The organism is Planktosalinus lacus, assembly GCF_014640155.1.
In the GTDB taxonomy this organism is placed as follows: Bacteria; Bacteroidota; Bacteroidia; order Flavobacteriales; family Flavobacteriaceae; genus Planktosalinus; species Planktosalinus lacus.
The window spans coordinates 57,672-173,014 of sequence record NZ_BMGK01000005.1 but is presented as its reverse complement, the minus strand read 5'-3'; the positions used below and the strand labels follow the sequence as shown (position 1 = coordinate 173,014).

At 35.0% G+C, this 115,343-nt stretch carries 113 protein-coding genes, 2 tRNA genes and 1 pseudogene (2 of these 116 cut by a window edge); 56 read left to right on the top strand and 60 right to left on the bottom strand.

Annotated elements, in window-relative coordinates; translation table 11 throughout:
- The 6 genes from IEV69_RS07525 to holA all read right to left on the bottom strand — a co-directional run.
- On the bottom strand, positions 1 to 285 hold the 5' end (the start) of the coding sequence (locus IEV69_RS07525) for an AMP-binding protein (RefSeq protein WP_188441104.1). It extends 789 nt beyond the left edge of the window; only the first 285 of its 1,074 coding nucleotides appear in the window; its start codon is at positions 283 to 285; its stop codon lies beyond the left edge, outside the window.
- A gap of 3 nt (positions 286 to 288) precedes the next feature.
- Positions 289 to 1,263 (bottom strand): CPBP family intramembrane glutamic endopeptidase, encoded by a 975-nt coding sequence (locus tag IEV69_RS07520; protein ID WP_188441102.1) that lies wholly within the window; start codon positions 1,261 to 1,263, stop codon positions 289 to 291.
- 16 nt (positions 1,264 to 1,279) lie between these two features.
- The gene (locus IEV69_RS07515) at positions 1,280 to 2,323 is read right to left on the bottom strand and encodes an o-succinylbenzoate synthase (RefSeq protein ID WP_188441100.1); all 1,044 of its coding nucleotides are present in this window, start codon (positions 2,321 to 2,323) and stop codon (positions 1,280 to 1,282) included.
- A gap of 36 nt (positions 2,324 to 2,359) precedes the next feature.
- Positions 2,360 to 3,040, bottom strand: a complete 681-nt coding sequence (locus tag IEV69_RS07510) for a metal-dependent hydrolase (RefSeq protein WP_188441098.1) — start codon at positions 3,038 to 3,040, stop codon at positions 2,360 to 2,362.
- Between the two features lie 62 nt (positions 3,041 to 3,102).
- Positions 3,103 to 4,005: a 1,4-dihydroxy-2-naphthoate octaprenyltransferase gene (gene menA, locus IEV69_RS07505; RefSeq protein ID WP_188441096.1), complete on the bottom strand. Its 903-nt coding sequence runs from the start codon at positions 4,003 to 4,005 to the stop codon at positions 3,103 to 3,105.
- A 38-nt stretch (positions 4,006 to 4,043) separates the two neighbouring features.
- A complete protein-coding gene (holA, locus tag IEV69_RS07500; protein WP_188441094.1) occupies positions 4,044 to 5,042 on the bottom strand; it encodes a DNA polymerase III subunit delta in 999 nt (332 codons plus the stop codon).
- A 26-nt stretch (positions 5,043 to 5,068) separates the two neighbouring features.
- Between holA and IEV69_RS07495 the strand changes: the two genes are divergently transcribed.
- From IEV69_RS07495 to IEV69_RS07485, 3 genes are all read left to right on the top strand, one after another.
- Complete coding sequence (locus tag IEV69_RS07495; protein ID WP_188441092.1) at positions 5,069 to 5,512, top strand: type I restriction enzyme HsdR N-terminal domain-containing protein; 444 nt, start codon at positions 5,069 to 5,071, stop codon at positions 5,510 to 5,512.
- The gene (locus tag IEV69_RS07490; RefSeq protein ID WP_188441090.1) at positions 5,509 to 6,507 is read left to right on the top strand and encodes a glycosyltransferase family 2 protein; all 999 of its coding nucleotides are present in this window, start codon (positions 5,509 to 5,511) and stop codon (positions 6,505 to 6,507) included. The genes IEV69_RS07495 and IEV69_RS07490 overlap by 4 nt, the downstream gene beginning before the upstream one ends.
- A 92-nt stretch (positions 6,508 to 6,599) precedes the next feature.
- Positions 6,600 to 7,460 (top strand): OmpA/MotB family protein, encoded by an 861-nt coding sequence (locus tag IEV69_RS07485; RefSeq protein WP_188441088.1) that lies wholly within the window; start codon positions 6,600 to 6,602, stop codon positions 7,458 to 7,460.
- A gap of 45 nt (positions 7,461 to 7,505) precedes the next feature.
- Here IEV69_RS07485 and IEV69_RS07480 read toward each other — a convergent pair whose 3' ends face one another.
- Positions 7,506 to 8,123: an L-threonylcarbamoyladenylate synthase gene (locus IEV69_RS07480; RefSeq protein WP_188441086.1), complete on the bottom strand. Its 618-nt coding sequence runs from the start codon at positions 8,121 to 8,123 to the stop codon at positions 7,506 to 7,508.
- Positions 8,124 to 8,242: 119 nt separating this feature from the next.
- Between IEV69_RS07480 and IEV69_RS07475 the strand changes: the two genes are divergently transcribed.
- Complete coding sequence (locus IEV69_RS07475) at positions 8,243 to 9,124, top strand: alpha/beta hydrolase (protein ID WP_188441084.1); 882 nt, start codon at positions 8,243 to 8,245, stop codon at positions 9,122 to 9,124.
- Here the strand turns inward: IEV69_RS07475 and IEV69_RS07470 are convergent.
- Positions 9,121 to 9,735: a potassium channel family protein gene (locus IEV69_RS07470; RefSeq protein ID WP_188441082.1), complete on the bottom strand. Its 615-nt coding sequence runs from the start codon at positions 9,733 to 9,735 to the stop codon at positions 9,121 to 9,123. The two genes, IEV69_RS07475 and IEV69_RS07470, sit on opposite strands and share 4 nt — an antisense overlap.
- A 10-nt stretch (positions 9,736 to 9,745) precedes the next feature.
- Complete coding sequence (locus tag IEV69_RS07465) at positions 9,746 to 12,064, bottom strand: ATP-dependent helicase (RefSeq protein ID WP_188441081.1); 2,319 nt, start codon at positions 12,062 to 12,064, stop codon at positions 9,746 to 9,748.
- 134 nt (positions 12,065 to 12,198) lie between these two features.
- Between IEV69_RS07465 and IEV69_RS07460 the strand changes: the two are divergent.
- The 3 genes and pseudogenes from IEV69_RS07460 (at position 12,199) to IEV69_RS07450 (ending at position 15,634) form a co-directional block, all read left to right on the top strand.
- Positions 12,199 to 13,481 (top strand): annotated as a pseudogene (locus tag IEV69_RS07460) (amidohydrolase).
- Positions 13,482 to 13,484: 3 nt separating this feature from the next.
- Complete coding sequence (locus IEV69_RS07455; RefSeq protein WP_188441078.1) at positions 13,485 to 15,038, top strand: FMN-binding glutamate synthase family protein; 1,554 nt, start codon at positions 13,485 to 13,487, stop codon at positions 15,036 to 15,038.
- A gap of 71 nt (positions 15,039 to 15,109) precedes the next feature.
- Entirely contained in the window at positions 15,110 to 15,634 is a 525-nt protein-coding gene (locus IEV69_RS07450) for a DUF7935 family protein (RefSeq protein WP_188441077.1), read from the top strand.
- A gap of 4 nt (positions 15,635 to 15,638) precedes the next feature.
- On the opposite strand, the gene IEV69_RS07445 is transcribed toward IEV69_RS07450, so the two are convergent.
- From IEV69_RS07445 to IEV69_RS07430, 4 genes are read right to left on the bottom strand one after another with little or no spacing between them, the layout of a single operon-like run.
- Positions 15,639 to 16,544, bottom strand: coding sequence for a patatin-like phospholipase family protein (locus IEV69_RS07445; protein WP_188441075.1), 906 nt, complete (start codon positions 16,542 to 16,544; stop codon positions 15,639 to 15,641).
- Positions 16,545 to 16,569: 25 nt separating this feature from the next.
- Positions 16,570 to 17,229, bottom strand: coding sequence for a tRNA (5-methylaminomethyl-2-thiouridine)(34)-methyltransferase MnmC2 (mnmC2, locus tag IEV69_RS07440; RefSeq protein ID WP_188441074.1), 660 nt, complete (start codon positions 17,227 to 17,229; stop codon positions 16,570 to 16,572).
- A gap of 3 nt (positions 17,230 to 17,232) precedes the next feature.
- Positions 17,233 to 17,679 (bottom strand): hypothetical protein, encoded by a 447-nt coding sequence (locus tag IEV69_RS07435; protein WP_188441072.1) that lies wholly within the window; start codon positions 17,677 to 17,679, stop codon positions 17,233 to 17,235.
- Between the two features lies 1 nt (position 17,680).
- Positions 17,681 to 18,184: a DUF4920 domain-containing protein gene (locus tag IEV69_RS07430; protein ID WP_188441070.1), complete on the bottom strand. Its 504-nt coding sequence runs from the start codon at positions 18,182 to 18,184 to the stop codon at positions 17,681 to 17,683.
- Positions 18,185 to 18,306: 122 nt separating this feature from the next.
- On the opposite strand from IEV69_RS07430, the gene IEV69_RS07425 reads away from it, so the two are divergent.
- A complete protein-coding gene (locus IEV69_RS07425) occupies positions 18,307 to 19,374 on the top strand; it encodes a branched-chain amino acid aminotransferase (protein ID WP_188441068.1) in 1,068 nt (355 codons plus the stop codon).
- 1 nt (position 19,375) lies between these two features.
- On the opposite strand, the gene IEV69_RS07420 is transcribed toward IEV69_RS07425, so the two are convergent.
- Positions 19,376 to 19,768, bottom strand: coding sequence for a pyrophosphohydrolase domain-containing protein (locus IEV69_RS07420; RefSeq protein WP_188441066.1), 393 nt, complete (start codon positions 19,766 to 19,768; stop codon positions 19,376 to 19,378).
- 280 nt (positions 19,769 to 20,048) lie between these two features.
- Positions 20,049 to 22,076 carry a dipeptidyl-peptidase 3 family protein gene (locus IEV69_RS07415; RefSeq protein WP_188441064.1) on the bottom strand — a complete coding sequence of 676 codons (2,028 nt, stop codon included), beginning with the start codon at positions 22,074 to 22,076 and terminating at the stop codon, positions 20,049 to 20,051.
- 89 nt (positions 22,077 to 22,165) lie between these two features.
- Here IEV69_RS07415 and IEV69_RS07410 point away from each other — a divergent pair, with 89 nt between their 5' ends.
- Complete coding sequence (locus tag IEV69_RS07410; RefSeq protein ID WP_188441063.1) at positions 22,166 to 23,227, top strand: SRPBCC family protein; 1,062 nt, start codon at positions 22,166 to 22,168, stop codon at positions 23,225 to 23,227.
- Entirely contained in the window at positions 23,227 to 23,592 is a 366-nt protein-coding gene (crcB, locus tag IEV69_RS07405) for a fluoride efflux transporter CrcB (protein ID WP_188441061.1), read from the top strand. Before IEV69_RS07410 ends, crcB begins: the two co-directional genes overlap by 1 nt.
- 8 nt (positions 23,593 to 23,600) lie before the next feature.
- Here the strand turns inward: crcB and IEV69_RS07400 are convergent, their stop codons facing one another.
- Entirely contained in the window at positions 23,601 to 24,206 is a 606-nt protein-coding gene (locus tag IEV69_RS07400; RefSeq protein ID WP_229741394.1) for a DUF1684 domain-containing protein, read from the bottom strand.
- 52 nt (positions 24,207 to 24,258) lie between these two features.
- Entirely contained in the window at positions 24,259 to 24,708 is a 450-nt protein-coding gene (locus IEV69_RS07395; protein ID WP_188441059.1) for an Lrp/AsnC family transcriptional regulator, read from the bottom strand.
- 124 nt (positions 24,709 to 24,832) lie between these two features.
- Between IEV69_RS07395 and IEV69_RS07390 the strand changes: the two genes are divergently transcribed.
- Entirely contained in the window at positions 24,833 to 25,228 is a 396-nt protein-coding gene (locus IEV69_RS07390) for a hypothetical protein (protein WP_188441057.1), read from the top strand.
- On the opposite strand, the gene IEV69_RS07385 is transcribed toward IEV69_RS07390, so the two are convergent.
- Genes IEV69_RS07385 through IEV69_RS07375 form a run of 3 tightly spaced genes read right to left on the bottom strand, consistent with a single transcriptional unit; the run spans position 25,225 to position 29,526 of the window.
- The gene (locus IEV69_RS07385) at positions 25,225 to 25,551 is read right to left on the bottom strand and encodes a DMT family transporter (protein ID WP_188441055.1); all 327 of its coding nucleotides are present in this window, start codon (positions 25,549 to 25,551) and stop codon (positions 25,225 to 25,227) included. The two genes, IEV69_RS07390 and IEV69_RS07385, sit on opposite strands and share 4 nt — an antisense overlap.
- Positions 25,551 to 26,069: a hypothetical protein gene (locus IEV69_RS07380; protein WP_188441053.1), complete on the bottom strand. Its 519-nt coding sequence runs from the start codon at positions 26,067 to 26,069 to the stop codon at positions 25,551 to 25,553. The genes IEV69_RS07385 and IEV69_RS07380 overlap by 1 nt, the downstream gene beginning before the upstream one ends.
- A gap of 37 nt (positions 26,070 to 26,106) precedes the next feature.
- Positions 26,107 to 29,526 carry a methylmalonyl-CoA mutase family protein gene (locus tag IEV69_RS07375; protein WP_188441050.1) on the bottom strand — a complete coding sequence of 1,140 codons (3,420 nt, stop codon included), beginning with the start codon at positions 29,524 to 29,526 and terminating at the stop codon, positions 26,107 to 26,109.
- Between the two features lie 175 nt (positions 29,527 to 29,701).
- Between IEV69_RS07375 and IEV69_RS07370 the strand changes: the two genes are divergently transcribed.
- Positions 29,702 to 30,580 (top strand): T9SS type A sorting domain-containing protein, encoded by an 879-nt coding sequence (locus tag IEV69_RS07370; RefSeq protein WP_188441048.1) that lies wholly within the window; start codon positions 29,702 to 29,704, stop codon positions 30,578 to 30,580.
- A gap of 83 nt (positions 30,581 to 30,663) precedes the next feature.
- The gene (locus IEV69_RS07365; protein ID WP_188441046.1) at positions 30,664 to 31,377 is read left to right on the top strand and encodes a DUF4197 domain-containing protein; all 714 of its coding nucleotides are present in this window, start codon (positions 30,664 to 30,666) and stop codon (positions 31,375 to 31,377) included.
- Here IEV69_RS07365 and IEV69_RS07360 read toward each other — a convergent pair whose 3' ends face one another.
- From IEV69_RS07360 to rho, 9 genes are all read right to left on the bottom strand, one after another.
- Positions 31,378 to 32,163 (bottom strand): ABC transporter substrate-binding protein, encoded by a 786-nt coding sequence (locus IEV69_RS07360; protein ID WP_188441044.1) that lies wholly within the window; start codon positions 32,161 to 32,163, stop codon positions 31,378 to 31,380. It lies immediately after the preceding gene.
- A 5-nt stretch (positions 32,164 to 32,168) separates the two neighbouring features.
- Positions 32,169 to 32,990: an orotidine-5'-phosphate decarboxylase gene (pyrF, locus tag IEV69_RS07355; protein WP_188441042.1), complete on the bottom strand. Its 822-nt coding sequence runs from the start codon at positions 32,988 to 32,990 to the stop codon at positions 32,169 to 32,171.
- A gap of 34 nt (positions 32,991 to 33,024) precedes the next feature.
- Positions 33,025 to 34,101, bottom strand: coding sequence for a peptide chain release factor 1 (gene prfA, locus IEV69_RS07350; protein WP_188441040.1), 1,077 nt, complete (start codon positions 34,099 to 34,101; stop codon positions 33,025 to 33,027).
- A gap of 125 nt (positions 34,102 to 34,226) precedes the next feature.
- Positions 34,227 to 34,964 (bottom strand): hypothetical protein, encoded by a 738-nt coding sequence (locus IEV69_RS07345; protein WP_188441038.1) that lies wholly within the window; start codon positions 34,962 to 34,964, stop codon positions 34,227 to 34,229.
- 127 nt (positions 34,965 to 35,091) lie between these two features.
- Positions 35,092 to 36,249 carry an MFS transporter gene (locus IEV69_RS07340; RefSeq protein ID WP_229741400.1) on the bottom strand — a complete coding sequence of 386 codons (1,158 nt, stop codon included), beginning with the start codon at positions 36,247 to 36,249 and terminating at the stop codon, positions 35,092 to 35,094.
- A gap of 72 nt (positions 36,250 to 36,321) precedes the next feature.
- Positions 36,322 to 37,500: an AIR synthase related protein gene (locus IEV69_RS07335; protein WP_188441034.1), complete on the bottom strand. Its 1,179-nt coding sequence runs from the start codon at positions 37,498 to 37,500 to the stop codon at positions 36,322 to 36,324.
- Positions 37,501 to 37,566: 66 nt separating this feature from the next.
- Complete coding sequence (locus tag IEV69_RS07330; protein ID WP_188441032.1) at positions 37,567 to 39,753, bottom strand: glutamine synthetase III family protein; 2,187 nt, start codon at positions 39,751 to 39,753, stop codon at positions 37,567 to 37,569.
- Positions 39,754 to 39,895: 142 nt separating this feature from the next.
- Positions 39,896 to 40,849 (bottom strand): calcium/sodium antiporter, encoded by a 954-nt coding sequence (locus tag IEV69_RS07325; RefSeq protein ID WP_188441030.1) that lies wholly within the window; start codon positions 40,847 to 40,849, stop codon positions 39,896 to 39,898.
- 99 nt (positions 40,850 to 40,948) lie between these two features.
- Positions 40,949 to 42,703: a transcription termination factor Rho gene (rho, locus tag IEV69_RS07320; RefSeq protein WP_188441028.1), complete on the bottom strand. Its 1,755-nt coding sequence runs from the start codon at positions 42,701 to 42,703 to the stop codon at positions 40,949 to 40,951.
- Positions 42,704 to 42,903: 200 nt separating this feature from the next.
- Between rho and IEV69_RS07315 the strand changes: the two genes are divergently transcribed.
- Positions 42,904 to 43,314, top strand: a complete 411-nt coding sequence (locus tag IEV69_RS07315; RefSeq protein ID WP_188441026.1) for a DUF4293 domain-containing protein — start codon at positions 42,904 to 42,906, stop codon at positions 43,312 to 43,314.
- A 64-nt stretch (positions 43,315 to 43,378) separates the two neighbouring features.
- On the opposite strand, the gene IEV69_RS07310 is transcribed toward IEV69_RS07315, so the two are convergent.
- Positions 43,379 to 43,870: a metallophosphoesterase family protein gene (locus IEV69_RS07310; RefSeq protein ID WP_188441024.1), complete on the bottom strand. Its 492-nt coding sequence runs from the start codon at positions 43,868 to 43,870 to the stop codon at positions 43,379 to 43,381.
- A 79-nt stretch (positions 43,871 to 43,949) separates the two neighbouring features.
- On the opposite strand from IEV69_RS07310, the gene truA reads away from it, so the two are divergent.
- A complete protein-coding gene (gene truA, locus IEV69_RS07305; protein ID WP_188441022.1) occupies positions 43,950 to 44,693 on the top strand; it encodes a tRNA pseudouridine(38-40) synthase TruA in 744 nt (247 codons plus the stop codon).
- Between the two features lie 3 nt (positions 44,694 to 44,696).
- Positions 44,697 to 46,463, top strand: coding sequence for an ABC transporter ATP-binding protein (locus tag IEV69_RS07300; protein ID WP_188441020.1), 1,767 nt, complete (start codon positions 44,697 to 44,699; stop codon positions 46,461 to 46,463).
- A 45-nt stretch (positions 46,464 to 46,508) separates the two neighbouring features.
- Here IEV69_RS07300 and ettA read toward each other — a convergent pair whose 3' ends face one another.
- Both ettA and IEV69_RS07290 read right to left on the bottom strand, forming a co-directional pair.
- Entirely contained in the window at positions 46,509 to 48,200 is a 1,692-nt protein-coding gene (gene ettA, locus IEV69_RS07295) for an energy-dependent translational throttle protein EttA (RefSeq protein ID WP_188441018.1), read from the bottom strand.
- Positions 48,201 to 48,265: 65 nt separating this feature from the next.
- On the bottom strand, positions 48,266 to 48,454 hold the full coding sequence (locus IEV69_RS07290) for a CAL67264 family membrane protein (RefSeq protein ID WP_188441016.1): 189 nt from the start codon (positions 48,452 to 48,454) through the stop codon (positions 48,266 to 48,268).
- A 192-nt stretch (positions 48,455 to 48,646) separates the two neighbouring features.
- Between IEV69_RS07290 and IEV69_RS07285 the strand changes: the two genes are divergently transcribed.
- Both IEV69_RS07285 and IEV69_RS07280 read left to right on the top strand, forming a co-directional pair.
- On the top strand, positions 48,647 to 50,275 hold the full coding sequence (locus IEV69_RS07285; RefSeq protein WP_188441014.1) for an acyl-CoA carboxylase subunit beta: 1,629 nt from the start codon (positions 48,647 to 48,649) through the stop codon (positions 50,273 to 50,275).
- A 54-nt stretch (positions 50,276 to 50,329) separates the two neighbouring features.
- Positions 50,330 to 50,836, top strand: coding sequence for a VOC family protein (locus tag IEV69_RS07280; protein WP_188441012.1), 507 nt, complete (start codon positions 50,330 to 50,332; stop codon positions 50,834 to 50,836).
- A 7-nt stretch (positions 50,837 to 50,843) separates the two neighbouring features.
- Here IEV69_RS07280 and IEV69_RS07275 read toward each other — a convergent pair whose 3' ends face one another.
- From IEV69_RS07275 to IEV69_RS07260, 4 genes are all read right to left on the bottom strand, one after another.
- Complete coding sequence (locus tag IEV69_RS07275) at positions 50,844 to 53,237, bottom strand: heavy metal translocating P-type ATPase (RefSeq protein ID WP_188441010.1); 2,394 nt, start codon at positions 53,235 to 53,237, stop codon at positions 50,844 to 50,846.
- 98 nt (positions 53,238 to 53,335) lie between these two features.
- A complete protein-coding gene (locus IEV69_RS07270; RefSeq protein WP_188441008.1) occupies positions 53,336 to 53,908 on the bottom strand; it encodes a YceI family protein in 573 nt (190 codons plus the stop codon).
- An 84-nt stretch (positions 53,909 to 53,992) separates the two neighbouring features.
- Entirely contained in the window at positions 53,993 to 55,261 is a 1,269-nt protein-coding gene (locus IEV69_RS07265; RefSeq protein ID WP_188441006.1) for a hypothetical protein, read from the bottom strand.
- A 48-nt stretch (positions 55,262 to 55,309) separates the two neighbouring features.
- The gene (locus IEV69_RS07260; RefSeq protein ID WP_188441005.1) at positions 55,310 to 55,885 is read right to left on the bottom strand and encodes a YceI family protein; all 576 of its coding nucleotides are present in this window, start codon (positions 55,883 to 55,885) and stop codon (positions 55,310 to 55,312) included.
- Between the two features lie 151 nt (positions 55,886 to 56,036).
- Between IEV69_RS07260 and IEV69_RS07255 the strand changes: the two genes are divergently transcribed.
- The 7 genes from IEV69_RS07255 to miaA all read left to right on the top strand — a co-directional run bounded on the left by IEV69_RS07255 (position 56,037) and on the right by miaA (position 63,455).
- Positions 56,037 to 57,266: a PAS domain-containing sensor histidine kinase gene (locus tag IEV69_RS07255; RefSeq protein WP_188441003.1), complete on the top strand. Its 1,230-nt coding sequence runs from the start codon at positions 56,037 to 56,039 to the stop codon at positions 57,264 to 57,266.
- 10 nt (positions 57,267 to 57,276) lie between these two features.
- The gene (locus IEV69_RS07250; protein WP_188441001.1) at positions 57,277 to 58,326 is read left to right on the top strand and encodes a response regulator; all 1,050 of its coding nucleotides are present in this window, start codon (positions 57,277 to 57,279) and stop codon (positions 58,324 to 58,326) included.
- Positions 58,327 to 58,340: 14 nt separating this feature from the next.
- Complete coding sequence (locus IEV69_RS07245) at positions 58,341 to 59,579, top strand: DUF1015 domain-containing protein (RefSeq protein WP_188440999.1); 1,239 nt, start codon at positions 58,341 to 58,343, stop codon at positions 59,577 to 59,579.
- Positions 59,580 to 59,603: 24 nt separating this feature from the next.
- Positions 59,604 to 60,257 (top strand): YggS family pyridoxal phosphate-dependent enzyme, encoded by a 654-nt coding sequence (locus IEV69_RS07240; protein WP_188440997.1) that lies wholly within the window; start codon positions 59,604 to 59,606, stop codon positions 60,255 to 60,257.
- 5 nt (positions 60,258 to 60,262) lie between these two features.
- Entirely contained in the window at positions 60,263 to 61,624 is a 1,362-nt protein-coding gene (locus IEV69_RS07235; protein ID WP_188440995.1) for an exonuclease domain-containing protein, read from the top strand.
- A gap of 63 nt (positions 61,625 to 61,687) precedes the next feature.
- The gene (locus IEV69_RS07230; protein ID WP_188440994.1) at positions 61,688 to 62,539 is read left to right on the top strand and encodes an ion transporter; all 852 of its coding nucleotides are present in this window, start codon (positions 61,688 to 61,690) and stop codon (positions 62,537 to 62,539) included.
- Between the two features lie 4 nt (positions 62,540 to 62,543).
- Entirely contained in the window at positions 62,544 to 63,455 is a 912-nt protein-coding gene (gene miaA / locus IEV69_RS07225; protein ID WP_188440992.1) for a tRNA (adenosine(37)-N6)-dimethylallyltransferase MiaA, read from the top strand.
- Between the two features lie 32 nt (positions 63,456 to 63,487).
- Here the strand turns inward: miaA and IEV69_RS07220 are convergent, their stop codons facing one another.
- From IEV69_RS07220 to IEV69_RS07165, 12 genes are all read right to left on the bottom strand, one after another.
- The gene (locus IEV69_RS07220; RefSeq protein WP_188440990.1) at positions 63,488 to 64,204 is read right to left on the bottom strand and encodes a response regulator transcription factor; all 717 of its coding nucleotides are present in this window, start codon (positions 64,202 to 64,204) and stop codon (positions 63,488 to 63,490) included.
- Positions 64,205 to 64,207: 3 nt separating this feature from the next.
- Entirely contained in the window at positions 64,208 to 65,779 is a 1,572-nt protein-coding gene (locus tag IEV69_RS07215) for a sensor histidine kinase (protein ID WP_188440988.1), read from the bottom strand.
- Positions 65,780 to 65,848: 69 nt separating this feature from the next.
- The gene (gene coaE, locus IEV69_RS07210; RefSeq protein WP_188440986.1) at positions 65,849 to 66,436 is read right to left on the bottom strand and encodes a dephospho-CoA kinase; all 588 of its coding nucleotides are present in this window, start codon (positions 66,434 to 66,436) and stop codon (positions 65,849 to 65,851) included.
- Between the two features lie 28 nt (positions 66,437 to 66,464).
- Positions 66,465 to 67,466, bottom strand: a complete 1,002-nt coding sequence (locus IEV69_RS07205; RefSeq protein WP_188440984.1) for a glycosyltransferase family 2 protein — start codon at positions 67,464 to 67,466, stop codon at positions 66,465 to 66,467.
- Between the two features lie 76 nt (positions 67,467 to 67,542).
- Positions 67,543 to 68,358 carry an enoyl-ACP reductase FabI gene (locus IEV69_RS07200; protein ID WP_188440982.1) on the bottom strand — a complete coding sequence of 272 codons (816 nt, stop codon included), beginning with the start codon at positions 68,356 to 68,358 and terminating at the stop codon, positions 67,543 to 67,545.
- Between the two features lie 90 nt (positions 68,359 to 68,448).
- A complete protein-coding gene (gene recN / locus IEV69_RS07195; protein ID WP_188440981.1) occupies positions 68,449 to 70,101 on the bottom strand; it encodes a DNA repair protein RecN in 1,653 nt (550 codons plus the stop codon).
- Positions 70,102 to 70,158: 57 nt separating this feature from the next.
- Entirely contained in the window at positions 70,159 to 71,049 is an 891-nt protein-coding gene (gene porD / locus IEV69_RS07190; protein ID WP_188440979.1) for a type IX secretion system protein PorD, read from the bottom strand.
- Complete coding sequence (coaBC, locus tag IEV69_RS07185; protein WP_188440977.1) at positions 71,042 to 72,253, bottom strand: bifunctional phosphopantothenoylcysteine decarboxylase/phosphopantothenate--cysteine ligase CoaBC; 1,212 nt, start codon at positions 72,251 to 72,253, stop codon at positions 71,042 to 71,044. The genes porD and coaBC overlap by 8 nt, the downstream gene beginning before the upstream one ends.
- A gap of 3 nt (positions 72,254 to 72,256) precedes the next feature.
- A complete protein-coding gene (locus IEV69_RS07180; RefSeq protein WP_188440975.1) occupies positions 72,257 to 72,592 on the bottom strand; it encodes a DNA-directed RNA polymerase subunit omega in 336 nt (111 codons plus the stop codon).
- Positions 72,593 to 72,596: 4 nt separating this feature from the next.
- Positions 72,597 to 73,391 (bottom strand): outer membrane protein assembly factor BamD, encoded by a 795-nt coding sequence (locus IEV69_RS07175; protein WP_229741392.1) that lies wholly within the window; start codon positions 73,389 to 73,391, stop codon positions 72,597 to 72,599.
- Positions 73,392 to 73,499: 108 nt separating this feature from the next.
- Positions 73,500 to 74,378, bottom strand: a complete 879-nt coding sequence (gene dapA, locus IEV69_RS07170; RefSeq protein ID WP_188440971.1) for a 4-hydroxy-tetrahydrodipicolinate synthase — start codon at positions 74,376 to 74,378, stop codon at positions 73,500 to 73,502.
- Entirely contained in the window at positions 74,375 to 74,905 is a 531-nt protein-coding gene (locus tag IEV69_RS07165; protein WP_188440969.1) for a DUF6913 domain-containing protein, read from the bottom strand. The genes dapA and IEV69_RS07165 overlap by 4 nt, the downstream gene beginning before the upstream one ends.
- 66 nt (positions 74,906 to 74,971) lie before the next feature.
- On the opposite strand from IEV69_RS07165, the gene IEV69_RS07160 reads away from it, so the two are divergent.
- The gene (locus IEV69_RS07160; protein ID WP_188440967.1) at positions 74,972 to 75,727 is read left to right on the top strand and encodes a 5'-nucleotidase C-terminal domain-containing protein; all 756 of its coding nucleotides are present in this window, start codon (positions 74,972 to 74,974) and stop codon (positions 75,725 to 75,727) included.
- 2 nt (positions 75,728 to 75,729) lie between these two features.
- Positions 75,730 to 76,641: a bifunctional metallophosphatase/5'-nucleotidase gene (locus tag IEV69_RS07155; protein ID WP_188440965.1), complete on the top strand. Its 912-nt coding sequence runs from the start codon at positions 75,730 to 75,732 to the stop codon at positions 76,639 to 76,641.
- On the opposite strand, the gene ligA is transcribed toward IEV69_RS07155, so the two are convergent.
- The 6 genes from ligA to ruvX all read right to left on the bottom strand — a co-directional run bounded on the left by ligA (position 76,642) and on the right by ruvX (position 81,868).
- Positions 76,642 to 78,633: an NAD-dependent DNA ligase LigA gene (ligA, locus tag IEV69_RS07150; RefSeq protein ID WP_188440963.1), complete on the bottom strand. Its 1,992-nt coding sequence runs from the start codon at positions 78,631 to 78,633 to the stop codon at positions 76,642 to 76,644.
- A 26-nt stretch (positions 78,634 to 78,659) separates the two neighbouring features.
- Positions 78,660 to 79,433, bottom strand: a complete 774-nt coding sequence (mazG, locus tag IEV69_RS07145; protein WP_188440961.1) for a nucleoside triphosphate pyrophosphohydrolase — start codon at positions 79,431 to 79,433, stop codon at positions 78,660 to 78,662.
- Positions 79,434 to 79,574: 141 nt separating this feature from the next.
- The gene (locus IEV69_RS07140; RefSeq protein ID WP_188440959.1) at positions 79,575 to 80,111 is read right to left on the bottom strand and encodes a DUF5606 family protein; all 537 of its coding nucleotides are present in this window, start codon (positions 80,109 to 80,111) and stop codon (positions 79,575 to 79,577) included.
- 96 nt (positions 80,112 to 80,207) lie between these two features.
- A complete protein-coding gene (gene def / locus IEV69_RS07135) occupies positions 80,208 to 80,798 on the bottom strand; it encodes a peptide deformylase (RefSeq protein ID WP_188440957.1) in 591 nt (196 codons plus the stop codon).
- A 59-nt stretch (positions 80,799 to 80,857) separates the two neighbouring features.
- Positions 80,858 to 81,448, bottom strand: a complete 591-nt coding sequence (locus tag IEV69_RS07130) for a sulfotransferase family 2 domain-containing protein (protein WP_188440955.1) — start codon at positions 81,446 to 81,448, stop codon at positions 80,858 to 80,860.
- Positions 81,449 to 81,454: 6 nt separating this feature from the next.
- Complete coding sequence (gene ruvX / locus IEV69_RS07125; RefSeq protein WP_188440953.1) at positions 81,455 to 81,868, bottom strand: Holliday junction resolvase RuvX; 414 nt, start codon at positions 81,866 to 81,868, stop codon at positions 81,455 to 81,457.
- An 86-nt stretch (positions 81,869 to 81,954) separates the two neighbouring features.
- On the opposite strand from ruvX, the gene IEV69_RS07120 reads away from it, so the two are divergent.
- Positions 81,955 to 82,770: a 2,3,4,5-tetrahydropyridine-2,6-dicarboxylate N-succinyltransferase gene (locus IEV69_RS07120; RefSeq protein ID WP_188440952.1), complete on the top strand. Its 816-nt coding sequence runs from the start codon at positions 81,955 to 81,957 to the stop codon at positions 82,768 to 82,770.
- Positions 82,771 to 82,858: 88 nt separating this feature from the next.
- Positions 82,859 to 83,794: a stealth family protein gene (locus IEV69_RS07115; RefSeq protein ID WP_188440950.1), complete on the top strand. Its 936-nt coding sequence runs from the start codon at positions 82,859 to 82,861 to the stop codon at positions 83,792 to 83,794.
- A gap of 317 nt (positions 83,795 to 84,111) precedes the next feature.
- On the opposite strand, the gene IEV69_RS07110 is transcribed toward IEV69_RS07115, so the two are convergent.
- The gene (locus tag IEV69_RS07110) at positions 84,112 to 84,978 is read right to left on the bottom strand and encodes a glycosyltransferase family 2 protein (RefSeq protein WP_188440948.1); all 867 of its coding nucleotides are present in this window, start codon (positions 84,976 to 84,978) and stop codon (positions 84,112 to 84,114) included.
- Positions 84,979 to 85,135: 157 nt separating this feature from the next.
- Here IEV69_RS07110 and IEV69_RS07105 point away from each other — a divergent pair, with 157 nt between their 5' ends.
- A complete protein-coding gene (locus tag IEV69_RS07105; RefSeq protein WP_188440946.1) occupies positions 85,136 to 85,897 on the top strand; it encodes a glycosyltransferase family 2 protein in 762 nt (253 codons plus the stop codon).
- 9 nt (positions 85,898 to 85,906) lie between these two features.
- Here IEV69_RS07105 and IEV69_RS07100 read toward each other — a convergent pair whose 3' ends face one another.
- Positions 85,907 to 86,686 carry a lipopolysaccharide kinase InaA family protein gene (locus IEV69_RS07100; protein ID WP_229741390.1) on the bottom strand — a complete coding sequence of 260 codons (780 nt, stop codon included), beginning with the start codon at positions 86,684 to 86,686 and terminating at the stop codon, positions 85,907 to 85,909.
- Between the two features lie 75 nt (positions 86,687 to 86,761).
- On the opposite strand from IEV69_RS07100, the gene IEV69_RS07095 reads away from it, so the two are divergent.
- Genes IEV69_RS07095 through IEV69_RS07070 form a run of 6 tightly spaced genes read left to right on the top strand, consistent with a single transcriptional unit; the run spans position 86,762 to position 91,431 of the window.
- On the top strand, positions 86,762 to 87,325 hold the full coding sequence (locus tag IEV69_RS07095; RefSeq protein ID WP_188440944.1) for an L-threonylcarbamoyladenylate synthase: 564 nt from the start codon (positions 86,762 to 86,764) through the stop codon (positions 87,323 to 87,325).
- Between the two features lie 9 nt (positions 87,326 to 87,334).
- On the top strand, positions 87,335 to 88,759 hold the full coding sequence (locus IEV69_RS07090) for a CCA tRNA nucleotidyltransferase (protein ID WP_188440942.1): 1,425 nt from the start codon (positions 87,335 to 87,337) through the stop codon (positions 88,757 to 88,759).
- A 12-nt stretch (positions 88,760 to 88,771) separates the two neighbouring features.
- Positions 88,772 to 89,791, top strand: coding sequence for a COX15/CtaA family protein (locus tag IEV69_RS07085; RefSeq protein ID WP_188440940.1), 1,020 nt, complete (start codon positions 88,772 to 88,774; stop codon positions 89,789 to 89,791).
- Positions 89,792 to 89,827: 36 nt separating this feature from the next.
- Complete coding sequence (locus IEV69_RS07080) at positions 89,828 to 90,328, top strand: IS1096 element passenger TnpR family protein (RefSeq protein ID WP_188440938.1); 501 nt, start codon at positions 89,828 to 89,830, stop codon at positions 90,326 to 90,328.
- Positions 90,319 to 90,900 (top strand): class I SAM-dependent methyltransferase, encoded by a 582-nt coding sequence (locus IEV69_RS07075; protein ID WP_188440937.1) that lies wholly within the window; start codon positions 90,319 to 90,321, stop codon positions 90,898 to 90,900. The genes IEV69_RS07080 and IEV69_RS07075 overlap by 10 nt, the downstream gene beginning before the upstream one ends.
- A gap of 27 nt (positions 90,901 to 90,927) precedes the next feature.
- Complete coding sequence (locus IEV69_RS07070) at positions 90,928 to 91,431, top strand: phosphoribosyltransferase family protein (protein WP_188440935.1); 504 nt, start codon at positions 90,928 to 90,930, stop codon at positions 91,429 to 91,431.
- Here IEV69_RS07070 and IEV69_RS07065 read toward each other — a convergent pair.
- Positions 91,423 to 91,950 (bottom strand): shikimate kinase, encoded by a 528-nt coding sequence (locus IEV69_RS07065; RefSeq protein ID WP_188440933.1) that lies wholly within the window; start codon positions 91,948 to 91,950, stop codon positions 91,423 to 91,425. The genes IEV69_RS07070 and IEV69_RS07065 overlap by 9 nt on opposite strands.
- A gap of 141 nt (positions 91,951 to 92,091) precedes the next feature.
- Here IEV69_RS07065 and IEV69_RS07060 point away from each other — a divergent pair.
- From IEV69_RS07060 to IEV69_RS06995, 14 genes are all read left to right on the top strand, one after another.
- Positions 92,092 to 92,164 (top strand) — tRNA-Lys (locus IEV69_RS07060).
- Between the two features lie 83 nt (positions 92,165 to 92,247).
- Positions 92,248 to 92,331, top strand: a tRNA-Leu gene (locus IEV69_RS07055).
- 93 nt (positions 92,332 to 92,424) lie between these two features.
- Positions 92,425 to 93,318: a MerR family transcriptional regulator gene (locus tag IEV69_RS07050; protein ID WP_188440932.1), complete on the top strand. Its 894-nt coding sequence runs from the start codon at positions 92,425 to 92,427 to the stop codon at positions 93,316 to 93,318.
- Positions 93,319 to 93,387: 69 nt separating this feature from the next.
- On the top strand, positions 93,388 to 94,851 hold the full coding sequence (crtID, locus tag IEV69_RS07045) for a bifunctional phytoene desaturase/3,4-desaturase (protein WP_188440930.1): 1,464 nt from the start codon (positions 93,388 to 93,390) through the stop codon (positions 94,849 to 94,851).
- A gap of 16 nt (positions 94,852 to 94,867) precedes the next feature.
- Positions 94,868 to 95,707 carry a phytoene/squalene synthase family protein gene (locus tag IEV69_RS07040; protein ID WP_188441271.1) on the top strand — a complete coding sequence of 280 codons (840 nt, stop codon included), beginning with the start codon at positions 94,868 to 94,870 and terminating at the stop codon, positions 95,705 to 95,707.
- 1 nt (position 95,708) lies between these two features.
- Positions 95,709 to 96,158, top strand: a complete 450-nt coding sequence (locus IEV69_RS07035) for a sterol desaturase family protein (RefSeq protein ID WP_188440928.1) — start codon at positions 95,709 to 95,711, stop codon at positions 96,156 to 96,158.
- Positions 96,159 to 96,161: 3 nt separating this feature from the next.
- On the top strand, positions 96,162 to 96,875 hold the full coding sequence (locus IEV69_RS07030) for a lycopene cyclase domain-containing protein (RefSeq protein WP_188440926.1): 714 nt from the start codon (positions 96,162 to 96,164) through the stop codon (positions 96,873 to 96,875).
- 86 nt (positions 96,876 to 96,961) lie between these two features.
- Complete coding sequence (locus IEV69_RS07025; RefSeq protein WP_188440924.1) at positions 96,962 to 97,366, top strand: hypothetical protein; 405 nt, start codon at positions 96,962 to 96,964, stop codon at positions 97,364 to 97,366.
- Between the two features lie 113 nt (positions 97,367 to 97,479).
- Positions 97,480 to 98,511, top strand: a complete 1,032-nt coding sequence (locus IEV69_RS07020; protein WP_188440922.1) for a M28 family metallopeptidase — start codon at positions 97,480 to 97,482, stop codon at positions 98,509 to 98,511.
- 106 nt (positions 98,512 to 98,617) lie between these two features.
- A complete protein-coding gene (locus IEV69_RS07015) occupies positions 98,618 to 100,942 on the top strand; it encodes a T9SS type B sorting domain-containing protein (protein ID WP_188440920.1) in 2,325 nt (774 codons plus the stop codon).
- A gap of 63 nt (positions 100,943 to 101,005) precedes the next feature.
- Positions 101,006 to 103,009 (top strand): excinuclease ABC subunit UvrB, encoded by a 2,004-nt coding sequence (gene uvrB, locus IEV69_RS07010; protein ID WP_188440918.1) that lies wholly within the window; start codon positions 101,006 to 101,008, stop codon positions 103,007 to 103,009.
- Positions 103,010 to 103,130: 121 nt separating this feature from the next.
- Positions 103,131 to 103,622 (top strand): Dps family protein, encoded by a 492-nt coding sequence (locus IEV69_RS07005; protein WP_188440916.1) that lies wholly within the window; start codon positions 103,131 to 103,133, stop codon positions 103,620 to 103,622.
- 25 nt (positions 103,623 to 103,647) lie between these two features.
- Positions 103,648 to 104,550 (top strand): mechanosensitive ion channel family protein, encoded by a 903-nt coding sequence (locus IEV69_RS07000; RefSeq protein WP_188440915.1) that lies wholly within the window; start codon positions 103,648 to 103,650, stop codon positions 104,548 to 104,550.
- Between the two features lie 71 nt (positions 104,551 to 104,621).
- Positions 104,622 to 105,734 (top strand): TlpA disulfide reductase family protein, encoded by a 1,113-nt coding sequence (locus tag IEV69_RS06995; RefSeq protein ID WP_188440913.1) that lies wholly within the window; start codon positions 104,622 to 104,624, stop codon positions 105,732 to 105,734.
- Between the two features lie 35 nt (positions 105,735 to 105,769).
- Here the strand turns inward: IEV69_RS06995 and IEV69_RS06990 are convergent, their stop codons facing one another.
- Positions 105,770 to 106,447: an SIMPL domain-containing protein gene (locus tag IEV69_RS06990; protein ID WP_188440911.1), complete on the bottom strand. Its 678-nt coding sequence runs from the start codon at positions 106,445 to 106,447 to the stop codon at positions 105,770 to 105,772.
- A gap of 52 nt (positions 106,448 to 106,499) precedes the next feature.
- Positions 106,500 to 107,150, bottom strand: a complete 651-nt coding sequence (locus IEV69_RS06985; protein WP_188440909.1) for a rhomboid family intramembrane serine protease — start codon at positions 107,148 to 107,150, stop codon at positions 106,500 to 106,502.
- A 132-nt stretch (positions 107,151 to 107,282) separates the two neighbouring features.
- Here IEV69_RS06985 and IEV69_RS06980 point away from each other — a divergent pair, with 132 nt between their 5' ends.
- Positions 107,283 to 108,155: a lysophospholipid acyltransferase family protein gene (locus IEV69_RS06980; RefSeq protein WP_188440907.1), complete on the top strand. Its 873-nt coding sequence runs from the start codon at positions 107,283 to 107,285 to the stop codon at positions 108,153 to 108,155.
- A gap of 17 nt (positions 108,156 to 108,172) precedes the next feature.
- On the opposite strand, the gene glmM is transcribed toward IEV69_RS06980, so the two are convergent.
- Entirely contained in the window at positions 108,173 to 109,555 is a 1,383-nt protein-coding gene (gene glmM / locus IEV69_RS06975) for a phosphoglucosamine mutase (protein WP_188440905.1), read from the bottom strand.
- A gap of 137 nt (positions 109,556 to 109,692) precedes the next feature.
- On the opposite strand from glmM, the gene IEV69_RS06970 reads away from it, so the two are divergent.
- The 5 genes from IEV69_RS06970 to IEV69_RS06950 all read left to right on the top strand — a co-directional run.
- A complete protein-coding gene (locus IEV69_RS06970) occupies positions 109,693 to 110,295 on the top strand; it encodes an acyl carrier protein phosphodiesterase (protein ID WP_188440903.1) in 603 nt (200 codons plus the stop codon).
- A gap of 356 nt (positions 110,296 to 110,651) precedes the next feature.
- Positions 110,652 to 111,665 carry a hypothetical protein gene (locus tag IEV69_RS06965; protein ID WP_188440901.1) on the top strand — a complete coding sequence of 338 codons (1,014 nt, stop codon included), beginning with the start codon at positions 110,652 to 110,654 and terminating at the stop codon, positions 111,663 to 111,665.
- Positions 111,666 to 111,749: 84 nt separating this feature from the next.
- Complete coding sequence (gene uvrA, locus IEV69_RS06960) at positions 111,750 to 114,581, top strand: excinuclease ABC subunit UvrA (RefSeq protein WP_188440899.1); 2,832 nt, start codon at positions 111,750 to 111,752, stop codon at positions 114,579 to 114,581.
- A gap of 51 nt (positions 114,582 to 114,632) precedes the next feature.
- Positions 114,633 to 115,322 (top strand): LOG family protein, encoded by a 690-nt coding sequence (locus IEV69_RS06955; RefSeq protein ID WP_188440897.1) that lies wholly within the window; start codon positions 114,633 to 114,635, stop codon positions 115,320 to 115,322.
- 15 nt (positions 115,323 to 115,337) lie between these two features.
- Positions 115,338 to 115,343, top strand: partial view of a T9SS type A sorting domain-containing protein gene (locus IEV69_RS06950; protein WP_188440896.1) — the beginning only. The gene runs 1,233 nt beyond the window's last position; only the first 6 of its 1,239 coding nucleotides appear in the window; it begins with the start codon at positions 115,338 to 115,340; the stop codon falls past the right edge of the window.

Sequence of the window (115,343 nt, the reverse complement as noted above, 5' to 3'; positions counted from 1 at the left end):
TTTGGTGCCTTCATAAAGATTGAAATGTGCGCCGGTTGCTTTGGCACTGGCAATCATTTTTGATTTATCAAGAGTGATTGTTTTGGGACTTCCGGTTGAGCCGGATGTATTTGCCAGTAAAGTGTCTTTTGGGTATAACCAGTTGAGCAGGAATTCTGATAATATTTTTTCTTCCTTGTCTCCTTCAAATTGCATGGCCTCAGCCACATTTATAAGTTTAGATAAGATATAAGTTTTACCGTTTAATTTAAAATCAGGGTGGATTTCTAACCAAGGCTCTTCCATTGTTTAAAGGTGTTTTTCTATGGTTTCAGTATGCATTTCTTCTGAAACTGTTATGGGTTCTGTTACTTTGCCAAACAATTTTTCATTCCAGTTCTTCCATTTGTATTTTCTAGCTAATATTAAAAGAATAATGGGATACAGAACTAGTACAGGTAAAATTACATCCAATCCCGCCGATGGTTCTGAAACATCTTTTAAAATGGAGTTTGTTTGAAACACTGTCCAATCAGCAGTTACCAAAAGTGCTGCAATTGCATTGTTTCCTGCATGAAACCCTAGCGCCAATTCAAGTCCTTCATCCATCAGGGTCATAATTCCTAAAAGTAACCCGGTTCCAATATAATAAACCATAATTACATTGCCCAATTTATCTACTTCAGGGTTGGCTAAATGCAACGCACCAAATACAAGTGAAGTAATGATGAGCGGAACCCATTTATTTTTTGCAAGTACACCAATGCCCTGCATTAAATACCCCCTGAACAAATATTCCTCCATACTCGTTTGCAAGGGTATCAAAACAATTACAATCATCGCTAAAATCAAAAATGGCACCCATTGAAACTGTACTTCATAATCTTGTGGATTGATATAAAAATCCAAACCTGTTAGCACAATTGTTATAAAGGCTATTAAACCAAACCCTACCCAAAATCGACTCCAATCTATTTTTTTTCGCGTAGTGGTTGCTTCGATCAAAGGTTGCTGATGCAAATATTTTATCATTAATAATAAGGCTCCAAGTCCAATTGCAAATGAAAGCAACATTAAAAACAAGGTCAAGTTAGAATCAAGAATGGTCATTAGTTTTGACATATCATCAAGATCTGTAATCGAGCCTCCTTCACTTACCATCTTTGCTCCTGCTGCAACCGCAAATGGTATAGATCCCAATTGTGTGGCTACAAAAACCACAATGAGTCCCACTAAATAACGCCACCACTCGTGATAAGATTTAAATGCTTGTGCTATAAACATAGTTGAAAGATATTAGTTATTGATGTAATTGTTTAAGGTTCCATTCTTTATGAATGTTGTATTTTAACAATCCGTTTTTGACTTCCAAAGGTGCTTCAATATTATTTGTAAAAAGACTTCCGGTTCCCAAACCTTGTGGCAATTTACTCTTTTTTGTAAAAGTATATTGCGCAATCGCGTTTAAACCCACATTGCTTTCTAACGCTGAAGTAATCCACCATCCACAGTTTTGATTTTCAGCGATTTCAATCCAGGTATCGCTTCCGTGAAATCCACCAATCAAACTTGGTTTTAAAATAATGTATTGTGGCTGGATGGTTTGAAGCATATTTTTTTTCTGTTCAATATCAAAAACACCTATGAGTTCTTCATCTAAAGCAATTGGAATGGGGGTTATTTCACATAGTTGAGCCATTTCATCCCACTGCCCTGCTTTAATAGGTTGTTCAATCGAATGAATTTGCATTTCTGAAAGCCGTTTTAATTTTTCCAGTGCTTCCTTCGGTTGAAAAGCACCATTGGCATCTACGCGAAGCTCAATATCATCGGCAGCATATTCTTTTCTGATCGACTTTAACAGCGCGATTTCTGTTTCAAAATCAATGGCTCCAATCTTCATCTTGATACATCTAAAACCGGAAGCCAGTTTTTCTTTTATCTGATGCATCATAAATGCTTTATCTCCCATCCAAACAAGACCGTTTATGGGAATCGATGCTTTTCCTCTTGAAAATTCTGAAGGAAATAATTCAAAAGGTTGTTTCGCTTCAAGCGAAAGGAATGCTGTTTCTACTCCTGTTTGAATTGATGGAAACTCAGTTAATGCATCATAAAGTGCTTCTTGTCCCAGATGAATGTTTTCACAAACCCACTTAAGTTTTTCTTCATAGTCCGGTCGGTCATCTGCACTAAGTTTTCGAAGGATTCCACATTCGCCATATCCAACTTTTCCACCGTCATTGATGATTAAAAACCAGGTTTCTTTAGTCTTTAAAACTCCGCGTGAAGTACCGCCGGGATGTTTAAAATTGAGAATGTGTTTTTTGTATTTTGCTATCATTTAGTGAGATGTAAACCTACAATTGATTTTAGTTTGCTACAGTTCGATACTCTCGCCAATTTCAAACAACATCAAATCTTTTCCGGCATCATAAAATTTTCGCTTGGCTTCTTCGTGATCAATTTCTATATACCCAAAAGTATCATAATGACATCCAATAATCTTATCACATTCAATGAAGTTTGACGCAATAATTGCATCATCAATTCCCATTGTAAAATTATCACCAATGGGTAAAATAGCCACATCAAGGTTTGTTTGCAAAGGGATGAGTTTCATATCCATTGTTAAAGCTGTATCACCGGCAATGTAAATATTTTTGTGTTCGCCTTCAATGACAAAACCACCCGGTTGCCCACCATAACTGCCGTCTGGAAAAGAACTTGTGTGGATAGCATTTACATATTTTACTTTTCCGAAATCAAATTCCCAGTTTCCGCCATGATTCATAGGGTGAACGGTAATTCCTTTTGCCTCATAGTGGTTGGCAATTTCATAATTACTAACAATTGTGGCTCCTGTATTCTTGGCGATGGCTTCTGCATCGAGTGTATGGTCCTGATGAGCGTGCGTCAATAAAATATAATCTGCCTTTAACTGGTTTATATCTATTTTTCCGTCCACCAAAGGATTGCCACTTATAAAAGGGTCGATAATGATATGTTTTCCTTTAATCTCCAGTGCAAAGCTGTTTTGTCCGTAAAATGTAATTTTCATAATTATGTGTTTATTTAGACTTAAATATACTAAAATCAGTCTTCAGAAATCTAAAAATAACTTTAAAAAAGGTTGAATACAAAAAATAGAATCGCAAATAAAAAGGTAGTAAGGGCCACTTTTTTTAGTTCAGGGTCTAATAGAGAAGGTGTTTGATTTTGTTTCACTTTTGCATAATGGTCCAAAAGGGGGATGAATGCAATGAGTGGTAAGTAATGCCACCAAGGGACATCACTAAAATAGTAGTATAAAAATGCAGCAGCATAGGCTCCAATGAGCAAAAACGCATGGTATTTCTTTGCTTTTTTGGCTCCTAAAAGAACCGGAATTGTAATTTTATTAACATTCTTATCTGTGATGAGATCGCGCATATTGTTAAGATTTAATACCGCACTACTTAAAAACCCAATCGCGATGGCGGGTAGAAAAATCAATAGTGAAATTGTTTGAGTATATAAAAAGTAACTACCCACTACAGAGAGCAATCCGAAAAATAAAAAAACAAACACATCGCCCATCGCTTTGTATCCATAAGCAGATTTTCCGACGGTATATTTTACAGCAGCCACTATAGAAGCAATACCGAGTAAAAAGAAGAGCCAAAAATAACCCATATTTTCAAATCCAAAAGCGACATAAATTAAAGCAATGGCCACTATGAGTGAAAAAACAATAGTGATGAGCATTCCCGTTTTTAATTCTTTCTCAGACAGTAAACCGCTTTGTAAAGCTCTCTTAGGCCCTACTCGTTCATCATTATCGGTTCCTTTTACTCCATCGCCATAATCATTGGCAAAATTTGAAAGGACCTGAAACCCCAATGTGGTAAGCAGTGCTAAGATAAAAATGGTACTATTGAATTCTCCATCATTTAGTGCCATTGCAGAACCCACAATAATTCCGGAAAATGATAAGGGAAGTGTGCGCAATCGCGCTGCATTGAGCCAGGATTTAAATGTAGCCATAGATTAAGTTTGAATTGTAAAATTAGAACAATAAAACATCAGGCAAAAATCACTGTCAACAATTCTTTTAACAAATCGCCATCGGAAACATTTGCTGCCCCCACTCCTTTACTTTTCATATCTGTATCTCTTAATTTCGCCAAAATCGCACTTACTTTTTTCATCGGGTAGTTTTTTGCTGCCAGTTGATAATCTTTTACAAAATAGGGGTTGATTCCCATTTCTTTCGAAGCATTATTTTTTGAAGCCAGAGCATGGTATTTTAAAACTTTGGAGAAATAAGAATACAAAAGCGCAACCGTCATCACCAAAGGATTGTCCTTTGGGTTTTGTGCAAAGTAATTTATAATTTGAAATGCTTTTTGAATGTCTTTATTTCCAATGGCATTTTGCAATTCAAAGTTATTAAAGTCTTTACTGATACCGATGTTTAATTCAATGATTTCAGGAGTGATTTGTTGCTCAGGCTTTACAATTTGCGTGAGTTTATCTATTTCATTTGAAATTCTACCCAAATCATTTCCTAAAAACTCAACCAACATCAGAGAAGCTTTGATTGAAATTGAATACCCTTTGGAACTTAATAATTTAGTAATCCAGTTTCCAACCTGATTTTCATATAGCTTTTTTTCTTCAACGATGCCACCATTCTTTTTAATTGCTTTGTAAAGGGCCTTTCGTTTATCAATTTTTTTGTATTTATAACAAATTACTAAAACCGTTGTTGGTTGGGGGTTTGTACAGTATGGTGCAAGATTTTCAATTGTTCTGGAAAGTTCCTGAGCTTCTTTAACGATAATCACTTGTCGCTCTGCCATCATTGGGTAGCGTTTTGCATTGCTTACAATATCATCTACAGTCACATCACGTCCATAAAGCACCGTTTGATTGAAAGCTTTCTCGTCTTCTGTAAGTACATTTTTTTCAATATAATCTGAAACAAAGTCTATAAAATAGGGTTCATCACCTGTTAAAAGATAAACAGGTTGAATATTTCCGTTTTTAATATTGTTTACAATGCGTTTTACTTCTTCCATTGAAAAAAAATTATCATTTTTGTGGTATGCAACAACTCCATTTTCCGGCCTATAGCTTTCGCTTCAAAAGTAGCGAAAATAAAATTTCCATCTTTGATGAAATCCGTAAAAAGTTTGTGATCCTCACACCTGAAGAATGGGTACGTCAGCATGTGGTTCAGTTTTTAATTCAGGAAAAAAAGTATCCCAAAAGCCATATCAATGTTGAAAAAGAACTTATTTTAAATGCCACCAAAAAAAGATATGATGTAGTAGTTTTTAATAAAGACGGAAGCATACACATCATCATTGAATGTAAAGCACCTGCTGTAAAAATTTCTCAAAACACTTTTGATCAGGTTGCTCGTTATAACTTGAGTTTAAATGCTTCTTATTTAATGGTAACAAACGGCTTACAACATTATTATTGCCAACTCGATTATGAAAACCAGCAGTATGTTTTCTTAAAAGATTTACCTTTACATTCTTGAAAACAGCAGTTGTCATATTAAACTGGAATGGTCAAAAATTGCTTGAGCAGTTTTTACCAAGTGTTGTGCTGCATTCTAAAAAGGATGCAAAACTATATGTAATTGACAATGCCTCAACCGATACTTCTGTTCAATTTTTAAAAGAATACTATCCTGAAATTAAGCTCATTCAAAACTCTTCCAACTTTGGCTATGCAAAAGGGTATAATGAAGGATTGAAAAAAGTAGAGGCCGATTTGTTTGTCCTTCTAAATTCTGATGTAAAAGTTACTGAAAACTGGCTCAATCCGTTGAAAGATGAATTTTTGAAAAATCAAAATCTGGCGGCTGCCCAACCAAAAATTTTAGATTTTAAAAATAAATCCCATTTTGAATATGCCGGAGCTGCAGGCGGATTTATTGACAAGTATGCCTACCCTTACTGTCGTGGAAGGATTTTCAACACCATTGAAAAAGACAATGGCCAATACAACGATTCAAGAACGATTTTTTGGGCCAGTGGTGCCTGTTTGTTTGTGAGAAAAGAATACTTTCATAAGGCTGGTGGGTTTGATGAAGACTATTTTGCTCATCAGGAAGAAATTGACTTGTGCTGGAGGTTTTTTAATTTAGGTTTGGAGTCAAAATATATTAGTACATCTAAAGTTTATCATCTGGGTGGTGCTACCTTAAAAAATACAAACCCAAAGAAAACATTTTTAAACTTTAGAAACTCACTTTTTAATTTATTGAAAAACGCTCCTCAAAAATCAGTTTTTCAAGTAATATTAATTAGAATGATTTTAGATTGTATTGCCGGAATTCACTTTTTAATCAGTTTCAAGTTTTTACATTTTACTGCTATTTTAAAAGCACACTTTTCTTTCTACATACATTTTAAAAAAATTATCAAGAAGAGAAATAATACTACAAATTATCCCATCTATTATCAATCAAAATCAATAATTTTTTTGTATTTTGTTAAGCAGCTTAAATCCTTTGACTCAATAAAATAAAAGAAGCCTAAATAATTGTTAACTGTTAAAAAAATGGCTCAATATTTGATAATTTTGATATTCAATTTAACTAAAAAATAAAACCAAAAATTATGAAAAAAATAATCGTATTAGGTAGTGTCGTTGCGCTACTGTTTTCATCGTGTGTATCTCAGAAAAAATATGCTGAGTTAGAAGAACAACACAAAAACACCCAGGATATGCTTAACACTACCACGGTTAAGTTAAATTCTTGTTTGGAAGAAAGAGCATCACTTCAAGCAAAAGCAAATTCTTTAGAAAGTCAAGTAGCATCTTTAAATGCAACTAACAAAGACCTGATTAGAAGCATTGGTGATTTTACAGATTTAACTAAAAAAGGAGCTGAAAACTTAGAACGTTCTCTTGAAAGTTTGCAAGAAAAAGACTTAACTATTAGAAAACTTAATGATGCTGTTACCCGTAGAGACTCTGTAAACCTTGCGCTGGTTCAAAGTTTGAAAGGAGCTATCGGCAATTTGGATGATGAAGACATTGAAATAAGTGTTGAAAAGGGTGTGGTTTATGTAAATATTTCTGATAAGTTATTGTTTTCTAGCGGAAGCTATAACATAACAAACAGAGCAAAAGAAGTTCTTGGAAAAGTAGCACAAGTAGTAAAGAGCAAACCTGACTTTGAATTTTTGGTTGAAGGACATACTGATACAGACCCAATAAGTCGTCCTGCAATAAAAGACAACTGGGATTTGAGTGTACTTAGAGCTACTGCAGTAGTGAGAATGCTACAAAAAGACTTTGGTGTTGATCCAGCAAGAATGACCGCAGGAGGAAGAGGAGAATATGTGCCTGTAGCAAGCAATTCAACTGCCGAAGGAAAATCTAAAAATAGAAGAACCAGAATTGTGGTATTACCTAAACTTGATCAGTTTTACGAAATGATTGAAGAAGGTTTAAAAGACCCTGAAATCAACTAATCTGATTCGTATAAAATTTAAAGCCCGGCATTACCGGGCTTTTTTTTATATTTCTAATGAGCCTTTCCCCTCTCTGACAAGTACCGGCTCTCCCTGAGTCAGGTCAATAACTGTTGAAGCAATATTACCTCCATAGCCTCCATCAATAATCACATCAACCAGTTTTTCCCACTTTTCATAAATTAATTCAGGATCTGTTGTATACTCAATAACCTCATCTTCATCGCGAATTGATGTTGAAATTATGGGACTTCCCAACTCCCTCACTATGGCTCTGGCAATATTATTGTCTGGCACTCGTAATCCAACTGTTTTTTTCTTCTTAAACACCGATGGTAAATTATTGTTTCCTTCCAAAATAAAAGTATATGGGCCAGGTAATGCTCTCTTCAACATTTTAAATACAGAAGTATCCATTTGTTTTACATACCCTGAAACATCGCTCAAGCTTTCACAAACAAACGAAAAGTTTGCTTTTTCGAGTTTTACTCCTCTGATTTGTGCAATTCTTTCCAATGCGCGATTGTTGTTAATATCACAACCCAAACCATAAACAGTATCTGTGGGATAAATAATAATTCCGCCGTCACGCAATACTTTTACTACCTCCTGAATTTGTTTCTCATTTGGATTCTCTTCATAAAGTTTTATAAGTTTTGCCATAACTCAACCTTTTTAAATTATTATTTTTACAAAATAACATAAAAGTTATTATTATACGTTCAATAAATTAATATATTAAGTTTTAAAATAAAATTCAAATTCAAATTAATAAAATACTGATGAAAAGACACTTACTGTTACTATTCGTTTCAATACCTTTATTATTATTCAATGTTGCTTGTAGTTCAGATGACGAAGGCACCACAAACCCTGATGAAGTTCTGGAAGCTGAAATAAGGATGAATGTATCCTATGGAGAACACCCAAGCCAGGTATATGACTTATATTTACCCGAAGGTAGAACCCAGGAAAACACTAAAGTTATAGTCCTTGTTCATGGAGGTGGATGGACCTCAGGTGATAAAAGTGATATGATAGAAATTGTAAACTTTCTCCAAGCAAACCACCCTGACTATGCAGTAGCTAACATTAATTATGTTCTAGCTGAAATTAGTGTCCCCGCCTTTCCAAATCAATTTTTGGATCTGGGAAATGTGCTTTCACAACTCACTGAACAACAAAATGAATTGCAAATTCAACCACAGTTTGGACTGATTGGAACAAGTGCCGGTGCACATATTTCTTTAATGTATGATTCTGTTTATGACCAAACCGACCAAGTGAAGTTTGTTGCTGACATTGTTGGCCCTTCAGATTTTACTGATCCATTTTATGCAAACAACCCCAATTTTGAAATAGCACTTCAAGTTTTAACAGACACAAATGCTTACCCTCAGGGAAGTAATTTACCTGAAGTTTTAAGCCCTGTTTATCAGATTTCAGAAAGTACTTCTCCCACAATTTTATTTTACGGCAACCTGGACCCAATTGTACCAATAAGTAATGGTTTTGCATTAGAAAATGCTCTAAATACGAACGGAATCAATTATTCATTTACTGTTTATGACGGAGGTCATGGTGATGATTGGAGCACTACTGATATTCAGGATTTACAGAGTAAACTTGAAGAATTTATGTTGACTCACTTGTCTATTGATTAATTTTTAAAACTGGAAGCTTTTTCATTTATATAAGATATCGCTGTGCCAAAAGAGGCAATGCCACATACAATAAGAATAAAAGTTATGAACTTTCCTATGTTCGTTACAGGATAAAAGTCACCATAACCTACTGTTGTGATTGTGACGAAACTCCACCATAAGGCATCCTCTGCAGTTTTAATATTTCCGACATCTTTTTCAACATAAAGTACTGCTGTAGTTGACAAGACCAAAATAGTGAATGCACTAAACACCACAAAACCATAAAGAGAAGCTGACTTGTTTTTAAGAACAAATTCAAATAATAATTTAAACGATTTTATAATTCTAAATATTCTAAAGACTCTAAAAGCCCTTATAAACCGAAACTCTGATACTAGAGGAATTGAAGAAAGCAAATCTAACCAACCAACTGTGTAAAAATATATCCATTTATTTTTTGCATTTATAAACTGGCTTGCAAAGTCATAGAGAAATATTAAACAAAGAATAAAATCAAAATACTCTATCAATCTGTATATTTCAGAATCTGATGGTATAAAAAAAAGTGAAGAAAGTAGTATTATGCTGAAGATAGACAAGAGCATTATAATTATGTTTGTAACACTCATATTGGAAAGTTTAGTTTTCTAAAATATTCAATTTTGCAAATCTTAACAAAAGTTTTTTTAGCCCACCATTTTCAAAATTAATTTCAGCTTTTTTATCGGCTCCAACCCCTTCTATATTCACAATCTTTCCTTTTCCAAAACGCATGTGCTCAACGAGAGTTCCTATTTTGAGATTGCTATCAACTTCAACTTTTTCTTTGCCTGAAGCATTTACAGGCCGCAAGCGACGTAATTTTTTTAATTGTTCTTCAGAAGGTCCCCGAGGCGGTGTGCCTTTGGTTGGTTTTCTTAATCTGAGATTACTTTTATCTACTTCATCAAATATGTCTGCATCAATCAATGGTTTGTATCTGTTTTCAGTAACCGGAGTAAGGTATTCTAAAAAGTTCTCGTCAATTTCTTCCAGAAACCTACTGGGTTCCGCATCAATTAATTTTCCCCATCGATATCTTGTTTGCGCATAGGTTAGGTAAGCTTGTTTCTCGGCTCTTGTTAAAGCAACATAAAAGAGTCTGCGCTCTTCCTCTAGCTCTTCTCTGGTATTCATACTCATCCCGCTTGGAAAAAGATCTTCTTCCAAACCTACAACATATACATAGGGAAATTCAAGCCCTTTTGCTAAGTGAATCGTCATTAAGGCCACGCGATCATCATCTCCTTTTTCGTTATCAAGATCGGTAGCAAGGGCAACGTCTTCAAGAAATTCAGACAAAGAACCTGAACTTTCGGCAAGTTCTTTTTGTTCCTCAACAAAATCTCTCAAACCATTTAATAATTCCTCAATATTTTCAATTCGTGCAATTCCTTCAGGGGTGGCATCTTTTTTAAGCTCTTGAAGCAATCCGGTTTTTTTAACCACGTGCTCAGCAATTTCAAAAGCATTGTAACTTTCATTCAGCACTTGAAAGCTTTTTATTGTTGTTACAAAGTCCTGAAGTTTTCCTTTAGTCCCACTATTGATTTTTAAATCAATTTTATCAAGGTGCTCCATTACCTCAAAAATGGATCGGTTGTAATGATTGGCTGCAACAATTAGTTTTTCAATCGTGGTGTTACCAATACCTCTTGCAGGATAATTGACTACACGTTTTAAGGCTTCTTCGTCTTTTGGATTTAATATCAGCCGTAAATAGGCGATTACATCCTTAATTTCTTTGCGTTGATAAAAACTTAAACCACCATAAATTCTGTAGGGAATGTCTTTTTTTCTGAGTGCATCCTCCATCGCTCTTGATTGTGCGTTGGTGCGGTATAGAATTGCAAAGTCGCCATTCTTGAGCTGATTGTTCATTTTATTTTCAAAAATAGAACTCGCTACAAACCTGCCTTCGTCACCATCTGTCATTGAACGGTTTACAATAATCTTATTGCCGGGTTCATTTTCTGTCCAAACTATTTTTTCGAGTTTGGTCTTGTTTTTATCAATGATAGAATTGGCCGCTTCCACTATGTTTTTGGTAGAGCGGTAATTTTGTTCCAGTCTATACACTTTTACATCATCATAATCGCGTTGAAAATTTAAAATATTATTGATGTTTGCTCCGCGAAAAGCATAAATACTTTGTGCATCATCACCCACCACACAAATATTCTGAAACCGGTCTGAAAGTGCTCTTACAATCAAATACTGACTGTGATTGGTATCTTGATACTCATCCACCAAAATATAGCGGAACCGATTTTGATATTTTGCCAAAACCTCCGGAAACCGGGTAAGTAATTCATTGGTTTTTAAAAGTAAATCATCAAAATCCATGGCTCCTGCTTTAAAACATCTGGCCACATAAGCTTTATAAATATCTCCCAGTCTGGGCATTTTTGCCATCGCATCGGCTTCCATCAACTCGGGATTATTAAAATATGCCTTGACTGTTATCAAGCTGTTTTTATAAGAAGAAATGCGGGAATAAACTTGCTTGTATTTGTACACATCCTTATCTAAATTCATTTCTTTAATAATCGCCCTGATCACACTTTGTGAATCCTGTGTATCATAAATTGTAAAATTGGATGGATAACCTAGCCGTTCAGCTTCAATTCTCAAAATTTTAGCAAACACAGAGTGAAATGTTCCCATCCACAAATTTTTGGCTTCGCTGGCACCCACAATTTCTGCAATTCTTTTTTTCATTTCGCGGGCTGCTTTGTTGGTAAAAGTAAGTGCCAAAATACTAAAAGCATCTACCCCCTTCTCCATCAAATAAGCTATGCGATAGGTTAGCACTCTCGTCTTACCTGAACCCGCACCCGCAATGACAATCATAGCCCCATCCTTCTGTAATACAGGAGCTAACTGAGCTTCATTTAATTGATTTAAATAATCTTGCAAATTTCAATTTTTAAAAAGGTGAAAATAAGAATTCAAGAGGTAAAAAACACATTCATTGTGCAATAATTACTAACAAGATTTTTGATTACTCAAAAATTAATACCTTTAGAAAATAAATTTAAAAATAAAAGCCTATGCGGTCAATTTTCATTTTCCTATCATTACTTTATTCTCTTCAGATTATTGCTCAAATGGACGCTCAATTACTAAAAGACGTTGAAGCCATTGAACAAAAGGTGATTGATTGGCGTCACCATTTTCATCAGTTTCCAGAATTGTCAAACCGAGAATTTAAAACCGCTGAAAAAATTGCTGAACACCTTAAAACTTTAGGTCTTGATGTCCAAACCGGAATTGCTCATTCAGGAGTTGTGGGTATTCTGAAAGGTAATCAGCCCGGCAAAGTAGTAGCTCTCAGAGCCGATATAGATGCATTGCCGGTAACTGAACGCAACAATTTGCCTTTCAAAAGTGAAGTAACAACTACCTTTCTAGGATCTGAAACCGGAGTGATGCATGCCTGTGGACATGACACACATGCTGCGATTTTAATGGGTGTGGCAGAAATATTAACCAAACACAAACACCTTTTAAACGGAACTGTAAAATTTATTTTTCAACCAGCTGAAGAAAGACCACCTCCAGGAGAAAATGGAGGTGCTAAAATGATGGTGGAAGAAGGAGTGTTAAGCAATCCTGATGTTGACGCCATATTTGGTTTACATATTAGTTCACAATTACCCGTGGGATCTATTGCCTATCGCCCGGGTGGTATAATGGCAGCAGCAGATTCATATACCATTGTAGTAAATGGAAAAGGTTCACATGGTTCCACACCTTGGACCAGTGTGGATCCAATTTTAATTTCTGCAAAAATTATTGACGGACTGCAAACCATTGTTAGCCGCGAATCGGAGCTTACAAAAGAAGCGGTAGTCATCACGATTGGAAAAATTTCAGCGGGAACACGCCAAAACATTATTCCTGAAAGTGCTGAAATGCTTGGAACATTAAGAACTCTCGATCACGAAATGCGAGAAAAAGTGATGAAACGCATGGATGAAATGGTTACTGCGATTGCAAAAGCCTATGGTGGTGAAGCCACTCTTTCTTTTCACGATTATAATTACCCAATCACTTATAACGACCCTGAATTAACTACTAAAATGCTGCCAACTTTAAAAAATATTGCCGGCAATGAAAATGTGGTGCTTATAGATGCAATTACGGGAGCAGAAGACTTTTCATTCTTTCAAAAGGAAGTACCGGGGCTTTATTTTTTTCTTGGAGGAATGACTCCTGGTAATACAACTCCATACCCACATCACACTCCCGATTTTATGATAGACGATTCCGGTATGTTATTGGGGTAAAATCCTTGTCCCAGCTTACAATTGATTATTTAAATGTAAAGTAATTTATGGAAGTAGTTTTTGATACTTTAAAATCAATTCCCTGGTGGGGTTGGATTTTATTTTTATTATTCATTGTTTTTATTCGGGATGTCTTTATTCAAAAGCGATATTCTGTTTTGCACAACTTTCCGTTAGTGGGGCATTTGCGCTATTTTTTGATTGGCATTGGTCCTGAATTAAGGCAATATCTGGTGGCCAACAACAGAGAAGAAAAACCATTTAACCGAATAGAACGTGATTGGATATACAAATCTTCCAGAAGAGAAAACAATTATAAAGGTTTTGGTACAGATTCAAATATTTATGACCATCAACATATTTTTATCAATAATGCAATGATTCCTTACAAACTTGAAAAGAATCATCCAAATATCGAAAACCCTTCCTTTATTCCCTGTGCCAAGGTAATGGGGCTTTACAACAAAAGACAAAAACCTTACAGGCCTGCTTCGATTATCAATGTATCTGCAATGAGTTTTGGTGCGCTATCAGCGAAAGCCATAGAGTCACTCAACATAGGCTGCAAAAAGGCCGGCGCTTATCACAACACAGGTGAAGGAGGGTTGTCACCCTATCACTGTCACGGAGCCGATGTCATATTTCACTTTGGCACCGGATATTTTGGAGTTAGAAATGAACAAGGAAATTTTTCAATGGAAAAACTGGTCAAACTTGTCAATAAAAATCCATTTATAAAAGCCATTGAGATTAAGCTTTCCCAGGGAGCCAAACCCGGCAAAGGGGGTGTTTTACCGGGAGCTAAAATTTCACCAGAAATTGCCAGAATAAGAGGAGTGCAAGTGGGAAAAGATGTGCTTTCACCTCCCAACCACTCGGCATTCAATACCATTCCTGAGTTAATGAAATTTATCGAAGAAATTGCCGAAAAAACAGGACTCCCAGTGGGCATAAAAGCAGCCATTGGAAAGCTAAATCAATGGGAAGAATTGGCAAATATTATGGTTCAAACCGGAAAAGGACCTGATTTTATTACTGTAGATGGCGGTGAAGGCGGAACTGGCGCTGCACCTCCAAGTTTTGCAGATCATGTGTCTCTTCCTTTTGTATATGGCTTTTCAGACCTCTATAAAGTATTTCAAAGAAGAAAACTCACTGATCGTATTGTATTTATTGGAAGCGGAAAACTTGGATTTCCAGCAATGGCTGCAATGGCATTTGGGATGGGTGTGGATGTGATAAATGTGGCTCGAGAGGCAATGATGAGTATAGGATGTATTCAAGCGCAATTATGCCACACAAACAGATGTCCCAGTGGAGTTGCCACCCAAAGCAAGTGGTTGCAAAACGGCATTCACGTTCCATTAAAATCTGATATGAATGCTCAATATTTTAATACCTTTAAAAAAGAATTGATAGAAATCACTCATGCAACAGGATATGAACATCCTTGCCAGTTTACAATGGATGATATAGAAGTAAATGCAGATGATATCAGTATTTCACAAAATATCAGATTGGCTTATCAATATCAAAAAGATGCCGTGCCTTTTAGTGGAATGGAAAACTTGAAAAACTGTCCTTATTTAGGAGGTAAATAAGTGTTATAATCAAATTGAACTATTGCTTCATTAATGTAAAATTGCCTATTTTCGTACCTCAAAAATAAATTATGGAAGACTTCAGTTTAGTATTAAATTATTTTGCCTATTTACTTCCTGCTATTGTTGTAGGAATTGTGGCATATTATTTCTTTAAAGGACACACAAGCAATGAAGAAGGGCGAAGAAGGTATCTTTTACAAAAAGAATCACAAAAGGAGATGTTGCCATTAAGATTACAAGCTTATGAACGTTTTACACTATTCCTTGAACGTGTTGCTCCCAACAAATTGCTTGTGAGAATTGCTCCACACTCTGAGGATGTTGATGCTTATGAAAAATTAATCATACAGAATATTGAACAAGAGTTTGAACACAATATTGCTCAACAAATATATATAACAAGTGATTGCTGGAATATGATCAATGCAGCCAAAAATGCCACAATTCAAATCGTCAGAAAAACCGCTATGAATGAAAAGGTAGATAGTGCTACTAAATTAAGAGAGACCATCATACAGCATTTTATGGATGAAATTTCACCATCACAAAAAGCTTTATTGTATCTTAAACAGGAGGTTGCTGAATTGATGTAAACGACTAAGAAATGTAGTTAACTTTACTTGAAGCAATTCTGTTTGCAGCTGCATCAAAACCTCTTTGCCACCAGCTTGACATCAGTTTTTTATCAAAGATGAGTGAATTTTCGGTTAGTTTTGTTGGAGTGTAGTAAAGATTTAGCTCTACATTTCTTGCCAAAGCAGCTAATTTTCCTTCTGCAATATTGTGATATTCAATTTGGTCGACTACAAAACCAAATAAATTAACCATAAGCGAAAATGGATTTTTACCTAAAACAATGTTATGCTCCATATTTTCGGCCTCAAGAATAATTGAATCAACCTCTTTTGCTCCTTTTCTAATTGCTTCCCGTATGGGAGATACTGCACCAAAACCGCCATCTGCATATTCACAATTGTCTTTGGTAACAAGTGACATAAAAGGAATATAATTGGCACTGATCCACATCCAATCACAAAAATCTTCATAGGTACAGCTTTTAAGTGATTTATATTCCACTTTGTTTTTTGTGAGGTTTGAAACAGTGACTACAACTTCTTTATCTGAGTTTTTTAATGTTTGAAACTCTTCTCTTGTAAAATTTCGCTCAATGTTTCTTCTAAGATTTCTACTTTCACCAAAAGTGCGTTTGTTTCGTAAAATTTGCCACAAAACATTCCAGTGTTTAATGGCCACATACTCTCTGTTTCCTTTTTTCTTTATAATGAATGGATTGATATTAAAAATATCTTTGGGAGTTACATTGGTATAAATTGATTTTAGTTTTTCAACTCTTCCCAAAGCCAAATGTGGCAACAACAAACTACCGGTTGATGTACCAATAAAAAGATTATATTCTTTATGTTGATTTTTAATGAGGTGATGTGCTACTCCACCTGCATAGGCTCCTTTACTTCCGCCACCTGAAATCACTAATGCTTTCATTGTAAATGAGTTTAAAGAATATATTTTAAGTTTTAACAGCTCTTAGCATTTCTCTTTTTCCCGGGGGTCCCTGTAGTTTTTCAACATGAAAACCCACACTTTGCAAGGCTCTTCTCACACTTCCTTTTGCTGAATAAGTAACTAATACTCCATTATTTTTCAAAGCTATAAACATTTTACTAAAAATTCTTTCCGTCCAAAGTTCAGGTTGTACACTGGCTCCAAAAGCATCAAAATAGACTAAGTCATACTTGTTTATGTCATTGATATCAAAAAAGTCCTGTTTTCTTTTTCTTAATCGAAAGTTTGCAGAAATATTACTTCGGATTTCCCAGCTTATTTTGTGCATCAAATCAAAAGGGGCTCTGTCAACATTTAATTCTTTGGCGAAGTTACATTTTTGAATTTCCTCAAATACTACCGGAAATTTTTCAACGCCATCATATTCAATTTCTAGTTTTTTCGCTTCAGCTTCTAACAAAGTCAGAAAGGCATTAAGTCCAGTTCCAAAACCAATTTCTAATATTGAAATATGCTTTTGTTCATAAAAAAGCTGCAATCCGCTTTTTAAAAATACATGTTTTGCTTCCTGAATCGCACCGTGTCTTGAGTGATAACTTTCTTCCAAATCTTCCAAGTGGATGGTAGTAGATCCGTCTGCTGTTATGATCACTTTTCGATTCAAAGTTTATTTTATTAATAGCTTTTTGATTCGTGGAATAGGACCAGTACATTCAGTTTGATGACAATTTAAACACAAATTAACAGCGTCGTTGTATCGTTTTTTAAGCGGAACTTGTGAGGTAGTGTCAAAAATTAATTCAAATTTCTCGACAAATAAATGAGAATAAGCTTCAAATGCCTGATTTCGTTCTTTGAAATCAGACATTTGAGCTGTGTGAATTTTTAGGATTTCCTCAGGAAAGTTGGAAAGTGAATCTCCATTTTGAATACTTCCTTTTAACTGGTTTTGAATGTCATACATAACATTCATAAGAAGCGCCATTTCTGAAGGTTCATATAAATCATATTTCTTTTCACCTTTATCAGAACCTGGGTTTTGTAATGCTTTTTCATTATCGTTTTGACAGGAACAGCAAGCAATTATAAGTAAAAGAAAGCTGAATCTAGACATATTACTCCTTTAATAACACACCTTTTGCTTCAAAAGACAATGTTTTCTTGGGTTCGGTGATTTTTGCAATTTCCTCATCTGTGGCATCTGCATCTTCTGCATAATGACGTTGTTCTTCAATACTCATTTGCTCTATATAGGCTTTGCCTTCAAGGGTGACTTCCTCGCCAGAAATGTTTTTGGGCATAAAAAACCCATAATCTTTAAATCGCACCATAGTTTCTTGGTCACCTAAATCAATTTTCATCCAACAGCCTTTACTTTGACAAACTTCATTAACAATTGAAGTAAACTTAACTTCAACGGTATCTCCTGGTTTTAAGGTGTTAAAAAGTGCAGCCATTTCTTCTTTTGTAATCGCTTCGTCTTGGCTAATTGCTTCTCCAAAAGTTGCATAAGATATCTCATCTACTAATTCATCTGCTGTTACTTGCTGATTTTCCGGGTTGTTTTTACAAGCTCCCAGCAGTATTAAGATGCTTAAAATTAAAAGTGAATTTTTCATTTTTTTTAAATTAAATAGTGTTATTGGTATAAACTTTAAATATACTGCAATTTTATGAAATTTTTAAATTTTAAAAGCTTAAAAAAATGACTACTTTTGTGGTGCCTAAAAAATAGTACAAAATGCAAGAAAACAATACACTTCCAATAACAATTAATAAAGCAGAAACTTCAAGACTTGACCAGGTTGATTTTGAAAATTTAACTTTTGGAAACGTCTTTACAGACCATATGTTGACTTGTGATTTTGTTGACGGAAAATGGCAAACTCCTGTAATAAAACCCTATGGCCCCCTAACCATTTCACCAGGAGCAAGAGTATTTCACTATGGCCAGGCAATTTTTGAAGGAATGAAAGCTTATCGAGATGAACAAGATGATGTTTGGTTGTTTAGACCTGAGGAAAATTTTTTAAGATTTAATAAGTCTTCAAAAAGGCTTGCTATCCCTGAATTACCCAGAGATGTGTTTTTTGAAGGTTTATTAACTTTACTTCGAATGGACAAAAATTGGGTGCCAAAAGGATATGGTAACACATTGTATATTCGTCCATTTGTATTTGGTGATCAGGTGGGAGTTTCTGCAGCACCTTCGGGTACTTATAAATTTATGATTTTACTTTGTCCCGTAAAAGCATATTATGCCGGTGATGTAAAGGTTTTAATTGCAGAAAATTACAGCCGAGCAGCAAACGGAGGAGTTGGTGCAGCTAAAGCTGCCGGGAACTATGGCGCGCAATTTTACCCAACAAGTCTTGCCAAAGAAAAAGGTTTTGACCAAATTATCTGGACAGATGATTGCTCACATCAGTACCTTGAGGAGGCAGGCACCATGAATGTTTTCTTTAGAATTAATGACACATTAATAACTGCACCCACAAGCGATAGAATTCTTGATGGAGTAACCCGAAAAAGTGTCCTGGCACTGGCCGAGCGTGAAGGCATTTCTACTGAAGTAAGAAAAATTACTGTATCAGAACTCCTTGAAGCCGCTAAAAATAAAAGTCTTAAGGAAATATTTGGTGCCGGAACGGCAGCAGTGATTAGTCCGGTTTCAGGATTTGGATACAAAGATGACTTTTTTGAACTACCTTCTCAGGAAGATTCTTTTGCTAAACGCATGAAAAAAAGCTTGCTCGACATTCAATACAACATTTCTAAAGATCCTTTTAATTGGACGCTGAAAGTATAAACTAAGCTTTTTTATTTAGTATTTTTTCGATATCAGGTGTAAAATAGCTGGGGCCTTTGAGTACTTTGCCGTCTTCTCTATAAATGGGTTTTCCGTCAGCTCCTAACTTACTCATATTACTTCTTTGAATTTCTTCAAACACTTCCTCTATAACGTCTTGCATTCCGTGCTCGATAATGGTTCCACATAAAATGTATAACATATCTCCCAGAGCATCTGCCACTTCAACAAGGTCATTATTGTTGGCTGCTTCAAGATACTCTTCATTTTCTTCCCGCATTAACTTATAACGCAATAAGTTTTTGGCTTCGCCCAAATCTGCTGTTGGTTTGTTTTTTATGCCCAATCCAAAAGCGTTGTGAAATTCTGTAACTGCTTCTATTTTTCGATTCATATTCTAAATTTTGGTTGTATTTTTACATTTATAAAACTACACAATTATGTTTACTTCAGGTCAATGGATTGTTGCAATTATTTTTGTCATTGCTTTTATTATTTTAATGATTTATAGTTATAACAAAGATAAAAAGTTACATAAAAAAAATTATAAAGGAGTGATTTGGGTTTTGGTTGGATTTATCTCTTTTATTCTATTTTTATTCCTTATAAAATTTCTGATGAAATAAAAAAAGCCACCTGAATCAGGTAGCTTTTTTAAGTAATATTATCTCAGTTTAATTCTTTACTAAAAAACCAAAGTCTTTAGCATAGTGAAGCATTTGCTCTTCAAATGTTTCAGGCCAGGTCATTTTAAATTCTGTTATGTTTCCTTCATCATCCATTACCGGTGAGATAACGGGGTTTAAAAAACCACTGTAGGCGGCATCTGTAAATTGTTTGTTTCTCTCCAGAATTTCTTCGTGCATTTCCGGGTTTATCTTTTTACCATAGGTGGTTACGATAGCTTCAGCAGCTTCAAAGTCACCTTCAGATTTAATACGTTGCAATTCCCTAAGGATATCACCAAAAATTGCTCGTAGTTTTTGATAGTCGTTGATATTGTAATAGGTCTTGCCATCACGCTCCACTTTTTCAATCACATTCTCTTCCTTACCTCGCTCATAAGCGATGCTGCTCACATACATACGGTTCATCATATGGTCTTGTTCCACATCGTCACCAAGGTCAATGCGAATCAACTGTGTCATCAATCCGTTTCTTATGTAACTGTCGTAAGCAGTTTTACCAAGTTCTTCCCAATTGTCTGTAATGCCCAGTTCCTGAATTTTAGGATCCATAATATAATAGAGTGCAACAAGGTCTGCCCTTCCTTCTTCCATAGTGGAAGCATATTGTTTCAGGGTTTCTTTGGGTTGCCCTACACCTTTGTTAAGCTGACCGGAAGCATGTCCCACCACTTCGTGCAGTGAGGTGTGTAATTTGCTTGCCAGTTGGCCATATTCTTCTGCACGTTGTACTTCTTCTTCATCGTGTGCAAATTCCTGCAAACGGCCTTTTCCTCCTGCATTGTCATAAGCATCAATAATATTTCCCAAGGAAACTGATTTTGAACCGTGCTCCTGACGTATCCAGTTGTTGTTTGGAAGGTTAACCCCTATGGGTGTACTGGGTGAAGCATCACCGGCTTCACCGGCAACATTCACAGTATTGTAACTGATCCCTACCACATTTGCTTTTTTGTGTTCATTCATAATGGGAGCATTGTCTTCAAACCATTGCGCTTCGCCTGATAGCACAGACATTTGTTTGGACATTTCAAAATCTTTTATCTGGACGATACTTTCATAAGAACCGCGGTATCCTTTCGGGTCGTTGTAAACTTCCACGAAGCCGTTGATCCAGTCAATATTCCCTTCGGTTGAATTTACCCATGCAATTGCATATTCATCCCAGGTTTCAAGGTTTCCGGTGGTGTAATAATCGATAAGCAAGCCCAAGGCTTTTTCCTGTGCTTCATTTTCAGCAACGTTTTTTGCTTTTTCCAGCCAAGAAATCATTTTTTCAATGGCGGCACCATACATCCCGTCTTTTTTCCAGACTTTTTCAACCAGTTTACCATTTTCTTTTACCAGTTTTGAATTGAGTCCTGCTTCAATGGGACGGTCTCCCCTGTTTTTGTTTGCATCCTTATAAAACGACTCGAGATCAGCATCGGTAACATCAGGGCCATAAAAGTTAACGGCGGAGTTTGCGATATTGTCTTCCCCTTTGGTTCTGTCAACCTTTTTTGCGTCGGCGTCATTAAAAATAATATCAAATGCTTCGGTACTTAAAGTAGTCCCCGTTTCCTCAAGCAAGGATGTGAAATATTGTTCAGGAAAGTTTGCAGGAAGCTTGTCTGTTGAATAATGATGGTGTATCCCGTTGGAGAACCATATCCTCTTCAGGTAAATTTCAAAGTTTTTCCAGTTTTCAGAAGTTTTATCGCCATCATAGGTTGTGTAAATATTTTCGAGTGCCTCTCTTATTTCAAGGTTGTAGCGGTAATTTTGATCCCACATAATGTCTCTTCCGGCAAGACCGGCCTGAGTTAAGTAATAAACTAACTCTTGTTCCTTTAAGGACAATTCTTCCCATCCCGGCACTTGATATCTCAATACCTGCAAGTCTGCAAATTGATCTATCTTATAAACAAAAGCCGACTCTTTTGGTTCCTCAGTTTCTACTGCTGGGGTATTATCCTTACAACCAACAAAAATAAAGGCTGCCGCAGCAAAAATGCTTAAAAATTGTATTTTCATTCTATATTCGTTTTTGATTTCCACAAATGTAATAAATTAGCATTGTAATATTAGTTATCTTAGCTTTTAGAACCCATAATTTTTTTCATATGAAATTTTTCAAATACTTATTCTTTTTGTTACTCATTGTTTTCATTGGAACTGCTCTTTATTTTGGAACCCAGGACGGCAAGTTTTCTGTGAAAGAGCAAATTGAAATTGACGCACCTGTCCAGGTTGTTTTTAATGAAGTAAGTGATTTTAAAAATTGGGAACATTGGGGTTCCTGGATGAAGGATGAATCTTTAAAAATACATTATCCAGAAAACACGAAAGGAGAAGGTAGCTTTTACTCCTGGGAAAGTGAAAAGGAAGGAAAAGGCGCTATGCAAACTATCACCAGCAATCCATATGATTCTCTCACCCAAAAAATTATTTTTAACGGTTCTTTAGAAGATGAAGGCCACCAGGTCCTTTGGAGTTTTGATCCTGATGTTACCGGAAAAAAAACAAACCTAAGGTGGAGTATGAATGGTGAATTAAGTCTTATAGAAAAGGTATATATGGCCGTAAAAAAAATTGATATTGAAGCCTCAATTAGTGAAATGTATCAAGAATCGCTTCAGAACCTTGATAGTGTACTTCAAGTCAAAATGAATGAATATTCCATTGAAGTTATCGGCCTCACCCAACACAGTGGTGGTTTTTATTTATACAATAGCACAGCTTCTAAACAGACTGAAGTGAGTGCTAAAGCAGCTCCCATGATTTCGCAATTAAAATCTTTTATGAATGAAAACAATATCCCCATTGATGGAAGTCCCTTTGTGGCCTATTTAAGTTGGGACGAAATGAATAATTCAACCATTTTTTCGGTGGGTATACCTACACCTGACCGTGTGATATTACCTGACAACAGTCCGGCAATTACAGGTTATTTACCAAGCATATCTGCAGTAAAAGTTACTCTCTCAGGAAAACTCACTTATTTAGATGAAGCATATGAAGCTGCAGAAAAATACCTGAACGATTCAGGTTTGAATAAAGACGAAAACCTTAGCATAATTGAGGTTTATGCAAAAAACCTACCAGAGGAGCCCAATCCTGCAAAATGGAAGACCGATATTTACATTCCCGTTGAGCAAGAAAACATTGAAACTATAGATTTATAATGAAAGAAGTTGTTTTTGTCTTTTTAGGTGGAGGCTTAGGAAGTGTTTTAAGATATTTTGTAAGTAAATTGCTAAATAACGAAACATTGCAAATTCCTCTGGGAACATTTTTAGTAAATATAATAGGAAGCCTATTATTAGGATTTATAATGGGGTATGCCATAAAAAACAATCTAACAGAGAACACAAACTTACTTTTTCTAACCGTTGGTATTTGTGGCGGATTTACTACTTTTTCTGCATTCGCTTCAGAAAATGCAAACTTGTTAAAAACCGGGGACTACACAACATTTGCAATCTATTCCAGTGCAACTTTGATCGTTGGGATTGCTGCTGTTTTTACTGGCTTATGGTGGGCAAAGTAAAAAGTAGTCTATTTATTTTTAAAATGACGAACTCCGGCCTCGATTCTAATTTTTAAATCATTTTCCTCCGGTGGAATTGGGCAAGAATAAGCGGCGTTGTAGGCACAATAAGGATTGTATGCTTTATTGAAATCTAAAATCATTTCATTTCCCTCAGGAATAAAAAGATCAATATATCTACCTCCACCATAAGAGCCGGCACCACTGGTTAAATCGGTAAATGGCAAAAATAAATAGTCTTCATAGCCTTCTTTGGGATGTAAATTTTGATAAACATTTAAAACCATTAAATTATCTTCCAATAAAAAATGTAATTCTCCATATTTTATATATTCAGGAAGTCTATCAGTTGTGGTTGGCATCAGAAAGGGAACTTCATTGGGGGTTCTCACAAACTCAGCATTGACTCTAAAGTCTAAGTTTATTGGGTAAAATTGAAGCCCGGTGAAATTCTCTAAATCTTCCGGAAGTAAAATTGAAGTCTCACTGTTTGTAAAATGTTCATTTAGTTCATTCTGGAAGTCCTGTACTTCTTGAATTGCATTTTCTGATGACTGTGCTATTAGACCAAAATTAAAAAATAGTAATCCACAAAATAGTAATTGCCTCATCATTCCAGAAAATATTTGAATTTTATTAAAGTTACTAAATTATTTTTTATCCCAACTAGTTAGGTGGCAAAATGGGTGCATTCTCAATTTTATTTGACAAAACAATGTGAGTTTTGGTTTCGCCATAGGAGATAAGTTGGTCAATAAATTGTTCTAGATGTTTTTGATTTTTTAAAACCACTTCCATTATAATGTTTTCATTACCGGTTATTCGATAACAATTGATTACTTCTTTAAACTCTGAAACCCTGTCCAAAAATGGTTTTAATCTTCCCATAAAAACTTTCAGAGTTATAATTGCTTTTAATTGATATCCTGTTTTGATATAAGAAAGTTGCGTATAATACCCCCTGATAATTCCTATGTCTTCCATTTTTTTAATTCGCTCCACAACAGCGGGAGCTGTAAGCCCAACTTTCTTACTGAGCGCTGCCATCGAAATGCGGGCATTTATTTGTAAGTGTTTCAAAATCTCCCAATTCACAGAGTCAACTTTTATTTCCATAGTTTTTAGTTCTATTAATTTTTATTACAAAGTAAATATACTATATATTTTATTTTTAAAAGCAAAAGAACCTAGTTTCTCTATAACTTTGCATAAAATTGAGCTCCCCAAAAATTCGCCTGATATGAACTATAACATTCATTTAAAATTGCCTAATTCACCTTTGTATAAAAAGGCTTTGGAGATTTTCACCTTATCAAAAAGTCTCTCGCAGTTTTTAGTTCACGATATGGCCGTTTTAAATGAAAAGGGAGAAGAACATCCTGAAATTTATTATACTGGTGATATCGTTCAAAAGTCGAGTTCAATCATTCCGGAAATAATTAACGCTGAACAAAAAAAATATACTGAAGAAAGGCATAAGCACGCAGCTTCTGTTGCCCGTCTTTCTAAGTTACTCTACAAAAATTGTGAACGTTTAGAACATTCAGTTCCAAACGGAAAGGAATTCATAGCACTGCTACGAAAGGAATTGAAAGGTTTTAGAAAAATGCAACGACAATGGCATTTGTCCCTTTAGTTTGTAACCACTTTTAAACCAACCACCGAGGCTATTAACGTAAATAGAAAAAATAACCTCCAGAAAGACATAGGTTCTTTAAAAAATAAAAGTCCAATAATTACTGTACCAGCCGCACCAATTCCTGTCCAGACTCCATAAGCTGTTCCAATTGGAATTACCTGAATGGCTTTATAAAGCAGCAACATACTTATACTCAAACAAATTATAAAACCGGTTAACCAAAGAAATTGTGTAGTTCCGGTTACCAGTTTTGCCTTTCCTAAGCAAAATGCAAAACCAACTTCAAAGAGTCCGGCGATAATGAGGAGAGTCCAGTGCATTATTGAAATCTTTCTTTATTTCTGTCGACATAAAATTGCCTGCTATATGTTCCGGGAAAGGCGTGATCGCCTTCTTCAAAATCAAATTGAACATAATTTACATTTTCAGACTCTGTAAGTGTAAAAGTAGCAACAGATAAATACCCATCGGCTCCTGTTGAACCCATTTGCTGAGTCAAAAAATTACTTTCCGGAATTGAAACAAAAAGGGTGTCTCTTGAATGTTTTAAAAACTCTAAATGAACTTTTTCATTTTGGGAGTTTAAAAAATCAATCCATTGATTTGGAGTAAAAACGCCCTTTTGTACCCTTCTGTTTCTTACAGGAATATCAGATTCAAAATCATAAATCCAAATAGAAGGGTCATTTTTATCAATTAAAGCCTCACCAACAATTGTGGTAGTGTCTGTTTCTAAAACTGTTTCTGCTTCCTGTTCTTTTTTCATATCATTACAGGAAATGGCAAGCATTAACAAAACAACATAAACTATGCTCAGTATTGAATGTCTTTTTTCCATTTTACTTTAACTGCTATTATGGATGAGGGCGATATTTTTACATATTTCTTCTATACTGCCCACCAACTTCAAATAATGCGGTAGTGATTTGACCTAAGGAACACACTTTGGTAGCTTCCATCAATTCCTTAAACATATTCTGATTTTTGATGGCTGCTTCTTTCACTTTATTTAAAGCAGCTTCAGCTCTGTCTTCATAAGTTTGATGAAGGTTTTTTAAGGTCTGAATCTGAAACTCTTTTTCTTCCTCTGTAGCGCGAATCACTTCGGCAGGAAGTATAGTTGGGGACCCTTTAGAACTTAAAAATGTATTCACACCAATAATAGGGAATTCACCGGTGTGCTTCAAAGTTTCATAATACAAACTCTCTTCCTGGATTTTACTGCGCTGATACATCGTTTCCATTGCTCCTAAAACCCCTCCTCTTTCTGTAATGCGATCAAACTCCAATAGAACGGCTTCTTCCACAAGCTCTGTCAGTTCTTCAATTATAAAAGCGCCTTGTATTGGGTTTTCATTTTTAGCCAATCCAAGTTCTTTATTAATAATCAACTGAATGGCCATTGCTCTCCTTACAGATTCTTCCGTAGGCGTTGTGATGGCTTCATCATAGGCGTTAGTGTGCAAAGAGTTACAATTGTCGTAAATCGCATATAAGGCCTGAAGAGTTGTTCTGATGTCGTTGAAGTCAATTTCCTGAGCGTGTAAAGACCTTCCGGAAGTCTGAATATGATATTTCAGCATTTGTGCTCGTGGATTGGCTCCGTATTTTTCTTTTAAAGCCTTTGACCAAATGCGACGAGCAACACGACCAATTACAGCATATTCAGGGTCAATACCGTTTGAGAAAAAGAAGGACAGGTTTGGTCCAAAATCATTGATGTCCATTCCCCTGCTTAAATAGTATTCCACGTAAGTGAACCCGTTTGAAAGCGTTAAAGCCAATTGTGTAATGGGATTGGCGCCGGCTTCAGCAATATGATATCCCGAAATAGATACCGAATAGAAATTGCGCACCTTTTCCTCAATAAAATATTCCTGAACATCACCCATTAAACGTAAAGCAAATTCGGTAGAAAAAATACAGGTGTTTTGTGCCTGGTCTTCCTTTAAAATATCTGCCTGAACTGTACCTCTCACTTGTGTTAGGGTTTCTGCTTTGATTTTTTCATACACCTCTTTAGGAAGCACCAAATCTCCTGTTAAACCTAATAACATCAGGCCCAGCCCATCATTCCCAGCGGGTAATTCTCCATTGTATCTGGGGCGTTCAACACCTTTGTCTTTGAAAATTTTTGCGATTTTGGCTTCTACTTCCTTTTCGAGTCCGTTTTCCTTGATATATTTCTCACAATTCTGGTCGATGGCGGCATTCATAAAAAAGCCTAAAAGCATCGGTGCGGGACCGTTAATGGTCATACTCACCGATGTGAGCGGATGGCTCAAATCAAAACCAGAATACAGTTTTTTAGCATCGTCTAAACAACAAATTGAGACTCCTGCATTACCAATTTTTCCATAAATATCAGGTCTGTAATCAGGGTCGTTTCCGTAAAGGGTCACACTATCAAAAGCTGTGGAAAGACGCTTGGCGGGCATTCCCAGACTCACATAATGAAAGCGACGGTTGGTGCGTTCAGGACCACCTTCACCTGCAAACATGCGTGTGGGGTCTTCCCCTTGACGTTTAAATGGATACAAACCGGAAGTATAGGGAAACTCTCCCGGAACATTTTCCTGTAACATCCATCTCAATAAATCACCCCAGGCTTGATACTTTGGTAAAGCCACTTTTGGAATTTTCAAGTGTGAAAGTGATTCAGTATGGGTTTCTATCTTGATTTCTTTATCGCGCACTTTAAAACTGTAGTATTGTCCCTGGTATTTTTTTTGGACTTCTTCCCAATTGACTAACTTTTCCCAGTTGTAAGGATCCATATCCATTTTCAAGCGATCAAACTCGGCCAAAAGGAGTTTGCTCAATTCTTTTTCGGAAGCTTCGTTTTTTTCAAATTCCAGACCACCGGAAGTAATGCTAATTTTAGTTTCTGAAATCGATTCCAATGTTTTATAGATTCCGTAAAGTCGCTGGGCCACTTCCACCTGTTCGTTAGCTTTCTTGTCATAAGCACGGTTGTTTTCAGCAATTTCTGAAAGGTAGCGAGTGCGTGCCGGAGGTATGACAAATATTTTTTCAGACATTTCGTCTGTAATTTCAAACGTGCTTTTGAGGTCTGATCCCGTTTTTTCTTCTAAAACTTCCATCACTTTTTTGTAAAGTGTGTTCATTCCCGGGTCATTGAACTGTGAAGCGATTGTTCCAAAAACCGGTAGCGTTTCTGATTTGGCATCCCAAAGTCCGTGGTTGCGTTGGTATTGTTTTTTTACATCACGCAAAGCATCCTGTGCACCCCGTTTGTCAAATTTGTTGATAGCAACCAAATCGGCAAAATCAAGCATATCAATTTTTTCAAGCTGAGTAGCAGCTCCAAACTCCGGGGTCATTACATATAGTGACATATCACTATGCTCAATGATTTCGGTATCACTTTGCCCAATTCCTGAAGTTTCCAAAATGATCAAGTCATATTTTGCAGCCTTCAAAATGGCAATGGCTTCAGCTACATATTTGGAAAGCGCTAAATTAGACTGGCGTGTTGCCAATGAGCGCATATATACTCTTGGGTTATTGATAGCATTCATTCGTATGCGGTCGCCCAAGAGTGCACCACCTGTTTTTCTTTTGGAAGGATCTACAGAAATTATACCTATGGTTTTTTGAGGAAAATCAATCAAAAAACGTCTCACTAGTTCATCGACCAAAGATGACTTTCCGGCACCACCGGTTCCCGTAATACCCAGCACCGGAGTTTTTGAGTTTTTATTTTTTTTATGAATCGCTTCTAATACAGGCTTTGCTATTTCAGGAAAATTTTCTGCAGATGAGATGATGCGTGCAATCGCCGTTGGTTTTTTTGACTCCAATTCATCAAACTCATCACCCAATTTGTCTCCAACAGGAAAATCAGCTTGTTTCACCAGGTCGTTGATCATCCCCTGAAGTCCTAATTGACGACCATCATCAGGTGAATAGATGCGCGTGATACCATAATCCATCAACTCTTTAATTTCTTCTGGAAGGATTACACCCCCTCCGCCACCAAAAACCTTGATATGGCTAGCGCCTTTTTCCTGAAGCAAATCATACATATACTTAAAATACTCATTGTGCCCGCCTTGATAGGAAGTCATTGCAATGGCGTTGGCATCTTCCTGAATTGCAGTATTGACCACTTCTTCCACACTTCGGTCGTGACCAAGATGAATTACTTCAACACCGGTTGACTGTATAATGCGACGCATAATATTGATAGCGGCATCGTGGCCATCAAAAAGGGAAGCTGCGGTAACTATTCTAACTTTATTTTTGGGTTTATAAGGAGTTTGATTTTCCATACTGTGTTGATTCTATTTTAGAGCTGCAATTTACAAAAACATAGAGTATTCAGTATGAAAATGTACTTTGAAATTAATAAATATATCAAGATTTACTGTTAAATAATTTTTATTTGTCGTCCTGTATTACTACTTTAGCTCATTGAATATTAATTAAACTTAAAAACAAACTATTATGAAGAAAATTTACACTTTAGCAATTGCTTTAATTGCATTTGGTGCAACGGCACAGTATGACATTAACTTTGACGACATGAGTCTTGGACCTGTTAGTCCTCAGTCACCATTTATTGAAATGTGGCCGGCTGCAGGAGTTACAGATTGTAATGTCGTTATTGACATTTCTCAATCAGAACCAAATTCAATGTATGTTGGAAATAACCAAACTGATGATGTGATATTCCTCTTAGGAAATCAGGCTTCAGGAACTTGGACCATTCAATTTCATATGTATGTAGATGCTGGTTCAACTGGTTATTGGAATATTCAAGATAATGAAATTGCAGGAACTCAGTGGAATGGTGAATATTATGTTGGTGAAACTACAACAGGAGGAGCTCCTGGTGTGATTACTTATTCAGAGACAGGCGCTACATTTCCTTACACTGAAGGGGAATGGTTTGAAGTAAAGCATGAAATCAATCTTGATGCTTCAACTCAAAACCTTTATATCAATGGAGATATATTCCTTGATGGTGAGCCTTTTGTAGGTACTGGTGGAGTAGCCGCTAATGCTTTGGGTGGTGTAAACTACTATTCTGCAGGAGCAACAAACAGTTACTACATTGACAGTTTCAGGTACGTTGATGGAATACTTTCAGCTAACGAATTTGAAAATGCATCTTTCAGTGTTTATCCAAACCCTGTAGTTGACCAATTAAACATTAAATCGACTGATGCTGTTAATACAGTTTCTGTATTTGATGTAACAGGAAAATTACTTCAAACAGTTGAAAACTCTAAATCAATAGACATGAGTTCTTATAACTCTGGTATTTACTTTGTAGAAGTTACTATTGGTAACAGTACTCAAACTGTAAAAGTTCTAAAATAATTAATATACTAGTATAGTTATTTTAAAAGCATCCCGGTCTCAATCGGGATGCTTTTTTTTATATTTACAAGAAAAATTATTCTATGAAAAAATCATTTATCTTATTTCTTGCTTTTGGATTATTTTCTTGTGCAGAATTACAACAAGTGGTAAACACCTTGCCACAGGAAGGTGGTGGTATTACAAATGCAGATATAGCTTCCGGCTTGCGTCAGGCATTGGATAATGGCATTGACAAACAGGTTTCTAAACTCACACAAACAGATGGTTTTTTCAGAAACGAGCTAGTTAAAATAATGCTTCCTCAAGAATTACAAAAGGTTGACAAAACCCTAAGAGATATTGGTATGGGTAATTTGGCGGATGAAGGCTTAAAAGTTTTAAACAGAGCTGCAGAAGATGCAGTAAAAGAAGCAACCCCTATTTTTGTTACTGCCGTAAAGCAAATTACTTTTAACGATGCTCGAACGATCTTAATGGGTGCAGATGATGCAGCCACACAATACCTCACTAATAAAACAACCCATGAACTTTATGGAAAGTTCAATCCGGTAATTTCCAGTTCACTTGATAAAGTGGGAGCTACTCAAATTTGGAATAATATCATTACGCAATACAATGCTATTCCTTTAACAAGCAATGTAAACCCTGATTTGGCAGATTATGTGACCCAGGAAGCTTTAAAGGGTGTGTATACTATGATTGCAGTTGAAGAAAAAGAAATCAGAACTAATTTTTCATCTAGAACTACTGATATTTTAAGAAGTGTATTTGCGTTACAGGATCAGAATTATTAATCAAATTTTTGACTGTAATTTCTTAAAATAATCAAACGTTTTAAGAAGTCTTGAGCCATACCAACTAAAATACTCCCCGTCAACGGGGAGTATTTTTTTATTCCCCAATTCTGATTTTAAATGTTCGACATGAATGTGCTTAAACGGAAATGGTTCTGTTGACAACAAAATAAGTTCAGCATAATGAAGGTCCTCAATAGTTATTTCCGGATACCTCACATCTCGACTTGAAAATATATTTTCAAATTTATTGAGTTGCAATAACTCATCAATGAAAGTATTTTTTCCTGCAGCCATATAAGGATCTTTCCAAATAAGGTAAGCAGTTTTCAAACTTGAGCTTTTTGCAACACTGTTTTTAAAGGAAACCAGATTCTTTTGAATATTCTCATTGATTTCTTTCGCTTTTTTTTCTACTGAAAATATATTTCCAAAAGCACTAATCATTTCAATGCAATTTGAAATGTTCTTGATGTCACTTATCCAGACCGGAGCAATGGTTTCAAGTTTAGCAACCATTTCTTTAGTATTTTCTTCTTTATTACAAATTATGATATCTGGAGAGAGCGCTTTAATTTTTTCAAAATGTACCTGCTTGGTGCCCCCCACAATTGTTTTTTGTTTTTTCAAATGAATTGGATGCACACAAAATTTAGTGATTCCCACAATATTCTCTTCCAGTCCTAAATCCACTAGTAATTCTGTTTGAGAAGGAACCAGTGATACTATTCGGGAAGGTGTTTTTAAGAGGGAAATTGGTCTTTTTAGTTGATCAAAATAGTCCATCAATCTTAAAAATGGTTTTCAAGAATTTGCTTCATTTCCAACTGTAGTTTTTTAGCTTCAACTGCAGCTTTTTCAGAAAAATCACTTTCGCTTGAAGCGTAAATAATCCCCCTTGAAGAATTTATCAGCAAACCAATATCTTTATTCAACCCATACTTACACACTTCCTGAAGACTTCCTCCTTGAGCACCCACACCCGGAACCAACAAAAAATTATTTGGTACTATGCTTCTGATTTCTTTAAAATATTCAGCCTTGGTGGCTCCCACCACATACATCAAGCGATGAGCATAGTTCCATGTTTTTGAAGTTTCAAGCACTTTTTTATAAAGTGGTGAATCTTGAGTTGAAAGTGTTTGAAAATCAAAAGCGCCTTCATTGGATGTTAGTGCCAGAAGTATGGTAAATTTATCTTCAAAATTTAAAAAAGGTTCTACCGAGTCTTTTCCCATATAAGGAGCCACGGTGATCGAATCAAAATCCAAATCTTTTAGAAAAGCTTTGGCATACATTGATGAAGTATTACCAATGTCGCCACGCTTGGCATCTGCAATGGTAAATACTTCAGGGTAATTTTTATTGAGATATTTAATTGTTTTTTCAAGGGATTTCCAGCCTTTTAAACCGTTTGCTTCATAAAAAGCCATATTTGGTTTGTAAGCAACAACATACTGATGGGTAGCATCAATGATGGCTTTGTTAAATTCAAAAATAGGATATTCAAATCGAAGAAGATGTTTGGGGATTTTATCGATGTCAACATCCAAACCAATGCATAGAAAGGATTGCTTTTGCCAGATTTGTTCTATTAAAAATTCCCGTGTCAATCTATTGTTTTTTTTTATTTGCTTTACTATAACCTTAAAATACGTCGCTGTTTTCCTTCAGTTTTTCAGTATTGTCTACTAATTGAAGTTCGTCAATAATTTTTTGAATATCACCATTTATTATATTACCCAAATCATATAAAGTCAAACCAATCCGGTGGTCAGTAACTCTCCCTTGTGGATAGTTATAAGTTCTGATTTTTGCACTTCTGTCACCACTGCTCACTTGTGAGTTACGTTTTGCTGCATCTTCTTCCTGGCGTTTAGCCAACTCGATATCATACAACCTTGACCTCAATACCTTAAATGCTTTATCTTTATTTTTATGTTGGGATTTTTCATCCTGACATTGTGCTACTATACCCGTTGGAACGTGTGTTAAACGTACTGCAGAATAAGTAGTATTAACCGATTGACCTCCCGGACCTGAAGAACAGAAAAAGTCTATTCTTACATCTTTAGGGTCAATTTGCACGTCAAACTCTTCAGCTTCGGGCAATACCATTACGGTAGCTGCGCTGGTGTGAACACGACCCTGTGTTTCTGTTTGCGGGACACGTTGCACACGGTGAACACCGGCTTCAAACTTTAATGTGCCGTAAACATCTTCACCATTTACTTCAAATTGAATTTCTTTATAGCCACCATTTGTTCCTTCACTAAAATCCATCACATTGAATGACCAACCTTTGCTTTCAATATACTTGGAGTACATTCTGAACAAATCACCTGCAAAAATGGAAGCTTCGTCACCACCGGTGCCAGCTCTTATTTCCATCACAACGTTTTTAGCGTCTTCGGGGTCTTTTGGGATCAACATAAACTTGATTTCTTCTTCAAGTATTGGCAAACGATCTTTTGCAGTATCCATTTCCATTTTTGCCATCTCAACCATTTCAGCATCGCTGCCTTCGTTAATAATTTCTTCAGCTTCAGCAATACTGTTTGTCAGCGAAATGTATTCTTCGCGTTTATCCATCAGTTTGCGTAAATCTTTATATTCTTTATTTAGTTGAACATATCTTTTTTGATCAGAAATAATATCAGGCTGGATGATTAAATCACTTACTTCATCAAAGCGCTGTTTAATTATTTGAAGTTTTTCTATCATAAATTCCCTCTGTTTTTTGAGTGTAGCAAATTTAAGATAATTTAATCTATTAAAATTAATATCTAAAGGAAAAGCATCTGAAAGGTGAATTCATAAAAGAATTGACTAAAAATGTGAAGTGTGTATTAAATATAAGACTCCTTTTCTATACGCAATCTACCTTCATTTTTAGAAGAAGATGTGGTCAACGCAAAATTCACCAACAGGGAAAGCGCGATTAAATAGAAAAAACGTTCAAGAAAAAAAGCCGCTTCAATTTTATAAAAGTATGCTGCAAGTCCACACAAATCAGAAAAAATAAAGGCAATCACAAAATACAAATAATGTAAAGGGGTTTTTCCAAAATATCTATCATAGTAAAGATAAGCCGCAAAGCCAAGCACTAACAAAGTTCCCCCTTGCAAATAAAAGAGAATTAGCTGAAAACCATTATCAAGTCCTTCGTTTAGAATTTCAGAAAGGTAATAAAGGTTGAAAATATTTAAACCTATCAAAGAAATTGCAAAAATTAGAATTGCCGGAGTAAAACCAGAGATTTTGAGTTTTTTTATAGAAAAATAAATGAGTGAAATATATGCACTAATCGTAAATAAAAATGAAGATGTTTTGTAAGCGGGAATTTCATAATTGATAATAAACAAATCCCTAAGCATAAATAAAATCAATGCAAGAAACACAAAGCCCTTCCAATAATTTTTATAAAAAATGAAAAAAATGAAAAATAAAAACACTGATAATACGCGCATCATTCTGCTTTGTGACATATCCAAGAATGCAATTACATACATATTGACAGCTATCAATATTAAAGTTAAAATAATGAGTTGGGTGTATTTGTTAGTAAAGTAGTTATTTAGCATCATATTCCAGTTTAGTTAGTCAATAGAACTAGGATTATTCCTACATAAACCTGTATACGAAAAAAGAAACTCTTTGGTTTTATTAAAACTAAAATTATTATAAAAAGTTGATAATAAACATTATAAACTTTTAGACTGATTTAATTCTGTAAACCCGAAATGCATTCAGCATCATCAATATGAAGAAGGCTAAAGAAATGACACTTAATGTTGTAAAATTTATGCCTCGGTCTAAATAAAATCCAAATAATACCGGGCCTACTGCAGTAGCAAAAACCATTACCGTTATAAACAAACTACGAACAGAACCTACTATTTTTGTTCCATATACCTCTGCTAAAACAGCGTTTTTTACTGTTGCTCCAAATCCGTTTGTGACGCCTATTGAAGTTATAAAAACAACATAGGACCATTGGCTATCATTAAAAATAAAGAATAACAATCCTAATATGAATGGAAGAATATACAAAGGGTAAAGGGTTCTTGCTGAATATAGATCTGTCAACCACCCTGAGACTAAAGCCATACAAAAATTCCCAATGGCATATCCCGAAAAGCTCAAAGCAATAAATGCCGGTGACCAATCTTTTAAATCACCAATCTTCAATTGAAAAAATATATATGCAGTTCCAATAGTAGCACTAGAGAAATTTAATGGTGCAATAGCCCAAAAAGCCCTCGTTTTAATAATATTTACAGGACGTGAAGCTTTTCTTTCATCGACAGACATCGACGAAGGTATATACATTTTCAATCGTGTAAAATTGCGTTTTGTAAACAATAAATACCTTGAAAATGGAATTGTTAAAACAACAAACAAAACACACAATATAATAACAATTCGCCAATCAAAAAAACCTAATAATAAAACTATAGTTATTGGTAAAACAGCTTCTGCTATAGGATGCCCCACGGCGGCAATACTTATTGCTTTTCCTCTGTTTTTATCAAAAAATTTTGCCATTGCCGTTATCGATGTATGTGACATCAAACCTTGCCCAAATAATCGCAGACCATACAAGGCCAATAATAAAAAAATCGCAGAGTAACTAAGAGCAAAAGCAGACAAAGCAATTGCCAATCCCAAAATCACAAGTGAACTAAATTTTGGTAATCTTGTACTGTCTATAAACCTCCCAAGCCAGGTGAGTGTAAAAGCACTACCTATGGTTGCAACAGCATACAGCGTACTAAATTCTGTTTCAGTTAATACAAATTCATTTTGAAGATGTGGCTTAAAAAGTGATATGAAAAAAGTCTGCCCAAAACTGGACGAAAAGGTGAACAAAACCCCAAACAGTAACAACGAACTGTTTGCAACAAAAAAGGATTTTGAAAGTTTCATTTGGAACCGTGAATTTTAGTATTCAAATACACCCAATTCACTTTCAATAGTAAGTTTCTTTTCTGCGGAAGCTTCTACCCTTCCCACTATCTGAGCATCAACATTGAAACTCTTAGAAATATTAATGAGGTTTGCAGCAATAGATTCGTTACAATATATTTCCATTCTATGGCCCATATTGAAAACCTGATACATTTCTTTCCAGTCTGTGCCTGATTCCTGTTGTATGAGTTTAAAAAGTGGTGGTACATCAAAGAGATTATCTTTGATGATATGTAACTTATCAATAAAATGGAGAATTTTAGTTTGTGCTCCACCACTGCAATGCACCATCCCATGGATATCTCCAGAATTGTATTTTGAAAGAATTTTTTTTATCACAGGCGCATAGGTTCTTGTGGGAGAAAGTACCAGCTTTCCGGCATCAAGCTGACTGTCTTCCACTCTATCAGTCAATTTTTTACTTCCTGAATAGATCAATTCCCCCGGAACTGAAGCGTCAAAACTTTCAGGGAATTTTTTGGCTAAATATTTTTCAAAAACGTCGTGGCGTGCAGAGGTCAAGCCATTGCTTCCCATACCACCGTTGTACTCTTTTTCGTAAGTGGCCTGCCCAAAAGAAGCTAATCCTACAATGACATCTCCGGGTTGAATGTTGGCATTATCAATTACATCGCTGCGCCTCATTCTGGCCGTAACAGTTGAATCTACAATAATGGTTCTCACTAAATCTCCTACATCGGCAGTTTCACCTCCTGTCGAGTGAATGGTCACTCCAAAACTTTTCAATTCTTCAATCAGTTCTTCGGTTCCATTAATAATGGCTGAAATAACTTCACCCGGAATCAGGTTTTTATTTCTCCCAATGGTTGAAGAAAGTAAAATATTGTCTGTAGCACCCACACACAAAAGATCGTCAATGTTCATAATGAGTGCATCCTGGGCAATGCCCTTCCACACTGACAGATCACCGGTTTCTTTCCAATACATATAAGCCAAGGATGATTTTGTTCCGGCTCCGTCTGCATGCATAATAAGACAGTAGTCTTTATCATTGGTTAAATAATCAGGGATTATTTTACAAAAGGCTTTTGGATAAAGTCCTTTATCTACATTTTTGATAGCGTTGTGCACATCTTCTTTTCCGGCAGAAACACCCCTTTGCAAATATCTTTTACTTATTTCCTGGCTCATTTTTATTAATTGAAATACAAAAATAATCAATTAAAAAATCCCGTTCACAGAGGAACGGGATTTTATTTATTTAGTAAACAAAAGCTCTCTGTATTTTGTCAATGGCCACAGCTCGTCGTCAACTAGTAATTCCAGTTTATCACAATGATACCTGATTACATCAAAAAGTGGTTTTACATTTTCACAATAGGCATTTGCTGTTTTTTCAATATCATTCATGTTGTTGGCTTTTTTTCGCTCTTCTGTCATTTCAGTTACACCTTCATTGATTTTCTCAATATGCTCACTGATTGCTTCAATGATTTCTAATTGTTGTTCAGCCATTTTTGTAAAGCCATTGCCATATATTTCCTTTAGCCCTTTTACATTATTTACCAAAACGCTTTGGTATTTAATTGCTGTTGGAATCACATGATTTCTTGCAATGTCGCCCAAAACCCTTCCTTCTATTTGAATGCGCTTGGTGTAATCTTCAACCTCTATTTCATAACGGGCTTTTGATTCAACCTTATTCATGATTCTCATTTCTTCAAAAAGAGTGATGGCTTTTTTGGATATTTTAGCTTTAAGAGCTTCAGGAGTTGTTTTATAATTACTTAATTTTCGTTTCTTCGCTTCTTTTTCCCAAGCTTCTCCATAACCATCTCCTTCAAAAAGGATGCGTTTAGAGTCTTTAATATATTCCCGCAGTACATTGAAAATTGCATCATCTTTTTTCATTTTCTTTTCCTCTATCAAAGTGTCCACTGCTGTTTTAAATTCAACTAGCTGTTTGGCAACAATTGTATTTAATACAGTCATTGGATTGGCACAATTAGCTTTGGAGCCTACTGCCCTGAATTCAAATTTATTTCCTGTAAAGGCAAAGGGAGATGTTCTGTTTCTATCTGTATTATCAAGTAGAATCTCAGGAATTTTACCAACTACATTTAACTTTAAATCTGTTTTTTCTTCCGGAGAAAGTTTTCCTTTGGTCACATGCTCAAGATTGTCAAGCACCTTGGTCAATTGTTCACCGATAAACACTGAAATAATAGCAGGTGGTGCTTCATTAGCCCCTAACCTGTGATCATTACTCGCGCTTGCTATACTCGCTCTAATTAACTCTTCATAACTTTCTACAGCTTTAATGGTATTTATAAAAAAGGTGAGAAACTGAAGGTTGCTCATAGGAGTATTTCCGGGGCCTAAAAGGTTGACACCAGTGTTTGTTGCCAATGACCAGTTGTTGTGCTTACCGCTACCATTAACCCCTTTAAAAGGCTTTTCGTGAAACAAAACCACAAAATTGTGACGTTCTGCTACTTTTCCCATCACATCCATTAACAATGAATTATGGTCTACAGCTAAATTGGATTCTTCAAAAATAGGTGCCAATTCAAACTGATTTGGAGCAACTTCATTGTGCCTTGTTTTAACAGGAATGCCTAAAAGCATACACTCTCGCTCCATATCACGCATATAATTTAATACTCGTGAGGGAATTGAACCAAAATAATGATCCTCAAGTTGTTGTCCTTTCGCTGAAGTATGACCTAACAACGTTCTGCCGGTCATCATTAAATCTGGTCTGGAAGTGGCCAACGCTGAATCTATTAAAAAATATTCTTGCTCCCATCCTAAAGTTGCTTGAACTTTAGTTACGCTTTTATCAAAATACTTTGCTACAGCAGTTGCAGCATCATCTACAGCAGAAAGTGCTCTTAATAATGGGGTTTTATAGTCAAGAGCCTCACCCGTGTAGGATACAAAAACTGTTGGAATACAAAGTGTTGTACCAATAATAAATGCCGGAGAAGTAGGATCCCAAGCGGTATATCCTCTTGCTTCAAAAGTATTTCGTATACCTCCACTTGGAAAGCTTGATGCATCAGGTTCTTGTTGAACTAACTGGCCTCCGCCAAATTTTTCAATTGCTAACCCATTGGAAGTGGTTTCAAAAAAAGCATCGTGTTTTTCTGCTGTAGCACCTGTTAATGGCTGAAACCAATGTGTATAATGAGTCACCCCTTTGGAGATAGCCCACTCTTTCATACCCGTTGAAATATGATCAGCCAATTCTCTTGGTATTTTGGCACCAAACTCATGAGCATTCATAACTGCGTTATAAGCCTCTTTCGTGAGGTATTGACGCATAGCGTGTTCATTAAAGACGTTTTTTCCAAATAAATTTGAACGTCTTTCCTTTTCTTCAATTACAACAGGTTTCCTGTTTAAAGTTTCTTTAATGGCGTAGAACCGTAGTGTAGACATAGAATGAGTTTTGTAGTTTCACAGAGCAAAACTACACTTTTTTTAATCAAAACACAACTACACCCTATTTTTTTTGGGGTGTAAATACAAGTATTGATTAATTTTTAACTAAACACCCTGTTATATTAGGGGTTGATTAAAATTAATTAAACAGTGCCAATCCTATAAATAGTAGATAAGAAGCAAAAATGAAAAGTCCTTTAGCACGATTAAATATTAACTTTTTTGGTAAGAATGCAAGTGGAATTAGAACCAGCGCAAAGCCTAACATCCAAAAAATATCATTGGTTAACACCTCTTGACTTTGTACTGTAATAGGATGAATAATTGCAGTAATCCCCAAAACAGAACCTATATTGAAAACATTTGATCCAATCAAATTACCAAAAGAAATCGCTTTTTCCTTTTTTAAAGCCGCTATTACAGATGCAGCTAACTCAGGAACACTTGTTCCAACTGCAATCATTGTTACTGCTATAACGCGTTCGCTAACACCCATAGCAGTTGCTAAATCTACAGCTCCTTTAACTAATAGTTCTGAACCGCCCCACAAAGCCACTCCACCAATAATAAGCCAGATTATTATTTTAATATATGAAATCCCTTTAAGTTGGTCACCCGCTACAACTTCATCTACCTCTACTCTACTTTTACTCTTTGACTGTTTTATTAAAAAAAATAAATAAAGCACCATTGCTATTATAAAGCCAATACCTTCAGTGAGTGATAATACATTGTCATTCGCCAAAAAGAAATAGAGCCCAATTGAAAACAGCATCATTACAGGCCAGTTGTATTTATAAAAATCCCTATCAATCACTATGGGGGAAATTATTGCAGTAACTCCCAAAACCAAACCAATATTTGCAATATTGGATCCAATTATGTTTCCTAAAGAGATGTCAGAAAAGCCTTTTAATGCTGCTTGCAAACTCACTATCAATTCAGGCATTGAAGTAGCAAATGAAACCACTGTAAGACCTATCACCATTTTTGAAAGTTTCAATTTAAATGATAGTCCCACCGCTGCTCGAACCAAATACTCACCACCTATTACCAAGAGAGTTAAACCAATAAGTAAATAAACTATACTCATCTATTATTTTTTTTTTGCGAAGATACATAAACTGATGCCACATAAAAAAGGCGCTACAAATTATGCAGCACCTTTTTAACTTATAATTATTAGGATTTCCTATCCGTTCATCGAGATCAGAAATTCTTCATTGTTTCTGGTTTGTTTTACTCTGTCATGAATAAACTCCATTGCTTCTACAGGATTCATGTCAGCAAGGTATTTTCTCATAACCCACATACGTTGCAGAGTTTTTTCTTCTAACAATAAATCATCACGACGCGTGCTTGATGCGTTCAAATCCACTGCCGGGAATATTCTACGGTTAGAGATTTTTCTATCCAACTGAAGTTCCATATTACCAGTACCTTTGAATTCTTCAAAAATAACTTCATCCATTTTAGAACCGGTATCAGTCAATGCTGTTGCAATGATACTCAATGATCCACCGTTTTCAATATTACGGGCTGCACCAAAAAATCGTTTTGGTTTGTGAAGTGCATTGGCGTCAACACCCCCACTCAATATTTTACCGGATGCCGGCTGAACAGTATTGTAAGCTCGAGCTAAACGGGTAATTGAATCCAAAAGAATAACAACATCATGACCACATTCAACCAATCGTTTTGCTTTTTCCAAAACAATATTGGCAACTCTCACGTGTTCATTAGCTTCTTTATCAAATGTTGAAGCTACCACTTCACCATTTACATTTCGTTGCATATCAGTAACCTCTTCAGGGCGTTCATCAATTAATAAAATCATTTGATAAACTTCAGGGTGATTGGCCGCTATGGCATTGGCAATTTCTTTTAATAAAACAGTTTTACCTGTTTTAGGTTGTGAAACGATCATTCCACGTTGCCCTTTCCCAATAGGTGAAAACAAATCCATTATGCGAGTAGAAATCGTGCTTTGTTTTTCAGCTAATTTAAATTTCTCCTGTGGGAAAAGTGGTGTTAAGTGTTCAAAAGCAATACGATCTCTTACTACGTTTGGGTTTAAACCATTGATGCGAATCACCTTGATTAAAGGAAAGTATTTTTCACCTTCTTTTGGAGGTCTTACCTCACCTAAAACGGTATCACCGGTTTTTAATCCAAAAAGGCGAATTTGTGATTGTGAAACATAAATATCGTCAGGAGATGATAAATAATTATAATCACTTGAACGCAAAAATCCATAACCATCTTGCATTATGTCAAGAACACCTTCACTTTGAATGATTCCATCAAACTCATAATCTGGCTCACGATAGCGGTTGCGCTTGTCTTTATTTCCTTGATGATTGCTTTGGTTATTCTGATTGCTTTGATTATTGTTGCTCTTATTACCTGAACTTTGATGGTCTTGTTGATTTTTATTGTGCTTTTGATTTTGAGCAGGTTTAGAATCCCCAATATCTTTTTTAGAATCACCTTTCCCAGACTCTCTCTTATCAGTTGAGTTGTGTGGTTTTGGGTTTTGTTTTTTATCCTGGTTGTGTTGACTGGCTGGTTTATTCTGTTCTTTATTGTCAACAGGTTTTTGAGCTGTGTTCTGGTTAGAATGCTCCTTTTTTTGGTCTTGTTCTTTATTAGAGCTCACAGGTTTTGGTTTTGATTTTTTTTGATTTTTGTTTTGAGAGCGATTGTCTCTAGAATCTCTTTGCTTATTTGGAGCATTAGAGTCTTGTTGTTTAGGAGAGCTTTTGTCATCACCTTTTACTTCTTTAACAAGTGGCGCAACAGCTTTAGGATTGGCAGCCTGGTAATCGAGAATTTGATAAACAAGCTCTAATTTTTTTAATGAGCGGTATTTTGGAACACCTAAAGTTTTAGCAATTTCCTGTAGTTCAGGTAGCTTCTGCTCTTTTAAATCTGAAATTTCAAACATGAATGGTATTGAATTATAAAGTTATCGTACTTTTTAAAATAAAAATTTTGAAGATGGTAATTTGATATTATCTGGAAGATAAACAACCGCTATTGAGTGGGTTGTGAATTACTGATGCAATAATACAACAATATTTTAATTTTTGATAGAATTTTTTTAAAAAGAAACATTATTTTTGCTTCACAAACAAGATAAAAAACATGATTCAACGCATCCAGTCTTTATATATGTTTTTAGTCGCACTTATAATGGGCGGACTCTTTACATGGTTTCCGGAAGTGAAAAATGAAACAGGTGATCTTTTATATACCAGAGATGAACCCGTGTTTTTTGCATTGATTTTTATTTCGATTGCTTTGGCAATAATTGCCATCCTTACATATAAAAAAAGAAAAAGACAATTTGTTTTAAATCGATTAAACATCTTGTCAAACTTTATTTTACTAGGAGTTTTCGTTTATCGGTCGCTAAGTGTACCTGGAGAAACTTTGGTTTCAGAGAAGGGTATTGGGATGTTTCTTCCTATTCTTTCTATCGTTTTATTAGTGATGGCCAACAGGGCTATCATCAAGGATGAAAATCTCGTAAAATCTGTTGACAGATTGCGCTAAACCTTAAATCTTAGTAGTATTAGTGAAAAAAACCCGAAGCATGCCAACTTCGGGTTTTTTGTTTTTACCTTTTAAACTCTACAACTTCCAAATCTTTTATACTTCCGGAATCAACCACAAAACGCAGCATCGTGCACACTCTGTGAAAACCGTGTTTTCCTGCTGCACCGGGATTCATAAACAAAACCCCGTTTTTTTTATCGTGCATCACTTTTAATATATGAGAATGCCCGCAGATAAAAAGCTTTGGTGGGTTTTGTTTGATTTCCCCCCTGATATCCGGATTGTATCTCCCTGGGGAACCACCAATATGAGTTATCCAAACATCTACTCCTTCACAATAAAAACGCTGATGCAGTGGGTATTGCGATCTCATTTTTGAATCATCAATATTGCCATAAACAGCACGTAAAGGTTTTAAGCTTTCAATGGCATCTGTCACCTCAAAACTTCCAATATCACCGGCATGCCAAACTTCATCTGCCTGAGCCACATATTTTAAAATAGTATCATCAATATGACTGTGAGTATCTGAAAGTAATAGAATTTTTTTCACAATTAATTATAATTTGCTTTTGCACAAACCAAAAACAGGTTTATGTATCTTTGCCTAGTTTACAAAAATAGAAGTTTCTTTGCGATATTTTATTGAATTGGCATTTAACGGGAAAAATTATCACGGCTGGCAAATACAACCTGACGCTAGTTCTGTGCAACAAACTCTGGAAGAATCTTTAAGTACACTTTTACGAAAAAAAATTGAAATTGTTGGTGCAGGTAGAACAGACGCAGGGGTTCACGCCAAACAACTTTTTGCACATTTTGACACAGCTGATGACCTCCAAAATGAAAAATTTAAATTTAAATTGAACTCTTTTTTACCCAATGATATTGCCGTAAAAAGTATTTCTAAAGTAAATGAAACAGCCCATGCCCGTTTTGATGCATTGTGCAGAACATACGAATATCACGTTCATACAGAAAAAGATCCTTTTTTGGACACCTTTAGTTATCGGGTAGTGCAGATACCTGATATTAAGAAAATGAATGAGGCAGCAGAAATGTTATGCCACTATACAAACTTTCAATGTTTTTCAAAGTCAAAAACCGATGTAAAAACTTATCATTGTAAAGTGAAAGTGGCTGCTTGGGAACAACATGAAAACAGACTGATATTTACTATCACTGCCGATCGTTTTTTAAGAAATATGGTGCGCGCAATCGTTGGAACCCTATTAGAAATAGGTTTAGGTAAGATGGAGGTAAACAAAATGCACGAAATTATTGAAAGTAAAAACAGAAGTAATGCCGGAGCTTCAGTTCCCGCAAAAGGATTGTATTTAACCAACATTACTTACCCTAAAGAATTATTTATTTAAACTATGGCATCAACAGGACAGGCATTTGATTTTAAACTGTTTAAGCGTTTACTGAGGCACACCAAACCTTACAATCACATTTTCTGGTTTGTTGCCATAGCAGCTATTGTCATGTCTGGCCTTGGGGTTTTAAGACCTATCCTTTTACAGTATACAATTGACGATGCTTTTACACCAAAAGACGACGAATTATTGGTTTACTACATTTCTCTAATGGGTGGTGTGCTTTTACTTGAAGTATTGTTTCAATTTGCTTTTATATATTTTTCAAATTTTTTAGGGTATAGTGTCATCCGGGATATTCGTGTAAAACTTTTTGATAAAATACTGCATTTTAAAATGAAGTACTTCGATAAAAGTTCTGTTGGAAGGCTCACTACCAGAGCAGTTAACGATCTGGAAACCATAGCTAGTGTCTTTAGCGAAGGCTTATTTATGATTGCCAGCGATTTATTGAAAATGATTGTGATCATTACTGTGATGTTAGTAACCAGTTGGGAACTTTCACTACTGGTTTTTGCTATGCTCCCAATCATTTTATATGCTACAAGACTTTTTCAAAAAGCAATGAAAGTAGCTTTTGAAGATGTGCGCAATCAAGTGGCAAACCTCAACTCTTTTGTTCAGGAACGCATCACAGGAATGAAAATAGTGCATCTGTTTACGCGTGAAAATAAAGAGTATTCTAATTTTGAAGTTATTAACGATAAACACAAGATGGGATGGATGAAAACCGTATGGTACAACTCCATCTTTTTTGCAGTAATAGAAATGTTATCTTCAATAACTATTGGAATTGTTGTTTGGTATGGAGGTTTGCAAGCTTTAGAACTGGAAGGAATGACGCTGGGTATTATAGTGATGTTTATAGAATTGGTGCAAATGCTTTTCAGGCCCTTGCGTCAAATTGCTGACAAATTCAACACCCTTCAAATGGGAATGGTTGCTGCCAACAGAGTATTTTCAATTCTTGACACCGAAGCTTCCATTGAAAACAAAGGAACCCAAGAATTTGATGATATCAAAGGACAAATAAAATTTGAAAATGTCTATTTCAGTTATGATGATGAAGAAATGGTCATTAAAGGAATATCGCTTGATGTTCACCCCAACCAAACCGTTGCTATTGTTGGTGCTACCGGCGCGGGAAAATCCACAATCATCAATCTTTTATCTCGATTTTATGAAATAAAAAGCGGTGCGATTTATGTTGATGGAATAAACATTAAAGATGTTTCGTTGAGCAAACTCAGAAAAGGTATTGGTGTCGTTTTACAAGATGTTTTTCTGTTTGCCGATACAATAATGAACAACATTACCTTAAACAATCCTGATGTAACTGAAGAAGAAGTAATTCAAGCTGCAAAAGATATTGGAGTACATCAGTTTATAATGTCATTACCTGACGGGTATAATTATAACGTAAAAGAACGTGGCAGTATGCTTTCATCAGGACAAAGGCAACTCATCGCTTTCCTGAGAGCTTATGTAAGCAATCCAGGAATATTGGTGCTTGATGAAGCCACTTCCTCTGTCGATTCTTATTCTGAACAGTTAATTCAAAATGCAACCGAAAAGATTACTCACAACCGAACATCTATTGTGATTGCCCATCGTTTAGCAACCATCAAAAAGGCTGATGTAATCATAGTTATGGAAGCTGGAGAAATTGTGGAGATGGGCAACCACAAAGAATTACTTCAGATTGAAAACGGGCACTACCGCAATTTATACGAAGTGCAATTTTCTAAAGAAAAAGTGCTTGATTAATCCTCTTTGTGGTTCCTTTTTTTATCGTCACATTCTTTGTATAATTTATCGCACTAATTTGCGATATTTGATGCGTTTTGGCATTAAATCTCCACCAAGACGTTTCTTTTTATTTTCTTCATAATCACTAAAGCTTCCTTCAAAGAAATAAACTTCACTGTTTCCTTCAAACGCTAATATGTGAGTGCAAATTCTATCCAGAAACCATCTATCGTGAGAAATCACCACTGCACAACCGGCAAAGTTTTCTAAACCTTCTTCAAGCGCTCTTAAGGTATTAACATCAAGATCGTTTGTAGGCTCATCGAGTAAAAGCACGTTACCTTCTTCTTTTAAGGTCATTGCCAGGTGAAGTCGGTTACGCTCGCCTCCTGAAAGTGCAGAAACTTTTTTATTTTGTTCACTTCCGCCAAAATTAAACCTGCTTAAATAAGCTCTTGAGTTTACTTGCCTTCCTCCCATCATGATGAGCTCCTGACTGTCACAGAAATTTTCCCAAATGGATTTGTCAGGGTTAATATTGGAATGGTTTTGATCTACATAGGCAATTTTAACTGTTTCACCCGCTTTAAACTCACCTTTATCGGGCTGTTCTTCTCCCATTATCATTCTGAATATGGTTGTTTTTCCGGCTCCATTAGGACCGATAACCCCAACAATTCCTGCTTGTGGCAAATTAAAGTTAAGATTGTCATACAATAATTTATCACCATAGGCTTTGCTTACATTAACCGCTTCAATCACATTGGTACCTAAACGCGGACCATTGGGAATATAAATCTCCAGCTTTTCATCCAGTTGCTTTTGGTCCTGGCTCAATAGTTTGTCATAGTTTTGCAAACGTGCTTTTTGCTTTGATTGCCTTCCTTTGGGCGCCATTCGCACCCATTCTAGCTCACGTTCCAAGGTCTTTTGACGTTTTGAAGCAGTTTTACTTTCCTGAGCAAGTCGTTTGGCTTTTTGGTCTAACCACGAAGAGTAATTACCTTTCCAGGGAATTCCTTCACCTCTATCGAGCTCGAGAATCCAGCCGGCAACATTATCTAAAAAATAACGGTCGTGGGTTACAGCGATTACAGTACCCTTATATTGAGCGAGATGGTGTTCCAGCCAGTGAACACTCTCGGCATCAAGGTGGTTTGTGGGTTCATCGAGTAAAAGCACATCCGGTTCTTTTAATAAAAGACGGCACAAAGCTACACGGCGACGTTCACCTCCTGATAATACACCTATTTTCTGATCGCCTTCTGGAGTGCGCAATGCATCCATGGCAATTTCAAGTTTGGTATCTAGTTCCCATGCATTTGATGCATCAATTTTGTCTTGCAGCTCTGATTGACGGTTCATCAGTTTTTCCATTTTATCAGGATCTGAATAAACCTCTTCCAATCCAAACATATCATTAATTTTGTGGTATTCGTCAAGGATGGCAACAGTTTCGGCTACCCCTTCTTTTACAACTTCCAGTACAGTTTTTTCTTCATCAAGCTGTGGTTCTTGTTCTAAATAACCCACAGAATATCCGGGAGAGAATACAACATCACCCTGATAGTTTTTATCGACACCCGCAATGATTTTTAACAAGGATGATTTTCCTGAACCGTTCAGTCCCAGTATTCCAATCTTGGCACCGTAGAAAAAGCTCAGGTATATTTTCTTTAAAACGGGAGATTGTGCGCCGGGATAGGTTTTAGAAACCCCCGACATTGAAAAAATTACTTTTTTATCGTCAGACATATTGTTTTTGTTTTAAGTAGTGAATGTTGATGGTGAAGTTTAATAAAATATTCTTCAGGCTTTAATTAAACGCGCCCTTTCAACTCATTGAAGACCCAGGCAATGGATAAAAAACCCAGACCTGTAGCACCAAAGCCCCAGCCTGCGACGTCATTATATCTGAACGCTCCCAAGGCAATCAATAATAGCCCCATAATAACCATAATCAATGTAGCCCAACCTAATATTGTATTCTTGTTTGTTTTTTTATTCATTCTTATAAAATTTTTACACTCTAGATTTCTAGAAGGAATGTTTATTTGTCACTTTTTTTTACAATACAAATATCGGTATTTTAAATGAACTTCCTATTTGATTTAAATGCATGTTTTTTGGGTCTGATTTAAAGTTTTTGGACAATTTCGTTTAAAAGGAATTTGTATTTTAGCACAAATTAAATTTATATCATGGACATAAACTTCAATAAAAACGAAGATCACAATAAAATGCTTGTATCAGATTTGCGAAGACGGCTCACAAAGGTCAAATTGGGAGGTGGTGAAAAAAGCATTGAAAAGCACAAAGCAAAAGGAAAAATGACCGCACGTGAACGCATTCAATACCTTTTGGACGAGAAAAAACCAAGTATTGAAATTGGAGCTTTTGCCGGAGATGAAATGTATGAAGAACACGGTGGGTGTCCAAGTGGAGGTGTAGTTATCAAAATGGGCTATGTAAGTGGTAAGCAATGTATCGTCGTTGCAAATGATGCTACTGTAAAAGCAGGTGCTTGGTTTCCCATTACCGGTAAAAAGAATTTAAGAGCACAGGAAATTTCCATTGAAAATAAACTTCCAATTATTTATTTAGTTGATAGCGCGGGAGTCTATCTACCTATGCAGGATGAAATCTTTCCCGATAAGGAACACTTTGGCCGTATTTTTAGAAACAATGCTGTAATGAGCAGTATGGGTATCACTCAAATTGCTGCTGTTATGGGAAGTTGTGTTGCAGGAGGAGCATACCTTCCTATCATGAGTGATGAAGCGCTCATCGTAGATAAAACAGGAAGTATTTTCCTTGCCGGAAGTTATCTGGTCAAAGCAGCTATAGGTGAAGATGTCGACAATGAAACACTTGGAGGTGCTACAACACATTGTGAGATAAGCGGTGTCACAGATTATAAGTCAAAAGATGACAAAGACGCTCTCGATACCATTAAAAATATCGTAAGTAAAATAGGAGATTATGAAAAAGCTGGCTTCAACAGAGTCAAAGCCGTAAAACCCAAAGAAACACAAGATGATATATTCGGGATTGTTCCTCGTTCAAGAGCAGACCAGTATGATATGCTTGAAATCATCAAAAGACTGGTTGACAATTCTGAATTTGATGAATACAAAGAAGGCTATGGTAAAACAATCTTAACCGGATATGCTCGCATCGATGGTTGGGCAGTGGGGATTGTTGCCAATCAGCGAAAACTGGTGAAAACAAAAAAAGGTGAAATGCAGTTTGGTGGCGTAATTTATAGCGACAGTGCCGACAAGGCAACTCGCTTTATAGCCAATTGCAATCAGAAAAAAATTCCATTAGTATTTTTACAAGATGTAACAGGCTTTATGGTTGGAAGTAAAAGTGAACATGGCGGCATTATTAAAGATGGTGCAAAAATGGTAAATGCAGTGAGTAATTCTGTGGTTCCTAAATTCACGATTGTGATAGGAAACTCTTACGGAGCCGGAAATTATGCAATGTGCGGAAAAGCTTACGACCCCAGGCTGATAGTTGCCTGGCCAAGTGCTGAACTTGCTGTTATGAGTGGTAACAGTGCCGCAAAAGTACTTCTGCAAATAGAAACTGCATCCTTGAAAAAGAAAGGAGAGAAAATTACCCCTGAAGTTGAAAAAGAGCTCTATGATAGAATTAAAGCCCGATATGATGAACAAATATCACCTTTTTATGCAGCTGCCCGCCTGTGGACAGATGCCGTCATCAACCCATTAGACACCAGAACCTGGATAAGCATGGGGATAGAAGCCGCAAACCATGCACCTATTGAAAAACCATTCAATCTTGGTGTGATTCAAACCTAATGAAAAATTTAGAGGTTGATATTTATAAACCTTGATAACAAAAACTGACCTATCATGTCTGATGCTAATCAAAATTACGTCATTCCACCAGAGAGCAAAATAGGTCATGTACACCTAAAAATCAGCGACTTAAATAAGTCTCTTAAATTTTATACAGGCTTACTTGGTTTCAAGCTCAAACAAAAGTTTGGTGAAGAGGCCGCTTTTATCGCTGCAGGAAAATATCATCACCATATCGGTCTAAACACCTGGCACAGTAAAAACGGACCTCAACCGGCAAAAAACAGCGTTGGTCTTTTTCATACTGCAATAGTTTATCCATCACGAAAAGATTTAGCAGAAATTCTACAACGGCTATTAAACGCCAATTACCCATTAACCGGAGCTGCAGATCACGGAGTTTCTCAGGCAATTTATCTTGATGACCCTGACGGAAATGGAGTGGAACTTTATTGGGACTATCCTGAAAGTCAATGGCCTAAAAACAACAATGGGGCTCTCGCTATGTTCACAAAACCTCTTGACTTGGAGGGGTTGTTAAGTGAACTGGAAGAAGTTTAATAATTGGTTACTTTAATTTTCTCCCTATTACGTTGGTCATAAAGGTGGTAAATACTACCACGCTAATTGAACTAAGAGGCATTATGATAGCCGCCACAACCGGAGCCAATTGTCCCGTCACTGCAAAGTAAAGCCCCACGATGTTGTATAAAAATGAAATAGCTATACTCGCTTTGATGACAGCAATAGCACTTTTTGAGGCCTTCAAATAAGTAGGCAACTCTTTAAACTTGGATGCATCAAGGATGGCATCACAAGCAGGTGAAAACACGTTGACATTTTCTGAAACTGCAATCCCCACTTCACTCTGTTGCAATGCTCCGGCATCATTTAATCCGTCTCCTACCATCACAACTTTATGACCAAAATCCTGTAACTCTGAAATATATTGTAATTTATCTTTTGGCTTTTGATTGAATGCTATTTGAGTGCCCTTTGGAAGAACGTGTTCCAAATAATCTTTTTCACCTTCATTATCACCGGAAAGAATTCCTAAGTGATAGCACTCACTTAAATTTTGAAACACTTGCTCAACCCCGTCGCGATAGCGGTTTTTAAAAATATATTTTCCTTTATAAATATCATTGGTGCTTATGTGAACTTCTGTTTGATTTGGGACTTGATCAGTGCTTGTTTCAGGATCTAAAACAAAATGAGCACTTCCCACTTTTATGGAGGTCCCTTGTGCTCCGGCCTGCATGCCCTTTCCGGGTAGTTCCTCATAGGCATCCAACGTAAGAATATTGTGTTCTTTAAGATAATCATACAAAGCGCGGCTCAATGGATGATTTGATGTACGTAAAGTTGATTTTAAAATTTCTGTTTCCATTTCGCTTAAAGCGAAACCATTATAACTTACAGTGTTTTTATCACTCGAAGTGATGGTTCCTGTTTTATCAAACAAAATGGTATCTATAGTTGCCAGTTTTTCAATAACACTTGCATTTTTCAGGTAAAACTTTAGTTTACCGAAAATACGTAGCATATTTCCAAGAGTAAACGGAGCCGACATAGCAAGTGCACAAGGACAAGCAATTATTAAAACTGCTGTAAAAGCCTGGATCCCTACCGAAACATCTATAAATGCCCAATAAGCAAGAGATGCAATTGCAATTGCTAAAATTATAATTGTGAAGTATTTACTTATGGAATTGGTCAAGCCCACAAAGGCATGCTCTTTGTCTTTATTAAACACATCATTGCTCCAAAGTTGCGTTAAATAACTTTGTGAAATAGATTTAAGACTCTCCATTTCAAGTGCACCTGAAATTTGCCTGCCTCCGGCAAAGAGTTTATCACCAGAGTGTTTTTGGATGGGAACAGACTCACCTGTCACAAAACTATAATCAATTTGTGCTTTTCCTTTAATGAGAATCCCATCAACAGGGATGAGTTCTTCATTTCGGATGAGTAAGCGGTCTCCTTTTTTTATCTCATAAACCGGAATGGCTTCTTCTTTTCCATTTACAATTCGGGTAACTGAAATGGGAAAATATGATTTATAATCTCTTTCAAACGAAAGAAAATTATATGTTTTTTGCTGAAAGAATTTTCCAAGTAATAAGAAAAAAACCAATCCGCTTAAGCTATCAAAAAAACCTGTTCCAAGGTCAAATGAAATTTCTATAACACTTCTTACAAATAGCACCAGTATACCCAGAGCAAGCGGTACATCAATATTCAAAAAGCCGGCACGGAGTCCTTTAAAAGCAGAAATAAAATAACCCGAAGCTGAATAGAAAAACACCGGAAGAGAAAAAGCAAACATCAACCATCTAAAAAAAGGTTTGTATTGCTCTAACCAATAATCTCCAAAATCAAAATATTCAGGAAATGAAAGAAACATAATATTCCCAAAAGCAAAGCCGGCCACCGCAAGTTTATACATCAGACTGCGATCTACAGGTTTTTGCTTGCCTTCATAATTCTCAAGACTTATATAAGGTTCATAGCCAATATTGCTCAACAAATGCACTACCTCTTTAAAGGTGATTTGTGCTCTTTTAAATTGAATTCTGACTGTTTTTTTGGGAAAGTCTACTTGTGAAGCAATGATACCAGGATTAAGTTTTTGTAGATTCTCCAGAATCCAGATACACGAGCTACAATGAATATGAGGAATGTAAAGTGTTACAATTTGCAAATTTCCATCATTAAACTCAAGGAGCTTTTCAGCTATTTCAGAGTTTTCTAAATAGTCAAATTTGCCCTCCAATTCTTTTGGAATTGCACCAGGTGATGCTTGTAAATCATAATAACATCCAAGGTCATTTTCTGAAAAGAGTTCATAAACTGTTTTACAACCATTGCAACAGAAGTTTTTATTGTCTGAAACAATTTGACCCGAAGTACAGGAATCACCGCAATGATAACAGGTTGAAGTGTTTTTTATAGTTGACATCAAGGGATGCTTAATGATTTAATCGAGCTGCGAAATTCTAAAAATACAAATAAGGATTCTATGAGGAAAATCAGTTTTACAGAAAAGTAATTTGTTAATTATTCTGAAATTTGTAAATCAAAGCCAAAAACGATTTCGATATCTTCCCTTACCACAATCATTCCCATCATTTTTTTGGGAGGTGTCAACCCGAAATCGGTTATATTTAAACAAAGTAAACCTTCAATTGGAGCGAGTTCACCATTGGTTTTAATCGGAACAGTATAATGATTTTTTATGCCGGCTATTTTTAAAACCACCCGTGCTTCCATTTGATGGTTTTTCGTTCTTAATTGCTCTAACTGAAACTGAATGTTAGGATAGTTTTCGGTTTGCAATAAGTCGTGGAAATCTTTATTTATCATTTTATTTCCACAATTAAAACCTTCATTGTTCAACAGCATGTTTACATTTTCAAAATAATAAGTGTCTGATGTTTTTGTATAGGTAACCGGTATTTTTCGCGAAAGCGTTTTAGCATCATAAACACAGGTGAATGTGTTAACGTTGGAAGTGCCTTTAATATATAAAAAGCTCTCTGCTGTTAAATGCACTTTGACCTGATGTGTTGTTTCATTGGTAACAAAAGCAAATGAAAACAACGCAAGTAATATGTATAACCGGTTTTTCATTTTTGGTGAATTTAAGCTGAAATATAATAAAAAAAGGAGAGAGATATTAAAGACCTCTCTCCTCTTCATTGAACTAAAACAAACTTAGAAACTAATAACTGCTTCTATCATAAGACCGTTGAACTTACCTTCGTCAAATCTGTCTCCGGTTGCAAACCCGTCATAGGTTTGGTTTACATATTCAATTTTGGCTAATACATTCTTTGTCATAAACCATCCACCACCGAAGTTCACACGAGTGATATCAATATCTTCTCCTGAACCTAAAAGCTCTCCGCTTACTTGGTTAAAACGACCTCCGATATAGAAGTTTTCAGTGCTTCCAAATCTGTATAGTGCCTCTGCTCCAAGTTGGGTAAACACTCTTGTTTCTTCTTCAGAAGCTGCTTTTCCTTCTGATCTTTCATACATTCCGAAGAATTCAAATCCTTTGTATTTTATGAATGGGTTAATCATTACTGCTGTTAACTGGTTGTTTAATGAAGGGTTAAAACGTCCAGAAGTAAAGTTTCCTGCTGAACTAGCATCAGGCAATTCCATTACCAGGTAGTATCTTGATCCTGCACGGTCACCGGCATATAACCATGTTCTTGCCGTGTGGGCTGTATGGTATAAAGATCCAGTAACACGCACTCTTAAATCATCATTCATTTGCTTGTCATACCCTAATTTCATCAATAAAGATGGGCTGGTAGTTTTAGGTCTGTTTACTGCCTGATTCAATTTGCCATTTGATACACCTACCATACCTAAGAATCCATTTTTTTGGAAGTAAATCTCACCTCCTACTTCAGTGGTAAAGGAGTCCATAATATAGTTTCCAACAAAAGGATTGTAGAAAGCCTGAGCGTTATCACTTCTTCTGAAGTGAGCATCACCATAGTTGTTTTCCATATGTCCAAATTTAATGGTCACATATTTCATAGTCTCTGCAAGGAATCCTTCACTTAAAAAGTTGAAGTTATCAATTTGCATATATCCTCCTTTTACATAAGGCTCCGGGTGGTGACGAGAAGACAGATACGTTCTCAAATGCATTCTAAGACCATCTGCCAATGCAACGTCAAGATCAAGGTTTGCTGTTGCTAAATTGAAATTGTCACCAATTTCAATTAATTCTACAGCACCGCTATTTTCGTGATCAAGTGCTTGAAATTGTAGTGCTGATGCTCCACCTACTCTTACTTTAATACCGTCAAATGTTGAGACTGTATCTTTTGGTGCTTCAAAAACGTTGATACCGTCTTTGTCAGGGCTTCTGTAGTTGTCAAGTTTACGTTTATCTTGAGCAAAAGTTGTTGCTGCCATTAAGATTGCAACAAGTACCAGGGTTAGTTTTTTTATTGTTTTCATAATTTTGGGTTTTAAAAATTTGTTGTTTCTATTAGGTTTGTTTTATATTTAGTTATAAAGTACTTCAAAGTCTAAAGTGATGTCCTCGCCGGTTTTTACGGTTCCCATCAATGCTTTTGGTGGTTCAACATTATAATGTGTCATATTGATTTTTACTTTCCCGGCAAATGTTAATTTATTGCCATTTACTTTTACATTAAATGTAATTGGAACCTGCTTGGTTTGACCTGCTATTGAAAGGTTTCCTGTAGTTTCTAATGTATAGTTATTTGAACCCTTATCAATTATTTTGTTGACCTTTGTCAATTTATAATTGATTGTTTTGTGCTTTTTAGTATCTAAAGCGTTGTATGCGTTTTTATCCATACCGCTTTTACCACTTTTTAAGCTTTCAACTTCAACTGAATAAGTTAATTTATCTATAGCTGATAGTTTATCGTCTTCTATTGTAAAGGTTGCATCACCAGACATTTTTTCAGCTTTCATGTCCCAGTCGTGAATATTTGATGTTCCAAATACAGTCATGTTACTACTTGCTGAATTCACTTTTGCAGTTTGCGCATTTATTTGCTGAGTTATAAAAACTGCCAGAAAAATAATTGCTAAGTTTTTTAAAGTTTTCATTTTAGTATGTATTTAATTGTTTTGTTTCTAATTAATGGTACAAATGTCATACAGAAGCATTGATTAAACTATGATAATTATCACATTTTAAAAATATGACTCAGTATGCAAAAAACTTTTACCTGATAAAGAGATTCATTAACTTTGAGCAATGAAAATCTTTGAACAAAGTAACAGCTTACTTAACTTACTATCAGAAGCCATATCAGAAGGTGTGGTTATTGTCGATGAATCCCAAAATATTGTTTCTGTGAATAATTCATTAGAGGCTATGTTTGGCTTTAGTTCTGAAGAACTTTTAGGTAAACATCTCAATATTTTAATTCCAAAAAATATTCACAGTGCTCATAAAAAATATGTCACTGATTTTGTTGAACAAAGTGACAAAAGACAAATGGGACATGGAAGAAATCTTTTTGGTGTTCACAAATCTGGAAAACATATTCCTGTTGAAGCCGGATTAAACCCATTTAAATGGGATGGCAAACGTTATGTTATGGCGCTGGTAATTGACATAAGTATAAGAAAGCAACAAGAAGAAAAGATTATTCAGCTCAACTATGAACTTGAAGGAAAAATTCAAAAGCGAACAAAAGAACTCAAATTGACCGTTGAAGAGCTTCAAACAGAAATTGAAAAAAGAAAAACAGCTGAAAAAAGAATAAAAAGTGCTTTAAAAAAAGAAAAGGAGCTCAACGAATTAAAGACCAAGTTTCTTTCTATGGTTTCTCATGAGTTTAAAACACCTCTAAGTGGTATTTTAACTTCAACTATTTTGTTGGGAAAATACAAACTCACCGAACAACAAGACAAAAGAGATAAACACCTTAGAACCATTTCAGAAAAGGTACATTACCTTAATAACATTCTCAATGACTTCCTCTCGATTGAACGACTGGACACAGGAAAAATAAACTACAAGCCCACCACGTTTAAATTAAGTAAAATCATTAACGAAGTGGTATACAATGCTAATATGCTCCTAAAAAGAGGTCAAAAGATTTCCTTTCCACCGGAAGTTGACGAATATATCCTTACTCAGGATGAAAAAATTATGGAATTATGTCTTTCTAATTTAATTCACAATGCCATCAAGTATTCCCCTGAAGACACTTCAATTGATATTCAAGTAGAATCAAATCAAAAAATGCTCACTATACAAGTTATTGATGAAGGCATTGGTATTCCTGAAGATGCTCAAAAACATATTTTTAGTCGCTATTTTAGAGCTGAAAACGCTATCAATGACCAGGGAACAGGAATAGGACTCAATATAGTAAAAGGACATTTGAAAAATTTGGGAGGAAAAATTAGTTTTGTAAGTGAGGAGAATAAAGGCTCTACATTTACAATGTCAATACCTCTGGTACATCAACCTTAAAACAAAAACAATGCATAAAGTACTTTTAATTGAAGACGATACTGCGGTTAGAGAAAATACAGCTGAAATTCTAGAACTTTCAGGATATGAAGTCATAACAGCTCCCAACGGAAAAATAGGTGTTGCACAAGCAAAGGAAAACTTGCCCGACATCATAATATGTGATATCATGATGCCTGAACTGGATGGTTACGGTGTGTTAAAAGAACTGGCCTCAGATAGTTCTACAAAATATATCCCTTTTGTATTTCTTTCGGCAAAAACCGAACACAAAGACATTAGAAAAGGAATGGATATGGGTGCAGATGATTATCTTACCAAACCCTTTGAAGAAAATGAACTTATTAGTGCTTTAGAAAGTAGACTTGCCAAAACCGCAATACTCAAAGAGAAGCGTGAGCAAAAAAAGAACACTTTAGACGATGACAGTGGGTTACGTTCCTTAAATGATTTAAAAAATTATCTGGATGACAACGGTAAAGAATTAAAATTCAAAAAAGGTGAATTGATTTTTGAACAAGGTTATAACTCCAATTACATCTACTTGATAAACAAAGGAATTGTAAAATGTCATAAAATTGATGAGTCAGGAAAAGAATTAACAACAGCACTCTTCAAAGAAGATGATTTGTTTGGTTATGCTTCATTAATGCAAAACATACCTTATCAAGAATCTGCAACAGCCATGGAAAACTGTGAGCTTGTAGCAGTATCCAAAGATGAGTTAAAAGAAGTGCTTAACAATAATCATAAGGTAAACTTTGACCTCATCAATTTACTTTCAGATAATCTGGCTGAAATAAAAGATCAATTACTACAAATGGCTTATGGATCAGTCAGAAAAAAAACAGCTGCCACCATTCTACAGTTTGCTGATAAAATGAATAAAAAGAAGGATGAGAGCATAAAAATATCACGAAGCGACCTTGCAAGTGTTGCAGGAATTGCCACCGAAAGTTTAATCAGAACTCTATCCAGTTTTAATAAAGAAGGAATTATTGAAATTGAAGGTAGAAATATAAAAATACTCGACATGGACTTACTTAGAGATATTGATTAAAACCTTCAAAAATTATGACTAAAGTAATTCCATTCAAAGCTGTAAGACCCACAAGAGATAAAGTGGGGCTTATCGCATCACGGGCTTACCAAACTTATACTGTCGCAGAAAGAGAAGCGAGACTGAACAACAATCCATACTCTTTTTTACATATTGTAAATCCAGGTTATAAGTATCATAAAGAAATTTCCGGTATCGAACGATATCAACTGGTAAAAAATCGATATCAAGAATTTAAAGAGGAAGGCATCTTTGTTCAAGATCAAACACCTTGCTATTATATTTATAAAATTGTTGACAGAAACTATCAAACCTATGAAGGAATTATCGCTGCAGCTAGTACCGAAGATTATGAAAAAAATATTATAAAAAAACACGAAGACACAATTGAGGAGCGCGAAACAATTTTTAAAGACTATCTTAAAACTGTGGGGTTTAATGCCGAGCCGGTTTTAATCACCTATCCTGATAACAAACAACTCGCTCAAATCATAAAAAAAAACACCACTCAAAGAGCTGAATATGAATTTACCACAACTTATAAAGACACGCACTACCTTTGGAAAATAAATGACCCAAAAACAGTTGAAAAAATTCAATTTGCATTTGAGCATTGTAACAGCCTTTATATAGCAGATGGTCATCACCGCTCTGCCTCTTCCCTCCTTTTACAACTGGATTTAAAAGCAAAAAACCCAAAACATTCGGGTTCAGAAACTTACAATTATTTTATGAGCTACCTCATTCCAGAATCACACTTGACCATTTATGAATTTAACAGGCTGGTAAAAGATTTAAACGGATTATCAAAAGAAGAATTTTTAATCGCCTTGGATGAACTATTTTTAATTGAAAACCGTGGTCTGGTTTATTATAAACCACTTCAACCACATCATTTCAGTATGTACCTGGACGGAGAGTTTTATTCACTCCAGCTTCGCAAAACAAACTACAAGTTTGAAACTGCACTTGATGATCTTGACGCTCAGATTCTCTATAAAACTGTTTTAGAACCTCTATTGGGAATTAAAGATTTACGCAACGATAACAGAATAGAATATGCTCACGGCCGAAATGATATGGCTTATGTGAAAACAAAAGTTGACAGTGGTGAATTCAGTGTTGGTTTTGGACTCAAACCGGCGACAATAGAACAGCTTAAACAAATTGCAGATCAAGGATTAAAAATGCCACCCAAAAGTACTTATATAGAACCAAAATTAAGAAGCGGAATCACCATCTATGAATTTTAGATATTGGATATTTAAACATAAAATATGATTTCAGAAAATTTAAAAAATATAACAACTTCACTTCCGGAAAATGTAACCCTCGTAGCTGTTTCAAAAACCAAATCGGTAGAGGAAATTTTGGAAGCTTATAATGCCGGGCATCGTGACTTTGGTGAAAACAAAGTTCAGGAAATGACTGGAAAATGGGAAGAATTGCCTAAAGATATCATATGGCATATGATTGGTCACGTGCAACGCAATAAAGTAAAGTATATGGCCCCTTTTGTACACCTCATACACGGTGTGGATAGTTTAAAACTCCTGAAAGAAATCAACAAACAAGCCAAAAAAAATAACAGAACCATCAATTGTTTACTGCAGGTTTACATTGCTAAAGAAAATTCCAAATTTGGTTTAGACCCTGAGGAATTAACACAATTACTGGAAGCAGATACTTTTAAAACTCTAGAAAACGTAAGAATTATTGGGTTAATGGGAATGGCTACATTTACAGACAACAAAGAGCAAATCAATAACGAATTTAAATTTCTCAAAACCCTTTACGATCAACTAAAAAACAAATATGGTCTAAAAGAACTTTCAATGGGAATGAGCAGTGATTATACAATCGCACTTCAAAATGGAAGCACTATGGTGCGCATTGGTAGTGCTATTTTTGGGGAAAGAAATTACAATTAATCTGTTTGTACGCAATACTCGACATAGAAACCACCGGCGGGAAATACAATGAAGAAGGCATTACTGAAATTGCCATCTACAAATTTGATGGTCATAAAATAGTTGACCAATTTATAAGTCTAGTTAACCCTGAAATTCCCATTCAGCCATTTGTAGTAAACCTTACCGGAATAAATAATGAAATGCTCAGACAAGCTCCCAAATTCTATGAGGTCGCAAAACGCATTGTCGAAATAACCGAAGATGCTATCATTGTAGCCCACAATGCAAAATTTGATTATAGAATTTTACAAACTGAGTTTAACAGACTTGGCTTTGAGTTTACCCGTGAAACGCTTTGCACCGTTGAATTATCAAAAAAGCTACTTCCTGATGTAAAATCCTATAGTTTAGGAAAACTAGTTCGTGAACTGGGAATTCCAATGAGTGACCGGCACAGAGCTTCAGGTGATGCTAAAGCAACGGTAATTTTATTCAAACTACTACTCTCTAAAGATTCAAAAAAAGAAATCATTAGTAATACCATAAGGTTAGAGCCAAAAAGACAACTGGACTCCAAGCTTTTAGACATTATTGAAAAAATCCCTGGTGAAACAGGAGTGTATTATATGCACCGTGAAGATGGAAAAATAATCTATATAGGTAAAAGTAAAAATATAAAAAAACGAATCATTCAACACTTCACTTCAGACAATCGAAAATCTAAAAAAATCCAAGATGAAGTCTATTCAGTTTCCTATGAAAAAACAGGAAGTGATTTAATTGCTCAACTTAAAGAAAGTGAAGAGATTAAAATTAACAAACCCATTTACAACAGAGCACTCAGAAAAACAATCTACCAAAACCAACTGAATAGTTATATTGATGAAAATGGCTACATCAACTTGAAGATTGAAAAAGCCGACGCCAGAAAAAAACCGATCACCACCTTTACAAATTATCAACAAGCAAAAAGCAGTCTTTTTAAAATCACAGAAACCTATGGGCTTTGTCAAAAACTCACTGGTTTATACCAAACTAAAGGAGCTTGTTTTTCCTATACAATAAGAGAATGCGCTGGCGCTTGCATTGGTATTGAAAGCCCTGAAGAATACAACAAAAAAATTGAAGATTTCATCAAAAAAAACAGTTTTGAAAACAATAGCTTTCTAGTCATTGACCGGGGTAGAGACGTTGATGAACGAAGTGTGGTTTATGTAGAAAAAGGTATTTTTAAAGGCATCGCCTTTTACAATCTCAATTATCAGATTACTAATACTGATGTACTAAGTTCACTCATTACTCCAATGGCTAACAATAAAGATGCCCAACACATCATACAAAGTTATTTAAGAAAATATAAAGTCTTAAAAATTATTCCTCTATAATGAATAAAAAGCAAATTTCAAATATGTTTGTTACATTTGACACTTATTCAAGAACACCCGTTTATGTTAATTGAAGAGCCAAAATCAAAAATAGATAAAATAAGACAACGTATTTATATTGTCATTTACGGCACCAATACTAAAGCCGGAAAAATATTTGACATATTTCTTCTTATTTTCATCTTATTGAGTGTTCTAGCGGTGATGTTGGAATCTGTTCAATATATTGATGAACAATATCATGCATTTTTAATAGCTGCAGAGTGGTTCTTCACTATATTATTTTCCATAGAATACATTCTTCGAATTTTCTCCACAAAAAAACCCTGGAAATATATTTTCAGCTTTTACGGAATCATCGACTTTCTGGCAATTTTACCAATGTATCTTTCTTTCTTTTTTACAGGAAGCAACTTATTGGGCAGTATCAGAGCATTAAGGTTATTAAGGCTATTCAGGGTCTTAAAACTGGCTAATTTTATTGGAGAAGCTACCAACCTTAAGGCAGCTTTAAAAGCAAGCCGGGCAAAAATCATTGTTTTTTTATTTACTGTCCTGATAATTGCAATGGTTGTAGGTACTCTAATGTATTTAATAGAAGGGCCCGAATCTGGCTACACGAGTATTCCCAGAGGTATTTACTGGACAGTGGTAACCTTAACAACAGTTGGTTTTGGTGACATCTATCCTCAAACTGCTCTTGGACAATTTTTAGCTATGTTTGTTATGATTACTGGTTATGGAATCATCGCAGTGCCAACCGGGATAGTAAGTGCAGAGTTTGCCAAACAGAAGGGTAATAAAACAAAATCAAACCCTGAAAAGACAAATATCGCCTGTCCTGTATGTAATACAGAAATTCATAATGAAAACGCCAGCTATTGCTATGAATGTGGATCAAAATTAAAAGTTTAATTTTGTGAAAAATCAAAAATACCTTGTTACAATAATTGGCCCAACCGGTATTGGTAAGACAAGTACTTCCATTGCTCTGGCAAAAGAATTTCAATCTGAAATCATCTCTGCAGACTCACGTCAGTTTTACAAAGAAATGCAAATAGGTACAGCAGTACCCAATGAAAAAGAGCTCACTGAAGTTCCTCATCATTTCATTCAACATATTTCTATAAACCAGGATTACAATGTGGGTGACTTTGAAAGTGACGCTTTACAATTACTAAAAGAAAAGTTTAAAAATCATGACATTCTTTTTATGGTTGGTGGCTCCGGTTTGTACATAGATGCCGTTTTAAAAGGTTTGGACACATTTCCTAAAGTGAACTCACAAGTAAGACTTGATTTACAAAAGCTTTTTTTAGAGTCAGGTATCGAGGCTTTACAGGAAAAACTAAAACTACTCGATCCCGAATATTACGAAAAGGTTGATAAAAATAATGCCCACAGACTTATTAGAGCATTAGAAATTTGTATAGGTACAAACAAACCCTATACTTCCTTTTTGGGTAAAAAAAATGCCGGAAGAAATTTTACGCCCATAAAGATTGGCCTTTCCGCGGAAAGAGAAATTATTTATAACCGCATCAATAATAGGGTTAATTTGATGATTGAAAATGGGTTGATAAATGAAGTAAAAAACTTAAATAACAAAAAACATTTGAACGCTTTACAAACAGTTGGCTATACAGAAATGTTTGCTCATTTGGAAGGTGTGATTACTTTTGAAAAAGCGGTGGAAGAAATCAAGAAAAATTCTAGACGATATGCCAAACGGCAGCTCACCTGGTGGAGAAAAGATGAATCAATAAAATGGTTTGAATATGATGATAAAATAGAAAATATCATCAATTATATAAAACTCAAAACGTCCTGATATTTAAGGACGTTTTGAGCGATATACTTCAATTAATTATCTACTTCACTTTTCACAACCAATCGGAAACCTTCTCCGTGAATGTTTAAAATTTCAACACCATCGTCTTTACTGAGATACTTTCTCAGTTTGGCAATATAAACATCCATACTTCGGGAGGTGAAATAGTTGTCATCCCTCCAAATTTTGGTTAATGCAAGTTCACGAGGCATCAAGTCATTTTTATGCAATGCCAGTAAACGAAGCAATTCATTTTCTTTAGGCGAAAGTTTGTCCGGTTTTTGATCATTGTAAGTTAAAAACCTAAGCTTTGAATTTAAATGGAAGTTACCAATTTGAAATTCAAACTGTTTGCTATCTGCTAAAGAATCGGTTGCTTTGCGTTGAATGATGGCCTTAATTTTCATTAACAATACTTCAGAGTCAAAAGGTTTGTTTAGGTAATCATCCGCACCAACTTTGTATCCTTTAAGCACATCCTCTTTCATTGCTTTGGCAGTCAGGAAGATGATTGGAATATCTTCATTCTTCTCCCTGATTTCCTTTGCCAATGTAAATCCGTCTTTATAGGGCATCATTACATCAAGAATGCAAAGATCAAAATCGTCTTTCTTGAATTTTTCAAAGCCTTCCATTCCATTTTTGGCATGTGTGACATTGTAATTATTCATTGTTAAATAATCTTTTAAGACGGTTCCAAAATTGGGATCGTCTTCTACTAAAAGGATTTTTTTATTTTCAGTTTCCATGACTTAAGATATTAATTGAAGTTTAATTATAAAGGTACTTCCTTTTCCTTTCTCACTTTCCACAAATATTTGACCCTGGTGGTCATCTATCATGCGTTTAACATAAGAAAGTCCTAGTCCGTGTCCTTTTACGTTGTGTATATTTCCTTTGTGTTCTCTGTAAAATTTTTCAAAAACTCTTTTAAGAGCTGCTTTGCTCATTCCGCTTCCTTGATCTTGTATTTTTACGACAATATTGTTTTTAACATTTTCAGTAAAGATATCAATTTTAGGGGCTTCAGGTGAATATTTTATAGCATTATCTAATATATTAACCAATACATTTGTAAAATGAGATTCATTTGCCAATATAGATGATTTTTGTGCATCAAAATGTGTTTTGATATATCCACCTCTATCCTCAACAATCAATTCTACATGTGTAATGGCATCTACTATTAGGTCGTGTAATTTTAAGCGTTCTTTCTTTATGTTTAAATCTCTTTTTTCAAGTTTGGATATTCTTAAAACATTTTCAACCTGGGCGTGCATGCGTTTATTCTCATCTCTAATCATTTTTAGATAACGCTGCATTGTTTCTTTATTATCATAAATCATTGGGTTCTTCATAGCGTCTAAAGCCAAATTTATTGTTGCTATGGGTGTTTTGAACTCGTGAGTCATGTTATTGATAAAGTCTGTTTTAATCTCTGATATTTGACGTTGTCTAATGAGCTGTTGTATTGCATTATAATATGCCAATATGATAATTGCTGTTAAAAAAAGGGTCAAAATTCCCATACTCAATACCGATGAAAAAACATATTTTTGCTTTTTTTCAAACGAAACCAATAATTCATATTTATAGCTTCGGTTTTCATCAATGAATAAAGGCACACTATAGGTATCAGGCGATTCGGGATTAAATACAAAATCTTCTGATGCCACTTTTGTTGAAAGCCCTTTACTAAATATAGCAAATTCATAATCCAGGTTTAAATCTCTGGATTCCAGTTGATGTTTAATTAAACTGTTTAATTCTTCAATGCCCACCCGCTTATGGATGGGTATTTGCTTTGCAATGTCTTTAAATGTTTCCCTTAACTGAAACTGTGAAGGTTCTTCAAGCGTTTTGATAGAAAGCTCACTTGTTTCAGTATTCATAGAAGTTCCATCAAGGCCTGGCCTCAATCGAGCTGTAAACTTTCTATTGGTAAATTTTCTAAAGTTTATACTGTCTACATTTACATCCAATATATTGGAAGAAAGCTTGAAATCTTCCTCTAATAAACCACTTGAATAAATAAATGTTTCATTTGTGACATTGTCTGTATTCGTATAAACTATTTCCCTGAAAGTTGACCTATCAGGCTCTCCAATGCTATCGGCTACTTCGGCGTAAAGCCTGTAATAGTACTCCAACTCCTTTAATTGTAGCTCTTTTGATATTGCAATTAATGATTGTCTAACATTATAATGAAACTGATCTTCTTTGTTTTGGAATGAGTTTTTAATCCAATAAACTTGAACAAAAATGATTCCCAATAAACAAAGACTCATAAAAACTATGAGTGTAATAAACAGTTTTTTGCTCATAGCTCAAAAGTAAGATTTTAACATTTAGCCGTTTAATGCTTTAACCAAATGTTAACAAAACTTATGCCATTAAATTGACAACTTCATTAATTTTTCGTGAATTTGATACACTTGTCTTTTCAAATTGGAAAGTCCTTCATTGTTTGTGATAACAAAATCGGCAAGTTTTACTTTTTCAGAATCGGGCCATTGATTTTGCATTCTTTCAATTACATCTTCTACAGTGGTGTTATCGCGTTTTAAAATTCGTTTAAGTCTTAATTTTTTATTTGCAGTAACTAGAATCGTAAAATCACAATTTTTATAACCTTCATTTTCAAACAAAATGGCAGCTTCTTTAATGACATAATCACTTTTCTGTACTTTTGCCCAATCTTTAAAATCTTTTGCTACTGCTGGGTGAACTATTTCATTCAGACTATTAAGTAATTCTTTGCTTTTAAAAACATTAGAAGCTATATATGCTCTGTTTAATTTATTGTTCAAATAAGCATCTTCACCTAAAAGTGAAATGACTTTTTGTTTTATTTCAGGAGTGTGCATTATTTTTTTTGCCTCATCATCAGCAATATAAATTGCAATACCTAATTTTCTAAACATATTTGCAACAGTGCTTTTTCCGCTGCCAATACCTCCTGTAAGACCAATAATTTTCATTTTTAATGAATATGGATAGAAACTAAAGTTACTTAAAAAAAAGTTCAGGAAATCGTTTTTCAGGGTTTTGATTGAGAACCCTAATATAAAAAGTGGATTTTGCAAAAGCTAGTCCGTAACCAAAAAACTGAATGAACATAGCTAAAATTGACAAAAACCCAATATATAAACTTTTGTTTTTAATAGATGAATCTAGGAGTAATATTAAAATGTAAAGTAATAAGAACCCTAAAAAATAATAGATTTTAAAAAAGGAAAGAAAAATTGAGCCCACTGTAAATAATACAAATAGAAAAGGAAACCAGAAGCTTATTCGTGCTGATGTTGGATGCCACTTTGTTAAAATAGGTCTTACTAAACCAAACTTACGCACTTGCTTATAAAATTTAGACCAGGAAATACGCCGTTTGTGATATACAAATGCTTTTTCAATAAATCCGGTTTTAAAACCTGCTTTTAAAAGCCTCTGAGATAAATCCGGGTCTTCTCCGGGATGAATTTTTCCAAATCCACCGGTTGTATCAAAAGCTTGTTTTGAAATTCCCATATTGAAACTTCGGGGTTCAAACTGTTGTATCGATTTTTTTCTCCCTCTTATTCCGCCGGTTGTTAAAAAAGAAGTCATCACATAGTTGATGGCTTTTTGTAAAGGAGTAAAACTATGGTGAGCGGCATCCGGCCCGCCAAAACAATCTAAATAGTCTTCTGATAAAGATTGCTCTACTCCATTCAAGTATTGTGGCGGCAATAAGCAATCTGAGTCTAAAATTATAAAATAATTCCCATCAGCTCTTTGCATTCCATAATTTCTGGAATCACCGGGTCCAGAATTGTTTTTGAAAAAATATTTGATATTTAACTGGCTTGATAAATTTTTAATAACCTCATCAGATTTTTCAATTGATCCATCTTCGATTATTAGAATTTCATAGGGCTTGTCATATTTGAGTTGAGAAAAACTATCAAGGAGTTCCTTAATTTCCTGCGGCCTGTTATAAACAGGAATGATAAATGAAAAATATAATGACATAGTGTAAAGATAATCAACAAAAAAACCATCTTGATATTTTTCGAGATGGTTTTTTATTTAAATATTTTTCAAATTACTATTCATGCTCAAACGCTTTGATTACTTCATCACTTACTCCCATATTTGAAAACCCACCATCATTATACAAATTTTGAAGTGTAACTCTTTTAGTTAAGTCACTAAACATTGCAATTGTATAATTTGCACAATCCTCAGCGGTTGCATTGCCCAATGGAGACATCTTTTCAGCGTAAGAGATAAAACCATCAAAGCCCTTTACTCCTTGTCCTGCCGTTGTTGGTGTGGGTGATTGAGAAATAGTATTGACACGAACTTTCTTATCCTTCCCGAAAAAATAGCCAAAGCTTCTTGCAATTGATTCCAGATATGCTTTGTTATCGGCCATATCGTTATAATCGGGGAATACACGCTGTGCTGCCATGTATGTTAATGCAACAATACTTCCCCATTCATTCATGGCATCTTTTTGATACAAAGTTTGCATTGTTTTATGAAATGATACCGCTGAAATATCCCAACCTTTATGGGTGTAATCATAGTTCTGATTGGTATAGTGATTTCCTTTTCTCACATTGACAGACATCCCGATGGAGTGTAAAACAAAATCCAGTTTTCCGCCAAGGATTTCCATTGATTTTTCTACAAGGTTATTTAAATCTTCAAGGTTGGTAGCATCTGCCGGAATTACTTCTGAGTTTGTTTTTTCTGCAAGTTCTTTTATTTGACCCATTCTCAATGCAATGGGGGCATTGGTCAAAACAAATGTTCCTCCTTCTTTATGAATTCGTTCTGCTGTTTTCCAGGCAATAGAATTTTCATCCAATGCTCCAAAAATGATTCCTCGTTTTCCTTTTAATAAATTGTATGACATTATATGACTATTAAAGATTATACTTGTTCCTTATTATTTGGCTATACTTTCCCCAAAATATTGATAAAAAAAGCTGTTCAAATATACATTTTAATTCAATAATTCGCGTGCATGAGCAATTGCAGATTCAGATTTCTTATCTCCGCTCAACATTTCTGCAATTTCAATTAGACGGTTTTCAGAGTTTAATTGTTTTAATTTTGTTTGTGTTTGTTCTTCGTTGTCCTCTTTATATACTTTAAAGTGGTGATCTCCTTTTGCAGCAATTTGTGGTAAATGAGTAATACTAACTACTTGCATATTTTTACTCATTGATTGAAGAATCACTCCAATCTTATTGGCAATCTCTCCTGAAACACCTGTGTCTATTTCATCAAAAATAATGGTTGGCAACTTACTGTAGTTTGCTAATACAGATTTAATGGCAAGCATAATCCGACTTAATTCACCTCCCGAAGCCACTTTTTTTAATTCTCCATAAGAGGATCCTTTGTTGGCAGTAAACAAAAACAAAAGTTCGTCTTTTCCATTTTCAAAAAATGTATCGCTAAAATTTAATTCAATTTTAAAACTTGCATTTGGAAGTCCTAATTGAAATAAAATTTCTTCAAGTTTAGACTTCAATATGTTAAGAATAGATGCACGTTTCTCGTGAATTTCCTTGGCTAATTCATTTAGTTGCGTTTCAAGTAAATTGATTTCATTTCTCAAAACATCCAGTCGTTCATCAAGTTGGCTGGTTTCATCGACCTCGTTAGAAAGTTTATCCTGAATTTCCAGTAACTCATCAATGGTCAACACATGATGTTTGGTTTGCAATTTGTGTAATGTTTTCAATCGTTCATCAAGAAACTGAAGTCGTGATGGATCAGCCTCAACCATTTCCAGTTGGCTATTTATATCTAAAAACACATCATCCAGTTCAATTTGAACACTTTGAATTCTTTCAGATAAACTATCGTATGATTTTGAATATGATTTAAGCTTGTTTAATCGTGACTTGATTTCATTGAGCGTCGAACGAAGCCCCAACTCTTCAGATTCAAAAAATTGAATAATTTCACTTAGGGTTTCTTGAATACCTTCTACATTATTGAGCTTTTCATATTCCTCTTCAACTTCAGCATGTTCACCTCGCTTTAATTTTGCTTCTTCCAGTTCACTTAAAAGATGTTGGTTGTAATCGAGTTCTTTTTGGGAACTTTGTTGTTTTTCTTTTAATTGAAATAAACTTTTTTTCTTGGTTTTAAATTCTACTAAAGCAGATTCGTACCTTTGAATTAACCCCTGTGTTTTAGCAAGTGCGTCCAGCACTTCAAATTGAAAATTTTGTGAAGAAACTTCAAGGGTTTGATGTTGATTGTGAATATCTATTAGTTGATCTCCCAATTCAGATAAAACCGAAAGATTTACCGGACTGTCATTTACAAAAGCTCTTGATTTACCAGAAGGTAGAATCTCTCTTCTTATGATTGTGTGATCTTCATAGTCAAGGTCTAAACTTGTAAAGAGATTTTGAAGTTTATAATTTTTTACTTCAAACTCTGCTTCAATAACACATTTTTTCTCACTGTTCTTTACACTACTTAAATCAGCTCTTTTGCCCAACAATAGGGCTAGTGCCCCTAGTAAAATAGATTTACCGGCACCGGTTTCTCCGGTAATAATTGTTAAGCCTTTTTGAAAATCAACTTTAATATCTTCAATTAAAGCATAATTTTTTATGGTGAGATGTGTTATCAATTTAGTGTAGTGATTTAAACACTAAAGGTAAAAAGTTTAGGAATTAAAACAAGCAGACTAATATTTAATTTTCGACCAGTTTTCACGTTTAGTAGGTGCCATTCTGGTTAAGTTCTGTGTAAGTTGATCAATTGTCACACTGGGTCCGTCACTGAATATAGACTGAATTTCTTCAGCTTTTGTATCAAAAAAAGTACGTAATAAAAATGAATTTGGTCTTCGATCATTAATATCTTTCAACTCATTGATGGCTTCGGCTATGACTTCTTTTCCTTCACGCGGGTTTTCTTGCATTATATCAAGTCCTTTCCGGTGGTATTTGTACATTACATTGTGAAATGTACTAAAAATAGGAGAAACTAAAGCCTCATTCAACTGATACCTTGACTGGTTACCATCTGAAGCTTTCCATCCGGAAAAATTTCCTGAAGCAGCAGTATTCACAATTTGCTTGGCAACACTGTGATATTCTTCACCGCCATTTTCAGAAAATGTGGAGGCATCCAATCCTAAAATGGTATAAACGTGAAAGGCCACCACTGAAATCAAATTACTTTCAAAAGTATTAAGATTGAAGTTGAGCGGTTGAAATTCTCTATAATTGAAACTAAACTGTCTGTCGTTATAATTATAGATAGGTGATAAATAAGTCGAACCAAAAACCGGTCTGGATGCCTGAATTTGAATGCTTGCCGTGAACATATCTGAGTCATATTCTGAAACGATAATATTAAAACTTGCGTCTATACGTTCTTGATTTGCATATACTTTATTTGTCCAGGAGGTTTCGTTAATAAATTCAGTTAAATCGCGCTCAAGAGTTTTAAAAATCTGCTGGTTTGATTCGCCTGTTTGTTCAGCATTTACAATGACTAAAGCATTAAACTCTTGTGCTGCTATGTGCAGCGTAAAAAATAAAAACACTAAAAGGTAAGTAAACTTATTCATCAAGATTTAATATTATTTCGTTAAAGATATCTTTTGCAACTTCATTTTTATCCTTTAATTCAAACGTTTTTAATTTATTATTCTTATGAATAATTGTAATTTTATTAGTGTTTGAACCAAAACCGGCTCCACTGTCATTAAGCGAATTTAAAACAATAAAATCTAAATTCTTTTTTTTGAGCTTCTTTTTTGCGTTTTCAACTTCATCATTGGTCTCTAAAGCAAACCCTATTAACAAATGATTTTTTTTAATTTTCCCCAGTGATCCCAGAATATCCTTAGTTGGTTCAAGTTTAATTATAAGATTGGCATCTTTCTTTTTGATTTTTTGTGAAGCTACATTTTCAGGTTTATAATCTGAAACAGCCGCAGCAAGAATTGCTATATCTGTTTCATTAAAAACATCGTGACAAGCTTGATACATTTCATCAGCACTGGTTACCGGAATGATATTTATTAGATTATTTGACAAATTCAAATGCGTAGGTCCTGAAACTAAAATCACCTCAGCGCCAAGGATTGCTGCTTGATTTGCAAGGGCAAAACCCATTTTTCCGGAAGAGTGGTTCCCAATAAAGCGAACAGGGTCTATGGCTTCATAAGTAGGCCCGGCAGTGATAAGAACTTTTTTTCCTTTCAGAGGAAGTTTACTAAGAATATCATTTTCAATAAAAGTCATGATTTCTTCCGGCTCAGCCATTCTTCCTTCTCCAACAAGGCCACTAGCAAGCTCACCAAAACCGGCAGGTATTTGAATATTCCCAAATGAGTTCAATTTTTCAAATGCTTCTTGCACAGAGGGATGTTTATACATATCTAAGTCCATTGCAGGAGCATAGTAAACCGGACATTTTGCAGAAAGATAGGTAGCCATCAATATATTGTCACAAATTCCGGTAGCCATTTTTGACAAAGTGTTTGCTGTTGCCGGGGCTATAATAAAAAAGTCGGCCCAAAGGGCCAACTCTACATGATTGTTCCAGGTTTCATTTTCGTCTTCTTCATTGGTAAATGAAGAAAAAACTTCATTTTTTGAAAGAGTTGAAAGAGTTAAGGGCGTTACAAAATCTTTTGATGAAGGTGTCATAATGACTTTGATTTCGGCACCTGCTTTAACCAATAACCTGACTAAATAAGCTGATTTATAAGCAGCAATACCGGCACTTATACCCAGTAACACTTTTTTGCTGCTAAGGATAGACATTGCTTACTTTTCTGAATTTTCTTCTAAAGTATTTCTGTAGTAAATCTTTCCCTCCAACCATTCTTGCATAGCAAGCGCATGTGGTTTTGGCAATCTTTCATAATACTTAGAAACTTCAATTTGCTCTTTGTTTTCAAATACCTCTTCAAGGCTGTCGTTGTAAGTTGCAAATTCGTCAAGCTTTTCAAGCAATTCCTTTTTTATTTCTAAATTGATTTGATTTGCTCTTTTTGCAACAATAGAAATGGCTTCATAAATATTTTGAGTAGGCTCATCAACTACATTTCTGTTTAAGGTAACTGTATTTACCGGAGCTTCTGTTTTCTTAAGATCTGTCATCTTGTTATACTTGTTTGTTATCTATTCGTTGTTCAATGTCTTCTAAAATTGTTTCTGCTTCTGCTTGAAATTTACTTTCAGGATAATTCCTTTTGAAAGACTCATAGTAAGATTTAGCTGTAGTTAGTCTTTCTTCAACCAAGTTTTCAATACTTCGAACGGCAAGTTGATAGGCCGATTCAAACTTCATAAAGTAAGCTTCCTCCCTAAATTCTGAACCGGGATGGTCGAGTATAAAATTATCAAACGCACTTATTGCAGCTTTGTAATCAAAAATACGATTGTATTGTTTGGCAACTTCAAATTCTTTTTTCTCTAACTTGTGAGTGAGTTCTTCAACCAATTGATTTGCATCTGCAATAAATGTTGAATTTGAATATTTATTTATAAATTCTTGTAATTTCTCAAGTGCAACTTTAGTGTCTTTTTGATCCAGTGAGTAACGGGGAGACAAAAAATAATAACTCTTAGCCCCTTTAAATGCAGCTTCTTCTGCTTTTTCGCTTAAGGGATATGAGTTTGAAAATCGTTCAAACTGATATCCTGCTAAATAATAATCACCTAGATTATAAAAGGTATCAGAATATAGAAACATTAATTTTTCAGCCTGGGGTTTGCCTCTGTACTCGGGCACCACTTGCTCCATTAACTTTAATGCTTTTTTGTATTTCCCAACTGTATACAATGAATCTGCCATGTGGAATTTAAGCCCCACATCTTCAGACTTCAAGGCTTTTTGATATGGACTACAGGAAAAAAATAAAGTGGCTAAGGCCAGTGTTGTTAAAAGTATTCTCATGTGGTTTAAAAACATCGTGCAAAAGTAAGTAAATTAGTGCTATAATAAAAATCAATATTACTAATAACTAACGGAAGAGTGAATCAGATTTTATGTGTTGTGAAAAAATTAACGCATTTGAGCAACAAAGTCTTCTATTTGTTGTTTCAACTCACTGCTCGCTTCCACTAAAGGCAATCGAACAGTTGCACTGCAAATATTTAGAGTTTCAAAAACTGCTTTGATTCCGGCAGGGTTCCCTTCAGCAAAAATCATGTCAATGGCAGGTGCAAGTTTATAGTGTAATTCATATGCTTTATTTACTTCTCTGCGCAATCCTAATCGAACCATTTCTGAAAATTCCTTAGGAAACCCTTCTCCTATCACTGAAATTACTCCTGAACCACCTGCAAGCACCATTGGTAAAGTAATCATATCATCGCCCGAAATGACCATAAAATCCTTCGGAGCACCTTTAATTAACTGCATCGCCTGAACAATATCACCAGCAGCCTCTTTAATCCCAATGATATTATTAAAATCATTTGCCAATCTTATTACGGTTTTTGGTAACATATTGGACGAAGTCCGTCCGGGAACATTATAAAGAATTATAGGTTTTGGAGAAGCGTTTGCAACAGCTTTAAAATGTTGATAGATTCCCTCCTGAGTTGGTTTATTATAATATGGTGACACTGAAAGTATGGCATCAAATGCAGAAAGATCACGACTTTGAAGTTCTTTTACAACATTTTGTGTATTGTTTCCTCCCACACCCAACACCAGAGGAAGTCGACCATTATTTTTTGCAACAATTTTATCTATCACAAGCTGTTTTTCTTCTGATGAAAGGGTTGCGCTCTCTGCTGTGGTACCCAATACTACTAAATATTCAACAGCACCCTCAATACAATGATTGACTACTCGCTCCAATCCATCAAAATCAATACTAAAATCTTTATTAAATGGAGTCAACAAAGCCACCCCGGTTCCATTAAATTTTTTCATACTGCTGTTTTTTTATTTTGAAATATGTTGACATACTTTGCAAGTTCGTGTTCAAACAAACTATAATCTTTGACAGGTATTTTAAAGATCAAGTCAAATATTTGACTGTTTGCTCCCTCAACACCAACTTTGAGATGGGCTTTAGCTCTTGAAGAAACAAAATCGAGGTAGCTGTTTTTATTTGAATAATAACCAATAAATAGGTCATACTCCCTATCTAAAAACTCAATGATAGCAGGTTTAGTTAAAATTCCATTCCAACTATAATCTTTTGAAGAAAATTTATTTTGCTCCAAAGTGGGCAAATTTTTCTTTTCTTCTTTATAGATAATTAACTTTAAATCTTTGTTAAGTATTTCCAGTGACTGAATCAAACTGCTAAATGAGTCTACATCTTCAAATTCTTCAGCATTTACAAGCACTCCAACAGTTTTAAAGTTTGCTGTTTGTTGTTTTGAAAAACCACTTTTTAAATGCTTTTCAATTTGCTTTTTGAGGAAATATTTTTTAACGGTTTTTAAATTCATTTATCTTTACAATCTTGGCATACAAAAGTAAACAAAATATAGCCATTAAACTTTGATTTTTGTTTTATGAAAAACCTTTTCAAATTTATTTTTTTATTATCAATTGTTTCGGCTTGTCAACAAAAAGAATTTACTCTCACAAAAATTGAAGGTCGGCAAATTGAGGTAAATGACTCTATCTCTTCAAATACCTCTTACGATTCCATTTTAAAACCATTCAGAACGCATGTTGAAAATCAACTTTCAGAACACTTAGCTTACAATGTAAGAAATATGAAACGCACAGATGGAGGGCTCAATTCCTCTATTGGAAATATGATGGCTGATGCTGTGATGGAACTTGCAAATCCTGTTTTCAATGCCCGAACCAATGAAAACATAGACTTTGTTCTTCTCAATTTTGGCGGAATCAGAGCCACTATGGGACAAGGAGCTGTAACCCGTCGCACTGCTTTTGAAATTATGCCTTTTGAAAATGAAATAGTAGTACTTGAACTTTCGCCGAAAAATATCAAAGAGATGTTAGAATATCTAAAATCCGAAATGATTGCACATCCGGTTTCAGGCATCGAAATTCAATTGAATAAAAGCAACGAAATCTCTGAAGTAAAAGTTCAGGAACAACCTTTGGACACTACAAAAACTTATTTTGTAGCAACCAGTGATTACTTAAAAAATGGTGGCGATCGAATGTACTTTTTTGAAGAAGCTCTAAGCGAAATATCGCTCGATTATAAAATAAGAAACCTATTTATTGATTACTTCATTAAAAAAGACACGATTAATTATACGCCTGATAATCGTTTTATAAAATCAAACTAAAAATGCAACGAAGACACTTTATAAAACAAACAGCTGCTGGATCGGCACTTCTTGCAACCGGAAGTTTTGGACTTTCGGCATTTGTGAACGCACCGGGTAAAAAGCACATCACCATACTGCACACCAACGACACCCACAGCCGGTTGGATCCCTTTCCTGCAAATGACGCTCGTTATGCAAACAAAGGTGGTGTAGCACGCCGGGCTACCCTCATTGAAAACATCCGAAAAGAAAACCAAAACACGCTATTATTGGATGCCGGCGATTATTTTCAGGGAACACCATATTTTAATTTTTATGGTGGCGAACTGGAGTTGAAGTTTATGTCGATGTTAGGCTATGATGCTGCGACCATTGGCAATCACGAATTTGACAACGGTCTTGAAGGACTTTTGGCGCCATTACCACACGCTAATTTTCCTATCATTTCTTCCAACTATAATTTTAGCAATACTGTTCTGGATGGTTTTGTTGAAAAATACAGGACCTTTGAAAAAGACGGCATCAAAGTGGGGGTGTTTGGACTGGGTGTTGAACTGGAGGGTTTGGTTACTAAAAAGCTTTATCAGGAAACAAGATATCAAGACCCCATTGAAATCTCTCAGGAAATGACCAGAATTTTAAAAGATGAAGAGCAATGTGATCTAATCATTTGCCTTTCACATTTAGGGTATAGTTATGAGGATGATAAAATTTCTGATATAAAACTTGCAAAAGCCACTAAAAATATCGATTTGATTCTTGGTGGTCATACCCATACGTTTCTTCTCAAACCGACGATCGTAAAAAACATCGACGACCAGGAGGTATTAATCAACCAAGTGGGTTTTGGCGGTATCAATCTGGGACGAATTGACTTTTATTTTGAGGAAAAGAAAATTAATGATTTTAAAAGCAATTCAATTATGGTTTAATCAAACCATTCCCAAAAACTCATCTTCAGAAATAATGGGTATACCCAGGCTTTCGGCTTTTTCTTTTTTACTGGGCCCCATATTGTCTCCGGCAACCACAAAACTGGTTTTTGATGAAATAGAACCTGAAACTTTCCCGCCGTTGTCCTCTATGAGTTTTTTAAGTTCATTTCGTGAAACTTTTTCAAACACACCTGACACCACAAAAATCTTTCCTTGTAACATATCAGTTTGGCCCTGAAGTGCCTCTTCAGAAAGTTGCAATTGAACACCATAGGTCTTCAATCGGTTGAGGATTTCCAAATTTTCAGATTTACTGAAAAACTCTACCACACTTTCGGCAATTTTTTCACCAATTTCATCAACCATAATCAATTCCATTTGTGTTGCGTTTTGCAGCGCATCAATACTCTTATAGTGCCTCGCTAATTTTTTGGCTACAGTTTCACCCACAAATCGAATCCCCAACGCAAATAACACCCGCTCAAATGGAATTTCTTTTGATTTTTCCACACCACTCACTAGGTTTTCTGCACTTTTTTGGGCCATACGTTCCAATGGAAGTAGCTGATCAATGGTGAGGATATATAAATCGGCGTAATTTTCTATCAAGTTAGCTTTGAATAAAAGTTCGACCGTTTCACCGCCTATCCCCTCAATATCCATCGCTTTGCGAGAAACAAAATGCTGTATCCTTCCAACAATCTGCGGTGGACAACCATAAAAATTTGGGCAATAATGTTGGGCTTCACCTTCCTTTCGCGTAAGCACAGTATTACATTCAGGACAATTAGAGATGTATTTTGTGGGTTGCGAGTCCACATCGCGTTTGCTGAAATCAACACCCACTATTTTAGGGATGATTTCACCTCCTTTTTCCACGTATACAGTGTCGCCTTCGCGAATGTCGAGTTTTTCAATCTGGTCTGCATTGTGCAGTGAAGCTCGTTTAACCGTGGTTCCGGCCAGCTGTACCGGTTTTAAATTCGCTACGGGAGTGATGGCACCGGTCCTGCCCACCTGATAAGTTATTTTTTCCAAAACAGTAACCGCTTGCTCAGTCTTAAACTTATAAGCCATCGCCCATCGGGGGGATTTGGCGGTATAGCCCAACTCTTCTTGTTGATACAAGTTATTCACTTTGATGACCACACCGTCTGTTTCATAAGGTAACTCGTGGCGATGTACATCCCAGTAGTGGATGAATTGTAGTACTTCCTCGATGGAGTTTGCCAGTGTACAGGCCTCAGGAACCTTAAAGCCCCATTCACGGGCTTTTTGTAACGATTCAAACTGGGTTTTGATGGGCAGTCGTTCACCCACGATTCCATACATCAAACAATCCAAAGGGCGACGGGCAACCTCAGCACTGTTCTGCAATTTCAAACTTCCAGATGCCGTGTTTCGTGGATTGGCATAAGGATTTTCACCGGATTCGAGGCGCTCTTCGTTCATTTTGGTAAAGCCGGCAAGCGGTAAAATAATTTCACCACGAATGTGAAATTTTGGTGGAAAATCGCCTTTCAACTTTAAAGGTACTGAACGAATGGTTTTTACATTATTGGTTACATCATCCCCTTGAGTTCCGTCTCCACGGGTGACAGCTTTCACAAGGATTCCATTTTCATAAGTCAGGTTCATGGAAGCACCGTCATATTTTAATTCGCATGTATATTGTACAGTTCCATCAACCAGTTTTTTGATACGTTTCTCCCAATCCAGTAAATCTTCTTCAGAATAAGAATTATCCAGGGAGTGCATGGGGAATTCAAGTACAACCGTTTCAAAATTTTTGGTGACTGCCCCCCCTACCCGCTGTGTGGGTGAATTAGGGTCGAAATATTCGGGATATTGTTCTTCCAGATGTTGCAATTGCTTGAGCATTTGGTCAAATTCAAAATCTGAAATCACAGGCGCATCCAGCACATAGTAATTGTAATTGTGCTGACGTAATTCTTCACGAAGTTGATCGATTTTTTCCTTTTCGCTCATTAAAATCTAAATTGTAAAATATTTTTTTATAACTTTTTAGCCTCTTCCCAAAATACATCCATTTCAGCGAGGGTCATATCCCTGAGGGGTTTGTTAACTGCTTTGGCCTTTTCTTCAAGGTATTGAAAACGTTTGATAAATTTCTTATTGGTGCGTTCCAAAGCACTTTCGGGATCCACTTTTAGAAAACGAGCATAGTTAATCATTGAAAATAGAACATCGCCAAACTCAGCTTCTATTTTTTTGGTATTGTTTTCATTGACTTCATGTTGCAATTCACCGAGTTCTTCTTTGAGTTTTTCAAATACTTGTTTGGGCTCTTCCCAGTCAAAACCCACTCCGGCCACCTTATCCTGAATACGATTGGCTTTAACCATAGCCGGGAGTGATTTTGGCACACCTTCAAGCACACTTTTTTTGCCTTCTTTAAGCTTGAGATTTTCCCAATTTTTTTTGACTTCTTCTTCATCGGCTACTTCTACATCGCCATAAATATGTGGATGGCGGTCGATGAGTTTATCACAGATTCCATTGGCAACATCTGCGATGTCAAAGGCATTTTTTTCACTTCCTATTTTAGCATAAAAAACGATGTGCAGCAACAAGTCACCGAGTTCTTTTTTGATTTCGTTTAAATCGTTTTCAAGAATGGCATCGCCCAGTTCATAAGTTTCTTCAATGGTTAGGTGTCTCAATGATTCCAGGGTTTGTTTTCGGTCCCAAGGACATTTTTCACGCAGGTCGTCCATAATATACAACAAGCGGTCAAAGGCATTGAGTTGTGCTTCTCTGTTATTCATTTTTTTTATTTCAGTTTATAAAATTACAAATTAGATATACACTTTTATTATTTTTTCAAATAAGTAATACACAAGATGCTGTTTATAATAAAAAATCCCGCCAACGGGCAGGATTTTTCAGTGTCTTTAAAATAAGTGGGTTTATGATTTTCTAGCTACGGGACTTTTTCCAGTGCCTCCTTTTTTAGTATTTGAAACCTTGGGCGTTGATTTTTCAACGGGTACAGCTTTATTCGCAGTCCCTTTCGCTTCGGTTTGCTTTACGATTTCCTGTGCTTCTTCTTCTGTTGGTTCTGAGAAATCCATCAAATCCTTTTCCTGCAGAAGGTTATACCATTGAATGATTTTTTTGATATCGCTTGCATATACCCTGTCTTCATCATAATCAGGAAGGATTTCAAAAAAGTATTCTTCAAGCTTTATCTTGTCTTCTTTGTGGCTAATAGCTTTTTCGCCATTTTCTTTATCCTTGATTTTTTGCATTATTTGACGCAATGGAATCTCTTCAGTTAGCGTATAAATTGCAATTTCAGACAAAAGACTGATATTGTGTTGTGCTCCTATTGAGATTTTTTTACCGTCTAATAATGATTCAGCTAGAAAACCAGTTCTTGTTTGAGTTTTTAATTCATAAAGTCCCGGTTTTCCGGAAATGGATAAAATTTTTTCTAAACCCATAAAGTTTTAATTTTATTTAAATTTTTGAATTTTCTGTTTTTATATTGTTTTAACTCTAATCACAAAGATAGTTAGAAATTGAAATTTACCTTGTATTTAACGCTTTTTCTTCATCTTGGGAAACCGCATTTTATAGTCGGCATTCACTTTTCCTTTTGAAATATTTGAAAGTTTTCCTTTTATCAAACGTCTTTTAAGAGGAGAAAGTTTGTCGGTAAACAAAACTCCTTCAATATGATCATATTCATGTTGAATGATTCTGGCTGCAATGCCCTCAAAAGTTTTTGTTTGTTGTGTAAAATTTTCATCATAAAATGAAATAGTTATTTTTTCTTTTCTGAAAACATCCTCTCTAACATCAGGAATACTAAGACACCCTTCGTTAAATGCCCATTCATCTCCTGTTTCTTCAAGAATTTTTGCATTGATAAAAGTTTGTTTGAAATTTTCTAAAAACTCCTGCTCTTCTTGAGACAGCTCTTCATCTTGTGAAAAGGGTGCTCCGTCTATTATAAAAAGCCTGATGGGAATTCCAATTTGAGGTGCTGCCAAACCAACGCCATGAGCGTTGTACATGGTTTCATACATATTTTTGATTAATTCATCTAATGAAGGATAATCTTGAGAAATGTCAGCACCTTTTTTTCTTAAAACCGGATCGCCATAGGCTACTATTGGTAAAATCATTAACGTATATTTTTTACAAAATTACAATTTTATACAACTAACGAACAAGTGTAATAAGTTTACTTTTTTTCAAAACCATATAACTCAAAATCTTTATGATATATCTGATTTACTATCTCAATGAGTTCTTTTGTCCACGTGATGTCAGTCTTAAATTGGTCTGTTGAATTGGCTTTTATATCGACGTTTATATTCAAATTGTTTGCCAAAAATTCCATATCAGCCACATTATTTAATTTTAATATTCGCTTTGGAAGAATACGTTTAAAAATATAGTTCTGCGGATGCAAGTGGCGGTTTTTATTATAAACAACCGGAACAAGTTTGATGAAATCCTCAAAATTTAATTTTTCAAGAGCTTTGAATTTTTCACTTGTTGATTTATTTTGAACTTGGAGCGGTTTAAAAAATATTTTTTGACTTCGATGCCATTCATCATTGTTTATAAGTCTTTTCCTTAAAGCGTCTCTAAAAAAGGATTCCACTCTGTCATATGGTTCTCTAACTATGATGTATTTGTCTTTATTGCTGAATAATAAAAAAAACAACTTTACTTTTTTTAAATATTCCTGCCTTCTTAAAGTGGAGTACATCACTTTAAAATTAGTACTAATAAAATACTTTTCTTTATAGTTATAAAAATGTGGCATGTGTTTTCAGGATTTGTTATAAAGGTATTCCTGCAATAGAATTGTTGCGCTAATTTCATCTATTAAGGCCTTGTTACGGCGTTGCTTTTTTTTCAAACCACTGTCAATCATTGTTTGAAAAGCCATTTTTGAAGTAAATCGTTCATCAACTCGTTTTACTGGAATTGATGGAATTTCCTTAATTAACTTTTTGATGAATGCAGCTATATGAACTTCAACATCAGAGGGCATATCATTCATTCTTCTTGGCTCACCAATCAGAAAAAGTGTTACGTTTTCTTTTTGGGTATAGTCAATTAAAAAAGAAAGTAAATTTTTAGTTTCCACCGTTGTAAGTCCCGAGGCAATTAGCTGTAACTCATCAGTAACAGCTATGCCGGTTCTTTTGGTACCATAGTCTATTGCTAAAATTCTTGCCATAACTTTGAATTGGTAAAGGTAATACTTATCAACGATTTGCACTATTTTTTGTTGAAAGCAATTATCTTTGCTAAAAACGTCAGAAAATGAAATCTCTCAAATCAATTATAGAAAATGCCTGGGATAACAGGGAGTTATTATCACAAGCGGAAACAATTTCTGCCATTAGAGAAGTTATTTCTTTGTTAGATAACGGTCAATTAAGAGTAGCTCAGCCCACAGACAATGGTTGGCAAGTGAATGAATGGGTGAAAAAAGCGGTTGTTTTATACTTTCCGATTCAAAAAATGGAAACTTTTGAGGTTGGCATTTTTGAGTATCATGATAAGATTCCATTAAAATCAGGTTATAAAGAAAAAAATATTCGAGTTGTTCCTCATGCTGTTGCACGATTTGGAGCTTATATTTCAAGCGGTGTGATTATGATGCCCAGTTATGTAAACATTGGTGCTTATGTAGATGAAGGCACAATGGTTGACACCTGGGCGACAGTTGGAAGTTGTGCACAAATTGGCAAAAACGTACACTTGAGTGGAGGTGTTGGCATTGGAGGGGTTTTGGAACCTTTACAGGCTGCTCCGGTTATTATTGAGGACAATGCGTTTATTGGATCCCGATGTATTGTAGTTGAAGGCATTAGAGTTGAGAAAGAGGCTGTACTGGGTGCCAATGTTGTCTTAACGGGCTCAACAAAAATTATTGATGTAACTGGCTCAGACCCTATTGAAATAAAAGGATACATTCCTGCACGTTCAGTAGTGATACCCGGAAGTTATACCAAAAAATTTGCCGCCGGAGAGTTTCAGGTGCCTTGTGCATTAATTATCGGAAAAAGAAAAGAAAGTACTGATAAAAAGACCTCTTTGAATGATGCGTTGCGAACGTATGATGTTGCAGTGTAATTCAATTTAATAATAGGGATTTCTTTCGTTAGAATAAAGCCTTTTTATTAATTAATTTAACACTCTATTATAGTAAACATTTTAAATTATGACAAAAGAACATCCAATAGATGCAGTGGTGTTATGGGTTGACGGAGGTGATAGTAAACATAAATCAAAAATGCTGCCCCATATAGAAAATATTGAAAAAATTAATACTAAAAGTTTTAGAACAAGATATGATCACGTAAACGAAATTAAATTTACAATAGATTCCTTAATAAAATTTGCGCCCTACATAAGAAATATATTCATCATTACTGATGAACAAACCCCAGAATTTTTAAATACCGAAAAAAACAATAAATCTTACAAAAAAATTTCAATAATAGATCATAAATTAATTTTTAAAGGATATGAGCAATACCTACCTACCTTTAATAGCTTAACGATTGAAACATTTATGTTTAGAGTTCCAGGGTTGGCAGAACATTTTATTTATTTAAATGATGATATTTTTTTAATAAATAAAACTAGTTCTAATGACTTTTTTAGAGATGGTCTTCCTGTTTTAAGGGGCAAGTGGCTTAATATTAACAAAAAGAAACGTAAGAAAAAGATAAAACAATCAAAATTCAGTCTAAAACACGTTCATCAAAATTCTTCAATTCTTGCGGGGTTTTCAGAAAAATTTTTTTATTTCAGACATACTCCTCACCCTTTAAGAAAATCAACTTTAGAAAACTTCTTTAAACAAAATGAACAGACCGTTTTAGATAATATTCAATATAAATTCAGGAATAAAAAACAATTTATAATTCAAGGTTTAGCAAATCATCTTGAAATAAAAAATAAATCATTTATTCAAATGAATAGGCTACAACTAATTTATTTTAGATCATACAAAAAACCTCTGCTATGGTATAAAATTAAATTAAACTTTAATAATAATAAAAAACTTTTTCTAGGCTTACAAAGCTTAGACCTATGTCCTCAACCTGTTTTAATATATTTATTAAAATGGCTAGAAAAACGTGTAAATTGAAAATATTTTGTACACAATTCAAGTCTATTTTTAAATGCTTTTTTTAAATTTAAAGTAGGTAAGTAAAAATTAATTTTAAATAGGATTTTAATTCCATTAAATAAATGGACTTTAAGTTTCTACTTCATATAGCGACTTGGAGGAAGAGGTAGTTCCTGTTCTTATAACTAGTAACAGGATTGATCAAATTGATGAAGACTAAAGTTATAAACCCCAATTAAAACTTACCATCAAAGGCTTGCTCCTCTACTTTTTCTCTGGAATCAAAGTACAAAACTTTCAAGGTTTTCCGGCAAATAAAAAAAAAGCTAATCAGTTTAAGCTTCAGAAGATTCTTTTTTTTCTATTCCAAAAGGTGTCCAACTCAAATGTTCCTCAACTGTTTTCTTTCTGATTGCTTTATTTTTTGAGATTGACTCTGGTGTTTTATAACCTCTTTTATGGTCTAAATGAATGCAAATAGCTGAATATCTTATTTGCTTTGACTTAACACCTAAATTAAATAGTCGCTCTCCAAGCTCCCTATCCTGACCTCCATATTGCATGCGTTCATCAAAACCATTGACTGCAAGAATATCTGTTTTCCACCCGGAAGCATTATGTCCATTCCAAGTTGGTTTAGTGGGCGTTAATAAATTTAAAAGGGTTTCTAAGGCTCCTTTTGCTCTTAGCTTATTATTTTTAAAAGAACTTTTCAAACCTTTGGACTTGAGCCAATCAACATCAAAACACTTTTGCTGAATGATGTCTTCTTTTGTAATCATTTTTGAAATCTCCATTGGCAACATAAAATAACCGCCTGATAAAAAATATCCCGGTTTTCTATTTTTATAATGAACTTCAAGAAAGTCATTTCTGGGAATACAATCTCCATCAGACATCAATATGTAATCTTCTTGACAGATTTGAATAGCTTTGTTTAAAATTCTTGATTTTTGAAAACCGTCATCTTCTTGCCAAACGTGTTTAATTGGGTAGGAAACTTCATCTTTGAGAAAATTAATCAAATCCAGTGTTGGCTTTTTAGATCCATCATCAGCTATAATTACTTCAAAATTTCTGAAGGTTTGTGTCTCATAACCCCATAGCACTTTTTCCAACCAAGCTTCAGAGTTATAGGTGCTAATAATTACAGAAACCCCACTAGGTTTATTTTGAACACCAAAGTTTTGGAAATTTGCCATACAGCAAAATTAACTATTTTTTACAGAAGCACTTTTTTTTATCGAAATAAAATATAAGAATTCTAACAAAAGTTAAGAATTATATGATTTCAATAAAAAAGGTTTTAAATTTGGCTCATTAATATTTTTTCAATCTGAAAAATACTTCGCAAGATACATGATTAAACTCTCTGCAGTAATTATAACCTTTAACGAAGAAGAACATCTAGAAAAATGTTTAAAGTCACTCAATGGTATTGCAGATGAAATTGTTGTAGTTGATTCCTATTCTACTGATAGCACAAAACAAATTTGCGAAAAATACCAGGTGAAGTTTGTAGAACAAAAGTTTCTGGGATATAAAGAGCAAAAAAACTTTGCAATAACTCAAACATCCCACGATTACATTCTATCCCTTGATGGCGATGAAGCACTTTCTGATCCATTGAAAAATTCCATTCTTGAATTAAAAGAAAACTGGAAACACGATGGTTATTATACAAATCGCAAAAACAACTATTGTGGTCAATGGATTAAACATTCTGATTGGTACCCTGATAAAAAACTACGTCTATTTAAAAAAGGAAAAGGTGAATGGAGAGGCATTAACCCACATGATTCCTATAAACTTTTTAACCCAAAAAGTTCAGGAAAGCTCAAAGGTGATATTTTGCATTGGATTTATAGAGATTATATAGAACACAACCAAAAAGTAGAGCGTTTTTCAACCATTGCTTCTCAAGCTTATTTTGATGTAGGGAAAAAATCTTCTGTTTGGAAAATTCTTTATCGTCCGGCCTGGGCCTTTTTTAAATCTTATTTCCTGAGACTTGGTTTTCTTGATGGTCTCAATGGGTTGATAATTTGTGTTCAAACCTATAATGTTACTTTTTTGAAGTATATCAAATTATATCAGCTTCAGAAAAAAGCTAGAACATAGTTGTAAAAACTACTTTTTAAGGCCAAATTTCTTTTTTATTCGCTTTTTTGTGTGAAATTTTTTCTGAAATGCCTGAGTGTATTGCCACATTAAATTAAAGACATCATCGGGGTTTTTATCAATCAATTCTGCATAGCGCTCACTCATAACTTTAATCATTTCCTTTTTAGGTGTCAAGCGAGAAAAGTTTTTAATGCGCTCCTCAAAAGAAAGTAGTTTGAATTCCATTCGGTTTAGGTCAACAAGAAAAAAATCGTAGTTGTTTTCAGACTTTTTAATTAGAGTGTTACCGGGAGAATGATCTTTGAATAAAATGTTGTTCTCATGTAACTTAAAAGTAAACTCTGCCATTGACCTGAGTATGAATTTTCTGTTTGGATAATCAGGATTTGTAATTAGCTCCCTGAAGGTCAAATCACACTCTTGATGTATGCTTATATAATAACTTTTTTTCAAACCTATTGTGTTGAAATATTCAAAATATGCCATAGGTTTTGGTGTTCCAATTCCCTTTTCCAACAAATATTTTGCATTTTCAAAGGAGCGACGTGCCTTTGATTTCCTTAAATATTTATAAACAAATTGATTCACTAAATGAGGAATTTTAAACGCTTTTACATTAACCGTAACACCTTCAATATCTTTAATTTTTATAGCATTCCTGGCTACTTTACCAAACAGCGTTCCTTCTTTATCAAAATGTCTTACAAATTGAATAATTTGATTTTGAAAACTTTGGGGTAGTTCTTGAAATTCTTTGTGTTCCTTCACCGGAATAAATTTTGCCAAAGATACAATTTGTATTTATTATGAAAATCAACTGCTCACTCAATTTTTCTGATGTATTTTTGCAGAAAAATCAACATGTTTAGCCTAGAAGTTGAAACCACTCTTGAATACCTCAACAAAGGAGGCATTATTTTATATCCAACCGATACTATTTGGGGAATTGGTTGTGACGCTACCAATGCAACTGCGGTTTCAAAAATATATCAACTAAAAAAAAGGGCTGAAAGCAAGTCGATGCTTTGCCTGGTTTCAAGTATTAGAATGCTGGAAAAATATATTTATGAGATCCCTGATGCGGCTTATGATATTCTTGAACACTCAGCAAACCCCACCACTATCATTTACGACAAACCCATTGGGATTGCTGAAAATTTAATTGCTGATGATGACTCCCTGGGAATGCGTCTTGTTAAAAAAGGGTTTGCTTTTGAACTTTTAAAAAAACTTAAGCGTCCATTGGTTTCTACTTCGGCCAACATAAGTGGTTATCCGGCACCTAAAAATTTCAATGAAATAAGTAAAGAGATTTTGAATGGCGTTGACTATGTGGTAAATTTGCCGGGCGAAAGCCAAAACTCCAAACCTTCAAGCATCATCAAACTCAAAAGTGATGGTTTGGTGCAAATTATCAGAAAGTAATATTCCATTATGACAAAAAAAGTCAATCATAAAAATGCACTTGAGCACCCTGTTTTCAATATGCTCACTCAGGCTTCAGAAGAACTTCAACTTGAAACCTATGTTATTGGAGGGTTTGTAAGAGACTTTTTACTTAACAGGAATTCAAAAAAAGATATTGATGTTGTAGCTGTGGGAAGCGGGATTGATTTGGCAAAAAAAACTTCAGAATTACTTCCTGAAAAACCAAACGTTTCAGTTTTTAAGAATTTTGGTACAGCCATGTTAAAAACAGCAGGTTTAGAAATTGAATTTGTAGGTGCAAGAAAAGAGTCCTATAATCGAGGTAGTAGAAAACCGGCTGTAGAAAATGGTACTTTAGAAGACGACCAAAACAGACGTGACTTTACGATAAATGCACTTGCTCTCAGTCTTAACGAAAAAAGTTTTGGTAAGCTAATTGATCCGTTCAACGGCATACAAGACCTTGAAGAGAAAATAATTCGCACTCCACTTGATCCAGATATAACTTATAGTGATGACCCTTTGAGAATGCTTAGAGCTATCAGGTTTGCGTGTCAATTGGATTTCAAAATTGAAAAAGATTCACTGGACGCCATAACAAAAAACAGCGAGCGCATAAAAATTATCTCCAATGAACGCATCACTGAAGAACTGCATAAAATTTTATTGTGTAACACACCATCTATAGGTTTTTCACTTTTGCATCAAACCGGATTGTTATCACTTATTCTTCCTGAATTAACCGCACTGCAAGGTATTGATGAAATCGAAGGTCAGCGCCACAAAGATAATTTTTGGCATACTTTAGAAGTTGTAGATAATATTTCTAAAACTTCAGACAATCTTTGGCTACGCTGGGCAGCCTTACTCCACGACATTGGCAAAGCTCCTACCAAAAAGTTTGATAAAAAAATAGGCTGGACCTTCCACGGTCACGAATTTGTAGGTGCTAAAATGGTTTATAAACTTTTTAAACGCCTCAGACTTCCATTGAATGATAAAATGAAATTTGTTCAAAAAATGGTTTTTATGAGTTCTCGTCCCATTGCGATTTCCGGAGAGGTCACAGATAGTGCAGTAAGACGTTTGGTTTTTGATGCTGGTGAAAATATCGATGAATTAATGACGCTTTGTGAAGCTGACATCACCACAAAAAATCCAAAAAAACAAAAACTATACCTTAATAATTTTAAAAAAGTAAGAGAACGCATTGTAGATGTTGAAGAGCGAGATAGAGTTAGAAACTTTCAACCCCCTGTGAGCGGTGAAGAAATTATGGAAATTTTTCACCTCAAACCCTCTAGAGAAATAGGAGTTTTGAAAGAAGCAATCAAAGAAGCTATTTTAGATGGTAAGATTCCCAATGAATATGAGGCTGCAAAAAGTTTTATGTTTGAAAAAGCAAAAAAAATGGGAATAAAAACTAATTAATTGTTCAAACCTATGAAAGCAAAAAAATCTGTTGTTATTTGGTTATTTACCGGGTGTTTTTTAATCTTCATCATGGTATTGGTTGGAGGTATTACAAGGTTGACAGATTCCGGACTATCGATGACCGACTGGCACATCATCACAGAAGTAATTCCCCCATTAAATGAGCAACAGTGGGAAGCAGCTTTTGATGAATATAAACAGTTTCCCGAATACCAAAAAATTAACAGCAACTATGATTTTCAATTGGAAGACTACAAGTTTATTTATTTTTGGGAATGGTTTCACAGGTTATTAGGTCGGTTGTTGGGTGTGGTTTTTATTATTCCTTTTATTTATTTCTGGGTCACAAAAAAACTGGATAAAGAAACACTTAAGAACTGTTTTGTGCTTTTATTTCTTGGTGGTTTTCAAGGTTTTTTAGGTTGGTATATGGTTAAAAGCGGATTGGTAGATAACCCATATGTGAGCCACTACAGGCTTGCAATGCACTTAATAACTGCCTTCATCACTTTTGCATTTACATTTTGGGTTGCTCTAAATTTAATCTATCCAAAAAAAGAACCGGAATATATTTCATTTAGAAATTTACTGCGTTTCACTTATTTTATTTTAATCATTCAAATAGTTTGGGGAGCTTTTGTCGCAGGACTCAATGCCGGTTTAATTCACAATACCTGGCCTTTAATGAATGATGGTAAACTTATTCATGAATCAGTTTTTATAGAACAACAACCTGTTTGGAGAAATTTTATAGAAGGCAAAAGTGGCGTGCAGTTCATCCATAGGTATTTGGCTTATGTCGTTGTAGCACTAATTCTGATAATATGGGTAAAGGCAAAACAATTAACCCTTACCTTTGCACAACAACAAAGTGTCAACTGGCTGTTAATTTTGGTAGGAGTTCAGTTCGTTTTAGGAATATTCACCCTACTCTATGCTGTACCCCTTTCATTGGGGGTTTTACACCAAATCGGAGCGTTTTTCCTACTGGCAGGGATGACATTTTCATTGCATAGATTTAGCAGATAAGCATTTAAATTTACAAACACTTAAAAATATTGATTTATGATTTATCGTTTTAGAGTTATACTTGATGCTCACGACGATGTTTTTAGAGATATCGAAATATCCAAAGAAGCAACACTGGAAGATTTTCACAATGCCATTACACAAGCTTTTGGTTTTGGAGGGCAAGAAATGGCCTCCTTTTTCACCTGTGATAAAGAATGGAACCAGGATGAAGAAATTTCTTTATTCAGTATGGATGATGCTGACCGAAACATGCAAAACACATTGCTGGAAGATGTTGTTTCAAAAGACAACACCAAACTTATTTACATCTATGACTTTTTAAGTATGTGGACTTTCATGGTTGAACTCGCTGACATTGCAGAACCCGTTCCCGGAACGCTTTACCCAAACTTGATGTTTGCCCACGGTGAAATTCCTGACCAGGCCCCTGAAAAAGAATTTGAAACCGAAGCTCTGTTTGATGAAGACGAAGACGCAGATGAGCTTGACCCCGACGAATATGACGATTTAAATTTCGATGAAAATTGGAATTAAATAAAGATTTTTGGGAAGAACGATATCAAGCACAAAAAACCGGTTGGGATATTGGTGCTGTTTCTGAACCTCTAAAAGTTTACATTGACTCTTTGAAAGACACTTCTGCAACAATACTGATTCCCGGAGCAGGAAACAGTTATGAAGCGGAATATCTACATAATAAAGGATTTGAAAATGTAGATGTAATTGACATTGCAAAACAGCCCCTTGTAAATTTTCAAAACAGAGTGCCTGATTTTCCCAAAGAAAATCTTATTCAGACAGATTTTTTTGAATTTTCTAAAACGTATGATCTGATTTTAGAACAAACTTTTTTTTGTGCATTAGATCCTGTATTAAGACAAGAATATGCAAATAAAATGAGTACTTTGTTAAATAAAAATGGAAAATTAGCCGGTGTGTTATTTGATTTCCCACTCACTAAAGACGGACCTCCATTTGGCGGCAGTAAAAGTGAATATATTACTTATTTTCAAAACCTATTCAATATAAAAACAATGGAACGATGCTATAATTCAATTTTGCCGAGAAAGGATACAGAACTCTTTATTATCTTTGAAAAAGAATAACTATTCACATTCTCAAAAAATAAAAACATGCTGCTTGAAAAAAATCAAATTTTAGACCACTCAAAAATTGAGCGAATTCTTATGAGAATGGCCTATCAAATTTATGAATCCAATGTAGATGAAACTCATATTGTACTGGCTGGAATTAAAGAAAACGGTTTTTTACTGGCAAAAAAATTAAAGACTGAAGTTGAAAAAATTGCCCCGCTGAAAGTCATACTTTGCGTTATTGAAATGGATAAAAAATCGCCATTGAATACTATAAAAACTTCTATTCCTTTACAGGAAATTCAATCCACCTCAATTGTTGTGATCGATGATGTTTTACATTCGGGAAGTACCTTGATTCATGCGGTTAAATATATTTTAGAAGTACCAGTTAAACAAATTAAAACGGCTGTACTTATAGATAGAAATCATAAAAAATTTCCTGTGAAGGCAGACTTTAAAGGCATTTCACTTTCAACTTCACTCAACGAAAATGTTTCAGTAATTTTTGAGAAAAATAATAATCGGGCTGTTCTAGAGTAGTTTAGTTTTAATTTCGTCTGTTATTTTGTCAACTGACTTAGATTCCGTTTGAATCACAATATCTGCTTGATTGTAGTAAAAACTTCGTTCAAACAAGTGTTTCCTGATAAAATCTTCAAGCATTTCTTTTGTGTCTAGGTGACTAATTAATGGCCGGTTTTTCTTTTCTTGGTAGAGTCTGTCTGTTAAGGTTTTTAGTGGGACAGAAAGATACACAGATGCTAAATTTTCAGTTTTTTGAATCAATTCTAGATGGTCACCATAGCACGGAGTTCCGCCACCGAGACTTATTATTGCAATTGTTGAATCATCAAGGAGTTCTTTTAAATAGGCTCGCTCAATTTTCCTAAAATAGATTTCTCCTTTTGTTTTAAATATTTGGGGTATGCTAAGCTTTTCTTTTTTTTCAATATAATCATCTAAATCAACCATTTTTTTTGTGGTCTCTTTTGATAATTTTTCTGCAATTGTAGACTTCCCACTGCCCATATATCCTAAGATTACAATTCTTTTTGTCATTATAAACTACTATGAATTAAGAGGGTAAAAGTAATGAAATAAAAATTCTAAAATTAAATTCATAATAGGTTTGATAAATAAATATAATGACACTATATTTGCACCCGCATTACAGAAATGGTGTGCAACAAATGAAATAATGATCTGGTAGCTCAGTTGGTAGAGCATCTCCCTTTTAAGGAGAGGGTCCTGGGTTCGAGCCCCAGCCAGATCACAAAAAAGTTAAGCAAAATGCTTAACTTTTTTTTTCCAAAATAACTTATAGGTGTATCTTTACAAAACCTTTAAGTTCACCCCGCCCGGGTGCTGGAATTGGTAGACAGGCATGGTTGAGGGCCATGTGTCCTTTAGGGCGTGTGGGTTCAAGTCCCACTCCGGGCACTTTTTTTACTTCCTTTTTTTTTATTCCTAAGATTTCTTTTACTACATTTACTTGGTTTAACAAAACAAACCATACATTAAACACTTCTTGCGATGGGAATAAAAACGCAGTTTAGTATTAAAGACTTAGAACATTTAAGTGGTATCAAAGCTCATACAATTAGAATATGGGAAAAAAGATACAATCTGCTAAGCCCTGAAAGAACTGATACCAACATTCGGTTTTATAGTTTGAATAATCTAATGAAACTCCTCAATGTGACCTATCTATACAATCATGGTTACAAAATTTCAAGAATAGCTCAATTAAAAAATTCCGAGATTGAAAATTTGATAAAGGAATCGGGTTTACACGATTCTGCAGAGGTTTTTGCTGTTTCTGAATTTAAATCATCGATGTTGCATTTTGACCCGCAGCTATTTCACAACACGTTCAATAGACTTGAAAAACAATATAGCTTCAGAGAAATCTTTTTTCATGTTTTTATTCCATTACTAAATGATATTGGACTACTTTGGCAAACCGGAACTATAGATCCTTCACACGAACGCTTTATTTCTGAACATCTCAAACAAAAAATTATTGTAGAAATTGAAAAAGCCTCTTCAAAACCGCCTTCAAAATCTGATAATATTTTTGTTCTTTTCTTACCACTAAATGAAATTCATGAGATAGGCTTACTATATGTAAATTATGAATTATTGTCAAACGGGTTTAAAACGATTTATTTGGGAAACAATATCCCAACTGAAAACCTGAGTCATTTACTCAATCACCACAACCATATGATATTTATCTCTTATCTCACTGTTCAACCTGAAAAAGAAAACCTCCAGAGTTTTATAAAAGATTTAAATTTTACAGTCTCAAAAAACACAGACAATAAAATTTGGTTATTTGGAAGTCAAATAATTAATAATGATTTAGAAATTCCGAGTAACATTAAATTGTTCAATAGTTTGTCACAGTTTATAAACGAACTATGATAAAATAATCTTAATTTTTTTTATCAATTGCATTTTTGTTTAATTTTTATATATTTTTGTTGAACAAATATGAGTAAAACTATTTCAATTATTGGTTCAGGTTTTGCTGCACTGTCAGCAGCTTGCTATTTGGCAAAAGCCGGAAACAAAGTTGCCATCTATGAAAAAAACAACGCCGTTGGTGGCAGGGCGCGACAGCTCTCCAAAGAAGGGTTTGTTTTTGATATAGGCCCCACGTGGTATTGGATGCCTGATGTTTTTGAACGCTTCTTTTCAGATTTTGATAAAAAACCTTCAGATTATTATAAATTAATCAAATTAAATCCCGCCTACTCTGTATACTTTGGTCTCAATGATTTCATAACAATTGAAGACACTCTTGAGAAAATTTGTATTGCATTTGAAAATGAAGAAAAAGGAAGCTCTGTAAAGCTTCAAAAATTTATAAAAGAAGCCCAGAATAACTACAACATAGCGATTAAAGATTTAGTTTACAGACCCGGAGTTTCCCCATTAGAATTAGTCACACCGGCAACATTTTTAAAAATAAGACAGTTTTTTAGCACCATTAGTAAAGAGGTGAGAAAAGAATTTAAAAATGAACGACTCATTTCAATTCTTGAATTTCCGGTGTTGTTTTTGGGTGCAAAAGCTTCAAACACTCCGGCTTTCTATAGTTTTATGAACTATGCCGACTTTGGTTTAGGAACTTTTCATCCAAAAAACGGAATGTATAGTGTCATTAATGCTATGAAATCTCTGGCTGAGGAATTAGGAGTCACAATAAAAACCAATCAAAATGTTGAAGAAATATTAGTAGATAAAAATAAAGCTGTAGGAATTATTTCAAATGGTAAAAAAATAGTTTCAGAAATTGTATTGAGCGGGGCTGATTACCATCATACAGAAACACTTCTGGATTTAAAGTACCGTCAATACTCTGAAATCTATTGGGAGAAAAAGACGTTTGCACCTTCATCATTGCTTTTTTATGTGGGTTTTGACAAAAAAATTGAAAATGTAGCCCACCACACGTTGTTTTTTGACGTGAGTTTTGAAAAACATGCTCAGGCAATTTATGACAAACCCGAATGGCCTGAAGAGCCACTTTTCTACGCTAGCTTCCCATCAAAAACCGATGAAAGTGCTGCACCACAGGGAAAAGAAGCCGGGATTTTTTTAATTCCATTAGCTCCAGGTTTAACTGATATTCCTGAAGTGAGAGCAGATTATTTTGAGAAAATAATGACCCGTTTTGAAAAATTAACCAATCAGGAAGTTAAAAAATTCGTTATATTTAAGGAAAGTTTTTGTGTCAATGATTTTATTGAACAATACAATTCCTATAAAGGAAATGCCTATGGGTTAGCAAACACATTATTTCAAACAGCTTTCTTAAGACCAAAATTAAAAAGCAGTAAAGTTAATAACCTTTATTTTACTGGCCAATTGACAGTTCCGGGACCGGGTGTGCCTCCCTCCTTAATCTCCGGTAAATTGACAGCTCAACTGATTGAAAAAAATGCCAACTAATATCAACCCAAATGTTATGAAAGCACTATTTGACACTGTTTCTGAAAAATGTAGTAAAACTGTAACGACCTCTTACAGTACTTCTTTTTCAATTGCTACAAAAATGCTTGCTGGAAGTATCCGACAAGACATATACAATATTTATGGCTTCGTTAGATTTGCCGATGAAATTGTAGATTCTTTTCACGACTACAAGAAAGAAATCCTCTTTGCTCGTTTTGAAAGGGCGCTTGAAGACGCATTGACTGATAAAATTAGTCTCAATCCCATTTTGAATTCTTTCCAACACACCTTTCATAGATACAACATCGACAAACACCTGGTTGATTCATTTATGAATAGCATGAAACTTGACTTGACAAAATCAACTTATTTAACTGAAGAAGAATATAAAGCTTACATTTATGGCTCTGCAGATGTGGTAGGCTTAATGTGTCTCAAAGTTTTTGTGAAAGGAGATCAAAAAAAATATGACCAATTGAAAGATGCAGCTATGCATTTGGGTTCAGCATTTCAAAAAGTAAACTTTTTAAGAGATTTAAAAGCAGACCACGAAGACTTAAGCAGAAGTTATTTTCCCGAAACAGATTTGAACAAACTTGATGAGGTATCAAAACAAAAAATAATTAGCGATATTGAGCATAATTTTGCAATGGGTTTTCAAGGCATCAATCAATTGCCGGTTGAAGCAAAATTTGGTGTTTACACAGCCTACATTTATTACAAAAAACTTTTAAACAAACTTAAACTCACACCTTCTGCCAAAATAAAAAATGCCAGGATAAGAGTCAACAATTACCAAAAAATGAGTTTACTTGCAAAAAGTTATGTCAGTTACCGATTAAACTTACTTTAACATGGGAATCATACTTTGGATAGCAATATTTTTAGGAACATTTTTCTTTATGGAATTTATGGCTTGGTTTACACATAAATACATTATGCATGGGTTTTTATGGAGCCTCCACAAAGACCATCACAAAAAAGACCACGAAAGCTGGTGGGAACGAAATGACTTTTTCTTCCTCTTTTATGCCGCTGTGAGTATCACTTTTTTTATCGCCTGGAAAAACTATGATATGTGGTATGGTTTGCCTATTGGCTTAGGTATTTTTGCTTACGGCTTAACCTATTTTTTTGTACACGATATTTTTATTCACCAACGGTTTAAACTCTTTAGAAATGCTAACAACCGCTATGCAAAAGCCATTCGACGGGCACATAAAATGCACCACAAACACACAGGTAAAGACAAAGGGGAAAGCTTTGGAATGTTGATTCCGCCGTTGAAATATTTTAAGAAATAATTTATGGATTCCCTTTATCTTTGGCTGAATCTCGGGTCACTCTCCATCCCTTTTTTATATAGTTTTCATCCCAAGCTCAAACTTTACAAAAAGTGGAAATTCATTTTCCCCTCTATCATTATTATGATGTTGTTTTTTATTCCTTGGGATATTGTATTTACCGCAAACGGTTACTGGGGTTTTAATCCGGATTACCTCACTGGCATATACCTTGTAAACCTTCCGATAGAGGAATGGATGTTTTTTGTGTGTATCCCTTATGCCTGTATTTTTACACATTATGCGTTACTACATTATTTTCCAAACTGGAAACTCTCAGAAAATTTAACTTCTGCAATTACATTTATTCTTATTGCATTGTTTTTTCTTTTGATTGTGCTGTTTTATGACAGATGGTATCCGGTTATTAATTTTGGTTATGCTGTGCTATTGCTTTTATTGGTATTACATTATCGAAAGGATTTATTGCAACAGTTTTACCTTACCTTTCTGGTAATGCTCATTCCCTTTTTTATCGTAAACGGAATTCTTACCGGAAGTTTTATAGAAGAGCAGGTCGTGTGGTATGACAATACACAAAATATGGGTATCAGAATGGTTACAATTCCTTTGGAAGATAGTGTTTATGCTATGACGATGATTTTAACACCATTGGTTCTTTTGGAATATTTTGATAGCAAGTTCTCAAAATCAACTTCTAAGCTTAGCAAATCTTAATAAATAATTATAACACTAAATATTGCTTTACAGTACAATTTTTGTACTTTAGACCCTCAATTTTACAAATCAAAAAAAACAGAAATATGTTATTACAAATTTTCAAAAAATTACCCTTGTTACTTTGCGCTGGAATGATGATTGTGTTTATCTCTTGTAAAGAAGATAAATCAGAAAAAAATGCTGAAGAAACTACAGAAACCGAAACTGTAAAAAATGAAACACAAAATTCAACTCCAAATAACAATGGCGATGTAGCTGTTAACCCAGCACATGGGCAACCCGGCCACCGCTGCGATATTCCTGTAGGGGCACCGCTTAACGGAAGCTCAAAAGAACAAACAATCAAATCAACACAATCTCCTGTTATTAAAAACTCAGGAAATGTACCTGTAAATAGTAACAATACCAGTACAGGTGAAAATGTTAATCCGGCACACGGGCAACCGGGTCACCGTTGTGACATTCCTGTTGGTGCACCACTGGATTAATACACTTGAACATTACAATTTAAAGTGTGAAACCTATTTTTTAAAGAAAGTTTCACACTTTTTTTATTTCAAAATAAACCTGGGAACACTATTTTTACCAAAACTATTAAACAATGAAAAAACTTCTACTCCTTCCTTTACTTGTCTTTTTTCTGGCTTGTAAAACAACTAATTCAAACCAAACTACAAATTCAGAGGGTAACGTTCAAATAAGTGCCGTTGATTATGAAACTACCATCAATGCTGAAACACTAAAAGAGCACCTTTATATCATAGCTTCAGATGAAATGGAAGGTAGAAAAACCGGTGAACCAGGTCAGAAAAAAGCAGCTGAGTATATCAAGCAATTTTACCTTGAAAACAATATAAAATCACCCCTAGGCCCTGATGACTTCTTTCAAGAAGTACCTGCAGATTTTTTTAGAGAAGGCAGCGGAATTAAAGATTCTGAAAACATTATCGCTTTTGTAGAAGGCTCAGAAAAGCCTGATGAAGTTGTGATCGTTACTGCACATTATGATCACGTGGGCGTCGACAAAAACGGAAATATTTTTAACGGAGCTGATGACGATGGCAGTGGCACTGTGGCTTTAATGCTTATGGCTAAAGCCTTTCAAAAAGCAAAGGATGATGGAAACGGTCCAAAAAGAAGCATTGCATTTTTACATGTAACCGGTGAAGAAATTGGGCTTGTAGGTTCCAGGTTTTATACAGAAAACCCCATATTTCCTCTTGAAAACACCATAGCTAATTTAAACATTGATATGATTGGAAGAATTGACCCCAACAAAAAAGAAACTCCGGAATACATTTACTTAATTGGTAGTGATAAACTGAGTCAGGAATTGCATGAGGTATCAGAAACTGTAAATAATACTTATGTAAATCTTGAACTAGACTATACATTCAATGCAGACAACGACCCCAATAGATTTTACTACAGAAGCGATCACTACAATTTTGCAAAAAACAATATTCCAGTGATTTTTTATTTTAGTGGTGTTCACGAAGACTACCACAAAATAACTGACACAGCTGATAAAATTGAATATAAACTCTACGAAAAAAGAGCCCGACTGGTCTTCCATACAGCCTGGGAGCTGGCGAACAGAAAAGACAGAGTTGCTCTTGACATTGTCAAATAGTTAAACTGAGTTTCACTAAAGTGAATCGTATTGTTAAATTTTAAACATAAAACAAGGATATTCCCTACTTTTGCACGGCTTTAAAAAAGAAATAAGATTATCCTGCATGCGTTTTAAATTACCGCTCTTTTTATTTGTACTGATTCAAAATTTTTGCTTTTCACAATACATTGAGGTTCAGGATACTTTTTCGGCACAGCAATTGGTCGAAAACATATTGATTAACAGTCCTTGTGCCAATGTATCAAATTTTTCTGCAACAGGTTGGCAGGAAAACAGAAGTTACGGTTATTTCAGTAATACATCAGAAGGTTTTCCATTTCAGGAAGGAATCATTCTCTCAACAGGTAAGGCAGTTTCTGCTGAAGGTCCAAACAACAGCCTGCTTAGTGAAGGCAACAATTCCTGGCAAGGAGATGCTGATTTAGAAACTGCTATTGGTGAATCAAATTCTGTCAATGCCACAGTACTCGAATTTGACTTTATGCCCATTGCAGATAAAATGATTTTTGAATATGTCTTTTCATCTGAACAGTATTATGGTTACAACAACCCCAATCAATGTAACTATTCAGATGGCTTTGCATTTCTTTTAAAGGAAGTAAACAGTCAGGAAAATTATGACAACCTTGCAGTTGTGCCTGGCACAAATATTCCTGTAAAAATCACCACGATTAGAGGTGAAGGAACTATTTGTCCTGCAGCAAACCAGCAGTTTTTTGACACTTTTAACGGCACGGAGCATCCAACAAATTTCAACGGTCAAACCAATGTTTTAAGAGCAGAAGCCAATGTAACACCCGGGGTTTTATATCACATCAAACTAGTGATTGCAGACCAGGAAAATTCTTTGTATGACTCAGCAATCTTCCTAGGTGGTGGAACTTTTGATGTAGAAACTGACATAGGTTCTGACAGGCTTTTTGCCACTGGGAATCCGCTTTGTTTTGGTGAAAACTTAGAACTTGATGCTTCTTACACCGGCAACAATCAATACCAATGGTTTCGAAACGGCTCTATTTTACCAGGCGAAACAAACCCGACATACACCATAACACAAGACGGTTTTTATGAAGTTGAAATAGTTTTGGAAAACTCCAATTGTGACATTAACGGCACAATTTCTGTTGAATATGAAGAACCCATCACGCTTCAAAACATAACATTGATTCAATGTGAAGAAGCCAATTCCGGTTATGCTGTTTTTAATCTCTATGATGCTCAAGAGCAAATTATTGATGGTAATAACAATCTGCAGTTAGAAGCTTTTTTCACAAGTCAGCAAAATGCTGAAAACAATACCAACTCAATACAAAACCCCACAAGTTTTGCAAACACCTCTGTAAATCAAGTGGTATATGCCAGGGCCGCTTTACAGACTGGGTGTTCTTCCATTGCGGGAGTAACTTTAAGTACAACCACTAGCTTTTACACCCCATTTGAACTGGTAAATTGCTCTTTGCCTAACAATCCTTCAGTTGCATCTTTTAACCTTTCTGAAATTATCCTCGACTTGCAAAATGAATATGGTCTAAACCTACAGGTTTCCTTTCATGAAGACCTCAATGAGGCATTGGAAGGAAGCAATGAATTGACTTCGCCTTTTATAAATACCAATCCGGTGATGCAAACCATTTATGCTCGTTTAACTGAAAATGGAAATTGTTCAGGGATTGTTCCTGTTTATCTTACGGTTATTCCTTCACCTCAATTTTCAGGTCCCGAAGAAATGACCTACTGTTTAAACACTTTTCCGGAACCAATTATTCTGGACTCAGGGGTAATCGGAGATGTGAGCGACTTTTCATTTCGCTGGAACACCGGGGCTTTTACACCCACAGTTCAAGTTAATGAACCGGGGGTTTATGAAGTTGAGGTAAGTTATACTTACAATTATAACGGTACTAATTACACCTGCACATCAACCCGAACAATAACAGTTATTGCATCAGAACTACCAAACCTGAACTATGAACTTTCCGGAAAATATGGAAACCAAACCGTTACCATCAATGCTGAAGGCAGTGGCAATTACTTGTATGCGCTAAACAATCCAGACGGTCCTTTTCAGGAAAGCAATGTCTTTGAAAACCTCAGTGGGGGTATTTATACTGTTTATGTAATAGACCTCAACGGTTGCGGGGTTAAAAGCTTAAAAGTTTTTGTTGTTGGGTTTCCAAACTATTTCACACCAAACTGCGATGGCGTAAATGATTACTGGACAGTTAAAGGAGTGAACCTAAGAGATAACCTCATTAAAAACCTGGTTATTTTTGATCGGTACGGAAAAATTCTTCACTGGCTGGATTTCAGTTCTTACGGTTGGGACGGCACCAATAGAGGACGACCACTACCTTCTTCTGATTATTGGTTTAAGGCTACTTTTGAAGATGGTAGTATTTATGGTGGCCATTTTACGCTGAAGCGTTAGTTTTTCATTAATTTTGAAAAGCCTTTCGGCGAAAGCCTATTTAAAACTTTAATAAATAGTTACATGAAATTTCAATTGGTTTCAGATTTCAAACCCACAGGTGATCAACCTACTGCAATCAGTGCACTGACTGAGGGTATTGAAACCGGAGAAAAATACCAAACACTTTTGGGGGTTACCGGTAGTGGAAAAACATTTACTGTTGCAAATGTGGTTGAAAATGTGCAAAAACCAACATTGGTACTCGCACACAATAAAACACTGGCTGCTCAGCTTTATGCCGAGTTTAAGCAGTTTTTTCCTAACAATGCAGTAGAGTATTTTGTGTCCTACTATGATTACTACCAGCCGGAAGCATACATCCCCACCAGCGGAACTTACATTGAAAAGGATTTATCCATAAATGAGGAAATCGAAAAATTGCGTTTAAGCACCACTTCCTCCTTATTATCAGGAAGAAGAGATGTTTTGGTGGTTGCATCAGTATCGTGTTTATATGGTATTGGGAATCCTGTAGAGTTTCAAAAAAACGTTATTGAGCTGGAAAAAGACATGGTGCTTTCCAGAACCAAATTATTGCATCGGTTAGTGCAAAGTCTGTATTCAAGAACTGAGGCTGAATTTTTTCATGGAAATTTCAGAATAAAAGGTGATACAGTTGATGTTTTTCCGAGTTATGCAGATGATGCTTTCAGAATTCATTTTTTTGGGGATGAGATTGAAGAAATTGAATCTTTTGATGTGAAAACCAACAAAGTGATTGAAAAACATGAACGGCTTAACATCTATCCAGCCAATATGTTTGTGACTTCTCCTGATGTGCTTCAAGGTGCCATACGTGAAATTCAGGATGATCTCGTTAAGCAAATTGATTATTTCAAAGAAATTGGTAAACATCTGGAAGCAAAACGACTGGAAGAGCGCACCAATTTTGACCTTGAAATGATTAGGGAGTTGGGATATTGTAGTGGAATAGAAAATTATTCACGTTATCTCGACGGAAGAAAACCGGGAACACGCCCATTCTGTTTATTGGATTATTTTCCAAAAGACTACCTTATGTTGGTAGATGAAAGCCACGTTTCAATTCCGCAGGTGAGTGCAATGTATGGAGGTGATCGTTCAAGAAAGGAAAACCTTGTGGAGTATGGTTTTAGGCTTCCAGCAGCGATGGACAACCGACCTTTAAAGTTTGAAGAATTTGAAGCTCTTCAAAATCAAGTGATTTATGTGAGTGCGACACCCGCAGATTATGAGCTTGAAAAAAGTGGTGGAGTATTTATTGAGCAAATTATCAGACCCACAGGACTTCTTGATCCGCCCATTGAAGTTAGGCCAAGTTTGAATCAAATAGATGATTTGTTGGAAGAAATACAACTTAGAGTTGAAAAGGACGAACGGGTATTGGTTACCACCTTAACCAAACGAATGGCAGAAGAGCTTACAAAATATCTCACCCGCATCAATGTAAGATGTCGTTATATTCATAGTGATGTTGATACACTTGAACGTGTTGAGATTATGCAGGACCTTAGACTGGGGCTTTTTGATGTACTTATCGGTGTTAATTTACTTAGAGAAGGACTGGACTTACCGGAAGTATCACTAGTAGCCATCTTGGATGCTGATAAAGAAGGCTTTTTGAGAAGTGAGCGTTCGTTGACACAAACAGTGGGCAGAGCTGCCAGAAACCTGAATGGAAAAGCAATTATGTATGCAGATAAAATAACAAAAAGTATGCAGGCTACCATTGACAGTACAAATTATAAAAGAGAAAAACAAGCTAAGTATAATAGTGAAAATAACATCACCCCTACACAAATCAAAAAGAGTCTGGACAATGCATTAAGCAAACCAAAGGCAAAGGAATATTCACTGGAAGAAATGTTGGTTCACGCAGCTGAAGAGGCAAAGAACAAATATGAAACCAAACCTCAACTGGAGAAAAAAATAAGAGATACCAGAAAAGCGATGGAAATAGCTTCCAAAGAACTCGATTTTATTCAGGCAGCAAAATATAGAGATCAATTAAAAACCTTACAAAAGCAAATTGAAAATGTCCAATAAAAAACAGCTAAATCTTATTACAATAAGCAGAAGTTAAACTTCTATTAAACCCCTATTTTCACTTGTAAAGTGTTAATTTTGGTTGTAAATTTATGGTATTAACAAAAAAAACAACAAAACTATGAATATCTTAAATTTAGACAAAGAGAAAACCACTAACACTGTCAACCAACTAAACATTCTTTTAGCTGACTTTCATATGTATTACCAAAAATTGCGTAATTTTCACTGGAATATAGTTGGCAAAAGTTTTTTTGATTTGCACGTCAAGTTTGAAGAAATGTATGATGACACCAAACTTAAAGTTGATGAAATCGCAGAACGTATTTTAACTTTGAGATACCAGCCAACTAGTAATTTAAGTGAATACTTAAAAATGTCAAACCTTAAAGAATCTAAAGCTACTCTCAGTGATGCTGAAATGATTGACACCTTGATTGACGATCACACAACACTTCTAAAACAAATGAAAAATGTGATAGATGCAGCAGATAAAGCAAATGATGAAGGAACAATTGATTTAATTGGTGCCTACATCCGAGAATTGGAGAAAACCACCTGGATGTTGGATGCCTGGAGAATGAAAACCTCTGACAATCATCCTAAAGCTTAATTTGAGTTTAACCAACTAAAAATATATGTTTAACAACTTTAATTTTGATGATGCACTACAAAAAGTTTTAGACAAATTAATGGGATGGGGCGAGTCGATTATTTTAAAAACGCCTAACTTCTTTCTTGCTATTTTGACTTTTGTGGTTTTTTGGTATGCCGGAAAGCATATTTCCCGATTTATCAAAAATTATTTATTAAAGAAAGTAGGACAAGAATCTATTAAATCAGTTATTGGTAGAACATCATTTATTGTAATTGTTCTGATAGGTTTTTTTTCAGCTCTAGCTATACTGGATCTTGATAAGGTATTGACATCAGTTCTTGCCGGTGCCGGGGTTGTTGGTTTAGCAATCGGCTTGGCTTTGCAAGGCACTTTACACAATACTTTTTCAGGGTTTATTTTATCTTTCTTGCCCAATATTAGAATTGGAGATTGGATAATCACAAATGGACACGAAGGTAAAGTTGTAGATATCAACCTTAGAAGTGTAACGATTATTGAGGCGGATAATAACGCTGTAGTAATCCCAAATTCAAAATTAATTGATGCCCCTTTTAAAAATTTTTCTAACTCATCACGTTCGAGAATTACTGTAAGTTGTGGTGTTGGTTATGAAAGTGACCTTGAATTTGTAAAAAAAATCACCACTGAAGCAATCGCAGGTATTTTTAAACAACTACCCAATGAAGAGATTGAATTCTTTTATACTGAATTTGGTGATAGTTCAATAGGATACATCATTCGGTTTTGGACCGATGTAAGAGGGAGATTAGAAATTCTTGATGCTCAAAGTAATGGAATTTTGGCTATTAAGAAAGCATATAATGAAAATAATATCAATATTCCTTTCCCCATCAGAACATTGGATTTTGGAAAAAATAAATTTCGTTCTGAAACCATTTCGATTAAAAATTTAGAAGAATAGTTTAATTTGATTTTAAAAATTTTTAAAGATTATTCGTCTTCTGTTCTATACCTTTGCAAAAAAAATACAAAATGAGATACTTAAGCTTCATACTAATTTTACTTCTCTTACAGTCCTGTGACCAATCAAGTACAATCACATTTTCGGGAACAATTGATGGTGCAGAGGATGGTTCAAAGGTTTATTTTCAAAACGTAAATGAAAACAATCAACCTTTTGATATTGATACACTTGAAATTAGAGATGGAAAATTCAGTTTTGAAATTGATAAACAAAAACAAACACAGGTTGGGTTACTTAATTTCAGAAATCTAAATACTACCCTTATTTTCTTTTATAAAAATGATAATATTGCAGCAAACTTTGACTTGAACAACTTATATGAGTCAACTTTCAAAGGTGGCAAGGATAATGATTTATTTAATGAATTTAAGAACGAATTATTAAAGTTTAATAAACGCAAAACAGAACTTCAAAATGAAATGGCAGAAGCGCGTCAAGCTATGTCAAATAATGATTTGGTCAGGTTACAAACTGAAGCTGCACTCATTTCAAACGAAGAGCAGGTGTTCAAAAAAGAATTTGTAGATAATAATATCAACTCTCTTTTAGCTTTAATGCTTCTCAATGAAATGATAGCAAAAAAAGAAGTAACATATAACGAATTAGAAATCCTTTTAGAAAAAAGAGATAAGAATAATGTAGAAAATGTGTTTAGTAGGCTAATCGAAGTCAATAAACAATTATTAAAAGGTGCTGAAGTTGGGAATCAGGCTCCAGATTTTTCAGGTCCCACACCTGATGGTGATACACTTTCCTTAAAAGACGCTATGGGCAAAATTACTTTGATAGACTTCTGGGCTTCTTGGTGTAGACCTTGCAGAGTTGAAAACCCAAATGTGGTAAGGGTGCATAATCAATATAAAGATAAAGGGTTTAACATCATTAGTGTCTCACTTGATAGACCAAACCAAAGAGCACAATGGTTAAAAGCAATCGAAGATGACAAAATGGATTGGTATCACGTGTCAAATCTTAAATATTGGGATGACCCAATCGCAAGGGAATATGGAGTAAGATCAATTCCGGCTACATTTATAATAGATGAAAACGGAAAAATAGTTGCTAAAAACTTAAGAGGACCGGCATTGGGTCAAAAGGTCGCAGAACTACTAACAGAATAAAAATATTCCCGATTTTAAAAATCGGGAATATTTTTTTATTTCAACTCAAAAACAACCTGCACAGATTGTGTAATATCTATTTCACCTACCGCAAGTGTTTGATTTCCGGAGTCTGATACTGCCATCGCTTCCATCCTGTAAAGAGGATTGGGAGGCGAGTAATTTGAGGGTTCGGTTATTTGAATAGCTTTTCCGATAGATTGTCCTAAAACAGAAGCATATTCTTCAGCTTTCATTTTAGCATCTTCAATGGCTTTTTTACGGGCTTCCTTTTGCAATGATTTGCTTTGACTACTTCCAAATACAATTCCGTCAATTCTATTGATACCTTTTTCAACCAATCCGGAAATTAACGCATCATATTGACTTAAATCTTTCAATAAGACCGTGAGTGTTTGACTTGCACTATATGAATAACTTTTTTTGTTGTAATCATAGGATTTATTGAGACGCACGTGTTGTGTTTGGATATCTTTGTCTTGAACATTAAACTGCTTGATATGTTTAAGAACCGCGTCTACTGTTTTATCATTTTGGGTTTTTAGTTGAATAACATCATTACCGGTGTTTTCAACTGACATTTGAATCTTTACCTGGTCGGGCACTACTTTTACAATACCTTCACCTGAAACACTTACATGAGGTTGTGGAATATGCTGAGCTGCAATTCCGCTTGAAATCAAAAGCACAAGAATTAAAATGTAGTTTTTCATATTTTTAAGAATTTGTAGTTTAAAAGTCAAGTTCAATTGTTGAGCCAAAACATTAAAGTTTTCCTGTTCGCTGTAAAACAAAAAGCACTACGATAGGAATGGCTAATAAACCAACAATCCAAAATTGGTGTGTTAGTAATGAAGGTGCAAATGCCAAAGTGAGCACATAGCCCGCGATAGCACCTCCAAAGTGAGCATCATGACCAATGTTTCCAAATTGCTTTTTCATTCCGTAAAGTGTATAAAACAAATATAATATACCAAATAACCAGGCAGGAATCGCAATGGGTATAAAAAACAAATACAAGCCCATATCAGGATACAATAAGATGGCTGCATACAAAATCCCCATCACTCCCCCACTCGCTCCCACAGCGGTGTAATGATATTCATCTTTATGAAAGAAAAAAGAGAGCAAATTTCCTGCAAGGATGCTCATAATATACACAATCAAAAATGCCACTGTTCCCAGCGATTGTATGACTACTTCTGCAAAAAAATAAAGCGTGATCATATTGAACAGTAAATGAGCTGTATTTACGTGCAAAAAAGCAGAAGAAAATATCCTGAAATATTCACCTTTATGAATTGACGCCACATTAAATTTATATTTTTCAAAAAAGGAAAAATCATTGAACCCTTTTAGAGAAATTAAAACATTTGCTGCTATGATAAGAATCGTAACTAAACTTAAGGTACCCATAAATGAATTGAAATTTAATATGTACGAAGTTAATTAAATATTGAGTGTTCCAAACTAATTTATTATTAAAATAGAAATCCATACCTATATTTTTGGTATGTAAATACTCTTATATTTGCAAAAAATACTTTCATGCAATTACTGGCATACATCATTTTTTACCCGCTGCTTTGGTTTATATCAATTTTGCCATTCAGATTACTTTATGTTTTATCTGATTTTATTTACATTCTTATTTATCACATCATTGGATATCGAAAAAAAACTGTACGCAGTAATATAGCTCTTGTACTTCCCCACCTATCTAAAAAAGAACGATTATCGATTGAGAAAAAGTCATACAAACATTTATGTGATATGTTTTTGGAAATGATAAAGACTATGAATCTATCACAAAAAGAAATTGAAAGACGTTTCACTTTCAGTAATCTGGATGTGTATCTGGATTTAGAAAAAAAGGGGAAAAGTATTGCCGTGTTAATTGCACATTACGCAAGTTATGAATGGGTAATTTCTATGAACAGGGTCATTTCTTTTGATGGTTTTGCAATATATAAAAAGCTTCGTAACCCCTATTTTGACAAACTAATCAAAGATATTCGTTCAAAGTTTAAAGCGTATTTAATCAACACAAAAGAAACGATTGATGTAATGAAGAAAAATGATGAAGAAGGTAGATTGTGTGTTTACGGCTTTGCAAGTGATCAATCCCCTAAAGCTGCCAAAGCCTATCACTGGGCTCCGTTTATGGGGCACAAAGTACCAATTCATACCGGCGCAGAAATGCTTTCAAAACGATTTGATATGAACGTAATCTATTTAAAAGTCAAAAAAATTAAAAGAGGCTTTTATGAAGCTACATTTGAAGTTTTGTCTGAAGATGTTCGTTCTGTACCGGACTACCAAATATCAGATATGTTTATCAAACGTGTAGAAGAACAAATACGCGAATCTCCTGAGTTTTATCTGTGGACTCATAAACGCTGGAAACATAAAAAGGATTAAAATACTGTCTCAGCTTTTTAACTAATCGATTTTATTTCACTAATAAAGCGATCTGCTAATGCATCTGCTTCTTGTTGACTTTTAGCCTCAGTGTAAATTCTAATAATTGGCTCTGTATTTGATTTTCTTAAATGCACCCAATTTTCCGGAAAATCTATTTTAACTCCGTCAATTGTTGTGATATTCTCGGAAGCATATTTTTCTTTGATTTTCTGAAGAATACCATCAACATCAAGTTCAGGTGTAAGTGCTATCTTTTTCTTGCTCATAAAGTAAGATGGATAAGAAGCCCTTAGTTTACTTACATTCATTTTCTTTTCAGCCAAATGACTTAAAAACAATGCAATCCCTACTAATGCATCTCTTCCGTAATGGGACTCAGGGTAAATAACACCTCCATTTCCCTCTCCTCCTATTATGGCATTGATGTCTTTCATAAGTTTTACCACATTCACTTCACCCACCGCACTCGCCTGATAGTTGCCGCCATGTTTTTCAGTCACATCTCGCAGCGCTCTTGAGGAAGACATATTTGAAACCGTATTTCCGGGTGTTTTACTTAAAACATAATCAGCACAAGCTACCAGCGTATACTCTTCTCCAAACATTTCACCATTTTCAGAAATTAGAGCCAAACGGTCAACATCCGGATCCACTACTATGCCTAAATCAGCTTTTTCTTGTACCACAAGTTTTGAAATTTCACCCAAGTGCTCTTTAAGCGGTTCAGGATTGTGAGGAAAATCTCCATTTGGTGTACAATACAATTTTACGGTATGAACTCCCAGTCTTTCCAATAATAGAGGAATGGCAATTCCGCCGGTTGAGTTAACGGCATCAACCACAACTTTAAAATTTGCCGCTTTGATTGCGTCTTCATTAACAAGAGTCAAATCAAGCACTTTATCTATATGAATATCTATGTAAGCATCGTTTTTTGTTATTTCACCTAGATGATCAACTTCAGAAAATTGAAACTTTTCTGAGTCTGCAATCTCAAGGATTTTCTTACCTTCATTATCATTTAAAAACTCTCCTTTGTTATTGAGAAGTTTTAAAGCATTCCATTGCTTAGGATTGTGGCTTGCTGTTAGAATAATACCGCCATCTGCGTGTTCTTCAGTTACTGCTATTTCAACAGTTGGAGTAGTTGAAAGTCCTAAATCAATTACATGAATGCCTAATCCCACTAGGGTCTGCATCACAAGTTCCTGAATCATTTCGCCCGAAATTCTGGCATCACGACCCACAACAACCCGATAGTTATCTTTGTTGCGTTGCTCTTTGACCCAACTACCATAAGCGGAAGCAAATTTCACGACATCTATAGGAGTTAAATTTTCTCCTGTAGTTCCTCCAATTGTGCCTCGAATTCCAGAAATTGATTTTATTAAAGTCATTTTAAATATTGATTTTAGAAAGTAAAAATATAAAACTGTAATTCGTATGAGTTTATATTCATTTTTCACACAGAATAACAAAACAAATATACAATTCCAAAACGGGATTACTTGAAAGGTATTTTGTAAATTGCCTTATGAATTTTTTAGCTCATATTTACTTATCAGGAAACGATAAAGATATTATTGTCGGAAATTTTATCGCTGATGGTATTAAAGGGAACACCTATTTAAATTACCCTATAGGCATTCAAAAAGGCATCTTATTACACAGAGAAATTGACACTTATACAGACGCACACCCCATTGTAAGACAAAGCACCAAAAGACTTCACAAAAACTATGGCCACTACAGCGGAATTATAGTTGATATACTCTATGATCATTTTTTAGCAAAAAACTGGAGCGAATACAGCGATATTCCTCTTGATATTTATGTTGAAAACTTCTACAACCTGTTAAACGAATATCATGAAGTGCTGCCAAATCGCATTCAGAGAATGTTACCTTACATGCTAACTGACAACTGGCTTTTGAGTTATGCTACTATTCCCGGTATCAGCAAAATACTTTATCAAATGAACTTTCGCACAAAAAACAAATCAAAGATGAACCTGGCTGTTGTTGAACTTGAAAAATACTACTCAAATTTTGAAAAAGAATTCACTGATTTTTTCAATGAACTGATACCCTTTTCCAATCAAAAACTTAATGAAATAAATAAACAATTTGATCTTTGATCAATTTCATTCCTTAATTTTGACTGCTAAAAATGACTTGTAGGAATTAAATTTATTTCTGTCTAAATTGACTTTCTAATATTGAAAATATTAATTTATGTAAGTAATTTACTACTTATTGTAAGAATTTTACTAAATTAGCGCACTTGTTAACTAATAACTAACACATTAAACAATAAACAGTAATACAATTGGGGATTAATTTTACCGGGTTTTAATACAAAAAAATTAAAATAATTTTGACAATTTAAATTTGATTATTTTGTAAGAAAATCCAATATATACTGATTTTTACCGCAAACTTTCTTGAATTAAAGTTTACTTTAATCTCCTTCTTTCTTACTGGATAACATTAAATGGGATATAAATCTTTTCTAAAAGATCTAGTTGCTCTTATACCACTCATATTAAGTGGTGTACTTGTTATTACCATTGGTTATTTTTTATGGGACAGGTATTATAATTCTCCAGAGTTTATAGATATTCTAAATTCGATTTTAAACACTACTCTTATCATAAGTGGTGTTCTGGCAGTAGTTATAATGTTTTATCTGGCTACAATTGTTATTAATCTCAGAAACAAAAGAAACAATATCGTCTCAGATTTAGATAATGTGACACAAAAAATGCACAATTTTAGAAATATCATTGACTTACTGTATCGCTCAAAAATGTGGCTTCCGGGCCTGAAGCAATACCTTGATGAGGAATATGCCAACTTAAACTTTTTCGAAGTAAAGGAGTTTTATAAAGGCTATTCAAAACTCGCAATTGAATTTTTACAGGAAAACCACCCATACCAAGATACTGAAAATCTTTATTTGGAATTAAAAGCACTGCTTTTAACTTCACCCAAAGAAAAAATTGTTACAGAAAACATTAGATACCCCCGCCATTACGATAAAGCCATTGTAGAAAAATGGTTGGAACACAAATGTGGTTCGGGGCTTTGGTATTATTTTGGTTATAAATTTGGGACCTATAAAAGTGCTCTTGACCTTGACGCAGTCTATGAGCGCCATCAGGATAAAATAATGACATTAGCACAGTCAATTGACAGCGAAGCTTTTGAAGACTCTTCTTTTAATGAAGTTTTTCTGTCAAAATTAGGCGAGTATATGAATAAGGATGTAATTCCAAAACTCTACCAGTTTCAAACTTTTGCAGCTCAAAAATTACCTAAAATGGTCAACTACATTTTTACTATTTTTATAACATTAGTCTTTTGTGGGGTATTATTACCCTTGATTTACAAAATGTTTGACCTGCATTCATTCCTGGCTATTTTAAGCATTTCTGTGACTGTCGGAACCATCTTTTACATTATGACTTCCTTCTATCAGTTTTTAACCAAAGAGATAGAAGTTTAAATCCAAAAAATCTTTCCTTTTATTTAACAGTTCACAATAAGTTGAACCCTAAAATTTTGAAGTGAAATAAGTATCTTTGCAGCTATGACAAAAAATGACGATTTCATTACTGTTTTAGGTGCACGCGTACACAACTTAAAAAATATTGATGTACAAATTCCCAGAGAAAAATTAGTAGTAATAACAGGGCTTTCAGGTAGTGGAAAGTCTTCGCTTGCTTTTGATACAATTTATGCAGAAGGCCAACGCAGATATATTGAAACATTTTCAGCCTATGCCCGCCAATTTTTAGGAGGCCTTGAACGCCCCGATGTTGATAAAATTGATGGACTGTCGCCGGTAATCGCTATTGAACAAAAAACTACCAGCAAAAGTCCCAGATCAACAGTAGGTACAATTACTGAATTATATGACTTTCTAAGGCTACTCTATGCAAGAGCTGCAGATGCATATAGCTATAACACCGGTGAAAAAATGGTGAGTTATAGTGATGAGCAAATCAAATCGCTCATAGCAAAAGACTATTCCAATAAAAAAGTTACAATTTTAGCTCCGGTAGTACGCAGTAGAAAAGGTCACTACAGAGATCTTTTTGAACAAATTGCAAAACAAGGGTTTCTAAAAGTAAGAGTTGATGGTGAACTTTTAGATATTACAAAAGGAATGAAAGTTGACCGGTATAAAACCCACGATATTGAAATAGTTATTGACAGATTACAGCTTGGAGAAAATACATCAATCCAAAATCGCCTGAACGAAGCCATTAAGACAGCGATGTATCATGGGGAAAATATCTTGATGCTTCTAGAACAAGACACGCAAGAAGTAAGATATTTTAGCAGAGCACTGATGTGTCCCAAAACAGGAATTTCTTACCCGCTTCCAGAGCCCAATAATTTTTCATTCAATTCGCCTAAAGGTATGTGCCCCAACTGCAATGGCTTAGGTCATCTTCATGAAGTGAATGTTGATAAAATTGTACCCAACAAAAAATTATCAATTCAGCAGGGAGCCTTGGCTCCGCAGGGACCTCAAAAAAACAACTGGATTTTCAAACAGCTGGAATTAATCGCAATAAGATACAATTTTAAGTTTACGGATCCCTTTGAAAAAATTCCGGCAGAAGCTGTTGAAATGATTTTATATGGCGGTAAAGAAAAATTTGAAATAGAGAGCAAATCTCTGGGAGTTACAAGAAACTACAAAATTGATTTTGAAGGTATTGCCAATTTCATTCAAAACACCTATAACACCAATGAGTCTACTTCACTGAAACGCTGGGCAAAAGAATTTATGAATCATATAACCTGCCCTGAGTGTGAAGGCAGCAGATTAAAAAAAGAGTCGCTATTTTTTAAAATAAACAATAAGAATATTGCACAACTGGCTGCAATGGATATTGACGAACTCCAACTTTGGTTTAAAGAACTTCCTGAAAAACTTTCAAAAAAACAATTTAAAATTGCTGAAGAAATTTTAAAAGAAGTCAATTCAAGAATTCAGTTTTTAACAGATGTGGGGTTAAATTATCTTTCACTAAACCGAAGCTCTAAATCTCTCTCTGGAGGAGAGGCACAGCGCATTCGCCTTGCAACTCAAATAGGCTCCCAGCTTGTAGGCGTTTTATACATTCTTGATGAGCCCAGCATTGGTTTGCACCAAAGAGATAACGCTCGGCTCATCAACGCACTTGAGCAACTTAGAGACCTTGGAAATTCAATCATTGTGGTTGAACACGATAAAGATATGATTGAAAAAGCAGACCACATCATTGATATTGGTCCAGCTGCCGGAAAACATGGTGGTGAAATTATATCTGAAGGTAAACCACAAGATGTGAAAACACACAAAACACTTACTGCAGACTACCTCAACAACACCAAAAAAATTGAAATACCAAAAGAAAGAAGAAAAGGAACCAATAAAAAAATAGTCCTAAAAAACGCTACCGGAAACAATCTTAAAAATGTAACATTGGAAATTCCACTTGGTAAGATGGTGGGAATCACCGGTGTTTCCGGAAGTGGTAAATCTACCTTGATTAATGAAACCCTTTATCCTATTTTAAATGCCCATTTTTTCAACGGAGTTAAAAAACCACTTCCCTATAAAAAGATTACAGGTCTTGAGCACATTGACAAAGTGATTGATGTGAATCAATCACCAATAGGCAGAACACCACGTTCCAATCCTGCGACTTATACCGGTGTATTTTCAGAAATTAGAAATCTATTTGCTAAAATGCCCGAAGCAATGATTAGAGGGTATAAACCGGGTCGTTTTAGTTTTAACGTAAAAGGTGGAAGATGTGAAACCTGCCAAGGTGGGGGTTTGAAAGTGATTGAAATGAACTTTTTGCCCGATGTTTATGTAGAATGTGAGACTTGTCAGGGAAAACGATTCAACAGAGAAACACTCGAAATCAGATACAAAGGAAAATCAATTTATGATATTTTGGAAATGACCATAAATGAAGCCGTTCCGTTTTTTGAACACATTCCAAAAATATTCCGAAAAATAAAAACCATACAAGATGTTGGTTTGGGATACATCACCTTAGGACAGCAATCTACAACACTTTCAGGAGGAGAAGCCCAGCGCGTAAAATTGGCAACTGAGCTTTCTAAAAGAGACACCGGAAGCACGCTTTACATTCTCGATGAACCCACAACAGGGCTTCACTTTGAAGATATTCGGGTATTACTGTTGGTTTTGAATAAACTGGTAGATAAAGGAAATACTGTTGTTATCATAGAACACAATCTGGATGTGATCAAAACTGTAGATCATATTATTGATATTGGCCCCGAAGGAGGAAAAAAAGGCGGAGAAATAATCGTTACCGGAACACCTGAGGAAGTTATTAAGCATAAAAGCAGTCATACTGCAAGATTCTTAAAAAAAGAATTAATTTAGCAAACAGCATTAGGATAAAATCAAATTAACCGGTTATAGTAATATAGATATATGAGAAGAGATAAACACTCCCGAGAATGGAATGAAGTAAAAACTAATGACTCCTGGGCAATTTTTAAAATAATGGGAGAATTTGTAAATGGATATGAAAAAATGAGCCGCATTGGTCCATGTGTATCTATTTTTGGTTCTGCTCGAACAAAGCCTGAAAACAAATATTATAAGTTGGCCGAAAAAATTGCTAAAAAAATTACTGAAAGTGGTTATGGTGTGATTACAGGTGGTGGCCCGGGTATTATGGAGGCAGGAAACAAAGGTGCACATCTTGCCGGAGGAACCTCAGTAGGGCTCAACATTGCACTTCCATTTGAACAGCATGACAACCCCTACATTGATAGCGATAAAAGTCTTGACTTTGATTATTTTTTTGTCAGAAAAGTAATGTTTGTGAAGTATTCACAAGGATTTGTTGTGATGCCCGGAGGTTTTGGAACGCTTGATGAACTTTTTGAAGCTTTGACTCTCATTCAAACCAATAAGATTGACAGTTTCCCAATTATTTTGGTAGGTACTGAATTCTGGTCAGGATTAATAGACTGGATCAAAAACACACTCTCAGAAAAATTTCAAAACATAAGCATTGGTGATATTGACCTGTTACATTTAGTTGATACTGAAGATGAAGTTTTACATATTTTGGACAGTTTCTATGGAGAATACAACTTAAGTCCAAACTTTTAATCTAATTATTTAAAAATGCCT

Excerpts from the sequence above, each read along its gene's own strand:
- IEV69_RS07265 (WP_188441006.1), bottom strand. The coding sequence starts at position 55,261 with ATGAAAACAATAAAAAAACTAACCCTGGTACTTGTTGCAATCTTAATG.
- IEV69_RS07165 (WP_188440969.1), bottom strand. The coding sequence starts at position 74,905 with ATGAATTTAAAAACCGTTAAAAAATATTTCCTCAAAAAGCAAATTGAA.
- coaBC (WP_188440977.1), bottom strand. The coding sequence starts at position 72,253 with ATGTCTATCCTTAGCAGCAAAAAAGTGTTACTGGGTATAAGTGCCGGT.
- IEV69_RS07375 (WP_188441050.1), bottom strand. The coding sequence starts at position 29,526 with ATGGAAAATCAAACTCCTTATAAACCCAAAAATAAAGTTAGAATAGTT.
- IEV69_RS07450 (WP_188441077.1), top strand. The coding sequence starts at position 15,110 with ATGGAAGACTTCAGTTTAGTATTAAATTATTTTGCCTATTTACTTCCT.
- IEV69_RS07270 (WP_188441008.1), bottom strand. The coding sequence starts at position 53,908 with ATGAAAAACCGGTTATACATATTACTTGCGTTGTTTTCATTTGCTTTT.
- IEV69_RS07080 (WP_188440938.1), top strand. The coding sequence starts at position 89,828 with ATGATTTATCGTTTTAGAGTTATACTTGATGCTCACGACGATGTTTTT.
- IEV69_RS07510 (WP_188441098.1), bottom strand. The coding sequence starts at position 3,040 with ATGAAAATTACATTTTACGGACAAAACAGCTTTGCACTGGAGATTAAA.
- IEV69_RS07240 (WP_188440997.1), top strand. The coding sequence starts at position 59,604 with ATGATTTCAGAAAATTTAAAAAATATAACAACTTCACTTCCGGAAAAT.
- IEV69_RS06990 (WP_188440911.1), bottom strand. The coding sequence starts at position 106,447 with ATGAAAAACTACATTTTAATTCTTGTGCTTTTGATTTCAAGCGGAATT.
- IEV69_RS07410 (WP_188441063.1), top strand. The coding sequence starts at position 22,166 with ATGAAATTTTTCAAATACTTATTCTTTTTGTTACTCATTGTTTTCATT.
- IEV69_RS06980 (WP_188440907.1), top strand. The coding sequence starts at position 107,283 with ATGCAATTACTGGCATACATCATTTTTTACCCGCTGCTTTGGTTTATA.
- mazG (WP_188440961.1), bottom strand. The coding sequence starts at position 79,433 with ATGAATAACAGAGAAGCACAACTCAATGCCTTTGACCGCTTGTTGTAT.
- IEV69_RS07205 (WP_188440984.1), bottom strand. The coding sequence starts at position 67,466 with ATGTCATTATATTTTTCATTTATCATTCCTGTTTATAACAGGCCGCAG.
- IEV69_RS07105 (WP_188440946.1), top strand. The coding sequence starts at position 85,136 with ATGATTAAACTCTCTGCAGTAATTATAACCTTTAACGAAGAAGAACAT.
- def (WP_188440957.1), bottom strand. The coding sequence starts at position 80,798 with ATGATTTTACCAATAGTAGCCTATGGCGATCCGGTTTTAAGAAAAAAA.
- IEV69_RS07040 (WP_188441271.1), top strand. The coding sequence starts at position 94,868 with ATGAAAGCACTATTTGACACTGTTTCTGAAAAATGTAGTAAAACTGTA.
- IEV69_RS07475 (WP_188441084.1), top strand. The coding sequence starts at position 8,243 with ATGAAAAGACACTTACTGTTACTATTCGTTTCAATACCTTTATTATTA.
- IEV69_RS07000 (WP_188440915.1), top strand. The coding sequence starts at position 103,648 with ATGTTTAACAACTTTAATTTTGATGATGCACTACAAAAAGTTTTAGAC.
- IEV69_RS07050 (WP_188440932.1), top strand. The coding sequence starts at position 92,425 with ATGGGAATAAAAACGCAGTTTAGTATTAAAGACTTAGAACATTTAAGT.
- glmM (WP_188440905.1), bottom strand. The coding sequence starts at position 109,555 with ATGACTTTAATAAAATCAATTTCTGGAATTCGAGGCACAATTGGAGGA.
- IEV69_RS07300 (WP_188441020.1), top strand. The coding sequence starts at position 44,697 with ATGGCATCAACAGGACAGGCATTTGATTTTAAACTGTTTAAGCGTTTA.
- uvrA (WP_188440899.1), top strand. The coding sequence starts at position 111,750 with ATGACAAAAAATGACGATTTCATTACTGTTTTAGGTGCACGCGTACAC.
- IEV69_RS07250 (WP_188441001.1), top strand. The coding sequence starts at position 57,277 with ATGCATAAAGTACTTTTAATTGAAGACGATACTGCGGTTAGAGAAAAT.
- IEV69_RS07215 (WP_188440988.1), bottom strand. The coding sequence starts at position 65,779 with ATGAGCAAAAAACTGTTTATTACACTCATAGTTTTTATGAGTCTTTGT.
- IEV69_RS07220 (WP_188440990.1), bottom strand. The coding sequence starts at position 64,204 with ATGGAAACTGAAAATAAAAAAATCCTTTTAGTAGAAGACGATCCCAAT.
- IEV69_RS07470 (WP_188441082.1), bottom strand. The coding sequence starts at position 9,735 with ATGAGTGTTACAAACATAATTATAATGCTCTTGTCTATCTTCAGCATA.
- IEV69_RS07395 (WP_188441059.1), bottom strand. The coding sequence starts at position 24,708 with ATGGAAATAAAAGTTGACTCTGTGAATTGGGAGATTTTGAAACACTTA.
- IEV69_RS06955 (WP_188440897.1), top strand. The coding sequence starts at position 114,633 with ATGAGAAGAGATAAACACTCCCGAGAATGGAATGAAGTAAAAACTAAT.
- coaE (WP_188440986.1), bottom strand. The coding sequence starts at position 66,436 with ATGAAAATTATTGGTCTTACAGGAGGTATTGGCAGCGGAAAAAGCACT.
- IEV69_RS07495 (WP_188441092.1), top strand. The coding sequence starts at position 5,069 with ATGCAACAACTCCATTTTCCGGCCTATAGCTTTCGCTTCAAAAGTAGC.
- IEV69_RS07420 (WP_188441066.1), bottom strand. The coding sequence starts at position 19,768 with ATGAATCGAAAAATAGAAGCAGTTACAGAATTTCACAACGCTTTTGGA.
- ettA (WP_188441018.1), bottom strand. The coding sequence starts at position 48,200 with ATGTCTGACGATAAAAAAGTAATTTTTTCAATGTCGGGGGTTTCTAAA.
- IEV69_RS07370 (WP_188441048.1), top strand. The coding sequence starts at position 29,702 with ATGAAGAAAATTTACACTTTAGCAATTGCTTTAATTGCATTTGGTGCA.
- menA (WP_188441096.1), bottom strand. The coding sequence starts at position 4,005 with ATGGCTACATTTAAATCCTGGCTCAATGCAGCGCGATTGCGCACACTT.
- crcB (WP_188441061.1), top strand. The coding sequence starts at position 23,227 with ATGAAAGAAGTTGTTTTTGTCTTTTTAGGTGGAGGCTTAGGAAGTGTT.
- IEV69_RS07275 (WP_188441010.1), bottom strand. The coding sequence starts at position 53,237 with ATGTCAACTATAAAAAACACTTCAACCTGTTATCATTGCGGTGATTCC.
- IEV69_RS07025 (WP_188440924.1), top strand. The coding sequence starts at position 96,962 with ATGTTATTACAAATTTTCAAAAAATTACCCTTGTTACTTTGCGCTGGA.
- IEV69_RS07020 (WP_188440922.1), top strand. The coding sequence starts at position 97,480 with ATGAAAAAACTTCTACTCCTTCCTTTACTTGTCTTTTTTCTGGCTTGT.
- IEV69_RS07360 (WP_188441044.1), bottom strand. The coding sequence starts at position 32,163 with ATGGACTATTTTGATCAACTAAAAAGACCAATTTCCCTCTTAAAAACA.
- IEV69_RS07175 (WP_229741392.1), bottom strand. The coding sequence starts at position 73,391 with ATGAGAATACTTTTAACAACACTGGCCTTAGCCACTTTATTTTTTTCC.
- IEV69_RS07095 (WP_188440944.1), top strand. The coding sequence starts at position 86,762 with ATGTTTAGCCTAGAAGTTGAAACCACTCTTGAATACCTCAACAAAGGA.
- IEV69_RS07140 (WP_188440959.1), bottom strand. The coding sequence starts at position 80,111 with ATGGGTTTAGAAAAAATTTTATCCATTTCCGGAAAACCGGGACTTTAT.
- IEV69_RS07285 (WP_188441014.1), top strand. The coding sequence starts at position 48,647 with ATGGACATAAACTTCAATAAAAACGAAGATCACAATAAAATGCTTGTA.
- holA (WP_188441094.1), bottom strand. The coding sequence starts at position 5,042 with ATGGAAGAAGTAAAACGCATTGTAAACAATATTAAAAACGGAAATATT.
- IEV69_RS07245 (WP_188440999.1), top strand. The coding sequence starts at position 58,341 with ATGACTAAAGTAATTCCATTCAAAGCTGTAAGACCCACAAGAGATAAA.
- IEV69_RS07325 (WP_188441030.1), bottom strand. The coding sequence starts at position 40,849 with ATGAGTATAGTTTATTTACTTATTGGTTTAACTCTCTTGGTAATAGGT.
- IEV69_RS06985 (WP_188440909.1), bottom strand. The coding sequence starts at position 107,150 with ATGGGTACCTTAAGTTTAGTTACGATTCTTATCATAGCAGCAAATGTT.
- IEV69_RS07260 (WP_188441005.1), bottom strand. The coding sequence starts at position 55,885 with ATGAAAACTTTAAAAAACTTAGCAATTATTTTTCTGGCAGTTTTTATA.
- IEV69_RS07385 (WP_188441055.1), bottom strand. The coding sequence starts at position 25,551 with ATGCACTGGACTCTCCTCATTATCGCCGGACTCTTTGAAGTTGGTTTT.
- IEV69_RS07255 (WP_188441003.1), top strand. The coding sequence starts at position 56,037 with ATGAAAATCTTTGAACAAAGTAACAGCTTACTTAACTTACTATCAGAA.
- prfA (WP_188441040.1), bottom strand. The coding sequence starts at position 34,101 with ATGATAGAAAAACTTCAAATAATTAAACAGCGCTTTGATGAAGTAAGT.
- IEV69_RS07415 (WP_188441064.1), bottom strand. The coding sequence starts at position 22,076 with ATGAAAATACAATTTTTAAGCATTTTTGCTGCGGCAGCCTTTATTTTT.
- crtID (WP_188440930.1), top strand. The coding sequence starts at position 93,388 with ATGAGTAAAACTATTTCAATTATTGGTTCAGGTTTTGCTGCACTGTCA.
- IEV69_RS07430 (WP_188441070.1), bottom strand. The coding sequence starts at position 18,184 with ATGAAAAATTCACTTTTAATTTTAAGCATCTTAATACTGCTGGGAGCT.
- IEV69_RS07365 (WP_188441046.1), top strand. The coding sequence starts at position 30,664 with ATGAAAAAATCATTTATCTTATTTCTTGCTTTTGGATTATTTTCTTGT.
- IEV69_RS07180 (WP_188440975.1), bottom strand. The coding sequence starts at position 72,592 with ATGACAGATCTTAAGAAAACAGAAGCTCCGGTAAATACAGTTACCTTA.
- IEV69_RS07130 (WP_188440955.1), bottom strand. The coding sequence starts at position 81,448 with ATGCCACATTTTTATAACTATAAAGAAAAGTATTTTATTAGTACTAAT.
- IEV69_RS07065 (WP_188440933.1), bottom strand. The coding sequence starts at position 91,950 with ATGACAAAAAGAATTGTAATCTTAGGATATATGGGCAGTGGGAAGTCT.
- IEV69_RS07015 (WP_188440920.1), top strand. The coding sequence starts at position 98,618 with ATGCGTTTTAAATTACCGCTCTTTTTATTTGTACTGATTCAAAATTTT.
- IEV69_RS07085 (WP_188440940.1), top strand. The coding sequence starts at position 88,772 with ATGAAAGCAAAAAAATCTGTTGTTATTTGGTTATTTACCGGGTGTTTT.
- IEV69_RS07480 (WP_188441086.1), bottom strand. The coding sequence starts at position 8,123 with ATGGCAAAACTTATAAAACTTTATGAAGAGAATCCAAATGAGAAACAA.
- rho (WP_188441028.1), bottom strand. The coding sequence starts at position 42,703 with ATGTTTGAAATTTCAGATTTAAAAGAGCAGAAGCTACCTGAACTACAG.
- IEV69_RS06970 (WP_188440903.1), top strand. The coding sequence starts at position 109,693 with ATGAATTTTTTAGCTCATATTTACTTATCAGGAAACGATAAAGATATT.
- IEV69_RS07290 (WP_188441016.1), bottom strand. The coding sequence starts at position 48,454 with ATGAATAAAAAAACAAACAAGAATACAATATTAGGTTGGGCTACATTG.
- IEV69_RS07070 (WP_188440935.1), top strand. The coding sequence starts at position 90,928 with ATGCTGCTTGAAAAAAATCAAATTTTAGACCACTCAAAAATTGAGCGA.
- IEV69_RS07110 (WP_188440948.1), bottom strand. The coding sequence starts at position 84,978 with ATGGCAAATTTCCAAAACTTTGGTGTTCAAAATAAACCTAGTGGGGTT.
- IEV69_RS07435 (WP_188441072.1), bottom strand. The coding sequence starts at position 17,679 with ATGTCTAGATTCAGCTTTCTTTTACTTATAATTGCTTGCTGTTCCTGT.
- ligA (WP_188440963.1), bottom strand. The coding sequence starts at position 78,633 with ATGAGCGAAAAGGAAAAAATCGATCAACTTCGTGAAGAATTACGTCAG.
- IEV69_RS07390 (WP_188441057.1), top strand. The coding sequence starts at position 24,833 with ATGAACTATAACATTCATTTAAAATTGCCTAATTCACCTTTGTATAAA.
- IEV69_RS07200 (WP_188440982.1), bottom strand. The coding sequence starts at position 68,358 with ATGTCATACAATTTATTAAAAGGAAAACGAGGAATCATTTTTGGAGCA.
- IEV69_RS07120 (WP_188440952.1), top strand. The coding sequence starts at position 81,955 with ATGAAATCTCTCAAATCAATTATAGAAAATGCCTGGGATAACAGGGAG.
- IEV69_RS06965 (WP_188440901.1), top strand. The coding sequence starts at position 110,652 with ATGGGATATAAATCTTTTCTAAAAGATCTAGTTGCTCTTATACCACTC.
- IEV69_RS07520 (WP_188441102.1), bottom strand. The coding sequence starts at position 1,263 with ATGTTTATAGCACAAGCATTTAAATCTTATCACGAGTGGTGGCGTTAT.
- IEV69_RS07380 (WP_188441053.1), bottom strand. The coding sequence starts at position 26,069 with ATGGAAAAAAGACATTCAATACTGAGCATAGTTTATGTTGTTTTGTTA.
- IEV69_RS07335 (WP_188441034.1), bottom strand. The coding sequence starts at position 37,500 with ATGAGCCAGGAAATAAGTAAAAGATATTTGCAAAGGGGTGTTTCTGCC.
- IEV69_RS07155 (WP_188440965.1), top strand. The coding sequence starts at position 75,730 with ATGCAACGAAGACACTTTATAAAACAAACAGCTGCTGGATCGGCACTT.
- IEV69_RS07115 (WP_188440950.1), top strand. The coding sequence starts at position 82,859 with ATGACAAAAGAACATCCAATAGATGCAGTGGTGTTATGGGTTGACGGA.
- IEV69_RS07280 (WP_188441012.1), top strand. The coding sequence starts at position 50,330 with ATGTCTGATGCTAATCAAAATTACGTCATTCCACCAGAGAGCAAAATA.
- IEV69_RS07315 (WP_188441026.1), top strand. The coding sequence starts at position 42,904 with ATGATTCAACGCATCCAGTCTTTATATATGTTTTTAGTCGCACTTATA.
- IEV69_RS07090 (WP_188440942.1), top strand. The coding sequence starts at position 87,335 with ATGACAAAAAAAGTCAATCATAAAAATGCACTTGAGCACCCTGTTTTC.
- IEV69_RS07485 (WP_188441088.1), top strand. The coding sequence starts at position 6,600 with ATGAAAAAAATAATCGTATTAGGTAGTGTCGTTGCGCTACTGTTTTCA.
- IEV69_RS07445 (WP_188441075.1), bottom strand. The coding sequence starts at position 16,544 with ATGAAAGCATTAGTGATTTCAGGTGGCGGAAGTAAAGGAGCCTATGCA.
- IEV69_RS07035 (WP_188440928.1), top strand. The coding sequence starts at position 95,709 with ATGGGAATCATACTTTGGATAGCAATATTTTTAGGAACATTTTTCTTT.
- IEV69_RS07515 (WP_188441100.1), bottom strand. The coding sequence starts at position 2,323 with ATGATAGCAAAATACAAAAAACACATTCTCAATTTTAAACATCCCGGC.
- porD (WP_188440979.1), bottom strand. The coding sequence starts at position 71,049 with ATGAATAAGTTTACTTACCTTTTAGTGTTTTTATTTTTTACGCTGCAC.
- dapA (WP_188440971.1), bottom strand. The coding sequence starts at position 74,378 with ATGAAAAAATTTAATGGAACCGGGGTGGCTTTGTTGACTCCATTTAAT.
- IEV69_RS07455 (WP_188441078.1), top strand. The coding sequence starts at position 13,485 with ATGGAAGTAGTTTTTGATACTTTAAAATCAATTCCCTGGTGGGGTTGG.
- IEV69_RS07230 (WP_188440994.1), top strand. The coding sequence starts at position 61,688 with ATGTTAATTGAAGAGCCAAAATCAAAAATAGATAAAATAAGACAACGT.
- IEV69_RS07160 (WP_188440967.1), top strand. The coding sequence starts at position 74,972 with ATGAAAAACCTTTTCAAATTTATTTTTTTATTATCAATTGTTTCGGCT.
- ruvX (WP_188440953.1), bottom strand. The coding sequence starts at position 81,868 with ATGGCAAGAATTTTAGCAATAGACTATGGTACCAAAAGAACCGGCATA.
- IEV69_RS07345 (WP_188441038.1), bottom strand. The coding sequence starts at position 34,964 with ATGATGCTAAATAACTACTTTACTAACAAATACACCCAACTCATTATT.
- IEV69_RS07425 (WP_188441068.1), top strand. The coding sequence starts at position 18,307 with ATGCAAGAAAACAATACACTTCCAATAACAATTAATAAAGCAGAAACT.
- IEV69_RS07005 (WP_188440916.1), top strand. The coding sequence starts at position 103,131 with ATGAATATCTTAAATTTAGACAAAGAGAAAACCACTAACACTGTCAAC.
- uvrB (WP_188440918.1), top strand. The coding sequence starts at position 101,006 with ATGAAATTTCAATTGGTTTCAGATTTCAAACCCACAGGTGATCAACCT.
- IEV69_RS06995 (WP_188440913.1), top strand. The coding sequence starts at position 104,622 with ATGAGATACTTAAGCTTCATACTAATTTTACTTCTCTTACAGTCCTGT.
- IEV69_RS07330 (WP_188441032.1), bottom strand. The coding sequence starts at position 39,753 with ATGTCTACACTACGGTTCTACGCCATTAAAGAAACTTTAAACAGGAAA.
- IEV69_RS07400 (WP_229741394.1), bottom strand. The coding sequence starts at position 24,206 with ATGATGAGGCAATTACTATTTTGTGGATTACTATTTTTTAATTTTGGT.
- IEV69_RS07030 (WP_188440926.1), top strand. The coding sequence starts at position 96,162 with ATGGATTCCCTTTATCTTTGGCTGAATCTCGGGTCACTCTCCATCCCT.